Origin of the sequence: Streptomyces sp. NPDC088732 (assembly GCF_044751205.1) — a bacterium.
Classification (GTDB): Bacteria; Actinomycetota; Actinomycetes; order Streptomycetales; family Streptomycetaceae; genus Actinacidiphila.
Genome location: NZ_JBIVLI010000011.1, coordinates 1 through 114472, shown reverse-complemented (window position 1 = coordinate 114472; position 114472 = coordinate 1). Strand labels below are relative to the sequence as shown.

Here is a 114472-nt window from a genome sequence, read left to right as displayed (position 1 = left end):
GGGGCGAACAGGCCGGAGAAGGCCGGCACGAAGTAGGCGCCGCCGTTGTCCTCGACCGACATGGCCAGCGTCTCGATCTCGGCAGCCGTCTTGATCAGGCCCATCTGGTCGCGCATCCACTGCACCAGCGAACCGGTGACGGCGATGGAGCCCTCCAGCGCGTACACCGGCTTCTGGTCGCCGATGCGGTAGCCGACGGTGGTGATCAGGCCGTTGTAGCTGTTGATCGGCTTGTCGCCGGTGTTCATCAGCAGGAAGGTGCCGGTGCCGTAGGTGGACTTGGCCTCGCCCTCGGAGTAGCAGGTCTGGCCGAACAGCGCGGCCTGCTGGTCGCCGAGCGCGGAGGCGACCGGCACGCCCGCCAGGGCGCCGGAGGCGGCCTCGCCGTACACCTCGGCGGAGGAGCGGATCTCCGGGAGCACGGCGGCCGGGATGCCGAGGGAGGACAGGATCTTGTCGTCCCAGTCCAGGGTGTGCAGGTTCATCAGCAGCGTGCGGGAGGCGTTGGTGACGTCGGTGACGTGCCGGCCGCCGTTGACGCCGCCGGTGAGGTTCCAGATCACCCAGCTGTCCATGGTGCCGAAGAGGATCTCGCCGGCCTCGGCGCGCTCCCGCAGGCCCTCGACGTTGTCGAGCAGCCAGCGGATCTTCGGGCCGGAGAAGTACGAGGCCAGGGGCAGGCCGGTCTCGCGGCGGAAGCGGTCCTGGCCGACGTTGCGGCCGAGCTCCTTGCACAGGGCGTCGGTGCGGGTGTCCTGCCAGACCAGGGCGTTGTGCACCGGCTCGCCGGTCGCCTTGTCCCACAGCAGTGTGGTCTCGCGCTGGTTGGTGATGCCGATCGCCTTGACGTCGGCGGCGGTGATGCCCGCCTTGGAGACGGCCTCGGCGACGACCTCCTGGACGTTGGTCCAGATCTCGGCGGCGTTGTGCTCGACCCATCCCGGCTTCGGGAAGATCTGCTCGTGCTCCTTCTGTCCGACCGAGACGATGCGGCCGTCCCTGTCGAAGACGATGCAGCGCGAGGACGTGGTTCCCTGGTCGATCGCGGCGATGAAGGGGCCTTCGGTGTGGGCGTTGGTCACGGTGTGCTCCTCAAGTCCAGTGGGGTCGTCGGCTGCTACTGCTCAGAATGCGATCCGGTGGAGGCCGGCTGCGAGGACCGCGCCCACGATCGGGCCGACAACCGGTATCCAGGCATAGCTCCAGTCTGATCCCCCTTTGTTCGGCAGCGGCAGGAGCGCGTGCACGATGCGCGGACCGAGGTCGCGCGCGGGGTTGATGGCGTAGCCGGTCGGGCCGCCGAGCGAGAGGCCGATGCCGACGACGACCAGGGCGACCATGAGGGTCCCGGTACCGGAGACGGTCAGGCCCTTGGTGAGGCCGAGGGTCAGGATGAACAGCACGAGGACGAAGGTGCCGATGATCTCGGTGGCCAGGTTCTGCGCCACGTTGCGGATCTCGGGGCCGGTGGAGAAGATCCCCAGCACCGGGCCGGGAGCGGCGGCCGGCCGCTTACCGGAGGCGGCGGTTGCGGTGGTCTCGGTGCCCTCGGTGCCCTCGGTGGTGTGGGGGCCTTCGATGGCACCGGTGATCTCGGGGTCGCTCAGGTGGGCCTGGAACTGCCCGGCGTAGGCGGCCCACACGAGGGCGGCGCCGATCATCGCGCCGAGCATCTGGCCGGCCAGGTAGACCGGGACGTTGCTCCAGTCGCCGCTGTCGACGGCGAGGCCGATGGTGACGGCCGGGTTGAGGTGGGCGCCGGAGAGGCTGCCCGAGATGTAGGCACCGGTCAGGACGGCGAAGCCCCAGCCGAAGGTGATGGCGAGCCAGCCGGCGTTGCGCGCCTTGGAACTCTTGAGGGTCACGGCCGCGCAGACGCCGCCGCCGAGAAGGATCAATATGGCGGTACCGATGGTCTCGCCGAGAAAGATGTGCTCACTGGACACGTGCGACTCCTTTGTCCTTCGTCCAGGGGAGAGCGAACCCTTGTCCCGTTCAGGGGTTCGCGAGCCTGTCACCAGGCCCCCCGGCGGTCCCACGGCCAGGTACACCGTACCGACTCCGTCGGCTGCTGTTCGACAATGTCGACCGCCGAACGAGAGTGTTCTCCTGCGTGACCGGATGCGTCAAGAGTTCGACAGGTTGCGGAACGGTCTCCCGGCCGGGCCCGGAACCGGCCGGGCTCAGAACCGGCCGGCGCCCAGGTCGCGGGAGACCGCGCGGGCGCAGTCCCGCACCGCGGCGACCAGGTGGGCCCGGATGTCGCCGTCCTCGCAGACCCGCTCCACCGCGCCGGTGACGGCGACCGCGCCGACCGGCATGCGGTGCCGGTCGTGGATGGGCGCGGCGATCGAGGCCACGCCGTCCCAGGTCTCCTCCAGGTCCGCCGCCCAGCCGCGGGCCCGTGTGAGGTCGAGCACGCCCTCGAACTCCGCCGCCCCGGTGACCGTTCGCGCGGTCAGCGGTTCGCGCGTCATCTCGGTCACCTCGCCGTGCGCGACCGGGTCGTACGCGGAGAGCACCTTGCCCAGCGCACTGCTGTGCAGCGGGTGCATCGCGCCGACCTCCAGCACCTGGCGGCTGTCGTCGGGGCGGAAGACGTGGTGCACGATGAGCACGCCCTGCTGGTGGAGGACGCCCAGATAGACGGCCTCGCCACTGGAGCGGGCCAGGTCGTCGGTCCACACCAGGGCGCGGGCGCGCAGCTCGTGCACGTCCAGGTAGCTGTTGCCCAGCCGGAGCAGCTCCGCCCCCAGCTGGTAGCGGCCGGAGACCGGGTCCTGCTCGACGAAGCCCTCCTGCTGGAGGGTGCGCAGGATGCCGTGTGCCGTTCCCTTGGCCAGGCCCAGCGAGGAGGCTACGTCCGACAGGCCGAGCCTGCGCTCCCCGCCGGCCAGCAGCCGCAGGATCGCAGCCGCACGGCTGAGCGACTGGATGGGACCTGGCATGAACAACCCCTCTGTCAGGAACGATCATGAACGAGTCGACAATGCTGAACACTGTCAGACGATGCCGACCATCATCATCCCAGAGATGAGTGTGGCACCACGGTCCGCCCTTCGGAATGCCGGAGGCGGATTCCGGCGGCCCGGCTACGCTGGCCTGGTGCGTACCAGCGACAGCCGGTGCGCGCCAAGCCGACAGCCGTCGCACTCAGGGAGCACATCCATGGCCCAGCCGTCCTCGTACGCCTCCTCCTCCGAGGGAACCTCCCCCGCACACGCCCGCGCAGCGGCCCTCCGGGAGGCCTTCGCCCAGCGGGTCGTGGTCGCCGACGGGGCCATGGGCACGATGCTCCAGTCGAAGAACCCGACCATGGACGACTTCCAGGGCCACGAGGGCCTGAACGACATCCTGAGCATCTCCCGCCCCGACATCGTCCGCGCCGTGCACGAGGCCTACTTCGACGCCGGCGTGGACTGCGTGGAGACCAACACCTTCAGCGCCAACTACGCCGGCCTCCTGGAGTACGGCATCGAGGAGCGCGTCCACGAGGTCGCCGAGGCCGGCGCCCGGGTCGCCCGCGAGGTCGCCGACCGCTACTCCACCCCCGACCGCCCCCGCTGGGTGCTCGGTTCGATGGGCCCCGGCACCAAGCTCCCCACCCTCGGCCACGTCGCGTACGGCACGCTGCGCGACGCCTACGAGCAGAGCGCCGCGGGCCTGCTGGCCGGCGGCGCCGACGCGGTGATCGTGGAGACCACCCAGGACCTGCTGCAGACCAAGGCCGCCCTCATCGGCGCCCGGCGGGCCCTGGACGCCGCCCACTCCGCGGCGCCGCTCATCTGCTCCGTCACCGTCGAGACCACCGGCACCATGCTGCTGGGCTCCGAGATCGGCGCCGCGCTCACCGCGCTGGAACCGCTCGGCATCGACATGATCGGCCTCAACTGCGCCACCGGCCCCGCCGAGATGAGCGAGCACCTGCGCTATCTCGCCCGGCACGCCGGCATTCAGCTGTCCTGCATGCCCAACGCCGGTCTCCCCGTCCTCGGCAAGGACGGCGCGCACTACCCGCTGAGCCCCGGTGAACTCGCCGACGCGCAGGAGGTCTTCGTCCGCGAGTACGGGCTCTCCCTGGTCGGCGGCTGCTGCGGCACCACCCCCGAGCACCTGCGGCAGGTCGTCGAGCGGGTCCGCGGCCACGAGGTGGCCGCCCGCGAGCCGCGCCCCGAGCCGGGCGCGTCCTCGCTCTACCAGACGGTCCCCTTCCGCCAGGACACCGCGTACCTCGCCATCGGCGAGCGCACCAACGCCAACGGTTCCAAGAAGTTCCGCGAGGCCATGCTGGACGGCCGCTGGGACGACTGCGTGGAGATGGCGCGCGAGCAGATCCGCGAGGGCGCCCACTTCCTGGACCTGTGCGTCGACTACGTCGGCCGCGACGGCGTCGCCGACATGAACGAGATCGCCGGCCGGCTCGCCACCGCCTCCACCCTGCCGATCGTGCTGGACTCCACCGAGCCCGAGGTGCTCCGCGCGGGCCTGGAGAAGCTCGGCGGGCGCGCGGTGATCAACTCGGTCAACTACGAGGACGGCGACGGCCCCGAGTCCCGCTTCGCCCGCACCACGCGGCTCGCCGTGGAGCACGGCGCCGCCCTCATCGCCCTCACCATCGACGAGGAGGGGCAGGCCCGTACGCCCGAGGCCAAGGTCGCGATCGCCGAACGCCTCATCGCCGACCTGACCGGCACCTGGGGCATCGCCGAGAGCGACATCATCGTCGACTGCCTGACGTTCACCATCGCCACCGGCCAGGAGGAGTCCCGCGGGGACGGCATCGCCACCATCGAGGCGATCCGCGAACTCAAGCGCCGCCACCCGGCCGTGCAGACCACGCTCGGTCTGTCCAACATCTCCTTCGGCCTCAACCCGGCCGCGCGCACGGTGCTCAACTCGGTCTTCCTGCACGAGTGCGTGCAGGCCGGCCTGGACTCGGCGATCGTGCACGCGTCCAAGATCGTGCCGATCGCCCGCATCCCGGAGGAGCAGCGCGAGGTCGCCCTCGACCTCGTCCACGACCGCCGCCGCGAGGGCTACGACCCGCTGCAGCGCTTCCTGGAGCTGTTCGAGGGCGTCGACACCAAGTCGGTGAAGGCGGGCCGCGCCGAGGAGCTCGCCGCGCTCCCCCTGGACGAGCGGCTGCAACGGCGCATCATCGACGGCGAGAAGAACGGCCTGGAGGCGGACCTCGACGAGGCGCTGAAGGCGCGTCCGGCCCTCGACATCGTCAACGAGACCCTCTTGGAGGGCATGAAGGTCGTCGGCGAACTCTTCGGCTCCGGCCAGATGCAGCTGCCGTTCGTCCTGCAGTCCGCCGAGGTGATGAAGACCGCCGTCGCCCACCTCGAACCGCACATGGAGAAGTCCGACGCCTCCGGCAAGGGCACCATCGTGCTGGCCACCGTCCGCGGCGACGTGCACGACATCGGCAAGAACCTCGTGGACATCATCCTGTCCAACAACGGCTACAACGTCGTCAACCTGGGCATCAAGCAGCCGGTCTCGGCGATCCTCGACGCCGCCCAGGAGCACGCGGCGGACGTCATCGGCATGTCGGGCCTGCTGGTGAAGTCCACCGTGATCATGAAGGAGAACCTGGAGGAGCTCAACCAGCGCGGTCTGGCCGCCCGGTTCCCGGTCATCCTCGGCGGCGCCGCCCTCACCCGCGCGTACGTCGAGCAGGACCTCCACGAGATCTACGAGGGCGAAGTCCGCTACGCCCGCGACGCGTTCGAGGGCCTGCGGCTGATGGACGCGCTCATCGCGGTCAAGCGCGGCGTGCCCGGCGCCACCCTCCCCGAACTCCGGCAGCGCCGCGTCGCCCGCCGGGACGGGCAGGCGGGCGCGCCGGAGGAGACCGAGGAGAACCGCGGCCAGATCCGCTCGGACGTGGCCACCGACAACCCCGTTCCCACCCCGCCGTTCTGGGGTTCGCGGATCGTCAAGGGCATCCCGCTCAAGGACTACGCGTCCTGGCTCGACGAGGGCGCGCTGTTCAAGGGCCAGTGGGGCCTGAAGCAGTCCAGGACCGGCGGTCCCGGCTACGAGGAACTGGTGGAGACCGAGGGCCGGCCGCGGCTGCGCGGACTGCTGGACCGCATGCAGAGCGAGGGCCTGCTGGAAGCGGCGGTCGTCTACGGCTACTTCCGCTGCGTCTCCAAGGGCGACGACCTGATCATCCTCGGCGAGGACGGCGCGGAGCGGACCCGCTTCACCTTCCCGCGGCAGCGCCGCGGCCGCCGGCTGTGCCTGGCCGACTTCTTCCGCCCGGAGGAGTCCGGCGAGACCGACGTCGTCGGCCTCCAGGTGGTGACGGTCGGCAACGCGGTCTCGGAGGCCGCCAACAAGCTGTTCGCCGCCGACGCCTACCGCGACTACCTGGAGCTGCACGGCCTGTCCGTCCAGCTCGCCGAGGCGCTCGCCGAGTACTGGCACGCCCGGGTCCGCGCGGAGCTGGGCTTCTCCGGGGAGGACCCCGGCGCCATGGAGGACATGTTCGCGCTGAAGTACCGCGGCGCCCGCTTCTCCCTCGGCTACGGGGCCTGCCCCGACCTGGAGGACCGGGCCAAGATCGCGCAGCTGCTGGAGCCCGAGCGGATCGGCGTGCGGCTGTCGGAGGAGTTCCAGCTCCACCCGGAGCAGTCCACCGACGCCATCGTCATCCATCATCCGGAGGCAAAGTACTTCAACGCGCGGTAACGGGTCATACGTCGTACACTGGACGATCCGAACGGCACCTGGCCGGTCCCACGCCCCCATCACCCTGGGGCGCGAGGCGACCGGCCTTTGTGCCCCCTGGACTGTGAAGGATGTGGGGCGCATGACCAGCGGTATTCCCGTCACCGAGACCCGGCCGGCCCGGGACGCAGGCCTGCAGGCCGTCCTCCTGGACATGGACGGCACGCTGGTCGACACCGAAGGCTTCTGGTGGAACGCGGAGGTCGAGGTGTTCGCGCAGCTCGGGCACGTCCTGGACGACACCCACCGCGAGGTGGTCGTCGGCGGCCCGATGGCCCGCAGCCTGGGACACCTGATCTCGGTCACCGGCACCGACGCCACCCTCGCCGAGCTGTCCGCGCTGATCAACCTGCGGTTCGTCGAGCTCATCGGCCGGGGAGTACCGCTCATGCCGGGCGCGCGGCGCCTGCTCACGGAACTGGCCGCGCACGGCGTGCCCGCCGCCCTGGTCTCCGCCTCCCACCGCCGCATCATCGACGCCGTCGTGCTCTCCATCGGCCCCGAGCACTTCGCGTTCTCCGTCGCGGGGGACGAGGTGGTCCAGGGCAAGCCGCACCCCGAGTCCTATCTGCACGCCGCCGCGCGCCTGGGCGCCGACCCCGCGCGCTGCGTGGTCGTCGAGGACACCCCGACCGGTGTCAGCGCCGCGGAGGCGGCCGGGTGCCAGGTGGTGGCGGTGCCCTCGATCGCCCCCATCGAGCCCGCGCCCGGGCGGGCCGTCGTGGCGTCCCTCGAAGCCGTCGACGTGCCTTTTCTGCGCTCTCTGATTACGGCCGTTCACTGAGCGTCGCCATAAATTGAGTGGAAACTCTGGGCGCCCGCCCGCTCATTTTCCGTGACCTTTCGCGGCTGCCGAATTCTTTACCGGCGGTCGTCGGCTGGCGTGATACTTTTCACGTCGACGGGCGTCGACAACACCCTCCGGACGTGCTTCGGCCCGTCAATTGACGGTGCGTGTAGTGCTGTTGTGTCCGTATTGGGGGGCGGCGGGCTGTTCGTTCCGCTGTCCGGATATCGGTGCACCACTCCCTGTTATCCGCCTGTGACGCGGGCTCAACTTCTCCGTGTCAGGGGGCGGTCGGCCGGAATGCCGGGCACCGGCAATTCCGGGTATCGTCGCCCCGCTCAGACTGCGCGGCCGAGGGCCGGAAGAGGGAGAACAACGAGCATGAATCGCAAGCTGCTGGTGCTGCCGGCCGTGATGGGCCTCGCCGCGCCCGTACTCGCCGGATGCGGTGATTCGAACGCCGGAGGCGGCGGCGGCGACACGATCGTCGTGGGTACCACCGACCACATCGCCGTGTCCAAGGAACTGCCCTCTCCCGTGGACCCGGCCACCTCGTACGACGGTGGCACGTACACCTTCTTCAACAACACCTTCCAGATGCTGCTGGGTTACCAGCGCAGCGCGACGACCCCGTCCCCGGACGCGGCCAAGTCCTGCGAGTTCTCCGACACCAAGTCCGAGACCTACCGCTGCACTCTGCGCGACGGCCTGACGTTCTCCAACGGGCACGCGCTGACCTCCGAGGACGTCAAGTTCTCCATCGACCGCGTCATCAAGATCAAGAGCGACTACGGCCCGGTCAGCCTCCTGTCGAACATCGAGACCGTCGAGGCCCCGGACGAGAAGACCGTGGTCTTCCACCTCAAGGCCTCCGACGCCACCTTCCCGTACAAGCTGGCGACCCCCGCCGCGGCCATCGTCGACAGCGAGGTGTACCCCGCGGACAAGGCGCTCGACGGCCTGCAGATGGTCGGCTCGGGCCCCTACAAGCTGGACTCGTGGGAGGGCGACAAGGCCGTCCTCAGCGCCAACCCCAGCTACAAGGGCCTGGTGAGCAAGCTCAACAACAGCAAGATCGAGGTCCGCTTCTTCGAGACCGCGGACGCGATGGAGAAGGCGCTCGCCGACGGCCAGATCGACATGGTGAACCGCACCTTCACCGCCGACCAGATCTACAACATCCAGCAGGGCAAGGTGCCGACCATCAAGCTGACGGAGGCGACCAGCCCCTCCGTCCGCTACATGTTCTTCAACGTCGACGACCCGACGGTGAAGGACAAGGCCGTCCGTGAGGCCATAGCCCACATCGTCGACCGTGACGCGCTCACCCGCGACGTGACCCACCGCACCGCGACGCCGCTCTTCGGCGCCGTGCCCGCAGGCATCGTCGGTCACAGCAACTCGTACTTCAACATGTACGGGCAGCCCAGCCGCGACAAGGCCGCCGCGGCCCTGTCCGCCGCCGGCATCAGCACCCCGGTCAAGCTGACGTTCACCTACACGACGGACCGCCCGGCCACGCCGAACAAGGAAGAGGCGGTGGCCCTGCAGAAGCAGCTCAACGCCAGCGGCCTGTTCGACGTGACGCTCAAGGGCGCCCCGTGGAAGACCTTCCTCCCGGGCGCGGTCAAGGGCCAGTGGGCGGCGTACTCGCTCAGCTGGCTCCCCGACTTCCCCGACGCGGACACCTACATCGCGCCGTTCTTCGCCGAAGGCTTCCTCAACCTGAACTACCCCGGCGGCGACATCAAGAACTCGCTGCTGCCCAGCACCCGCCAGACCGCCGACCGCGGCCAGACGGACAAGGACTTCCTGCAGATGCAGGACATCCTGGCCAAGGACCTGCCGATGATCCCGCTGTACCAGGACAAGCAGTACGTCGCCACCCGCGACAACATCACCGGCGCCGAGTGGCTGCTGAATTCCTCCTCCACCGCCCAGTTCTGGGAGCTCGGGCGCGGCGTGGCAGGATGAGCCGTCGGCTGGTACGGATTCGGGCGTTCCGCGCGGATCCGTACCAGCCGGGCCCATTCGCACCACGAAGTGAGGTACCCCCGTGAGGAACAGAGTCCAGCTACTGGCTCTCCCGCTGTCCGCGACAGCGATATTTGCGGCCGGCTGCGGGAGCGGCTCCGGTGACGGGGGAGGTGAGGGCAAATCCGTCACGATGGGGATCACGGACAAGGTCACGGCCGTCGATCCCGCCTCCGGCTACGACGTGGGTTCCTGGATCGTCTTCAACAACGTCTTCCAGTCCCTGATGAGCTTCCCCCGGGGCGCCACCAAGCCCGAGCCCGAAGCCGCCGAGAACTGCGCGTTCACCGACTCGGCCAGCCGGACCTTCGACTGCACCCTGCGCCCGGGACTGAAGTTCAGCAATGGTGACGACCTCACCTCGCAGGACGTCAAGTACTCCTTCGAGCGCACCATCAAGATCAACGACGCGAACGGTCCCGCGGTCCTCCTGGACTCGATCAAGACGATCGACGCCCCCACCGCCGACCGCGTCGTCTTCCACCTGAAGTACTCCGACGCGACCTTCCCCATGAAGATCGCCTCCGGCGCCGGCTCCATCGTGGACCACCGCGAGTACCCGGCGGACAAGCTCCGCGACGACAACAAGGCGATGGGCAGCGGCCCGTACCGGCTGGACTCGTACACCGCCGGGGACCAGGCCGTCTTCTCGGTCAACGACCGCTACCAGGGCACCGCCGAAGTCCACAACTCCGGCATGACCATGAAGTTCTTCACGGAGGAGAGCGGCCTCGGCAAGGCCCTCGAGGACGGCGACGTCGACCTCGCCTACCGAGGCCTCGCCGCCAAGGACATCGCCGACCTCCAGCAGAAGGCGGCCTCCGGGGACAGCCACATGAAGGTCGTCGAGGGCACCGGCGCCGAGGTCCAGCACCTGGTCTTCAACGTCGACGACCCCGCGGTCTCCGACAAGGCCGTCCGTCGCGCCGTCGCCTACCTGATCGACCGCAAGGCCATCATCCGCGACGTCTACGACCGCACCGCCACCCCGCTGTACTCGATCGTGCCGCAGGGCATCACCGGCCACAACACGGCCTTCTTCGACCGCTACGGCGAGGGCGGCGACACCGCCCGCGCCCAGGCCGCGCTCACCGGGGCGGGCATCACCGAACCGGTCCGCTTCACCCTCTGGGCCACCCCCGTCCGCTACGGCCCCGGCACCGTGGCCGAGCTGAAGGAGATCGCCCAGCAGCTCAACGCCAGCGGCCTGTTCGACGTCGACGTCAAGTCCACCGACGCCGACCAGTACGCCAAGGACATCGCCGCCGGCAAGTACGCCGTCTACGTCCGAGGCTGGGTTCCCGACTACCCGGACCCGGACAACTTCACCGCGCCCTTCTTCGGCGACGGCAACGTGCTGTCCAACCACTACGTGAACCAGCGGCTCAGCGGCGAACTCATCCCGCGCACCGCCGCCGAGGACAACCGCGCCTCCACCACCTCGGACTTCGAGGAACTGCAGGACACGGTCGCCGACGACGTGCCGATCATCCCGCTGTGGCAGGGCAAGCAGTACGTGGCCGCCAAGGACACCGTCAACGGCCTGGAATGGACCCTCGACCAGTCCACCGTCTTCCGCTTCTGGGAGATCCAGAAGGTCGACCAGGCCGGCTGACCAGCGCGACGCCTCCGGCCTCCCCGACGGCCGGACGTCCCCCCGCCCCACCGGGGGACGGCTACTGCGCTCCTGGCCGCACCAGACCGCTCTCGTACGCGTACACCGCCGCCTGCACGCGGTCCCGCAGCGCCAGCTTCGTCAGCACATGTCCCACATGGGTCTTGACCGTCGTCTCGCTCACGAACAGCTCCGCCGCGATCTCGGCGTTCGACAGTCCCCGCGCGACCAGCTTCAGCACCTCGACCTCACGGTCGGTCAGCGTGTGCAGCGCCTGCGGCACCGGCTCCTCGCCCGACGGCAGCCGTCCCGCGTACTTGTCGAGCAGCCGCCGCGTGATGCTCGGCGCGAGCATCGCCTCGCCCGCCGCGACCACCCGGATCGCCTGCACCAGTTCGTGCGCCGGGGCGTCCTTCAGCAGGAAACCGCTGGCACCCGCGCGCAGCGCCTCCACCACGTACTCGTCCAGGTCGAACGTGGTCAGCACCAGCACCTTCGCCGGGCCGTCCCGCCCGGGACCGGTGATCTGCCGGGTGGCCTCCACCCCGTCCATCCGCGGCATGCGGATGTCCATCAGCACGACGTCCGGCTGCAGGGCCCGCACCTGCTCCAGAGCCTGCTGGCCGTCCCCCGCCTCACCGACCACCGCCAGTTCCGGCTCCGCCTCCAGGATCATCCGGAAACCGGTGCGCAGCAGCGGCTGGTCGTCAACCAGCAGAACGCGAATGGCCACGTGATCTCCTCAGCTCAGGAATCCCCATTCTTCCCCACCACCGCCAGCGGATACGGCGGGGGAGTGCCGCCGAACGACGGGCAGACCGCCTGGTGGTCGCACCAGTCGCACAGCCGGCTCGGACGCGGCCGCCAGTCGCCGGACTCGGTCGCCCGCCGGATCGCCTGCCACAGCGCCTCCAGCTTGCGCGCCACCGCCAGCAGGTCCTCCTCCGACGGGTCGTACGTCATCACCTCGCCGCTGCCCAGGTAGACCAGCTGCAGCCGGCGCGGCACCACCCCGCGCAGCCGCCACAGCACCAGCGCGTAGAACTTCATCTGGAACAGCGCCTCGTCCGCGTACTCCGGGCGCGGGGCCTTGCCGGTCTTGTAGTCCACCACGCGCAGATCGCCGGAGGCCGGGGCCACGTCGAGACGGTCGATGTAGCCGCGCAGCGTCAGCCCCGACTCCAGCTCCGTCTCCACGTACAGCTCGCGCTCCGCGGGCTCCAGCCGCGTCGGGTCCTCCAGCGAGAACCACCGCTCCACCAGCCCGGCCGCCCCCTCCAGCCACTCCGCCAGCTCCTGCCCCTCCCCGGCGGGGAACAGCTGCGACAGCTCGGGGCGCTCCTCGAGCAGCCGCCGCCACTGCCCCGGCACCATCGCCCGCGCCCGCTCCGCCGTCCGCTCGCCGGCCGGGTTGTCGAAGAGCCGCTCCAGCACCGCGTGCACCACCGTGCCCCGCGCGGCGGCCGGACTCGGCTTCTCCGGCAGCTTGTCGATCACCCGCAGCCGGTACAGCAGCGGACACCGCATGAAGTCGGCGGCCCGCGACGGCGACAACGACGACGGAGCGGCCGGCGGCCGCGGAGGCGTCGGCGGAACGGGTTCGATGCTGGTGCCCATGGCAGGACCCTATGGGTTCGCACCGACAGCCGGTGTCGGCTCCGGGCAGCCGGGCAATACCATCGACGTCGGACCGACAGCCGAACGAGGGGAACCAGTGAGCGACAGCCAGCAGCCGCGCGAAGGCGGCGGGCGCACCCCCGGAGCCGACGACGGCACCGGAAAACGCCCCGCCGGCCCCGGCGGCGGCATCCTCATGGGCCGCGTCTTCGGCGTGCCCGTGTACGTCGCCCCCAGCTGGTTCCTGGTCGCGGCCCTGATCACCTGGGTCTTCGGCGGTCAACTCGACCGCGTCCTGCCCGAACTCGGAGCCCTGCGCTACCTCGTCTCGCTCTTCTTCGCGGTGGCCTTCTACGCCTCCGTCCTGGTGCACGAACTCGCCCACACGGTCGCCGCGCTCCGCTTCGGCCTCCCGGTGCGCCGCATCCAGCTCCAGTTCTTCGGCGGCGTCTCCGAGATCGAGAAGGAGTCCGACACCCCGGGGCGGGAATTCGTCCTCGCCTTCATCGGCCCGCTGCTCTCGCTCGTCCTGGCCGGGGTGTTCTACCTCGGCATGCAGGGCGTGGACCCCGGCACCGTGCCGGGCGTCCTGCTCGCCGGACTGATGATCAGCAACCTCCTCGTGGCCGCGTTCAACCTGCTGCCCGGGCTCCCGCTGGACGGCGGCCGCATGCTGCGCGCGGTCATCTGGAAGATCACCGGCAAGCCTATGACCGGTACCGTCGCCGCCGCCTGGATCGGGCGCGCCCTCGCCCTCGCCGTCCTGATCGGCCTGCCCCTGCTGTCCTACGCCGGCGGCCTCAGCGACGGCACCGGCGACGCCACCGGCTTCGACTCCCTCACCGACGCCCTGCTCGCCGCCATCCTGGCCGCGATCATCTGGACCGGCGCGGGCAACGCCCTGCGCATGGCCCGGCTCCGCGAACACCTCCCCGAACTCCAGGCCCGCACCCTCACCCGGCGCGCCCTGCCCGTCGCCTCCGACACCCCCCTGTCCGAAGCCCTGCGACGCGCCAACGAGGCGGGCGCCCGCGCCCTCGTCGTCGTCGACGGCCACGGCACCCCCACCGCCGTCGTCCGCGAAGCCGCGATCGTCGGCATCCCCGAGCACCGGCGCCCCTGGGTCGCCGTCTCCGGACTCGCCCAGGACCTCAAGCCCGGCATGAAGGTTTCCGCCGAACTCGCGGGCGAGGACCTCCTCGACACCCTCCGCGCGACACCGGCCACGGAATACCTGGTGGTGGAGAACTCCGGCGAGATCTACGGCGTCCTGTCCACCGCAGACGTCGAAAAAGCCTTCCTCGCCGCCATGGCCCGGCCGTCTGTTTAAAGACTCGTTCGCCTCCGGGGCGCCTTCAGCACCTGTCGACGGTCGATCATGCTCGGCCCCTCGTTCCTCGGGGCCTCCTCGTGTTCTCCCTTTCGACAGGCGCGCGCCCCTTCGGCTCATTCGCCGGGCAGCCATGGTGAATTCGCGGGCCGTCGCTCCCTGGGGCCGTCGCACGAGGTGGGCATACAGGCACTCGCAGGGCCGCAGGCACGCGGCCCCAGAGGGCGAACGCCCCGTGTCGCGCCGGCGCCCCCACAGGACCACCGCCTGGCGAGTGAGCCCAAGGGGCGCGACGGTGCCGAAAGGGAGTGGGGGCACCTCCCAGCGGTATCTTGGGGAGCGCGGAGGGCCCGAGGAACGAGGGACCGAGCACGGTCGATCGTCGGCACCGTCACAGGGCGCCCCGGAGGCGAACGAGCCGTTAAAAAACACCGGTAGGCTGGGGGCATGTCCGAACCGACCGGTGCCGCCCGCCGTCGCGGGCCCTTCAAGGTCGGGGACCAGGTCCAGCTCACCGATCCCAAGGGACGCCACTACACGTTCACGCTCGAGGCCGGGAAGAACTTCCACACCCACAAGGGGTCGTTCCCGCATGACGAGCTGATCGGCGCCCCCGAGGGCAGTGTGGTGCGTACCACGGGAAACGTCGCCTACCTTGCGCTGCGCCCCCTGCTCCCCGACTACGTCCTGTCCATGCCCCGCGGCGCCGCCGTGGTCTACCCCAAGGACGCGGGGCAGATCCTGTCCATGGCCGACATCTTCACCGGCGCGCGCGTCGTGGAGGCCGGCGTGGGATCGGGCTCGCTCAGCATGTTCCTGCTGCGGGCGATCGGTGACGAGGGGATGCTGCACTCGTACGAGCGGCGCGCCGACTTCGCCGAGATCGCGACGCAGAACGTGGAGCGGTACTTCGGCGGTCCGCACCCGGCGTGGCAGCTCACCGTCGGCGATCTGCAGGACAACCTCAGCGATGTCGACGTCGACCGGGTCATCCTGGACATGCTCGCCCCGTGGGAGTGCCTGGAGGCGGTCTCCAAGGCCCTGGTGCCCGGCGGCATCCTGTGCGCCTATGTGGCCACGACCACGCAGCTCGCGCGGACCGTCGAGGCGATCCGCGAGCACGGCACGTTCAACGAGCCGTCGGCGTGGGAGACGATGGTGCGCACCTGGCACGTCGAGGGACTGGCGGTGCGTCCGGACCACCGGATGATCGGGCACACCGGGTTCCTGCTGACCGCGCGCCGGCTGGCGGACGGGGTGGAGCCCCCGCTGCGGCGCAGGCGCCCCGCGCCGGGCGCGTACGGCGAGGACTACACCGGTCCGGGCGCGGGTCGCGCCGCGGGCCGGGCCGCCAAGGGCGGTGAGGCGGCCGAGGCCGTCGAGGAACTCGAGGCCACGGACTGACCGCAGGCCACCGAGAGCGCCGCCACCGGGAGACCGGGGCGGCGCTTTTGTGTCCCCTCCGTGTCTCCAGCCACATACGTCATATGACGTACCGATAAAAGATTTGCGACACACGGGACCCGGTCGTACCGGCGCCCCGCGCGCTGTGGCAGCATGCTGGCCACCCCGCTCGACCAACTCCACAGGAGACAGGCGCGTGCAGCCCACGGCAGGACCGGCCCTCCCGCACACCCGGGCCCGTTCGGTGCACTGGATCACCACGGCCGCGGTGATCGCCGCGGTCATAGGCAGCGCCGCACTGGTGCAGCCCGCCGGCGCCTCCACCGCGAAGCCGCCGGCCGCCGGTGCGAAGGCGGCGGTCCCCGCGGTCCCCGCCGCGGCACCACCGGACCCGAAGGCCGCCCACTACACGATGAACTGCGCGGGCGCGCCGGTGGACGTGGTCGACCAGGCCGCCGGCGACCTGGACGGGGACGGCCGCCCGGAGACGGTCGCGGTCGCGCGCTGCCACTCCGAGACGGGCACCCCGCCCAGCGGTCTCTACGTGGTCTCGGCCGGCACCGCACCGGGCGCCGCGCCGCGGATCACGGAGACGCTGGTCGACCCGAAGGAGCAGCGGTCCCTCAAGGACCTGCGGATCGAGGGGCGAAAGGTTCGCGCCACGGTCCTCGGCTACTCCTCGCAGGACATCCCGCGCTGCTGCCCCGACCAGATGCGGGACTACAGCTGGGAATGGCGGTCGGGCACCTACTACGAGATCCCCGGACCGCTCGCGAACAGCGTGTGACAGATCACTCCGCGCCGGGTCCGTACAGCTCTACACTGTCCGAAACCCGACGTACATGAATACATTCGCCAGGACATTCCCTGGCCGAATCCACCACATCGGTCAGCAACGGCAGGGGCACCGGCACGGAGGCCCCGGGGGCCTCACGCAGCTCGCCGTCGTCACCCTTGACGTACGCGAGCCCGTCGATGTCCAGCTCGAATACCTCGGGTGCGTACTGCACACAGATGCCGTCACCGGTGCACAGGTCCTGATCGATCCAGACCTCAAGCGCCTCGACGACTTCGTCGCTCACGGGTATCTCGCCTGCCGTTCGTCGTTCGGGAAGGGACCGCCCCTGACGGGCGTTGACCGAACCGACGATACAACCGGCCGCTTTCGGATGGTGATGGCTGGGTATCTCCCTGGCACGAGGACGTGCGCAAGGGTGAAGATCGGACACACACCGGACGTCTTTGTGATCTAGGGGTTTCAACCCCTACTGGCCCAGGTAGGGTCTGGAAGCGTCCAGCTCCCCTTGGAGGAGGTGAGGACCGTGGCGGCCCACGACGACGACATCAACCGTGGCGGCCGACCCGCTCGTGGATCGGAAGACCCCATGAGCCAGGTCGCCTTTCTTGAGCAGGAGATCGCCGTCCTGCGACGTAAGCTCGCCGACTCTCCGCGGCACACGAGGATTCTCGAGGAGCGGATCGTCGAGCTGCAGACCAGTCTTGCGGGTGTCTCCGCTCAGAACGAGCGGCTGGCCAACACCCTCCGCGAGGCCCGCGACCAGATCGTGGCCCTCAAGGAAGAGGTGGACCGGCTGGCACAGCCCCCCGCCGGATTCGGCGTGTTCCTGCAGGCGAACGACGACGGGACGGCGGACATCTTCACCGGCGGCCGCAAGCTGCGGGTGAACGTCTCACCGTCGGTCGAGCTGGACGACCTCCGGCGCGGCCAGGAAGTGATGCTCAACGAGGCGCTCAACGTGGTCGAGGCCATGGAGTTCGAGCGCATCGGAGACATCGTCACCCTCAAGGAGATCCTCGAGGACGGCGAGCGGGCCCTGGTCATCGGGCACACCGACGAGGAGCGGGTGGTGCGGCTCGCCGAGCCGCTGCTGGACGGCACCCTCCGCGCCGGCGACGCGCTGCTGCTCGAACCGCGCTCGGGATACGTCTACGAGCGGGTGCCCAAGAGCGAGGTCGAAGAGCTCGTCCTCGAAGAGGTGCCCGACATCGACTACCGCCAGATCGGCGGCCTGCGGAACCAGATCGAGCAGATCCGCGACGCGGTCGAACTGCCCTATCTGCACGCCGAACTGTTCAAGGAGTACGAGCTCCGCCCGCCCAAGGGCGTGCTCCTCTACGGCCCCCCCGGCTGCGGCAAGACCCTGATCGCCAAGGCCGTCGCCAACTCCCTTGCCAAGAAGGTCGCCGAGGTCACCGGGCAGCCCCAGGGCAAGAGCTACTTCCTGAACATCAAGGGTCCCGAGCTGCTGAACAAGTACGTCGGCGAGACCGAGCGGCAGATCCGCCTGGTCTTCCAGCGTGCGAGGGAGAAGGCGAGCGAGGGCACACCCGTCATCGTCTTCTTCGACGAGATGGAGTCGCTGTTCCGGACCCGTGGGTCCGGCGTCAGCTCGGACGTGGAGAACACCATCGTCCCGCAGCTGCTCGCCGAGATCGACGGCGTCGAGGGACTGGAGAACGTCATCGTCATCGGCGCCTCCAACCGCGAGGACATGATCGACCCCGCGATCCTGCGGCCCGGCCGCCTGGACGTGAAGATCAAGATCGAGCGGCCGGACGCCGAGGCGGCCAAGGACATCTTCTCCAAGTACCTCGTCGCGACCCTGCCGCTGCACTCGGAGGACCTGTCCGAGCACGGCGAGTCCGCCGAGGCCACCGTCGACGCCATGATCCAGTCGGTCGTCGAGCGGATGTACTCGGAGTCCGAGGAGAACCGCTTCCTGGAGGTCACCTACGCCAACGGTGACAAGGAGGTCCTGTACTTCAAGGACTTCAACTCCGGCGCCATGATCCAGAACATCGTGGACCGGGCCAAGAAGATGGCGATCAAGGCCTTCCTCGACCACAACCAGCGGGGCCTGCGCGTCTCCCACCTGCTCGCCGCCTGCGTGGACGAGTTCAAGGAGAACGAGGACCTGCCCAACACCACCAACCCGGACGACTGGGCCCGCATCTCCGGAAAGAAGGGCGAGCGGATCGTCTTCATCCGCACGCTCGTCACCGGCAAGCAGGGCACCGACACCGGTCGCTCCATCGACACCGTCGCCAATACGGGCCAGTACCTGTAGCGCGACCACTCTCCGGCTGCGGGTGCCCACGCAGGGGCACCCGCAGCCGGAGTGTTTCACCCCGGCATAACCCAAGAAAGCGCGTAATGATCTCCCCACTGCCGTCATCGCGTTCTAGGCTCATCGGTACCGCCCGAGGGCCACGCGCGGGGCGGTACTTGAGCGACCGGGCCGCCACGGCCCGGAGCCGGGCAAGGAGGGCCGCATGACCGTACGGCGAGTAATGGGCATCGAGACGGAGTACGGGATCTCCGTTCCGGGCCACCCGAACGCCAATGCCATGCTCACCTCGTCCCAGGTCGTCAACGCCTACGCGGCGGCGATGCACCGGGCGCGCCGCGCCCGCTGGGACTTCGAGGAGGAGAACCCACTGCGGGACGCCCGCGGCTTCGACCTCGCCCGCGAGGCCGCGGACTCCAGCCAGCTCACCGACGAGGACATCGGCCTGGCCAATGTGATCCTCACCAACGGTGCCCGGCTCTACGTCGACCACGCCCACCCCGAGTACAGCTCGCCGGAGGTCACCAACCCCCGCGACGCCGTGCTGTGGGACAAGGCCGGCGAGCGCATCATGGCGGAGGCCGCCGAGCGGGCCGCCCAGCTGCCCGGCGCCCAGCCGATCCACCTGTACAAGAACAACACCGACAACAAGGGCGCGTCCTACGGCACGCACGAGAACTACCTGATGAAGCGCGAGACCGCCTTCTCGGACATCGTGCGCCACCTGACGCCCTTCTTCGTCTCCCGCCAGGTCGTCACCGGCGCCGGACGCGTCGGCATCGGCCAGGACGGGCACGACCACGGCTTCCAGATCAGCCAGCGCGCCGACTACTTCGAGGTCGAGGTCGGCCTGGAGACCACCCTCAAGCGGCCGATCATCAACACCCGCGACGAGCCGCACGCCGACGCCGAGAAGTACCGCCGGCTCCACGTGATCATCGGCGACGCCAACCTCGCGGAGCTCTCGACCTACCTCAAGCTCGGCACCACCGCCCTGGTGCTGTCGATGATCGAGGACGGCTTCATCAACGTCGACCTCGCCGTCGACCAGCCGGTCCGCACCCTCCACCAGGTCAGCCACGACCCCACACTGCGCCGGCTGGTCACGCTGCGCAGCGGCCGCACCCTCACCGCCGTGCAGCTCCAGATGGAGTACTGCGAGCTCGCCCGCAAGTACGTCGAGGACCGCTTCGGCACCGACGCCGACGAGCAGACCAAGGACGTCCTCGGACGCTGGGAGGACGTGCTCAACCGGCTCGAGAGCGACCCGATGAGCCTGTCCCGCGAGCTGGACTGGGTCGCCAAGCGGGAGCTGCTGGAGGGCTACCGGCGCCGCGACGGCCTCGAGTGGGACGCGGCGCGCCTGCACCTGGTCGACCTGCAGTACGCGGACGTGCGCCCCGAGAAGGGCCTGTACAACCGCCTGGCCGCCCGCGGGCGCGTCCAGCGGCTGCTGACCGACGAAGAGGTCGACCGGGCCATCGGCAAGCCCCCGGAGGACACCCGGGCGTACTTCCGCGGGCGCTGCCTCGAACAGTACGCGGACGACGTCGCCGCGGCCTCCTGGGACTCGGTGATCTTCGATCTGCCCGGCCGTGACTCCCTGCAGCGGGTGCCCACCCTGGAGCCGCTGCGCGGGACGCGCAACCACGTCAAGGAACTGCTGGACCGCTGCCGCACGGCGGAGGAGCTGGTGCGGATCCTGTCGGGCGGCTGATCAGGGCTGAAATCCTCCCGAACTGGGAATCATGGGGGTGGCCCCCGGACGTTGCGCAATACCGGGGGCCGATGTCAGGCCCTCCTTGTAGGGTCTGATCTTGTAGGACATGGAACCGAGCGGGGTGAGGGACACATGGCTACCAAGGACACCGGCGGTGGGCAGCAGAAGGCCACGCGTTCGACCGAGGAGGTCGAGGAGACCGCGCAGGACGCGCAGGGCACCTCCGACCTCAAGGACCGCCACGAGAAGCTGTCGGACGACGTGGACTCCGTGCTGGACGAGATCGATGACGTCCTCGAGGAGAACGCGGAGGATTTCGTGCGCTCGTTCGTTCAGAAGGGTGGACAGTAGTCCACATCCATGAACGACGGGGGCGTGAAGCAGTGTTCTCGGTGCAAGCAACCGCTGCCGCGTGAGGCGTTCGCCAAGAACAGGGCATCGCGCGACGGTCTCCACGCCTACTGCCGGACGTGCTGGGCCGAATACCACCAGCAGAGGCAGTTGGCGAAGGGCAGGAACGTGCGGCCGCGAGTGCTTGTGCCCGAGGGGCACAAGCACTGCCGTCGTTGCGGGGAGACCAAGCCGCACAGCGAGTGGGACCGCAACAGCAGCGCGTCCGACGGCCTGTCGACCCGGTGCAAGGCGTGCCGGGCGGTGGAGGGCCGGGCCGGCCACCTGAAGCGGAAGTACGGGATGACCGAGGCCGAGCGGGACGCCATGGTCACTGAGCAGTTCGGGATCTGCTGTATTTGTCTGGATGCCCCGGCCGAACATGTGGATCACGACCACAGGACGGGTAGGGTCCGTGGCGTACTGTGCTTCAGCTGCAATGCCGCGCTGGGGCAGTTGAGGGATCGGCCCGACGTCATACGGCGGGCGGCCGCCTACGTGGAAGGAAACGTGTGGAAGCCAACACTCGTAGCACCGGGCGTCTACCGGCTGCCTTCCTGACGCCCGGGTCGTCCTCGTTCGTCGACTTCCTGGGTGCGCACGCGCCGGAGATGCTCCCGGGCAACCGCTCGCTGCCGGCGGTGCACGGCGCCGTCGAGCTGCCGCACGGCACCACGATCGTGGCGGCGACGTTCGCCGGCGGTGTGGTGCTCGCCGGTGACCGGCGGGCCACCATGGGCAACATCATCGCGCAGCGCGACATCGAGAAGGTGTTCCCCACCGACGAGTACTCGGCGGTGGGCATCGCGGGCACGGCGGGTCTGGCCGTGGAGATGGTCAAGCTCTTCCAGCTGGAGCTGGAGCACTACGAGAAGATCGAGGGCGACGTCCTGTCCCTGGAGGGCAAGGCGAACCGCCTGTCGACCATGATCCGGAGCAACCTCGGCATGGCGCTGCAGGGCCTGGCCGTGGTTCCGCTCTTCGCCGGGTACGACACCGTCCGCGAGAAGGGCCGCATCTTCTCGTACGACGTGACGGGCGGCCGTTCCGAGGAGCACGGGTTCGCCGCCACCGGTTCCGGTTCGGTCTTCGCGCGCGGCGCGTTGAAGAAGCTCTACAAGTCCGGCCTCACCGGCGAGCAGGCGACCACGCTGGTCGTCCAGGCGCTGTACGACGCGGCGGACGACGACTCGGCGACCGGTGGTCCCGATCTGGCCCGCCGCATCTACCCGATCGTCACGGTCATCACCGAGGACGGCTTCCGCAGGCTCACAGAGTCCGAGAGCCAGGAGATCGTCCGCGCCATCCATGAGCGGCGGATGGAGCAGCCCGACGGCCCGCGTGCCGAGCTGCTCTGAGCCCGGACGTCCTGCGATGGACCCGCACACGACAGAAAGGGACGGATAGCCGGTGTCGACGCCGTTCTATGTCTCACCCCAGCAGGCCATGGCCGACCGCGCGGAGTTCGCCCGCAAGGGCATCGCGCGCGGGCGCAGCGTCGTCGTTCTGCAGTACACGGACGGCATCGTCTTCATCGCCGAGAACCCGTCCCGCGCGCTGCACAAGGTGAGCGAGATCTACGACCGCATCGCGTTCGCGGCGGTGGGCAAGTACAACGAGTTCGAGAACCTGCGGATCGGCGGGGTGCGCTACGCCGACCTGCGTGGTTACACCTATGACCGTGACGATGTGACGGCCCGCGGTCTGGCGAACGTGTACGCGCAGACCCTGGGCACGATCTTCTCCAGTGTCGGCGAGAAGCCGTACGAGGTGGAGCTGATCGTCGCGGAGGTGGGTTCTGATCCTTCCGAGGACCAGATCTACCGGTTGCCGCACGACGGCTCGATCGTCGACGAGCACGGCGCGGTGGCGGTCGGCGGCAACTCCGACCAGATCGGCAGTTATCTGGACCAGCGCCACCGTGACGGGATGACTCTCGCGGAGGCGCTGAAGCTGGCGGTGGAGTCCCTGAGCCGGGACACCAACGGCAGCGACCGGCAGCTCACGGCGGAGCAGCTGGAGGTGGCGGTGCTGGACCGTACGCGGCCGCAGCAGCGCAAGTTCAAGCGGATCCTCGGCCGGCAGTTGTCGCTGCTGCTGGAGGACGGGGGTGCCGGTGGCTCGGCGGGCAAGGCGGCGCCGGCCACCGCGACCGATGATGACGACGAGCTTCCGGAGCTCGACGAGGACGTGTGAGTCGGCGCGTTCCGCGCTTTCCCGGTGTTCCGTCCGCGCCCCGGCCGCCCCAGTGGTGGCCGGGGCGCGGGCGTGTGTGCCGTCAGGTGTCCCGCGGCGGGGCGGTGGAGCCGCGGACGACGAGGTGGACGGGGAGTTCGGCGCCGGTGGCGGGGCGGTCCGCCAGGGCGTCGAGGAGGGCGGTCATGCCGCCGGCGCCGACGGCCTCGGCGGGCAGGCGGACGGTCGTGAGTTCCGGGTCGATCGCGCTGGCCAGCGCGAAGTCGTCGTAGCCGGTCACCGAGATGTCGTCGGGGACCCGCAGTCCGAGGCGCCGCAGGGCCTTGCAGGCGCCGACGGCGAGGACGTCGTCGTCGCAGACCAGCACGGTGGGGCGGGTGCCGGTGCGGGCGAGGAGGCGTTCGGTGGCGTGGCGGGCGGCTTCGATGCCGAGGGCGGAGTGCTCGGTGGTGGGAGTGGTCCCGAGGACTTCGGCGAGGGCTTGGGCGCGTACCCGGAAGGTCCAGGTGTCGATGTCGGCGGCGAGGTGGGCGACGCGTTCGGGGCGGTGGCCGAGGGCGCGTACGTGGTGGGCGATCTGCCGCATCCCGTCGGCGATGGCGAGGTTGACGGTGGCGGCGGGGCCGGGCGCGTCGGGGTCGGCGTCCAGCATGACCAGCGGCAGTCCGCCCTCGCCGATCGCGGCGAGGGCGTCGGCGGCCATGGAGGAGGCGATGATGCCGTCCAGTGCGGCCCGGGCGGAGCCGAAGGGGTCGCGGGCCGGGCCGACGCCCTCGGGGGAGGGGTAGAGCACGACGCCGAAGCCGTGCTCCTCGGCCACGCGGGCGGCGCCGGTGTAGATCCGGGCGAAGTACTCGTTGGTGATGGAGGGGACGACCAGCAGGGCGGTCCGGGTGCGGCCCAGGCGCAGGTTGCGTGCGGCGATGTTGGGCCGGTAGCCGAGTTCGCGGGCCTGTGCGCGGACGGTGTCGGCGGTGGCCTCGGACACGCGCCCGCGCCATTTGCCGCCGAGCACGAGCGAGACGGTGGCCTGCGAGACCCCCGCGGCCCGTGCGACGTCCCGGGAGGTCGGACGCGCTGTGCCGGTCACCGTCGGGGACCCCTCTCGCCGTGCTCGCCCGGTGCCACGGCTGGACCGGCGGACTGCGGCCATGGTACGTATGACCCGCGACGTTATACGTACAACTTGACCAAGGGGCGGCCATGGCGACGGGCTACGCGGACCTGCTGCGCGCTCCGCACGCGATGCGGCTGCTGGCCGGCACCCTGATCGGCCGCCTGCCCAACGCCACGGCCGCGCTCGGGATCGTGCTGCTCACCCGGGCGCAGGGCGGTGACTTCGCCCTCGCCGGGGCGCTGTCGGCGGTCTACGGCATCGCCAACGCCGTCGGCCAGCCGCTGCTGGGCCGGGCCGTCGACCGGCTGGGGCAGCCCCGGGTGATGCTGCCCGCCGCGCTGGCCTCCGCCGCCGGGATGGCGGTCTTCGCGCTGGCCGGGCTCCGCCCGCTGCCGCTGGCCTATGCGGCGATGCTCGTCGCCGGGTTCTTCACGCCGCCGCTGGAGGGCGGTCTGCGGGCCCTTTGGCCGGGGGTGCTGAGGCGTCCCGAGCGTATCCACGCGGCCTACGCCCTGGACGCCGCCGCGCAGGAGGTCATGTTCGCCGTCGGGCCGCTGCTGGTGACCCTGCTGGTGGCGGGCTTCTCGGAGTCGGCCGCGCTGCTGTGGATCGCGGCCGTCGGCGTGGCGGGGGCGGTCAGCGTGGTGGTCTCGCCGCCGTCGCGGGCGTGGCGCTCGGAGCCGCGGATCCCGGACTGGCTGGGGCCGTTGCGCTCGCGCGGCATCGTCGTCCTGGTCGCCTCCTTCTTCTTCGTCGGCCTGTCGCTGGGCTCGATCGCGGTGGCGGCCGTCGCGTACGCCGACGGCCACGGCGGCGGGATGGTCTCGAGTTACGTGCTGTCCGGTACCGGGTTCGGCGCGCTGATCGGCGGCGTGGTGTACGGCGCGCGGCAGTGGCCGGGGGTGCCCGAGCGCCGGCTGCGGCTGCTGATGGCGGGCCTCGCGGTCTGCTATCTGCCGCTCGTCCTCGTGCCCGGCGTGGCTTTCATGACGGCGCTCGCGGCGCTGTCGGGGCTCTTCCTGGCGCCGTCGCTGGCCTGTGCGTTCGTGGTGGTCGACCGGCATGCCCCGGCGGGCACGGTCACCGAGGCGTTCTCATGGATCGTCACCGGGTTCGGTGTGGGCGCGGCGGTCGGCACCGCCGCCTCCGGGCCGGCCGCCCAGTACGGCGGAGCGGTGGCGGCGTTCACGGTGGCGGGGGCGGGCGGACTGGCCGCGCTGGCGGTGCTGCTGGCCGGCGGCAGCCGCCCGCCGGCCCCGTCAAACCAGGCGAGCGGCACAGAAAAAGATCGAATCGCCACGGCCCAAGACGGTTTGAGGTCCACGCATCAGGCGTAAGGTCTCAGCATGGACCGCCGCATTTTCGGGCTGGAGAACGAGTACGGCGTCACGTGCACGTTCCGGGGACAGCGGCGTCTGTCCCCGGACGAGGTGGCGCGGTACCTCTTCCGCCGTGTCGTGTCATGGGGTCGTAGCAGCAACGTCTTCCTCCGCAACGGCGCCCGCCTCTACCTCGACGTGGGGTCCCACCCGGAGTACGCCACTCCCGAGTGCGACAACGTGACGGAACTCGTCACCCACGACAAGGCCGGTGAGCGCATCCTCGAAGGGCTCCTCGTGGACGCCGAACGGCGCCTGCACGAGGAGGGCATCGCGGGTGATGTCTACCTGTTCAAGAACAACACCGACTCCGCCGGCAACTCCTACGGCTGCCACGAGAACTATCTCGTCGCCCGCCACGGGGAGTTCTCCCGCCTCGCGGACATCCTCATCCCCTTCCTGGTCACCCGGCAGCTGATCTGCGGCGCCGGCAAGGTGCTGCAGACCCCGCGCGGCGCGGTCTTCTGCGTCAGCCAGCGTGCCGAGCACATCTGGGAGGGCGTCAGCTCCGCCACCACGCGCTCCCGGCCCATCATCAACACCCGGGACGAGCCGCACGCCGACGCCGAGCGCTACCGGCGCCTGCACGTCATCGTCGGCGACTCCAACATGTCCGAGACGACCATGCTGCTCAAGGTCGGCGCGACCGACCTGGTGCTGCGCATGATCGAGGCGGGCACCGTCATGCGGGACCTCACGCTGGAGAACCCGATCCGGGCGATCCGCGAGGTCTCCCACGACATAACGGGACAGCGCAAGGTGCGCCTGGCCTCCGGCCGGGAGGCCTCGGCCCTGGAGATCCAGGAGGAGTACTACTCCAAGGCGGTGGACTTCTGCGAGCGCCGCGGCATCCGCAGCGGGGTCATCGAGCAGGTCCTCGAACTGTGGGGCCGGGCGCTGGAGTCCATCGGCAGCGGTGATCTGGACCGGATCGGCACCGAGATCGACTGGGTGATGAAGTACCGGCTGATCGAGCGGTACCGGGCGCGCGACAACATCACCATGTCGCATCCGCGCATCGCGCAGATAGACCTCGCCTACCACGACATCCACCGCCGCCGCGGGCTGTACTACCTGCTGGAGAAGCGCGGTCAGGCCAAGCGGATCTGCAACGACCTCAAGATCTTCGAGGCCAAGTCCGTGCCCCCGCAGACCACGCGGGCGCGGCTGCGCGGCGACTTCATCCGCCGCGCCCAGGAGCAGCGGCGCGACTTCACCGTCGACTGGGTGCACCTGAAGCTCAACGACCAGGCGCAGCGCACGGTGCTGTGCAAGGACCCCTTCCGGTCCGTCGACGACCGGGTGGAGAAGCTGATCGCCGGGATGTAGCACAAGAGCGTGAAGGCAGGCGCGGGGCCCCGTCGGTGTTCGTACGGGGCCCCACGCACGCCGTAGAGTGGCGCGCACGCCAGATAGACAAGATCGACCTGATGGGGATCCCTGTGCGCCGACGTTCTCTCCTCCTCGCCGTGCCGGCCGGCCTGCTCACCCTCGCGGGCTGCGGTGACGACAAGTCCGACAAGGTCAAGCCGGGCACCTCCCCATCGGATGCCGGCTCCGCGCCCGCGGCCACCGTCAACATCGTCAGCGGCCCGCTGCCCGACATCACGGCCGGCACGAAGTTCGGCGAGAAGCCGACCGTCGCCAAGGGGCCGGGCGAGCCGAGCAGCGATCTCGCGGTCAAGACCGTCATCGAGGGCAAGGGCGCCGTGGTCGCCAAGGGCGACTTCCTCCAGGCGAACTATCTCGGCCAGATCTGGAGCACCGCCAAGGTCTTCGACAACTCCTACGACCGCGGCGCGCCGGCCGTCTTCCCGATCGGCGTCGGGCAGGTCATCCCCGGCTGGGACAAGGCCCTGGTGGGCAAGAAGGTCGGCGACCGCGTCGAGCTGGCCATCCCGCCGGCCCTCGGCTACGGCGCGCAGGGCAACGCCCAGGCCGGCATCAAGGGCACCGACACGCTGGTGTTCGTCGTGGACGTGGTGAACACCTTCGGCGCCAAGAGCTCCGCGCAGGGCAAGGCCGTCGCGCAGGGCGACGCCGCGCTTCCCAAGGTGGGCACGAACACCGACGGCCAGGCCCCCTCGATCGACGTTCCCAAGGGCGCCGCGCCGGCCAAGCTGGTCTCCGAGTACGTCATCGAGGGCACCGGCCCCGAGGTCAAGGCCGCCGACAACCTGCTCGTGCAGTACAAGGGCGTCCTGTGGGACGGCGGCAAGGAGTTCGACTCCACGTACTCCCGCGCCCAGCTCGCCAACTTCTCGCTCCAGCAGGTCATCAAGGGCTGGCAGGACGGTCTGGCCGGCAAGAAGGTCGGCAGCCGCGTGCTGCTCGTCGTGCCGCCGGCCCAGGGTTACGGCAACAAGGCGCAGAGCGGTATTCCCGCCAACTCCACGCTGGTCTTCACGGTCGACATCCTCGCCGTGATGTAAGACTGTGCAGGTTGTCCGCCATTTCAAGAGGAGCACGTACGTGAGCATCGACAAGCCCGAGATCGACTTCCCGGGCGGCGAGCCCCCGGCCGACCTGGAGATCAAGGACATCTGGGAGGGCGACGGCGCCGAGGCCAAGGCCGGACAGAACGTCACCGTCCACTACGTGGGCGTCGCCTTCAGCACCGGCGAGGAGTTCGACGCGAGCTGGAACCGCAACTCGCCCTTCACCTTCCCGCTCGGTGGCGGCCGGGTCATCAAGGGCTGGGACCAGGGCGTGCAGGGCATGAAGGTCGGCGGCCGTCGTCAGCTGACGATCCCGGCGCACCTCGCCTACGGCAACCAGAGCCCGACCCCGGCCATCAAGCCGGGCGAGACCCTGATCTTCGTCGTGGACCTGCTCTCGGTCTGACGGACCGTAGGGCGTCCTTCGCCCAGTGGAGCCCCCGCCGTACCGGCACCGCCGGAGCGACGGGGGCTCCGCCGCGTCCGGGCTCCCGCCGGGGACCCCCGGCGAGCAGGTCGCATTCGCTTTTGCCGGGCGGCGCCGTCGCGGTACCGTCTCGATCGAGAGCCGAAGAGGAAGAAGGTTGCGTCGAGTGGCCATTGCCAAGGCCGAGCGGCTGATGAACCTGGCGCTGTGCCTGATGAACACCCGGCGCCCGGTCAGCAAGCGGGAGCTGCGCGCTTCCATCGAGGCCTATCACGAGATCGGTTCCGACGAGGCGTTCAACCGCATGTTCGAGCGGGACAAGGACGACCTGCGTGAACTCGGCATGGTCATCGAGACCGTGGAGAGCATCGACGGCGAGATCGGCTACCTGGCCCGCAGGGACCGCAACCGCCTCCCGGAGATCGCCCTGGACGCCGAGGAGGCCGCCGCGCTGAGCCTGGCCGCCAAGGTGTGGCAGCAGGCCCGGCTCGCGGAGGCCGCCAGCGGCGCCCTGCAGAAGCTGCGTGCCGCGGGCGTGCCGTTCGGCGACGCGAACTCCGAGGACGCGGCAGACGCGGAAGACGGCTCGCGCGATCCCGCCGTCTCCGGGCACAGCGCCCTGGAGCCCCGCATCCCGGCCCCCGAGCCGGCCTTCGAGCCGCTGATGCTCGCCACGCGCGACCGCCGGCCGGTCGTCTTCGACTACCGCAAGGCCAACGCGGTCCGCCCCGAGCCCCGCCAGGTCGAGCCGTGGGCGCTGGAGTGCTGGCGCGGCCACTGGTACCTGGCCGGCTGGGACCGCGACCGCGGTGCCGTCCGGGTGTTCCGGCTCTCCCGGATCACCGGCCGCGTGCGCACCCGCGGCGGTACCTTCACCGCCGATGTGCCCGACCACGTGGACGTGCGGGCCGCCGTCGCCAGCTGGGCCGGCGAGGGCGCCACCGCGACCGCCCGGATCCGGCTGCGCCGCGACTCCGGCTATCCGCTGCGGGCGCGGGCCGTGGAGACACTGCCGGTGGACGCGGACTGGGACGAGCTGGAGATCCCGTACGGGCACGGACTGGACGCCTGGCTGGTGGAGTTCGGCCCGGACGTGGTCGTGCTGGAGCCCGCCGAGCTGCGGGCCGACGTGGTGGACCGGCTGCGCGCCGTCGCCAAGGGCTGAGCGGGGGAGAAGGACGAGATGGCGAACGCGATCGACCAGACGCGACGGATGCTGTCCCTGGTCACGTATCTGCGCGAGCGCCCCGGCGCCCGGGTGACCGATGTGGCCCGCGCGTTCGGGGTCACCGAGGCCGAACTGATCGGCGACCTCAACGTGCTCCCGCTGTGCGGCACCAGCTTCCGCGGCGGCGACCTGCTCGACATCGACACCGATGGCGAGCGCATCTGGTGGCACAACGTGGACGACGTCGCGCAGCCGCTGCGGCTGGCCGCCGACGAGGCCGCCGCGCTGCTGGTGGCCGCCCGCGCCGTCGCCAACCTGCCCGGGCTGCGCGAGAGCGACCGGCAGGCGCTGCTGCGCGCCACCGCCAAGATCGAGGGCGCGGCGGGCGAGGCCGCCGGCGCCTCGGCGCGGCTCTCGGTGACCTTCGAGTCCGAGGGCAGCGTCTTCGCCGACGTCGACCGGGCCATCGCCGAACGCCGCCGGCTGTGGATCCGCTACTACTCGCCGGCCCGGGACGAGCTCACCGAGCGCGAGGTCGACCCGATCCGGCTGTTCGCCGTGGGCCACACCTACTTCGAGGGCTGGTGCCGTCTGTCGGAGGACCGGCGCACTTTCCGCCTCGACCGGGTCGCCGAGATCCGGCTGCTGGACGAGGCGAGCGACCCGCCGCGCATCGAGCCGCGCGACCTGTCCCAGGGGCTGGTGCAGCCGGCCGGCGACGACCCGGAGGTCGTCGCCGAGGTCGGGCCCGGCGGGCGCTGGGTCGCCGAGTACTACCCGCACGACCGCGCCGAGGAACTGCCCGACGGGGGCCTGCGGATCACCCTGCGCACCCCGGACCCGGGCTCGCTGCGCCGGCTGGCGCTGCGGCTCGGCCGCGACGGCCGCATCGTCTCCCCGCCCGACCTGGTCGCCAGCGCCCGGGACGCGGCCGCCCAGGCCCTCGCGGCCTACGGCGAGTGACGGGGGACCGGGCATGACGGACACGGCGGACCGGGCGGACACGCCCGGCACGTCCGGCACGTCCGGCGCGGACGATCCCGCCCCGGGGGACGATCCGGCGCCCGGTGCGGTCTTCCGGGCCTCCTGCACCGAGTGCCGGGCGAGCTTCGAACTCGCCGCGGGCGACCTGCGGCTGGCCATCGGCGGCAGCCACCGGACGACCTTCTACTCCTTCACCTGCCCCGACTGCGGCATCTCCGTCCGCAAGCCCGCCGGGGACCGCATCGTGGAACTGCTCACCGACGGCGGTGTGCGCACGATGCGGCTCCACTTGGGCTGACCCGCTACGCTCGGCTGCCATGTGGTGGCTCTACCTGTACGTCGGCCTCGCGACCGCCGGCATCCTCGTGCTCGGCGTCCTCGGCATCCGCGTGTACGCCGAGGTGCTCGGCCTCGCCCGTCAGGTGGGGCGCAGCGGCGCCGAACTGACGCGCGCCGCGGACGACTTGCAGCGGGCGGCGGCGCCGCTGGCCCGGGAGGCCGGTGAACTCTCCCGGCCGTGACCCCCGGCGGGCCGGCCGGCACCACCGCCGTCCGACGGCCTCTCGTTCTCAGCGGTCCCGGGAGGTACGCTGCACTTCGCGGCCCCGGAAGAGTGCGGCGGGGGCAGCAACTGTACGGATGCCGGGTGATTGCCACACGTTTACTCCCGCACGTTACGATCGCTGGCAGAGTGGTCGGTGGGTGCACAGCGCCCGCAGATCGCAGACAGGTACCCATGCCGCCTCGGTGAGAAGGTAGACGCACATGTTCGGACGGCTCGGCCCCACCGAGATCATTCTCATTCTCGTCGTCATCCTGCTGCTCTTCGGCGCCAAGCGGCTGCCGGACATGGCGCGCGGCCTCGGCAAGTCGATGCGCATCCTCAAGAGCGAGGCCAAGGCGATGAAGAACGACGACGCCGCCCCGGCCGAGCAGCCGGCGGACGCCCCGCAGGCCGCGCCCCGGACGATCCAGGCCGCGCCCGGCGACGTCTCCAGCGCCCGCCCGGTCAACGAGACGCCGCAGCAGCAGACGCAGCACACCCAGAGCTGACCGCACGGCACAGGTACGCGGAAGCCGACCGCGACGGCGGCGACCGCCCGAATTGAGGACGTGGGTTGCTCAAGTCCGCCCGCAAGCAGGAGAGGGACCCCGAGGGGCGCATGCCCCTTGTGGAGCACCTGCGTGAACTGCGCAACAGGCTCTCCAAGGCGCTGCTCGCGATCATCGTCGTCACGGTCGTCGCCGCCTTCTTCTACAACGAGATCATCGAGTTCTTCACCAAGCCGGTGCTGGAGTCGGTGGGCTGCAACAGTTCGTTCACCGAGCTGTCCAAGCAGACGCAGGGCACCTGCGCCCGGATCACCATCAACGGTCTGCTGACGCCGTTCACCCTGGCGCTGAAGGTCTCGCTGATGGCGGGCGTGGTGCTCGCCGCTCCGGTCTGGCTGTACCAGCTCTGGGCGTTCCTCGCGCCGGGCCTGCACCGGCACGAGAAGAAGTACGCGCTCTCCTTCGTCGGCGCGGGCTTCCCGCTGTTCCTCGGCGGCGGCTACTTCGCCTACCGGGTGCTGCCGACCACGGCACAGGTGCTGATCGGGTTCACGCCGGGCAACGTCGAGAACCTGCTCCCGCTGGACGACCTGCTCGACCTCGTCACACGCATGGTCGTCGTCTTCGGCCTCGCCTTCGAGATGCCGCTGCTCCTGGTGCTGCTGAACTTCGGCGGTGTGGTCACGGGGCGGCGGATGCTCAGCTGGTGGCGGGCGATGATCGTCGGCATCACCGTCTTCGCGGCGGTCGCCACCCCCAGCACCGACCCGCTGACGATGATGGCGCTGGCGGGCCCGATCTGGGTGCTGTACTTCCTGGCCGTCGCCGTCTCGCTGCTCAACGACCGGCGCAAGCACCGGGCCAACCCGGACGCCGACCTGGACGACGACGAGGCGTCGGTGCTCGACCTCACCCCCGAGCCCGTCGGGGCCCCGGTGCCCGAGCAGGCGTCGCCCGTCGAGGACGACATCCGGCCGAGCGGACGCGGCTTCGACGACGCCACCTGACACCGGCGGTGACGCGCGGTAGGGTCCGCGCGTGACCAGCGAGATCACCCTCATCGTCAATCCCACCGCGGGCCGCGGCCGGGGCGCGCACGCCGCGTCGCCGGCCGTCCGCGCCTTGCGGAACGCGGGCCACTCCGTCCGCACGGTGACCGGCGCCGACGCCGCGGACGCCTTGCTCAAGGCCCGCAAGGCGGTCGAGGGCGGCACCGGCGCGCTGGTCGCCGCAGGAGGCGACGGCATGGTGTCGCTGGCGCTGCGCGCGGTGGCCGGTACCGGCACCCCCATCGGCGTGGTGCCCGCGGGCACCGGCAACGACTTCGCCCGCGCCGCCGGGCTCCCGCTGGGCGACCCCGCGGCGGCTGGCCGGCTGATCGCCCGGGCGCTGGCGGAAGGGCGGACCCGGGAGATCGACCTCGGACGGGTCGGGGAGCGGTGGTTCGGCACCGTCCTGGCGTCCGGCTTCGACTCCCGCGTCAACGACCGGGGCAACCGCATGCGCTACCCGGCGGGCCGGCTGCGCTACGACGTGGCGATGCTCGCCGAACTGGCGGCACTGCGGCCCTTCCGGTACCGGATCGCCCTCGACGACGGCCCGGAGCGGGAGATCGAGGCGACGCTGATAGCCGTGGGCAACGGGTCCTCGTACGGCGGCGGCATGCGGATCTGCCCGCAGGCCGAGATGGACGACGGGCTGTTCGACATCTGCGTGGTGGGTGCCTGCTCCCGGGCCACGCTGCTGCGCGTCTTCCCGCGGGTCTTCCGCGGCACCCACACCACGCACCCCGTGGTCACCGTGCACCGCGCGGCCAAGGTGTCCCTGGCGGCCGCGGACCTCACGGGCTACGCCGACGGCGAGCGCCTCGGGCCGCTGCCGCTGACCGCGGTCACGGTGCCCCGGGCGGCGCGGCTGCTCACCGGGGCGTGAACCCCTCCTCGGTGTGTGAGCGGGGTCAGAGGTCCAGCACGAGGTCCTCGGGCGGCTGCGCGCAGCAGATGAGGACATCGCCCTCGCCGGGCGGCTCGACCGGGTCGGGCTCGTAGCGGACGCGGCCCGAGAGCAGCGCGGTCTCGCAGGTGTGGCAGACACCGGTGCGGCACGACCAGCGCGTGGGCACGTCGCAGGCCTCGGCGAGTTCCAGCAGCGTGCCGTAGCCGGGGTCCCAGGGCACGTTCAGGCCGCTGCGGGCGAAGGACACCGTGGGGCCGGTGGCCGGGCCGGGCGGGTGCGCGGGCTGGTGCGGGGCCTTCGCCGGGCCCTGGGCGATGCCGGGGGTGATCGCGGACTGCGCCCCGAAGGCCTCCGTGCGGATGCTGCCGGCCGCGAGCCCGCAGGCGCGCAGGGCCTCGGTCATGTCGGCCATGAAGGCGTCGGGGCCGCAGACATAGGCCTCCGCGTCGGCCGGCGGGGCCAGTGCGCGCAGCACGTCCGCCGTCAGCCGGCCCGCCGCGGTGTAGTCGGTCCCGGGGCGGTCCTGCGCGCGCGGTCTGCTGTACGCGACGTACGCACGGCTGCCGGGCAGGCCGGCCAGCAGGTCGCGTGCCTCGGCCGCGAAGGGGTGGTGGCGGCCGTCCCGGGCGCCGTGCACCCACCACACCGGCCGCCGGGTGCCCGCGTCGGCCAGCGCGTGCAGCATCGCCAGCACCGGTGTCGCCCCGACCCCCGCGGACACCAGCAGGACCGGCGCGGTCCCCTCGTCCAGGGTGAAGGCGCCGCGGGGCGCGGCGACTTCGAGCACGTCGTCCACCTTCAGGTGCTCGTGCACATAGGTGCTCGCCGCGCCGTGCGGTTCCTGCTTCACGCTGATCCGGTAGGCCGCCGCGCCCGGCCGGCCCGACAGCGAGTAGCTGCGGATCACCGGCGGCGCGTCCGGGCGGGGCCGCATCCGCACGGTGAGGAACTGCCCGGGCAGCCCCGGCGGTACCGGCCGGCCGTCGGCCGCGGCGAGCGTCACCGAGGAGATGCCCTCGCTCTCCGGGACGATCCCGGCCACCCGCAGCGTCCGGAAGCCCGGCCACGCCGGCGGCGGGCCGACGCTTCCCGCGGTCAGCCCGGCGTTGCTCCTGGCCGTCCCCGCCGGCCTGCCGTCCTCCGCCTCGCCGGCCGCGTCCGCGAGCAGGGCCCGCATCGAGCCCTGCCAGCCGGGGCTGAGCGCCGGGATGCGCAGCGCGCGCTCCACCTGGGACCGCTCGTGGCCCGGCAGGTAGAGCACCGCGTCGATCTCCGCGACGGTCATCGCCTCGGGTCCCGTGGCGAGCTTGACGATCTCGTCGCCCGCCGTCACCTCGCCCTCGGTCAGGACGCGGAAGTAGAAGCCCGGCCGGGCGTGGGCGACCAGCAGCGCCGCCATCCGCGGCTCCTCCATCCGCAGGCCCACCCGGTAGCAGGTCACCCGGGGCTGGGTCACCTCGAACTCCGCGGTGCCGATGCGGTAGCGGTCGCCGATGCACACCTCGTCGTCGGGCAGTCCGTCAACGGTGAAGTTCTCGCCGAACTGGCCGTAGGCGAAGTCGTCCCGCTTCAGCTGCTCCTGCCAGTGGCGGTAGGAGTCGAGCTGGTAGACCAGCACCGCCCGCTGCTCCCCGCCGTGCCCGGCGAGATCGCCCTGGCCGTCGCCGTCCACATTGAGCCGCCGCACGGTGCGCGGGCCCGCGACGGGCCGCTTCCAGACACCGGTGTGCGTGATCCGCCCGCGCCACTCGACGTCCTTGGGCAGTCCGACGTTCACGGAGACCAGGGTGGCCATGAGGTCCCTTCCTCGTCGGCGTCCGGGCCGGGGCGGCGGTCCGTGCCTGCCACGCTAGTGCCGGTCCGGTTCTTCGCAAACCGGACACGGAGCGGCCCGCCGGGGCGGCCGTGGTGCGCGGACGGTAAAAGATCAGTCGGGTGTCAGTGGTGCCGGGTAGTCTCGTTTTCAAGATGAACGACGAGATGTCTCCCGCCGAGCGCTACGCGGCGTCCAAGGCCCGGGCCGCCGAGCAGGCCACCGCACTCGCGGGCTTCCGCGAGCTGTACGACTTCGCCCTGGACCCCTTCCAGATCGACGCCTGCCGGGCGCTGGAGGAGGGCAAGGGCGTGCTGGTGGCCGCGCCCACCGGATCGGGCAAGACCATCGTGGGCGAGTTCGCGGTCCACCTGGCCCTGCGCGAGGGCCGCAAGTGCTTCTACACCACGCCCATCAAGGCCCTGTCGAACCAGAAGTTCACCGACATGGTCAAGCGCTACGGCGCCGAGCGCGTCGGCCTGCTCACCGGCGACAACAGCGTCAACGGTGATGCGCCGATCGTGGTCATGACCACCGAGGTGCTCCGCAACATGCTCTACGCGGGGTCCCAGGCGCTCGACGGCCTCGGCTACGTGGTCATGGACGAGGTGCACTACCTCTCCGACCGCTTCCGCGGCGCGGTGTGGGAGGAGGTCATCATCCACCTCCCGCAGTCCGTGACGCTGATCTCGCTCTCCGCGACCGTCTCCAACGCCGAGGAGTTCGGCGACTGGCTGGACACCGTCCGCGGCGACACCGAGGTCATCGTCTCCGAGCACCGCCCGGTGCCGCTGTGGCAGCACGTCCTGGCCGGCCGCCGGATGTACGACCTCTTCGAGGAACGGCAGGGCGCCTCCGGCCCGGCCCCCCAGCGCTCCGTCAACCCCGACCTGGTGCGCCTGGCCCGCATGGAGAACCAGCGTCCCTTCAACGGCCGCGACCGCCGCGCGGGCAAGATCCGCGAGGCCGACCGCGAGCGGGACCGGCGCCAGCAGCGCCGGATCTGGACGCCCAGCCGGGCCGAGGTCATCGAGCGGCTGGACGCCGAGGGGCTGCTCCCCGCGATCACGTTCATCTTCAGCCGGGCCGGCTGCGAAGCCGCCGTCCAGCAGTGCCTGTACGCCGGGCTGCGGCTCAACAGCGAGGAGAACCGGGCGAAGGTCCGGGCCGTCGTCGAGGAGCGCACGAAGTCCATCCCCGACGAGGACCTGCACGTCCTGGGCTACTTCGAGTGGCTGGAGGGCCTGGAGCGGGGCATCGCCGCGCATCACGCGGGCATGCTGCCGACCTTCAAGGAGGTCGTCGAGGAACTCTTCGTCAAGGGCCTGGTCAAGGCGGTCTTCGCCACCGAGACGCTCGCGCTCGGCATCAACATGCCCGCCCGCTCCGTCGTCCTGGAAAAGCTCGTCAAGTGGAACGGCGAGACCCACGCCGACGTCACCCCCGGCGAGTACACCCAGCTCACCGGGCGCGCCGGGCGGCGCGGCATCGACGTCGAGGGCCACGCCGTGGTGCTGTGGCAGCGCGCCTTCGACCCGGCGCACCTGGCGGGGCTCGCCGGCACCCGCACCTATCCGCTGCGATCGTCGTTCAAGCCCTCGTACAACATGGCCGTCAACCTGGTCGGCCAGTTCGGGCGGCACCGCTCGCGCGAGCTGCTGGAGACCTCCTTCGCGCAGTTCCAGGCGGACCGCTCGGTGGTCGGCATCTCCCGGCAGGTGCAGCGCAACGAGGAGGGACTGGAGGGCTACAAGGCCTCCATGACCTGCCACCTCGGCGACTTCGACGCATACATGTCGCTGCGCAGGCAGTTGAAGGACCGCGAGGCCGAACTGTCCCGCCACGGGGCCAACCAGCGCCGCGCGGCCGCCGTGCAGGCCCTGGAGAAGCTGCGGCCCGGCGACATCATCCACGTCCCGTCCGGCAAGTTCGCGGGCCTCGCCCTGGTGCTGGACCCCGGTGTGCCGGCCGGCCGCAGCCCCGGCCACCACAGCCGGCAGGACCAGTTCCACCAGGACGGGCCGCGCCCGCTGGTGCTGACCGCCGAGCGCCAGGTCAAGCGGCTGGCGCAGATGGACTTCCCGGTGCCCGTCGAACCGCTGGACCGGATGCGCATCCCGAAGTCCTTCAACCCGCGCAGCCCGCAGTCCCGCCGCGACCTCGCCTCCGCCATGCGCTCCAAGGCCGGTACGGCGGGCATCGCCCCGCAGCGGCCGCGCCGCGAGCGCTCCGCCGCCGCGGACGACACCGAGATCGCCCGGCTGCGCACCGCCATCCGCGCGCACCCCTGCCACGGCTGCGACGAGCGCGAGGACCACGCCCGCTGGTCCGAGCGCTACCAGCGGCTCGCCCGCGACACCAAGCAGCTGGAGCGACGCATCGAGGGGCGGACGAACACCATCGCCCGCACCTTCGACCGCATCTGCGCCCTGCTCACCGACCTGGGCTACCTGGAGGGCGACCAGGTCACCCCCGACGGACGCCGGCTCGGCCGGCTCTACGGCGAACTCGACCTGCTCGCCAGCGAATGCCTGCGCGACGGCGTGTGGGAGGGCCTCGACGCGGCCGAACTCGCCGCCTGCGCCTCGGCCCTGGTCTACGAGGCCCGGTCCGCCGACGACGCGCTGCCGCCGCGGCTGCCGTCCGGCAGGGCCAAGGAGGCGCTCGGCGAGATGGTCCGCATCTGGGGCCGGCTGGACGCGCTGGAGGAGGAGCACCGCATCAACCAGGCCGAGGGCGTCGGCCAGCGCGAGCCCGACCTCGGCTTCGCCTGGTCCGCCTACCGCTGGGCCTCCGGCCACGGCCTCGACGCGGTGCTGCGCGACGCGGACATGCCGGCCGGCGACTTCGTGCGGTGGACCAAGCAACTCATCGACGTGCTCGGCCAGATCGCCGGCGCGGCCCCGGAGGGCGGCGAGGTGCGGCGCAACGCCCGCAAGGCGGTCGACGGCCTGCTGCGCGGCGTCGTGGCCTACTCCTCGGTGGGCTGAACCCTTCCGGGTGCCTTCGGGCCAGGGCGGGCCGGCCTTCGCCCAGGCCGTGGGACGGTCGGGCATTCCGCGACGGCCCGACCGCGGCGTCCGCGGCCCGGCCCCGTCGCGGGACCGGGCCGCGCCGGGGAGGCCTGTGCGAGGATCGGGGGATGAGCGGCACGGGACGGCGGGTCGGACGGCCGCGGGCGCAGATGCGGCCGGAGACCGGGCTGTCCACACGCGAGGAGCTGCTGGAGGCCGCGGCGGAGCTGTTCACGACGCGGGGCTACGCCGCCACCACGACGCGTGCCGTCGCGGAGCTGGCCGGCATGCGGCAGGCCTCGATCTACCACTACTTCGCCGGCAAGGAGGACCTCCTGGCCGCGCTGCTGGAGGGCACCGTGCGCCCCTCCCTGGCGCTGGCCGGTGACCTGATCGGCCGGGACGACGTACCCGGCGAGGCCCGGCTGTGGGCACTGTGCCGTGCGGACGTGGCGCTGCTGTGCGGCGGCCCGCACAACCTGGGCGTGCTCTATCTGCTTCCCGAGGTGCGGGCCGAGCGCTTCGCCGGGTTCCGGTCGGTACGGGAGGAGCTGAAGGCCGCCTACGCCGCGCTGCTGGCCGCCACCTCGGCCGGTGCGGAACTGCCGCCCGCGGCGTTCGCCGTCCGTGCCGACCTCGTCTTCGGCCTCATCGAGGGCGTGATCCTGATCCGCCGCGAGGCTCCGATCCCCGATGCCGCGGCGTTCGCCTCGGCCGCCGCGGATGCTGCCCTGCGGGTCGCCGGGTGCCCCGAGGATGTCATGGCGGGCCTGCGCCGTGAGGGCGAGGCGCTGCTGTCCCCGTGAGCCGTGCGGCCAGGATCCGGCCGGGCCGGCCGGGGATCGGCACGTGCAGGGGTTCGGTCCGGCGTGCGGGGACGGCGTTGCTCCCCGTAGGAGCCGGTCGTCCGCACCGCCTTGCGGGTCGCCGGGTGCTTCGGGGACGTCATGGCGCGTCTGCGCCGGGAGGGCGAGGCGCTGCCGGCTCCGTGAGGCGCGCGGCCAGGTCCACGAGGTCCGTCGCACCCAGGATCCGGCCGGGCCGGCCGGGGATCGGCACGTGCAGGGGTTCGGTCCAGCGTGCGGGGACGGCGTCGAGCCCGTGGACCGCGCCGGCCAGGGTGCCCGTGACTGCGGCGACCGTGTCGGTGTCGCCGCCGAGGTCGATCGCGGCGCGCACCGCGTCCTCGTAGGAGCCGGTCGTCCGCACCGCCCAGAGCGCGGAGCCGAGGCAGGGCCAGACGGCGCCGTTGAACTCCGTGGCCAGGTCCGGGTGCCAGTGCGGCGCGAGCACGACGGCCCAGCGGTCCCGGTACGGTTCGGGCACCTGGGCCAGGGCGTCGGCCACGACCTCGGGTGCGACCGGGTCGCCGCCGTCGAGGGCGACGCGTACGAGGTCGTGGAGGATCGCGCTGCCCTCCCAGGCGGCCCGGTCGCCGTGGGTGAGGGCGGCGATCCGGCGGGCGGCGTCGAGCGAGACCGCCCGGCCCTGCCCGGCGAAGTGGACGGCGGCGGGGGCGGCGCGCATCAGGGCACCGTTGCCGGCCGCCCGCTCGTGCGTCTGGTAGTGCAGGGCGGCGGCCAGGTTCCAGGGATCGCCCGAGGTCAGGACGGTCTCGGTCTGGATCCCGATGTCCTTGGGGGCTGCGGCCGACCAGCGCCGGAACCGCGCGAAGATGTCGGGCAGGTCGAGGGTTCCGCGTTCCAGCAGGGAGTCCGCGACGAGCACGGCCATCTGCGTGTCGTCCGTGGCCTCGCCGGGGTCCCAACCCGCGCCCCCGCACATCTTGCCGCCGCCGCCCGCCCGCGGGAAACGCGTGCTGAACGCGCCCTCCGGACCGAACTCGAAGGGCGCGCCCAGCGCGTCGCCGACCGCCGAACCCACCACGGCGCCGGCCGCTCTTTGTGTGCGTTCCGTCACGCCGTCAGCCTATGGGCACTCAGACCGGGGACGGACCGCCGGTGGTCAGCAGTAGCGGCTCCAGCCCGAGCGGTAGCCGTCGCGGTAACCCTGGCGGTAGTCGCGGTCGTTGCGGCGGGGATCGTAGGACTCCCGGTAGTCGCGGCAGCGCGGCCGGGAGTTCCGGGAGTCGTAACGCCCGTCGTCGTAGCCGTCCCTGAAGCCCCGGCGGTAGCGGTCGTTGGACGACTGCGGGGCGACCGTGCCGGAGGACGGGGCCGCGACGGCCGTCGCCGGGCCTGCCGCGGCCGCTTGCGACGCGGCGGCCGGCAGGAACGCCACGGCGCCTGCCGCGGCCGGGGCGACGAGCAGGGCGAGAAACTGCTGTGCGCGCATGATGTCCCCTTCCGGAAGCCGGAACGCGCAGGTGACGCGCCGTCCTGGCCGAGGCGGCCGATGCGGCGGCCGGCCGGGCGGACGCGGTGGAGGAGCCGAGGTGCGCCCTCGTCAGGAGGTGGGCCGGAGCCGTGCTCCGCGTGGCCGGATCACCGTCGGCGCTGTCCGTTCTTCGACCGTAGCGAGACGGGTGTCATGTGTCCACTTGTGGGGCTTTTGCGGTGCAGGAAGGGCGTGTTGACGATGTGACCGCTGCGGCGCGGGGCGCCGGTCCCGGGTGCGGCCGGGGCGTGCCGGGCGGACATGGAAAAGCCCCTGGAGCCGACTCCAGAGGCCTTCTGCCGTGAGCCGCAAGCGTGTTGGCCTGCCCGCCCGGAATCCCGGGCGGTGCGCCCTTGCCACGGTGTTCGGCGGCCCGTTCGCGGGCCCTGTGCATCGGCTTCGGCGTGCGGGCCGCCGAACAAGGGTGGTACGGGGCTCGTCAGCCGAACTCGCCGTCGCGCACGCCGTCCCGGAACGCCGCCCACTCGTCCGCGGTGAACCGCAGTGCCGGCAGGTCGGTGTTGTCCGAGTCGCGGATCGCGACGGCGCCGCCGCCGAGGTCCGCGACCTCGACACAGAGCTCCCGGTAGGGGCTCTTGGTGCTCTTGACCCAACGTGCCTCCGTCAGGTCACGTGCGTACAGGTCGGACTTTCGCGCTTGCATGGGAAACTCCGTTCGATACTCGATCGGATCTTCCCTTCCCACCCTTGCCCCGTCCCCACCGGTCCGCAACCGCGGGAGCTGAAGGGGATTCAGATGGGTCTGACCTCGGTGGTGCGGTGCCGTGCGCGGCCCTGCGGGTCCGCGGCACCGCCGCGGCCCGGCCGTCGAGATTCGCGATGTATCGCGCTTGTCACGTCGTGATACTCGCGATATGTTCGGCTACGGATATACGGAAGCGAGGTGTACGGACATGGCGGCGCGCCGCAAACTCGGCAACCCCCTGGCGCTGGCGGTGATGGCGACGCTCGGCGAGCGGCCCATGCATCCGTACGAGATCGCGCAGGTGCTCCGGCAGCGGGGCAAGGAGCAGAGCATCAAGATCAACTACGGCTCGCTCTACACGGTCGTGCAGAACCTGGAGAAGCACGGATTCGTCGAGGTCACCGGTGTTCAGCGGCAGGGCAACCGCCCCGAGCGCACGCTGTACGGCCTCACCGACGCCGGCCGCGAGGAACTGCACGACTGGCTCTCCGACCTGGTCGCCGTCCCCGTCCGCGAGTACCCGTCCTTCGAGGCCGCCCTCTCGCTGCTGCTCGTGCTCCCCGCCGACGAGGTGGTCGGGCTGCTCACCGAGCGGGTGGCCAAACTGGAGGTCCAGGCAGCCGCGGTGCACGGTGTGCTCGCGCGGCTCCGCCGCGACCTGCCCCGGGTGTTCCTGCTGGAGACCGAGTACCAGGTCCACATGATCGAGGCCGAGGCGGCGTGGATCCGCGCCTTCCTGGACGACCTCGAACGGGGTGCCGTCTCCGGCGCCGCCGAGTGGCGGCAGTGGCAGGCGACCGGCGAGATGCCGGACACCTGGAGCGGGATCGACGACCTCACCCGGGACGGCGCGGCCGCCCGCCACTTCAGGGAGGAACTGGGCAAACTCACACCCCCCTCGTGAAAGAACCCCCGGTGGGCCGCTGCGGGAACAGCGGCCCACCGGAGGTGAATCCCGGACCGGACACCCGCGGGAACGGATGCCAGGCGACCGAGGTGCAGCACACCCAGGGTAGCCCGGCACTCCTCCCGTCGAACGGTCCGCACCGGCACGCCGGTGCCCATCGGCACCGGCACCGACCGACACCGATCGACACGACATGCGGAGGAATCTGTCATGAGCACCCGCGCGCCCGCGATCGTGGCGCACGACCTCGTCAAGACCTATCCCGGGGACGTCCGGGCACTGGACGGCATGGGCATCACCGTGGAGCCCGGCACCGTCTTCGGACTGCTGGGCCCCAACGGCGCCGGCAAGTCCACCACCGTGAAGATCCTGACCACCCTGGCCCGGCCCGACTCGGGGACCGCCGTCGTGGCGGGCCACGACGCGCTGCGCCACCCCGACCGGGTACGGCGCGCCATCGGCGTCGTCGCCCAGAGGTCCGGCGCCGACCCGGTCGCCACGGGCGCGGAGAACCTGCGGCTGCAGGGCCGGCTGTACGGCCTGCGCGGCACGGGCCTCACCGGCCGGGTCGACGAACTCCTCGCCCGGTTCGACCTCGTCGACGCCGCCGGGCGCCAGGTCAGGACGTACTCCGGCGGCATGCAGCGGCGTCTGGATGTCGCGCTCGGCCTGGTCCACCGGCCCGAGGTGCTCTTCCTCGACGAGCCGACCACGGGGCTGGACCCGGAGGCGCGCACCGCGATGTGGGACGAGATCGCCCGGCTCGCCGGCGACGAGGGACTGACCATCCTGCTCACCACGCACTACCTGGAGGAGGCCGACCGGCTCGCCGAGCGTGTCGCGATCGTCGACCGCGGCCGGGTGGTCGCCGAGGGCACACCCGACGGGCTCAAGGGCGAACTGCGCGGCGACGCCGTGCACGTGGAGCTGACCCGGCCGGCCGGCCCGGTCGACGCGCATCTGCTGGAGACCGCGCTCACCGAGTTCGCGGGTGTGCGGGAGGCGGTGCTCGACGGGCGCCGGCTCAGTGCCCGTGCGGACGACGGCGGAGCCGCCGTGCCGCGGGTGCTCGCGGTCCTGGAGCGCGAGGGCGCCGCCGTCGCCTCCGTGACGGTCGCCCGTCCCTCCCTGGACGACGTGTACCTGCGGTACGCCGGACGCCGCTTCGCCGACGCCGATACCGGATCGCCGGCGGCCGCCTCCGACGCCGTCCCCGCGAGCGCCGGAGGTGCGCGATGAGCACGGCGACCGCGCCGGGCAACGCCCTCACGCAGACCTGGTACATGACGCAACGTCAGCTGATGGCGGTGCTGCGGCAGCCCGCCTACCTCCTGATCACCCTGGTGCAGCCGGTGATCTGGCTCTTCCTCTTCGGCGGGCTCTTCCGCCGCGTCGTGGAGCTACCCGGCTTCGGCGGGGGCTCCTACCTGGACTACCTCGTGCCGGGCGTCGTCGTGATGAGCGCGCTGTCCTCCAACATGTGGGCCGGGATGGGCACCTTGGAGGAGATCGAGCGCGGCACCCTCAACCGCTTCCTGACCACCCCGGTCAGCCGGGCGGCCCTGATCAACGGCAACGTGGTCTCGCAGGGGCTGAGCACCGCCCTGCAGTCGGTCGTCATCGTGGCGCTGGGCCGGCTGGGCGGCGCCGACTACCCCGGCGGGGTCGGCGGACTGCTGGTGCTCGTCGCGGCGTCGGTGCTGCTCGGCACCCTGGTGGGCGCGTTCTCCAACGCCATGGGCATGCTGGTCCGGCAGCGGGAGAGCATCATCGGCATCAACACCTTCCTGCTGCTGCCGCTGACGTTCCTGTCGTCCGCCTTCATGGCGCCCGCGCTGATGCCGGCCTGGATGCGGCACGTCGCGGACTTCAACCCGGTGAACTGGGCGCTGGTCGCGGGCCGTTCCGCGATGGCCGACACCCCCGACTGGGGCGGCGTGCTCAGCCGGGGCGGCGCGCTGGTCGCGGTGGCGGTCGCCGCGGTGTGGCTGTCGACCCGCACCTTCCGCTCGTACCAGAAGTCCGTCTGAGTCCGGCCCGGCACAGACAGCGAGGCGTGGCCCCGTCGCGGGGTCACGCCTCGTGCGTCCGCAGGGGACCGCGGTGTCAGGAGGCCAGGGCCCGCGGGGTCTCCTGCTCCTCCTCCACCCGGCGGTTCCAGTCAGCCTTGGAGGCCTGCCATCCGTCCTCGTCGTGCCCGGTGCGCCAGTAGCCGGAGATCGACAGGCGCTCGCGCGGCACCCCGTGCTCGACGCGCAGCAGCCGCCGCAGCTGCTTGACGAAGCCGGCCTCGCCGTGGACGAAGGCCTGGAGGTCCCCGGGCGGGAACTCCAGGGCGAGCACCGCGCGCAGCAGGGCCTCGCCGACGCGGCCGGTGCCGCGGTGCACCCAGGTGATCTCGGCGTCACCGGGCGTGGGGAGCTTCTGCTCCTCCTCCGGCCCGGCGACCTCCACGAAGACATGGGCGCGGGAGCCCTCCGGCAGCCGTTCCAGCGACGCGGCGATGGCCGGCAGCGCGCTCTCGTCGCCCACCAGCAGATGCCAGTCGGCGGCCGGGTCCGGCATGTACGCCCCGCCGGGACCGAGGAAGAGGATCTCCTCGCCGGGCCGGACGCGGGCGGCCCAGGGGCCGGCCAGGCCCTCGTCGCCGTGCAGGACGAAGTCGACGGTCAGCTCGCACGACTCGGCGTCCCAGTGGCGCACCGTGTACGTCCGGGTGCGCGGCCACTGCTCGCGCGGGAACTCCGCGCGGATCGCCTGGATGTCGAAGGGCTCGGGGTAGCGGACGCCCTCGGCGGGGAAGAGCAGCTTGATGTAGTGGTCGCTGCAGTCGCCCACGGGAAAGCCCTGGAGCGACCCGCCGCCGAGCACCACGCGCACCATGTGCGGGGTCAGTCGTTCCACGTGCTGCACCCGCGCGCGGTTGAGCTGCGGCTTCCTGCGCACCGGACGGTCTGCCATGAACACACTCCCTCACGACGGTTAGGCAAGCCTAACCCATTGCTCCCCCGGAAGGCGACGACTCCCGGAACGCGCGCGCTGCCGGGCGGGCCGCGGGAGCCGCGCCGCCTCAGCCGGCCTGCGCCGCCCCGAGCACCGTGAGCAGCCGCTGCAGCGCGCCGCCGAGCCCCCACCGCTCGGCCAGGGCCGACAACTCCTGCGGGTGGCGCGGCTCGCGCGGGAGCCGCGGCTCGAAGACGGGCAGCGGCACGTCGCCGGCGACATGGACGACCTTGGGCGCGACGGCGACATAGTCCGCCGCCTCCTGGAGGCGCTTGCGCTGCGCGGGGGTGATCCTCGACGCGGGGTCGTGGGCGGCCGCCATGATCCCCGCCAGGTCGCCGTACGCGTCCAGCAGCTTGGCCGCGGTCTTCTCGCCGATGCCCGGCACGCCCGGCAGGCCGTCGCTCGGGTCCCCGCGGAGCGTGGCGAGATCGGCGTAACCGGGGCCGTCCACCCCGTACTTGGCGCGCAGCCACGCCTCGTCGACCACGTCGAGCGCGCCCACGCCCTTGACCGGGTAGAGCACGCGCACCCCGCGCGCGTCGTCCACGAGCTGGAACAGGTCGCGGTCGCCGGTGACGATGTCCACCGGACCGGCCGCCCCGCCCGCCAGCGTCCCGATCACGTCGTCGGCCTCGTACCCCGCGACCCCGACCCGGGCGATGCCGAGCGCGTCCAGCACCGCCTCGATCACCGGCACCTGCGGCGACAGCGTGTCCGGCACCTCCTCCACGTCCGAGCCCTCCGGGACCTCCTCGGCCACCCGGTGCGCCTTGTACGAGGGGATCAGATCCACCCGCCACTGCGGACGCCAGTCGGCGTCCATGCACGCCACCAGGTCGCCGGGGGAGTGGTCGGCGACCAGGCGGGCGATGAAGTCCAGCAGTCCGCGCACGGCGTTGACCGGCGTGCCGTCCGGGGCGCGCACCGAGTCGGGCACCCCGAAGTACGCGCGGAAGTAGAGGCTGGCGGTGTCGAGGAGCATCAGGCGTCGAGTCACACGCCGATGATGCCGCAGACCTCGGACACCGCGGACACCGTGACCTCGGTCACGGAACAGTTTGCTCCGCTTGTGTCGGGGCAGCCGCCGGTCCGGAGCGGGCCAGGAACGCTCCACGACCTGGGTGCGGGGGCAGCAGGTCGTCCTCCGTACGACCCCAGAGGTGTATGTGTACCGGTTGCAGGCAGAGCATCTGTACAAAGTGTTCGGCCCCGATCCCGAGGACGGCGTGCGCCGGCTGCGGGACGGCGCCGGACGCGAGGAACTGCGCGCCGGCGGCACGACCGCGGCCGTGATCGACGCGGGCTTCGACGTCCGCGAGGGTGAGATCTTCGTCGTCATGGGACTGTCGGGCTCCGGCAAGTCCACCTTGCTGCGCACCCTCAACGGGCTGCTCCCCCCGACCTCGGGGCGGGTGCTCTTCGACGGCCGCGACCTCACCGCGCTCTCCCCGCGCGAGCTGCGCCGGGTGCGCTCGCACGGCATCAGCATGGTCTTCCAGCACTTCGCGCTCTTCCCGCACCGCACCGTGCTGGAGAACGCCGCGTACGGCCTGGAGGTGCAGGGTGCCGGCCGCAAGGAGCGCGAGGAGCGCGCCGCGCGGGCCCTGGAGCTGACCGGACTGGCCGGCTGGGGAGGCTCCTGGCCCGACGAGCTGTCCGGCGGCATGCAGCAGCGCGTCGGCCTGGCCCGCGCGCTGGCCACGGACGCCGACGTGCTCCTGATGGACGAGTCCTTCAGCGCCCTGGACCCGCTCATCCGCCGCGACATGCAGGACCAGCTGCTGGAACTCCAGCGCGCCCTGAAGAAGACCATCGTCTTCATCACCCACGACCTCAACGAGGCGATGCGCCTCGGGGACCGCGTGGCCGTCATGCGCGACGGCCGCATCGTGCAGACCGGTACACCGGAGGACATCCTGCTGCGCCCCGCCGACGACCACGTCGCCTCCTTCGTGCACGATGTCGACCGCTCCCGGGTGCTGACCGCCGGCACGGTCATGGATCCGCCGTCCCGCCCGGACGCCGGCGACTGCCGCTGCGAGAGCGTCGACCCGCGGACCCCGCTCGCCGACGTCCTGCCCGTCAGCGCCCGTGTGCCGCACCCGGTCGCCGTCCGCGACAGGAACGGCGACGTGACCGGTGTGATCACCCGGGAGCGGCTGCTCGCCCGACTCGGCGCGTACGACGGCCCGCCCGCCCCCTGCACCGACGGGGCGGCGCCCGAAGTGCCGGCGCAGGCCCGGAAGGAGGCGGCGCGTGCCTAGGCTGCCCCTCGGCGACTGGACGGACAGCGCCGTCACCTTCCTGCGCGACCACTTCGGCCCGCTCTTCGACGTCATCAGTGCGATCGTCTCCGGCATGTACGACGGCCTGGACGCCGTGCTCCAGGCCCCGGCGCCGCTGCTGCTCGCCGGGATCCTCGCCGTCCTGGCCCTGTGGCTGCGCGGGGCGACCGCGGGTGTGCTGTCCTTCGCGGGCCTGGCGGTCGTCATCTCCGTCCAGCAGTGGGACGAGGCCATGGACACCCTGTCCCTGGTGCTCGTCGCCACCGTCGTCACGATCGTGCTTGCCGTGCCGCTGAGCATCTGGTCGGCGCGCAACCGCACCGTCTCCGCCGGGCTGCGCCCGGTGCTGGACTTCATGCAGACGATGCCCGCCTTCGTCTACCTGATCCCCGGCATCTTCTTCTTCGGCGTCGGCCAGGTGCCCGGCATCATCGCCACCATCGTCTTCTCCCTGCCGCCGGGCGTGCGGATGACGGAGCTGGGCATCCGCCAGGTCGACGGCGAACTCGTCGAGGCCGCCGAGGCGTTCGGCACCACCGCGCGCAGCACCCTGCTGCGGGTGCAGCTGCCGCTCGCGCTGCCCACGATCATGGCGGGCGTCAACCAGGTGATCATGCTGGCGCTGTCCATGGTCGTCATCTCCGGCATGGTCGGCGGCGGGGGCCTCGGCGCCTCCGTCTTCACCGCCATCAGCCAGGTCGACATCGGCCTCGGCTTCGAGGCGGGCCTGTCGGTGGTCGTCCTGGCGATGTACCTCGACCGCGTGACCGGCGCGCTCGGCAGCCGCGTCTCGCCGCTCGGCCGGCGCGCGCTCGCCGCGGCCGCCGCCCCGCGCCGGTCCCGGCTGTGGACCTACCGTCCGCACACCTCCGTGGCCGTCGTCGGTGTCGTCGTCCTCGCCCTCGTCGCCGGCGGCATGAACGTCCTCGGCGGCGGCGGGGACGACAGGCCCGCGGTCTCCGGGGCGAACAACGTCGGCAAGGGCCGGCAGGTCGACCTCGGCTACATCCCCTGGGACGAGGGCATCGCCTCCACGTTCCTGTGGAAGGAGCTGCTGGAGCGCCGCGGCTACCGGCCGAAGGTCACGCAGTACGACGTCGGCGCGCTCTACACCGGCATGTCCGCCGGGCGGGTCGACGTCGAGACCGACTCCTGGCTGCCCGTCACGCACCGGTCGTACTGGGAGAAGTACCGGGACCACCTGGACGACTACGGCTCCTGGTACGGCCCCACCTCCCTGGAGCTGACCGTCCCCTCCTACGTCAAGGGCGTCGACTCGCTCGCGGACCTCAAGGGCCAGGGCAAGCGGTTCGGCGGCCGGATCATCGGCATCGAGCCCGGCGCGGGCATGATGTCGATGCTCAACGACACGGTGCTGAAGACGTACGGGCTGGAGGGCGAGTACAAGGTCACCACCGGCTCGACCGCGAGCATGCTGGCCCAGCTCGACCGCTCGATCAAGGCCAAGGAGCCCGTCGTGGTGACCCTGTGGTCCCCGCACTGGGCCTACAGCGAGCACTCGCTGAAGAAGCTGAAGGACCCGCTCGGCGCCTGGGGCAAGGGGGACGGCATCCACACCCTCGCCCGCGACGGCTTCGCGGCCGACGAGCCCGCCGTCGCCCGCTGGCTGAAGGACTTCCGGCTCAGCGAGAAGGAGCTCACCGGGCTGGAGGGCGCCGTGCACGGTGCGGGCCAGGGCCACGAGCAGGACGGCGTCCGCGACTGGCTCGCCGCGAACCCGTCCGTCGAGAACCGGCTGGCCCCGGTCGGCTGACGCCGTCCCGCGGCCCCACGCACCCCGGACGGCGCGGTACCCGGATCCCCCTCCCTCAGTTCCGGCGGCCGCGCCGTCCGGCCGTCCTCGCGCGCCGGGGCTCGATACGGTGGGCATATGACCCGTCGCGAGTCCGGCCCGGCACGGCGTGTGGTGTCCCTCGTGCCCTCGCTCACGGAGGCGGTGGCGACCACGGCCCCCGCACTCCTGGTGGGCGCGACCGACTGGTGCAGCCACCCGCCCGACCTGCGGGTCACCCGGGTCCAGGGGACCAAGAACCCCGACATCGAGCAGATCGTCCGGCTGGCCCCGGACCTGGTGATCGCCAACGAGGAGGAGAACCGCGCGCCCGACCTGGGGGCGCTGCGGTCCGCCGGGCTCGACGTGCTGGTCACGGAGGTGCGCAGCCTGCCGCAGGCCTTCGAGGAACTGCACCGCGTGGTGGTCGGCGCCCTGGGCCTGCCCCGTCCCGCGTGGCTGGACGCCGCGGAGAAGGCCTGGGGGACGGTGCGGCCCGTGCCCCGGCCGCGCCGGGCCGTGGTCCCCGTCTGGCGCCGCCCCTGGATGGTGCTCGGCCGGGACACCTTCGCGGGCGACCTGCTGGCCCGGCTCGGCGTCGAGAACGTCTACGGCCACCACCAGGAGCGCTATCCGCGGGTCCCGGTGCGGGAGCTCAACACCGCGGGGGCCGATCTCGTGGTCCTGCCCGACGAGCCGTACCGCTTCACCGCGGACGACGGGCCCGAGGCGTTCCCGGGTCTGCCCTCGGCGCTGGTCAGCGGCCGCCACCTCACCTGGTACGGACCCTCCCTCGCGGAGGCCCCGGCGGTCCTGGCGGCGGCGCTCAACTGACGGCGGAGCCGCGTCACCGCAGCGGGAAGGGCCCCGGCGCACGCGCCGGGGCCCTTCGTGTGCGAGGGGCGTGCCCCTCAGGTCAGCCGCGGCCCACGGACGTGAACGCCGTCCGCCCCGATCCGACGCGGTACACCGCCCGCCCGTCCTGGACGCCCAGGTACGCCGCGCGGCCGCCGGACACGGTGTAGCGGCCGCCGTCCACCACCGGCAGGGCGACCGTCGCCGTGACGTTGACCGGCACCTCGACCGAGGTGTCCACGCCGTGCCGCTTGCGGGTCCAGCTGACCCCCACCGTGCCGCGCTCGGTCCACTGCGTGCCGGAGGCGTGGCTCACCCCCGCGTCCGCCGGGGCGATCCGCACCGACGAGCCGCCGGAACCGGTGACGGTGAGGCCGAGCACGCCCTCGAGCACGCCGACCGCTCCCGCGCCGCCCCAGCCGTGCGACATGCTCTCGCTGTTGCTCTGCGAGACCTGGCTCCCGGTGCAGGAACTCGTGGCGCAGCCCGGCGTCCACTGCTCCCACATGAAGGTGCCGCCCTCGGCGAGGACCTGGGCCGGGCCGTCGGCGGAGGGGTCGGTGAGGATCCGCACCAGCGTGTCCGGCCGGTCGGTGACCCGCAGCGCCTCCAGCAGGGTGCGCAGCGTCATCGGGCCCTGCTGCATCCCCAGCGCGTCCATGCCGTCGCCGAGGGCCGCGTACTCCGACGGCGCGGCCACGCCGTAGGCGACCGGGAAGGACTGCGCGTGCTCGCCCTGGTGGGCGATGCGCGCACCGTCCGCCGTCAGGCCGTCCGACCACAGACCGCTGACGGGGTCCCGCAGCTGCGCGCGCATCGCGGTGGCGACGCTCTCCGCCCGGTCCCCGTACGCGGCACCGGTGGCGTGGTCGCCGAGCTCCGCCGCGGCCTCCGCGACGGAGCGCAGCGCGCCGACGCCGAGCGCGTTGACGACGGTGCGGTCGACGTTGCCGTCGGTGACGTAGCCGTACCGCATGGGCGCCGGCCAGTCGATGATGCCGTGCAGATAGGCGCCGCTGCCGCCGGGCAGGTCGGCGACCAGGCCCCGGTCGTCGACCGCCGACCAGATGTAGTCGGCGATGTTGCGCATCACCGGGAGGGCCTGCGCGAGCAACTGCCGGTCGCCGGTGGTCCGGTAGTAGCGCAGCACCCACTCGGGGAACATCTCGGTGTAGTCGGGGATGTCCCGCTTGGCGTCGCCGTTGGGGTAGACGGCGTTCATGGCGCCGTTCGGCCAGTAGCGTGCCTGCGAGTTCATGAAGGAGACGATGGCCTGGCGGGTCAGGCCGCGCTCCCCGTTCGCGGTCATGGTCGCGAAGGACTCGTCGACGGTGTCGCCGAGGAACTGGCCCTTCTCGCGGGTCGGGGTGTCGAGGAAGACGTTCTGCGCCGACTGGAGCGCCGAACGCTGCATCAGGTCGAAGACCTGGTCCAACGTGTCGTCGCTGCTGCGGAAGGTCGCGTCGTGCGGCGCGTCGGTGTTCTGGACGACGGCGCTGATGTCGTGCGCCGTCAGCTTCTCGCCGGGGTCGCTGATCTGGAGGTAGCGCCAGCCCCAGTAGGTGAAGGGCTGCGCGGTCTGCCGGCCGTCCTTCTCGGTGAAGAAGAAGCGCATGTTGCTGCCCTGGGTGTCCAGACCGGACGTGCCCGCGCGGGAGTTGTCCACCCAGCGGCCCGCGGCGTGGTCCTCGCGCAGCGGGCGGTCCAGGGTGACGGTGGTGCCGTCCACCGCGGTGACGGTACGGGACTCCGGATTCCCGGGGCCGTAACCGTCGGCGGGCCCGTCGACGGTGATCGCGTCGCCGGTGTGGACGTTGGCCGTGCTGGCGAGCGTCACGGCGGTGTCGCCCCTGGCCGCGGCCGCGTTCAGCGTGGAGTTGCTGCGCCGGTAGCTGGTGGTGAACGTCAGCTGCCGGCCCGCGGTGCCGGAGTCGAGCCGGACGGAGGGCACCGCGGCGTACACCTTCCCGAAGTCGGCGAAGACGGTGCCGTCGGGCAGGCGCAGCACCGAGACCGGGTGGACGGTGCTCTGCGACAGGTGGGCCTGGAGCGCCGACAGGTGGGTGAACGCGCACGGCGACGAACCGCCGGAGTATGCGGCGCAGCTGACGGGGTTCGGGCGCGGGTGCGTGCCGACGACGGTGGCGGCGGCCCACGCGCTGTCGTCGTAGCCGGCGGTGTCCCAGCCGGTCGGCTCGGCGGTGGCGTCGTAGTACTCGACGCGGTCGCCGGAGTCGCTGTTGCGGTACGTCAGGGTGTCGACGCGCTGGGGGTCGTAGCGGTGCACCTTCCAGCTGCCGTCGGACACCGCCACGTCACGGCTGCCGTCGGCGTGCTCGACGACCACCTTGACCAGCGTGCCCGAGGGGCCCTCGGGGCCGGCCGGCCCGTTGGCCCGGCCCTGGCACTTGCACGACCAGTAGTGCGTCAGCACGCCGACGGCCAGGTCCCGGCCGGCCTTGACGCCCTGTACGGCGGCGACGTCGTAGAAGCCCTCGCCCGCGTACTCGTAGGAGGAACTGCGCTGCACCTGGGCGCCGTTGACGTCGACCTGCCAGTCCCCGGCGGCCGCGACCCAGATCCGGGTACGGACCACGGGGCTGCCCGCCGAGACCCGCAGCACCTTGCGCGCGGCCGTCCACTCGTTGGCGGCGTCGTTGCCCGTGGCGGGGCGGCGGATCCACTGGGCGCCCGACCAGTCCTGGTCGCCCAGCCCGGCGCCGAAGGAGGCCTCGCGCGAGTAGGGCGAGGCCTCGCCCGCGCGGTCCCAGGTCCTGACCTGCCAGCGGTACGTGGCGCCGGGGGCCGGCGCGGGACCGCCGTAGGGCACCCAGGACTGCTCGGAGCCGGCGACCTTGCCGCTGTCCCAGACCGTGCGCCCGGCGGAGTCGCGGACGAGGATGCGGTAGGCGGTCTGGATCTCGCCGGGGTCCTTGTCCTGCGGCAGCCAGCCGAACTGCGGTGCTCCGTCGACCGCGAGGGGGTCGGTCCGGTCGTCGACCGTCAGGCCGTCCGGCGCCTGCGGGGCATGGTTGCGGGGGGCCCGGTCGGCGAAGGCCTGGGGCGTGCCCGCGAGCACCATGCCGAGGGCGAGCGCGAGCAGCGCGAGCCGGCGTACGAGGGGTGGACGTCGTTTCATGAACACCTCATTGGTATCGCGACGCGTTTTAACGTTTCAATCCATGGGCGCGCAAAAGGGCGGCGCGCCGGGGCGGCCGTGGTCACGGGGTAGGTGGGTGGTGGACGTCAAAGGGGTGATTGATACGTTTCAAACACCCTTGCGGAGCCTAGGGAGCACCGCGGCCCACTGTCAACGGTCGTGCACGCGCCAACCCCGCTTCCCGGCCGGGCCGCCGCCGACCCTAGGGTGAACCGCATGAGTGACCTGCACATGCGCCCCGCCACGCCCGCCGACCTGCCCGAGATCGTCGCGATGTTCGCCGACGACGCGCTCGGCAGCGGCCGCGAGACCCCCGACGACATGGCGCCGTACCTCGCGGCGTTCGAGCGCGTCGCGGCGGACCCGGGGCAGCACGTCGTCGTCGCGGAGCGGGACGGCCGGCTCGTGGGCGTGCTGCAGCTGTCGGTGATCCCCGGGCTCTCACGGCGCGGCGCGACGCGCTCCGTCATCGAGGCGGTGCGCGTGCACCGCTCGGCCCGCGGCGGCGGCCTGGGGACGGCGATGATCGAGTGGGCCGTCGAGGAGTCCCGCCGGCTGGACTGCGCGCTGGTGCAGCTCACCTCCGACGTCTCCCGCACCGACGCGCACCGCTTCTACGAGCGGCTCGGCTTCACCGGCTCCCACGTCGGCTTCAAGCTGCAGCTCTGACCAGCGCCCGCATCACCCGGTCGTCCGTGCCGTCCATCTCCGGGTGCCACTGCACCCCCAGCACGAAGGCCTCCCCGGGCAGCTCGACCGCCTCGGGCGTGCCGTCCTCGGCATGGGCGGCGACCAGCAGGTCCCGGCCGAGGGCGTCGACCGCCTGGTGGTGGTAGGTGGGCACGGAGACGGCCTCCGGGACCGCCGCCGCGTACCGCGTGCCGGGCACCGGCTTGACGACGTGGCCGCCGAAGACCCCGGCGGCCGGTCCGCGGTGGCCGTCCAGGTGCTGCACGAGCGTGCCGCCGAGGGCGACGTTGAGCAGCTGCATGCCGCGGCAGATGCCCAGCAGCGGCACACCGCCCGCCAGAGCGGCCCCGATCAGGGCGAGTTCCCAGGCGTCGCGCTCCCGGGCCGGCGGGTCGGTGCGCGGGTCGCGCTCCGCCCCGTAGGTCCCCGGGTCGACGTCCGGGCCGCCCGCCACGACGAGCCCGTCCAGCCGCGCCACGGTCTGCGCGGCCAGCTCCGGCAGGTCCGGCGGGAGCATCGCGGCGAGCCCGCCCGCGCGCTGCACCAGCAGCGGATACCCGGCCGGCAGCAGGGCCGCGGGCAGCTCCCAGGCACCCCAGCGGGCGGAACCGACCCAGTAGGTGCTGATCCCGATGAGCGGACGGGCCACATGAGCCTCCCGGCGACGCGCGGATTTCTTCCCGCACCGTACCCAACCCGCCCTCCCGGCCCGTACTTTTGGATCACCTGTCGGCCGGTAGAAGAGGTGACCACCCGTGGAGCACCGAACAGCCCCGCTCAGCACCCACGACCTGAGGCGTCTTGTCGACTCCGGCGAGGTCGACACCGTGGTCGTGGCCTTCACCGACATGCAGGGCCGCCTCCAGGGCAAGCGCTGCGCCGCACGCCACTTCCTCGACGACGTCCTGGAGCACGGCACCGAGGGCTGCAACTACCTGCTGGCCGTGGACGCCGACATGAACACCGTCGACGGCTACGCCCTGTCGTCCTGGGAGCGCGGCTACGGCGACTTCGCCCTCCACCCCGACCTCGGCACGCTGCGCCGCACCCCCTGGGACGCGGGAACCGCCCTGGTCATCGCCGACCTGCGGCTGCTGGACCACGACGCGGCACCCGTCGGCCCCTCGCCCCGGCAGATCCTGCGCCGGCAGCTGGAGCGGCTCGCCGGGCGCGGCTGGACCGCGTACACGGGGACCGAGCTGGAGTTCATCGTCTTCAAGGACACCTACGAGCAGGCCTGGAACAGCGGCTACCGCGGCCTGACGCCCGCCAACCAGTACAACGTCGACTACTCGCTGCTGGGCACCGGCCGCATCGAGCCGCTGCTGCGCCGCATCCGCAACGAGATGGGCGCGGCCGGCATGCGCGTGGAGTCCGCCAAGGGGGAGTGCAACCTCGGGCAGCACGAGATCGCCTTCCGCTACGACGAGGCCCTGGTCACCTGCGACCAGCACAGCGTCTACAAGACCGGCGCCAAGTCGATCGCGGCGCAGGAGGGTTACGCGCTGACCTTCATGGCCAAGTACAACGAGCGCGAGGGGAACTCCTGCCACATCCACCTCTCTCTGCGCGACGGCGACGGCAACCCCGTCTTCGCGGGGGAGGAGCCGGGTGGGATGTCGGAGACGATGCGCCACTTCCTCGCCGGGCAGCTCGCCGCGCTGCGCGACTTCGCGCTGCTGTACGCGCCCAACATCAACTCCTACAAGCGCTTCCGGCCCGGTTCCTTCGCCCCGACCGCCGTTGCGTGGGGCCCGGACAACCGCACCTGCGCGCTGCGCGTCGTCGGCCACTCCCCGGCCGCGCTGCGCCTGGAGAACCGTGTGCCGGGCGGCGACGTGAACCCGTACCTGGCCGTGGCCGGCATGGTCGCCGCCGGCCTGTACGGGGTGGAGAACAAGCTCGCCCTCCCCGAGCCCGTGACGGGCAACGCCTACGCGGCGGACGGCGTGGCACACGTCCCCACCACGCTGCGCGAGGCCGCCGCCCTGTGGCAGGACAGCCCGATCGCGCGGGCGGCGTTCGGCGACGAGGTCGTCGAGCACTACGCGAACATGGCCCGCGTCGAGCAGGACGCGTACGACACCGCCGTGACCGACTGGGAGCGCTACCGCTCCTTCGAACGCATGTGAGGCCCGCAGTGCCCGATGTGCTGGACACCCTGGAAGTGCTCAACCCGGCCACCGAGGAGGTGATCGCCACCGTCCCCGCGGCGGGTCCCGCGGACGTGGACGCCGCCGTCGCGCGGGCCGCCCGCGCCCAGACCGCCTGGGCGGCCCTGGCCCCGGCGGACCGGGCCCGGCTGCTGCGCCGCTTCGCGGCGGCGGTCGACGGCCACGTGGAGGAACTGGCCGCCCTGGAGGTGCGGCAGGCCGGTCACACGATCGGCAACGCGCGCTGGGAGGCCGGCAACGTCCGCGACCTGCTGGAGTACGCGGCCGGCGGGGTGGAGCGCCTGATGGGACGTCAGATCCCGGTGCCCGGCGGCATCGACGTCACCTTCCTGGAACCGCTGGGCGTCGTCGGCGTCATCGCGCCCTGGAACTTCCCCATGCCCATCGCCGCCTGGGGCACCGCCCCCGCGCTCGCGGCGGGCAACGCGGTGATCCTCAAGCCCGCGGAGACCACCCCGCTGACCGCGCTGCGGCTCGCGGAGCTCGCGCTTCAGGCCGGGCTGCCCGAGCACCTCTTCCAGGTGCTGCCGGGCCGGGGGCCCGTCGCGGGCAACGCCCTGGTGGAGCACCCGGGCGTGGCGAAGATCGTCTTCACCGGCTCGACCCGGGTCGGCAAGCAGATCATGGCCAAGGGCGCGGACACCCTCAAGCGGGTCACCCTCGAACTCGGCGGCAAGTCGCCCAACATCGTCTTCGCCGACGCGGACCTGGAGAAGGCGGCGGCGACCGCCCCCCTGTCCTTCCTCGACAACGCCGGACAGGACTGCTGCGCCCGCACCCGCATCCTCGTGCAGCGCACCGCGTACGACCGGTTCATGGCCCTGCTGGAGCCCGCCGTCCTGGCCGTCGGCGTCGGCGACCCGGCCGACCCCGCGACCGCGATGGGACCGCTGATCTCCGCCGTGCAGCGCGACCGGGTGCGGGAGTACGTGGCCACCGCGGCGCCCGCGGCGATCCGCGGCACCGCGCCGGAGGGCAAGGGCTTCTGGTACCCGCCGACCGTGCTCGCGCCCGCCGACCCGGGGGAGCGCGTCGCGGTGGAGGAGGTCTTCGGGCCGGTCGCCGTCGTCCTGCCCTTCGAGGACGAGGCCGACGCGCTGCGGCTGGCCAACGCCACCCCGTACGGCCTGTCGGGCTCGATCTGGACCCGTGACGTCGGCCGCGCCCTGCGGCTCGCCCGGGGCACCGCGGCCGGCAACCTGTCGGTCAACTCCCACAGCTCGGTGCGCTACTGGACACCGTTCGGCGGCTTCAAGCAGTCGGGGCTCGGGCGCGAGCTCGGCCCCGACGCGCTGGCCGCCTTCACCGAGACCAAGAACGTCTTCATCAGCACGGAGGAGTGATCCCGGCAATGACGCAAGCAGAGACAGCGGTGTGCCGCCGCCTGGTGGGCCGGACGGCGGTGGTCACCGGCGCCGGCAGCGGCATCGGGCTCGCCTCGGCGCGCCGGCTGGCCTCCGAGGGCGCCCACGTCGTGTGCGCCGACATCGACGAGAGCGCGGGCAAGGCGGCGGCCGAGGAGGTCGGCGGGCTGTTCGTGAGGACGGACGTCACCGACGCCGAGCAGGTCGAGGCCCTGTTCCGGACCGCGTACGACACCTACGGCTCGGTCGACGTCGCCTTCAACAACGCCGGCATCTCGCCCCCCGACGACGACTCGATCCTCACCACCGGCATCGACGCCTGGCGCCGGGTGCAGGAGGTCAACCTCACGTCGGTCTACCTGTGCTGCAAGGCGGCGCTGCCCTACATGCAGCGGCAGGGCAAGGGCTCGATCATCAACACCGCGAGCTTTGTGGCGGTCATGGGCGCGGCGACCTCCCAGATCTCGTACACCGCCTCCAAGGGCGGCGTGCTGGCGATGTCGCGCGAACTGGGCGTGCAGTTCGCCCGCGAGGGCATCCGGGTCAACGCGCTGTGCCCGGGACCGGTCAACACCCCGCTGCTACGGGAACTGTTCGCCAAGGACCCCGAGCGCGCCGCCCGCCGGCTGGTGCACATCCCCGTCGGGCGCTTCGCGGAGGCGGAGGAGATCGCGGCCGCCGTGGCCTTCCTCGCCAGTGACGACGCGTCCTTCATCACCGGTGCGGAGTTCCTGGTCGACGGCGGGATCGCGGGGGCGTACGTGACCCCTCTGTGACCGGTGGTCTGACGGGAATCTTAGGGCCCTGGCCTTAGGGTGACGCCCGTGACCATGACGACCCCGCCCGGCTGGTACCCAGAACCCGGGCAGACAGGAAACGGCCCGGCACTCGAGCGCTGGTGGGACGGGTCCGCGTGGACCGAGTACACCCGCGGCACCCAGGTCCCCGCCCCGGTGTTCGACGCCGGGGCGCCGGGCTGGCCGGCGTACCCCGCCGCCTTCCCCGCCGCGCCGCGCAAGCGGCGCGGCGGCCTGATCGCGATCGCCGTCGTCGCCGCGGTCGTGGTGGCCGGCGCGGTCGTCGGCGGCGTCGTCGCCCTCGGCAGGGGCAGCGACTCCGGCGCGGACTCCGCCCGGCCCGCCCCCTCGGTCACGGCCCCCGGCCCCGGCCGGGAGGGCGGGAACGGCCCCGACGGCAACGGCCCGGGCGGCGGCCCCGGCGGCGGCCAGGACAACCTGCCCAAGGCCGACCCCGGCTTCGCCGTCGACCTGGTGGACGGCATCAGCCTCCCCGTCCCCGACAGCTGGACGGGCGGCACGAGCCGCGACGGGCTCGCCCAGCTCACCGTGGGCGAGTACGCCTGCCCCGGCGACACCGCGAACACCTGCGTGCGCGGCGGCGTCTTCTCCATGCCCGCCGCGGCGGTGAAGCTGAAGTCCACCACCGCCGAGGCCGCGGCCAAGGAGGACATCGCGGGCAATGCCGAGGAGTCCTACGGCGGCAAGATCTACGGCGGTCTCACCTCGCACACGCAACTGCTGTCGCAGAAGACCACGGTCGCCGGCCAGCAGGGCTGGCTGGTGCGCTGGAAGGTCGTCACGAAGAAGGGCGACGACGGCTACGTCCAGTCGCTGGTGTTCCCCTCGCCGCAGGACCCCGCCAGGCTCGTGCTGGTCCGCTCCGGCTTCGACATCAACGACAAGGCGCCGGAACTCTCGGTGATGGACGACATCGTCAAGGGCATCAAGGCCGTCGGCTCCGGGGGCGGCACGGGCATCTGACCCGCCCGCCGCACGCCTCCGTTCCCGCCGGTGCCCCGGCGCGCACGGAGGCGTGCGCGCGACCTCTAGAGGAACGTCTTGCCCTCGCCCCGGTACGTCGGGACCGTCGCCACGACCCGGTCGCCCTCCACGAGCCGCAGCGTGTCGAACCGCTCGCACAGCTCGCCCGCCTTCGCGTGCCGGAACCACACCTTGTCGCCGATCAGCAGATCGTCCGCGGCGGACCCGATCAGCGGGGTCTGCACCTCGCCCGGACCCTCCTGCGGGTCGTAGCGCAGCCCCTCCGGCAGGTACGGCACCGGCAGCCGGTCCGCGCCCGCCGCTCCCGAGGCCGGGTAGCCGCCGCCGAGCACGGTCACCACGCCGACCCCCGGGCGCCGGACCACCGGCTGGGCGAAGAGCGCCGCAGGGCGGCCCCGGAACGAGGTGTAGTTGTCGAACAGCCGCGGCACGTACAGCCCGGACCCGGCCGCGATCTCCGTCACCGCGTCCTCGGCGGCCGTGCTCTGCACACTGCCCGTGCCGCCGCCGTTGACGAACTCGAGCCCCGGCGCGACCTCCCGCACCGCCCGCACGACCGCGGCCCGTCGCGCCGCCAGTTCCCTGCGCGCCCGCGCCTGCATCAGCCGGATCGCCCGCGAGCGCACCGGACGTCCCGCGATCGCGTCGCCGACCCCGGCCACATGCCCCTCGTACGCCATGATCCCGACCAGGCGGAAGCCGGGCCGCCGGGCCACCTCGCCCGCCAGCGCGGCCAGTTGGGCGGGCTGGTGCAGCGGGGAGCGCAGCGCGCCGACGCGGACGCGGCCGCCCAGCATCCGCAGCGAGGTGTCCATCTCCAGGCAGACCCGCACGATCTCCGAACCGCCCGCGCGGGAGGAGTCGATCAGGTCGAGCTGGGCCACGTCGTCGACCATGACCGTGACCGCCGCCGCCAGCTTCGGGTCCGAGGCCACTTCCGCGTAGCCGGCACGGTCCGCCGAGGGGTAGGCGAGCAGCACGTCGTCGAAGCCCGAGCGGGCCAGCCACACCGACTCCGCCAGCGTGTACGACATGATCCCGGCGAAGCCCTCGCGGCCGAGCACCCGCTCCAGCAGCGCCCGGCAGCGCACGGACTTCGAGGCCACCCGTATCGGTTTGCCGCCGGCACGTCGTACCAGGTCGGCGGCGTTGGCGTCGAACGCCTCCAGGTCCACGACCGCCAAGGGCGCGTCGAGGTCGGCGGTGGCCCGGTCGTAGCGGGCCCGGTCTGCTGCGCGATCAGACATGCGCGCAGCTTGCCAGAATGCCCCTACCGAGCGGTAGGGGCAAGTGATCCGTACTCGCACCGCGCGGGGCGCCCACGACCAGTAGAGTGACGCCGCAGGTCCAATGCGCGAACAGGCCGTGTCCGAACCGGCCGTGAGGGGGCACCGGGTGAGCACCGGTTTCGACAGCGGGGGCACCACCCCCCGGCCGAGCTGGTCACCGCGCCCCATACCCCCCACCTCCGCCGCCTGGCCCCCGCCCGCCGCGGCCGGCCCCGCGGGCGCCGGCTGGCCCGGGATCGCCGGCCTGCCGCCGCAGCCGGGCCACCCGCCCGCGATCGCGTGGTCCTCGCCCGTCCCGCAGCCCGCCCCGCCGCCGCGTCCGCCGGGCGTCGCCGCCCACGCCGCGCAGGCCCGGCCGCGCGCGGCCGCGGCCGCGCTCTGCCTGGTGCTCGGCCTCGGACTGCTCGGCGGAGCGGCGGCCGGACTGTGGATCAACCACGAGCCCGCCACCCCGGCCCCCACCGCGGCGCAGATCAGCGCACGGCAGTTCGCGCAGGCCCGCGCCCTGTGGCACAGCACGCCGGTCGACACGCTCTTCCCGCCCGTACTGGACGGCCGCGGCGCGGGCCCCGGCGGCGCCGACCGCACCTGGACGCGGATCGGCGTGGCCCCGCCGAGCGGCTGTGCCGAGGCCTTCGACCCGCTGCTGGCCCAGGTGCTGCGGCCGGCCGGCTGCGTGAAGCTGCTCCGTGCCACGTACACCGACGCCTCGGCCGGGGCGGTGACGACCGTCGGACTCCTCGTCACCTCGGCCGGCGCCCCGGTCATGCGCGGGCTCCACGACCGGTGGACCACCCAGCGGCTCGGCTCCCGCGCCGACCTGATGCCCCGTCCGGTCGCCTTCCCCGGAACGGTGTCGGCGGGCTTCGGCGACAAGCAGCGCGCCACCTGGACCGTGGACATCGCCGCCGACCTGCCCGTGGTCGTGTACGCGGTCAGCGGCTTCGCCGACGGCCGCGAGACCGCCGTCCCCCAGCCCGTCGCCTCCGCGGTCGCCGACGGCGCCACCGCGGCCCCCGCCCAGGCCGGCCTCGGCCACGACGCCAAGGCCCTCGCCGACACCGTCGGCAGCCGGGTCCGGCAGGCCGCGCGGTCGCTGACGGCGTCCCCCTCGGGAGGCGCGCGATGAGGGCCGGCACGATGCGGCGCGTCGCCGCGGCAGTGGTCGCGGCCGCCGGACTCGCCCTGGTCCCGGTCGTCCCGGCGCACGCCGACGCGGTACGGGACGCGGACTGGGCGCTGGACGCCCTGCACGCACAGGACGCGTGGCGGACGACGAAGGGCCGCGGCGTCACCGTCGCCGTCCTGGACACCGGCGTGGACGACACCCACCCCGACCTGACCGGGCAGGTGCTCCAGGGCAAGGACCTGATCGGCTTCGGCGACGGCCGCGGGGACGACGCGTGGGCCCGGCACGGCACCGGCATGGCGGGCATCATCGCGGGCCACGGCCACGGTCCCGGCGGCGAGGACGGCGTGATGGGCATCGCGCCCGAGGCCAAGATCCTCCCGGTGCGCGTGATACTGGAGGACAAGGACCCGCAGCGCAAGAAGGCCCGCACCACCCGCGGCGGCGCGCTGTCCGAGGGCATCCGGTGGGCCGCCGACCACGGCGCGGACGTCATCAACCTCTCCCTCGGCGACGACAGCCGCACCGCCCACCCCGAGGCGCAGGAGGACGACGCCATCCAGTACGCCCTGAGCAAGGGCGTGGTCGTGGTGGCCTCCGCGGGCAACGGCGGCGAGCAGGGCAATCGGGCCTCGTACCCGGCCGCGTACCCGGGCGTCATCGCCGTCGCGGCCGTCGACCGCTACGGCACCCGCGCCGCCTTCTCCACCCGGCGCTGGTACGCGGCCGTCTCCGCGCCCGGCGTCGACGTGGTCATCGCCGACCCCAACCGCCGCTACTACGAGGGGTGGGGCACCAGTACGGCCTCGGCCTACGTCTCCGGCACCGTCGCGCTCATCCGCTCCGCGCATCCGAAGCTGAGCCCGGCCCAGGTCAAGCGGCTGCTGGAGGACACCGCGCGGGACGCCCCGCCCGGCGGGCGCAGCGACTCCGTCGGCTACGGACTGGTGGACCCGGCAGCGGCCCTCGCGGCGGCGGACCACCTGCGGCCGCAGAGCCCGGCCCCGAGCCCCGCCCGCTACCCGCGCAGGTACTTCGGCCCCGGTCCCGGCGCCGCGCGCGCGGCGGCCGCCGTGCACGGGGACACCTTCGGCGACGGGATCGCCGCCGCGTTCGCCGCCGCCGGCGCCGTCCTGGTCGGTGTCGCGGCCGCACTGTGGCTGCGGCCCCGGTTCACGACGCGGCGGAACCGCCCGCAGCCCTGGTGAACGCCGCCACCGCCGCCTCGGCCGCGTCCTCGACCAGCGCGATGCCTTCGGCCTGTGTCGCGCTGCCGCGCGAGACGACGGCGACCAGGTAGGTGTGACCGCCCGAGGTGATCCGGCCGATGCTGTTGATGTCCCACAGCGAGGTCGTACTCCGTTGCAGCCAGCCGTTCTTGACCTCGAAGTCGCCGTCGGCCGCGCTCGTCACCCCCCAGTTCTGGCCCGCGTCGACCCGGCCCATCAACTGGCGTATGTAGGTGCGCGAGGCCGTGTCCAGCACTCCGTGTGATCCGAACACCCCCCGCAGCAGTGTCAGTTGGTCCGCCGCGGTGGTCTGCGTCAGCCCCCACAGCAGTCCGCCGCCGCCGGTCGTCCCCGTCAGGCCCAGGCGCTTGTTCGCCGCGTCGAGACCGGCGGCGCGCCCTATGCGCTGCCACAGTTCCAGGGCCGCCGCGTTGTCGCTGTCCTCGATCATGACCTCGGCCCGGGCCCGCTCGTGCGCGGTCAGGGCCCGCCCGGCGTCCTGCGCCTGGAGCAGCAGCGCGGCGAGGATGTCCACCTTGACGATGCTCGCGGTGTCGTACGCCCCCTGTCCGTACACCGCGCTGTCCCCCGACGCGGTGTCCGTGATCGCGACCGAGTACTCCGCGCGGCCGCCGCCGGTCACGCCCGCGAGCGCCGTGCCGACGACGTCGTCGAAGTCCACCTCCACGTGTCGTTCGGCCTCGCCCGAGACCACGTCCGCCGGCACCTCCGGCGTCGTCGTCCCGGGCACCGCCGGGACCGGCGCGGCCGGCACATGCCGGTGGGTCGCGGACACGGACAGCACGGCGGTCAGCGCCGCGGTCGTCACGACCGCGACGGCCGCCACGTCGCGCACCGCCCCGTGCGGGCGCGCGCCCTCCGGGCCGGAGCGTTCACGGGAGCGGTCACGACGGCGGCCGGCGAACCGGCGTCGCCACGGGGCGGACGAGTCGGGTGCCATGTCCGTGAAGCTAGGGACCGAACCTGCGGGTCCCATGAGAGAGGCATTAAGGACCGGTAACAATCGCCCCGAGTCCTGCGGCTACCCTCGGGGGGTGCCTCCCAAGAACATCCCGGACTCCGGGTTCCCCGACGACGACGGCTCCGCCGACCCCCGGCTGGCGGCGGCACTCACCGCCTTCGGCGCCGACCCGTCGGCGGAGGACGAGGTGCTGGCCGCGCTCCCGGGCGCGCGCCTGCTGGTGCCGGTCGTCGCGCTGCTGGGCGAGACCGAGGAGGGGCCCGGGGGGCTGCGCCGGGAGAAGACCAGCGACATGGCCGTGCCCACCATCGAGGCCGACGGCCGCCGCGCCCTGCCCGCGTTCACCTCGACCGCGTCGCTGGCCCGCTGGCGCGCGGACGCCCGTCCCGTGGCCGTGCCCCTGGGCCAGGCCCTGCAGGCGCTGGTCCACGAGAAGGCCGACACGCTGCTGGTCGACATCGCCGGCCCGGTTCCCTACGCCCTGACCGGGGCCGCGCTGCGGGCCGTCGCCGCCGGCCGCGGCAGCGGCGACCCGCTGGCCGACCCTGCCGTCCGCGCGGCCCTGCGCACGGCCGTCGCCGGAGAGCCGGACGTACTGCGCGCCCACCTGGTGCCCTCCGCCGGCTCGGACGGCACCCTGGGCATCGTGCTGGGGCCCGCCGCGGACGTACGTGCCGTCGCGCAGCGCGTCTCCGCCGCGCTGGCGGGCGACGAGGTGCTGCGGGGCGCCCTCGTGCGCGGTATCGAACTGGCCCTGCTGCCCGACGGCGCGACGCTGCCGGGCGAGCCCCTCTTCACGCGCTGACGGCGCTGCCCCGGCTCTACCCGTGGACGGGACCGGTGAACTTCTCGCCGGGGCCCTCGCCCGGGGCGTCCGGGACGGTGGACGCCTCGCGGAACGCGAGCTGCAGCGACTTCAGGCCGTCCCGCAGCGGGGCGGCGTGGTAGGAGCCGATCTCGGGCGCGCCCGCGGTGATCAGCCCGGCCAGCGCCGTGATCAGCTTGCGCGCCTCGTCGAGGTCCTTGTGCTGGTCGCCCTCCTCCGCGAGGCCGAGGTTCACCGCCGCCGCGCTCATCAGGTGCACCGCGACCGTCGTGATCACCTCGACCGCGGGAACGTCCGCGATGTCGCGGGTCATCGTGTCGAAGTCGGGGCGGTCCGCGGAGGGGGACTCGTGCTGGGAGGTGGCGTCGCTCATGCCTCACACGATAGGCCCACGCCGTCCGATTACGGTCTGCGGTCGATGGCTGGTATGCTTGACGATCGACCGGCTGGACAACTCTCCGCGGACGCGCGGCACACCGAAGCAGTATCCGGTGGAGCCCATGGACGCGGTGGGGACCAGCCCACAAGTGGAGCTCCGATCTCCCACCTTGCCGGCCCCGGAGGCCGACGGGTCACCGGTCAGGCGACGTGTCCTCGACGAGGGCGCGGTGCCCGACGCGCCCCGCGGGGAATACCGCGGCGGTGCTCCCGGTTGTGAGGAGCCCGCCTGTGACCCGCTAGGGGCGTTTTTTGCGTCTTCTCGCGGGCGGCAACCAACGACACAGATGTTACGCGGCTGTCGGCCAGTCAGCCGCGTGGTGCTACCGAGGAGGCCCCATCAGCGCCGAGCCCCGCATCAACGACCGGATTCGCGTCCCCGAGGTGCGACTCGTCGGTCCCAGTGGCGAGCAGGTCGGCATCGTGCCGCTTGCCAAGGCACTGGAGCTTGCGCAGGAGTACGACCTCGACCTCGTCGAGGTGGCGGCGAACGCACGCCCGCCGGTCTGCAAGCTCATGGACTACGGCAAGTTCAAATACGAGTCGGCCATGAAGGCCCGTGAGGCGCGCAAGAACCAGGCGCACACGGTCATCAAGGAGATGAAGCTCCGGCCGAAGATCGATCCGCACGACTACGACACCAAAAAGGGTCACGTCGTCCGGTTCCTCAAGCAGGGCGACAAGGTCAAGATCACGATCATGTTCCGCGGTCGTGAGCAGTCGCGCCCGGAACTGGGCTTCCGGCTGCTGCAGCGGCTCGCGGACGACGTCCAGGACCTGGGCTTCGTGGAGTCCTCGCCGAAGCAGGACGGCCGCAACATGATCATGGTCCTCGGTCCGCACAAGAAGAAGACCGAGGCGATGGCCGAGGCCCGCGAGGCGCAGGCCGCCCGCAAGGCCGGTCGCCTGCCGGGCAGCCCGGACGACGAGTTCGACCCCGCCGACGAGCACGGTGAGGAGCAGGAGCAGCAGCAGGACGCTCCCGCCGACGCCGGCTGACGCCACCGGACCGGTGTCCGGCGGCTACGCCAGGGCCCGGAGCACCGCTCCGAGCCAGGAAACGAAGGACTGACGCTCTCCGTCCGCCCCCGGGCGGACGGGAGGGCCAGCGACGAGGAGACTACGGCGCATGCCGAAGAACAAGACCCACAGCGGTGCGAGCAAGCGATTCAAGATCACCGGCTCCGGCAAGGTGATCCGCGAGCGCGCCGGCAAGCGCCACCTGCTTGAGCACAAGCCGTCATCGAAGACCCGCGCCCTGACCGGCACGGTTGTCCTGGCCAAGCCCGACGCCAAGAAGATCAAGAAGCTTCTCGGCAAGTGACGGCACGCCCCCTTCGACCAGGGGGCGCGCCGCTGGACCGGGACCCATTCGCTTTCGGACCGTGTGACGACTTCCGCGGTCCCTCAAAAGGAGTTATCAAGTGGCACGCGTCAAGCGGGCAGTCAACGCCCAGAAGAAGCGCCGGGCGATCCTCGAGCAGGCCAGCGGTTACCGCGGTCAGCGTTCCCGCCTGTACCGCAAGGCGAAGGAGCAGGTCACCCACTCCCTCGTCTACAACTACAACGACCGCAAGAAGCGCAAGGGCGACTTCCGTCAGCTGTGGATCCAGCGCATCAACGCCGCTGCCCGCGCCAACGGCATCACCTACAACCGCTTCATCCAGGGTCTGAAGGCCGCCAACGTCGAGGTGGACCGCAAGATCCTCGCGGAGCTGGCCGTGAACGACGCCAACGCGTTCGCCGCGCTGGTCGAGGTGGCCCAGAAGGCCCTTCCGAGCGACGTCAACGCCCCGAAGGCGGCCTGACCCACGCTCCTTCCGGACCCGCAGGCCGCGTGCCTGCGGGTCCGAGGTATGTCCGGGGCGCCGTCGCCGTGCGCCCCCGCAAGCCCGCCAGACCCGACCGAATCGAGTGCACCCCCATGGCCGGCCCCGAGCTGACATCCCTGCGGTCCCCGCGCGTCGTCGCGGCACGCCGCCTCGCCAAGCGCAGCTTCCGCGGCAAGGAGCGCCGCTTCCTGGCCGAGGGGCCGCAGGCCGTGCGCGAGGCGATGGCCCATCTCGTCGAGGTCTACGTCACCCCCGAGGCCGCGGAGCGCCACGCCGGGATCGTCGCCGCCGCCAGGGCCGCCGGCGTGCCGGTGCTCACCGCGACCGACGAGGTCGTCGCCGAGATGTCGGACACCGTCACCCCCCAGGGTGTCGTCGGCCTCTGCCGCTTCCTGGACACCCCGTTCGAGGAGATCCTCCGGGCCCGGCCGCGGCTGGTCGCCGTCCTCGCCCATGTGCGCGACCCCGGCAACGCGGGCACGGTGCTGCGCTGCGCCGACGCGGCCGGCGCCGACGCGGTCGTGCTGACCGACGCCTCGGTGGACCTGTACAACCCCAAGGCCGTGCGCGCCTCCGTCGGTAGCCTGTTCCATCTGCCCGTGGCGGTCGGCGTCCCCATGGAGACCGTGGTCGAAGGCCTGCGCGGGGCCGGCGTGCGGCTGCTGGCCGCCGACGGCGCGGGGGAGCGCGACCTCGACGCCGAGCTGGACGAGGGCACGATGGGCGGCCCGACGGCCTGGATCTTCGGCAACGAGGCCTGGGGCCTGCCGGAGGAGACCCGCGCACTGGCGGACGAGGTGGTGCGCGTCCCCATCCACGGTCGCGCCGAGAGCCTCAACCTCGCCACGGCCGCCGCCGTGTGCCTCTACGCCTCCGCCCGGGCGCAGCGTGCTCCCGGAGGGTGCCGCACGGTAACCCTGAGCTAGTAGGGTGGCGCCCCGGGGACCGCCCTGGAGAGGGGGTTGCGCCAATGGACGTCAGGACGACCGACGGTACGGCGCCACGCGAGCTGCCGGCCTGGACCGCCGTCCTGACCGAGTTCGGCATCACGACCGACGAACTGCCCGACGGCCTCGTCGTCGCCGACGAGCGGGGACTGGTCGTCTGCTTCAACGCCGCCGCCGCCCGCATCACCGCGCTCGAACCCGCCCGGGTCATCGGCCTGCCCATCGACCGGGCACTGCCGCTGGAGGACCTGGACGGCCGCCGCTGGTGGCAGCTCACCCAGCCGTACGAGGGGCTGTCCACCCGCACCGGGCAGCCCGAGCGCAACCTGCTGCTGCCCGGCGGACGCGAGGTGCTGGTCTCCGCCCGCTACGTCCGCGACCACCCCACCGGCCCGGTGCGCCGGCTGGTCGTCGCGCTGCGCGGCACCGAGGCCCGGCGGCGCACCGAGCGCAGCCACGCCGAGCTGATCGCCACCGTCGCGCACGAACTGCGCTCGCCGCTCACCTCGGTCAAAGGGTTCACCGCCACCCTGCTGGCGAAGTGGGAACGCTTCACCGAGGACCAGAAGAAGCTCATGCTGGAGACCGTCGACGCCGACGCCAACCGCGTCACGCGGCTGATCGCCGAACTGCTCGACATCTCCCGGATCGACTCCGGCCGGCTGGAGGTGCGGCGCCAGCGGGTCGACATGGTCGCCGCGATCCGGCGCCACGTGGGCGCGCTCGTCGCCGCGGGGGACTCGCCGGACCGCTTCCTCGTCCGGGTGGCGGAACCGCTCCCGGAACTGTGGGCCGACCCCGACAAGGTCGACCAGATCCTCGGGAACCTGCTGGAAAACGCCGTGCGCCACGGCGAGGGAACTGTCACCATTGACGTATCCGCGGCACCCCGCCCGGCCGACACCCCGCGCGAGCGGGACCAGGCCGGCACGGCGGTGACCGTCAGCGACGAGGGACCAGGCATCCCGGAGGAGTCCATGAACCGCGTCTTCACCCGCTTCTGGCGGGGCAGCAAGCGCGGCGGAACGGGCCTGGGGCTGTACATCGTCAAGGGCATCGTCGAGGCCCACGGCGGCACCATCATCGTGGGCCGCGCGCCCGGCAAGGGCGCCCAGTTCCGATTTATCCTGCCCGTCGGGGCGCCGGCCTTCCTGGCCTGAGCGCGCGTGGTCCTCCACCGGCCCCGACGGGCGTGACCAGCCTTTCCCCGTGGCCCCGATAGACTCGACCCTTGGCATTCAGCGGTCGGGCAGGCAGGTCGGCCACGCCATCACCCACATCGGAACGGGAAGAAATGTCGGCACCGAACAAGTCGTACGACCCTGTCGAGGTCGAGGCACTGAAACCGGAACAGATCGAGCGCCGGCGCGACGAGGCGCTCGCCGCGATCGCCGAAGCCGCCGACCTCGACGCGCTGCGCGAGGCCAAGGTGGCCCACACCGGGGACCGCTCGCCGCTCGCCCTGGCCAACCGTGAGATCGGCGCGCTGCCGCCGCACGCCAAGGCGGAGGCCGGCAAGCGCGTCGGCCAGGCCCGCGGCGCGGTCAACCAGGCGCTCAAGGCCCGCCAGGAGGTGCTGGAGAACGAGCGCGACGAACGCGTGCTGGTCGAGGAGGCAGTGGACGTCACGCTGCCCTACGACCGCACCCCGCGCGGCGCCCGGCACCCGCTGACCACGCTGTCCGAGCGGATCGAGGACATCTTCGTGGCCATGGGCTACGAGGTGGCCGAGGGCCCCGAGGTCGAGACCGAGTGGTTCAACTTCGACGCCCTCAACATCTGGGCGGACCACCCGGCCCGGACCATGCAGGACACCTTCTTCGTCGAGGGCGACAAGCCCGCCGGGTCCGACCCGCAGGAGAGCGGTGTCGTGCTGCGCACGCACACCTCCCCGGTGCAGATCCGCTCGCTGCTCGGCCGCGACGCCCCGGTCTACGTGATCTGCCCCGGCCGGGTGTACCGCTCCGACGAGCTCGATGCGACGCACACCCCGGTCTTCAACCAGGTCGAGCTGCTCGCCGTCGACGAGGGCCTGACCATGGCCGACCTCAAGGGCACCCTCGACCACATGGTCCAGTCGCTGTTCGGCGCGGACATCACGACCCGGCTCCGCCCGAACTACTTCCCGTTCACCGAACCGTCCGCCGAGATGGACATGGTCTGCTACGTCTGCCGCGGCGAGTCCGTCGGCAACCCGGACCGGCCCTGCCGCACCTGCGGCAGCGAGGGCTGGATCGAGCTCGGCGGCTGCGGCATGGTCAACCCGCGGGTGCTCACCGCCTGCGGCGTCGACCCGCAGAAGTACAGCGGCTTCGCCTTCGGCTTCGGCATCGAGCGCATGCTGATGTTCCGTCACAACGTCGAGGACATGCGAGACATCGTCGAGGGTGACGTGCGCTTCACCCTTCCGTTCGGGATGGAGATCTGATGCGGGTCCCGCTTTCTTGGCTGCGGGAGTACGTCGACCTGCCCGCCGGCGAGTCCGGCCGCGACGTCCAGGCCAAGCTCATTTCCGCCGGCCTCGAGGTCGAGACCGTCGAGCAGCTCGGCGCCGGCCTCAAGGGCCCGCTGGTGGTCGGCAAGGTGCTCACCATCGAGGAGCTGACGGGCTTCAAGAAGCCGATCCGCTTCTGCACCGTCGACGTCGGCATCGCCAACGGCACCGGCGAGCCCCAGGAGATCGTCTGCGGCGCGAACAACTTCGCCGTCGGCGACAAGGTCGTGGTCGTCCTCCCCGGCGGTGTGCTGCCCGGGAACTTCGAGATCGCCGCGCGCAAGACCTACGGCCGCACCTCGCACGGCATGATCTGCTCGGGCGCCGAGCTGGGTATGGGGGACGACGGGTCGCACGGCATCATCGTCCTGCCGCCGGAGCACGAGGCGGGTACCGACGCCATCGAGCTGCTGGAGCTCGTCGACGAGGTGCTGGACATCGCGGTCACCCCCGACCGCGGCTACTGCCTGTCGATGCGCGGCGTCGCCCGCGAGGCGGCGATCGCCTACGGCCTGCCGCTGCGCGACCCGGCGCTGCTCGACGTGCCCGGCCCGAACTCCTACGGCTACGAGGTCAAGGTCTCCGACCCGGTCGGCTGCGACCGCTTCACCGCACGGACCGTCACCGGGCTGGACCCGGAGGCGGGTTCGCCGGTGTGGCTGCAGCGCCGCCTGCAGAAGGCCGGCATGCGGCCGATCTCGCTCGCGGTCGACGTCACCAACTACGTGATGCTGGAGCTCGGCCAGCCGCTGCACGCGTACGACCGGCAGCGCGTCGAGGGCGCGATCGGCGTGCGCCGCGCGCAGCCCGGCGAGAAGCTGACGACGCTCGACGGACAGGTCCGGGTCCTGGACCCCGAGGACCTGGTCATCACCGACAACCGCGGGCCGATCGGCCTGGCGGGCGTCATGGGCGGGGCCAACACCGAGATCGACGAGACGGGCGCCACCACGACCGACGTCGTCATCGAGGCCGCGCACTTCGACCCGGTCGCCATCGCCCGCACCGCGCGCCGCCACAAGCTGTCCTCCGAGGCGTCCAAGCGCTTCGAGCGCGGCGTGGACCCGCTGGCCGCGTCCGCCGCCGCGCAGCGCACCGTGGACCTGCTGGTGCTGCTCGCGGGCGGTACCGCCGAGGCCGGCGTCACCGAGATCACCGCGCCCTCCGCGCCGCACACCCTCACGATCCCCGCCGACCACCCGGACAAGGTGGCGGGCCGGGAGTACGGCCGCGAGACCGTCGTGCGCCGGCTCCAGCAGGTCGGCTGCGACGTGTACGGGGCCGACGAGCTGATCGTCACCGTGCCGTCCTGGCGCCCCGACCTGCGCGACCCCAACGACCTCGCCGAGGAGGTCATCCGGCTGGAGGGCTACGAGAACCTGCCCTCCACGCTGCCGAACCTGCCCTCCGGCCGCGGGCTGACCGAGTCGCAGAAGCTGCGCCGCCGGGTCGGCCGGGCGCTCGCCGGGGCGGGCTACGTCGAGGTGCAGAACTACCCATTCCTGGGTGAGGGCGTCTTCGACCAGCTCGGCCTGGACGCGGACGACCCCCGCCGCATCACCGTCCGGCTCGCCAACCCGCTGTCGGACGAGGAGCCCGCGCTCCGCACCACCATGCTCCCCGGCCTGCTCGGCGCCCTGCGCCGCAACGTGGGACGCGGCGCGCACGACCTCGCGCTCTTCGAGACCGGCCTGGTCTTCCGCCCCAGCGGCGAGGAGCCCGCGCCGCCGCGGCTGCCGGTCGACCGGCGTCCCACCGACGCCGAGATCGCCGCGCTCGACGCCGCCCTCCCGCGGCAGCCCCGCCGGGTCGCCGTGGTCCTGTCGGGCGCACGCGAGCAGGCCGGCTGGTGGGGCGAGGGCCGCGCCGCGGCCTGGGCCGACGCCGTCGAGGCCGGACGGATCGTCGCCCGCGAGGCGGGGGTCGAGCTGATCGTCCGCCAGGACCGGCACGCCCCGTTCCACCCGGGCCGCTGCGCGGCGCTGCTGGCCGTCGCGGACGGCGAGGAGGTCCTCGTCGGCAACGCGGGCGAGCTGCACCCGCGGGTCATCAAGGCGATGCACCTGCCCGAGGGCACCGCCGCCATGGAACTGGACCTGGACCGCCTGGAGCGCGCCTCGGCCGGCGTGGTGGCGGCCCCCACGGTGTCCGCCTTCCCGGTCGCCACCCAGGACGTCGCGCTCGTCGTGGACGCCTCCGTCCCGGCCGCCGACGTCGAGTCGGCCCTGCGGTCCGGGGCCGGCGGGCTGCTGGAGGCGCTGCGCCTGTTCGACGTCTTCACCGGCGACCAGATCGGTGCCGGGAAGAAGTCACTGGCGTACTCGCTGCGGTTCCGTGCCGCCGACCGCACGCTGACCGCGGAGGAGGCCTCCGCGGCCCGTGACGCCGCGGTCGCCGTCGCGGCCGAGCGCACCGGCGCCTCCCTGCGCGGCGCGTAGGACGGCAAGGGTGCCGGGGAACCGGCGCCGGCTCGGCGCGGGGCGCACTCGGATCACCGGGTGCGCCCCGCGCGCGTGTCCGGGCGATGCGGTGCACGGGGGGCACGAGGGGCGGGGACGATCACCCCAATACCCCCGGCCGGGCCACATAAGGGTCACGTCGCACGATCGGGTGAACCGGCAGGGGAGAGGCCGGTTCCCGGCCGGTCGGTCGACAGAATCGGGGGCGAACCAGCCCCGCTCGACGCGGGAGCGACGGCTGCGAGGGGGAGCCCGGCGGCATGATCGGACCCAGGGTGGCCATGGCGGTGACGGGCCGGGTGCGGGGGTGGCTGCTCCTCATGTGGCCGGGTGCGTGGGTGGCCGCCGTACTGGGGCTGGCCTGCGGGGTGCCCGGCGGGGAGGAGTGGCTGCCCGGTGTCGCGGCGGCGCCCGCGCTCGCCTGCGCGGGCACCGGACGGCGGCGCTGCGTCGCGCTGAGCGGCGGGCTGGCGGTGGCCGCGCTCTTCGTACCGGGGCCGGGCAGACCGCGGGCCGGTGCCGCGGTGGCGGTCGTCGCGGTGCTGGCGGCCTGCTTCTGGCTGGCCGACCGCAGGAGACGGCTCGCCGCCGAACTGACCCGCACCCGGGAGGTCGCGCTCGCCGCCCAGCGGGTGCTGCTGCGCCCGCTCCCGCAGCGGGTGAACGATCTGACGGTCGCCGCCGACCATGTGTCCGCCAGCCGGGGCGCGCATGTCGGCGGCGATCTGTACGAGGTCTTGGCCACGCCGCACGGCGTGCGCGCCGTCATCGGCGACGTGCGCGGCCACGGACTGGAGGCCATCGGCACCGTCGCGGCGCTGCTCGGCACCTTCCGGGAGGCCGCGTACGACGAGCCGGAACTCGGCGGGCTGCTGGCGCGGCTGGACCGGGCGCTCGCCCGGCACATCCAGGAACGCCCTTTCGCCGCCGAGGAGTTCGTCACCCTGATGCTGCTCCAGCTCGACGAGGACGGCCAGGTCGACGTCCTCAACTGCGGTCATCCCGGCCCCTACCGGCTGTCCGCGGACCGGCCCGGCAGCGTCCTGGCGCTGCCACTGGACGCGGGGGAACCTCTTCCGCCCCTGGGGCTGGTGGACGCGGCCGCCGGGGCGAAGGCGGTGCGCTGCGGGCGGCTGCTGCCCGGGCAGGCGCTGTTCCTGCACACCGACGGCGTGGCGGACGCCCGGGACGCGGACGGCACGTTCTTCCCGCTGGCGGCGGCCCTGGAAGGCGCCGCGCGTGCCGCGGGCGGCCACACGCTGTGCGCCCGGGCCCTGGTGGACGCCGTGCGCGCCGCCTACATGCGGCACACCCGCGGCCGTCTCACCGACGACATGGCGCTGCTCGTGCTGCACCGGGACGCCCCGCGCGTGCCCGAACAGGCGTCCGTCCCCCGGACCGTGACCCGGCATCCCGGAGTGCCGCGCGTCTGATCGTGCTCATCCTTGGTACACCTTGGTCGATCCGTGAGCAAAACGCTCATTGTCTGCCTTGTGCGCGCGCCGCACGAGGGGTGTCACCGGAGGAGAACCGAGCAGAGGGGCAGACATGGCACCACCGACCGCCACCGACATCGCGCTGTCCGCGCCCGCGGGCGAACTCATCGCCGTCGTCGGCCCGCCCGGCCCGCAGCGCTCAGCGCTCCAGCACGCGCTCAACGACGCGCCCTGGCACCGGGGTCCGGCCGTGACGACCACCGTCATCAGCGACGGCGCGTGGCACGAACTGCGCCGGGTCGCCGCCGCGGGCATCACCGTGGTCGCCGCGTGCGACGCCACCGTCGCCGCCGAGGCCCATGCCCACCGGGTCGTGCTGCTCCCCGATCCCGACGGGGTGGCGTGACCGATCCCTCCGCCCCGGGCGGACTCCCGCCATTGACAAGGTAGTTGCACAAACGTTGTCATGTGCATATGCCGTCCCTGATCGGGCGTCGGGAGATCCTCGACCATGCCCGGACACAGCTGAGCGCCGGTCCGGGCGTCCTGTTCCACGGGTCCGCGGGCATCGGCAAGTCCGCGCTGCTCACCGCGTTGAGCGCGCCGACCGGGCAGGCCGGGCAGGCCGCCGCCGACGGCTTCGTCCTGCGCTGCGCCCCCGTCGAGGAGGACGCCAAGCTCCCCTTCGTGGCGCTGATGGACCTCTTCGCCCGCGTCCCGGACTCCTATGTGGACGGGCTGGCCGAAGGCCCCCGCGCCGCGCTGCGCGCCGCCCTGCTGCGCGGCCGTGAGCCGGTCTCCCCGCAGAGCCGGCTGGCCGTGCGCGACGCGGCCGTCGACCTCCTGCGGGCGCTGTCCGCCGCCGGCCCGGTCCTCGTCGTGGTCGACGACCTCCAGTGGGTCGACATGCCCAGCGCCGAGGTGCTCTCGGTCGCCCTGCGGCGCCTGTACGACAACGCCCCCGTGCGCTTCCTGGCCGCCGAGCGCGTCATGGACGGCGAGGAGCCGCTCGGCCTGCGCTGCTGCCCGCCGGGCACCGCCACCGTGCCCGTGCCCCCGCTCGCCGACGGCGAAGTGGCCGACCTGCTGCGGGAACGCACCGGCCGGCAGCTCCCCGAGCACGCGCTGCGCGCGATCCAGGAGACCGCCGCGGGCAATCCGCTCTACGCGATCGAACTCGGCGTCGCGGCGCTGCGCGACGGCATGCCCGCCGAGGCCGGCGACACCCTGTCCGTGCCGCCGCGGCTGCGCGACCTGCTGCTGGACCGGGTACGGCTGCTGCCCGCCTCCGCCCGGCAGACGCTGCTGGTCGCCTCCGCCGCCGCCCGCCCCACGCTGCCGCTGCTGACCGCCGCCGGCATCCCGGACCCGGCGGCCGACCTGGCCACCGCCGAAGCGCTCGGGGTCGCCGTCGCCGACGCCGAGGAGACGATCCGCTTCCACCATCCGCTGATCCGCGCGGCGGTCTACGCCGACGCCCCCGAACACGGCCGCCGCGCCGTCCACAAGCTGCTCGCCCGCGCCGTGCCCGAGCCCGTCGAGCACGCCCGCCACCTGGCCCTGGCCCATCCGCACGCCGACGAGACCACCGCGGCCACCCTCACCTCCGCCGCCGGGTCCGCACGCCGCCGCGGAGCCCCCGCCACCGCCGCCGAACTGGCCGCGCTGGCCGCCCGCCGCACCCCCGCCGACCGCCCCGCCGAGCGCGCCGAACGGCTGCTGGCGGCCGCCGAGTACGCCAGCGACGCGGGCCTGCGCGCCGACGCCGACCGCTTCGCGGAGACCGTCCTGGCCGAGGCGGCCTCCGCCCCGCAGCGCGTCCGGGCCCGGCTGATCATGCTCGGCAACGCCGGACAGGCCCTCGGCGGCACCGGCCGGCTCATCACGGACGGCCTGGTCGAGGCCGAGGGGCACCCGGAACTGGAGGCCCGCCTGCACCACTGGGCCGCGGTGCGGCACCTCATCGGCGGCCGTCCCGCCCAGGCCGCCGCGCACGCGCGGCGCGCCGCCCACCCGGCGCTCGGGACCGGGCCCTCCGCGGGCGCGGACGCCGTCACCGCCGACACCCGGGTGGCCGCCCTGGCCCTGCTCGCCCGGCTGCACGCGCTGCACGGCGAGGCCGACGCCGCCGAGTCCGCGCTCGACGAGGCGACGGCCCTGCTGGGCCCCGCCGACGAGCCGGGCGCCCGGGAACTCGTACGGACCCGGGCGCTGCTGGCCGCCGACGCCGACCGCATCGACGAGGCGGAAGCCGCGATGGCCGGGCTCCTCGGCCGGACCGGCGAGTACGCCTCCGTGGAGGAGACCGCCGCCACCCTCGTCGCCCTGGTCCGCATCCAGGTCAGGTCCGGCCGCTGCCGCGAGGCCATGGACAACGTCGCCCGCTGCGGCGTCCTCCCGGTCCGCGCAGGCAGCGACTCCCCGCCGGTGCTCTACGCCGCCACGCTCGCGGAGACCGCGGGCGGCCGGCTGGAGCGCGCCCTGGAACTCGCCGACCGCACCGTGCGCGCCTGCACGACCGACGGCGACCAGCTGTTCCTGCTGCGGGCCCTGGGCGTGCGCGGCCGGGCCCAACTGCTCGCCGGGGGGCGGGAGAACACCGCGGCGGCCGTCGACACCCTGCGGCAGGTACGGCGGCTCGGGGAGACCATGGGCCTCGGCGACCCGGTGCTGCTGCGCTGGTACGGGGACCTCGCCGAGGCGAGCGCCATCCTCGGCGACACCGACGCCGCCGCCGAGGTGCTGCGCGCCGCCCGCCGCCGCGCCGGGCCCCGCCCGCCCGTGAGCGTGGCCGCCGCCCTGGAACGGGCCGAAGGGCTGCGGGAGACGGCGCTGGGCCACCACAAGCGCGGCATCGCCCGTATCCAGTCCGCCGTCACCCGGCTGCGCGGGCGGTCACTGCCGCTCGACCTCGCCCGCTCCCTGATCGTGCTGGGCGCCGCCGACCGCCGCCCGCGACGGGCCGCCGCCGCGCGCGCGGCGCTGACGGAGGCCCTGGAGATCAGCACGGCCGTGGGCGCCGCCCCGATGGCGGCCAGGGCCCGCGCGGAGCTGGCCCGGACCGGCGGAGGCCGTCAGGCCGCGACGCGAGCCCCCGACTACGCGTAGTCGTAGAAGCCGTGGCCGCTCTTGCGGCCCAGCCGGCCCGCGTCGACCATGCGCTGGAGCAGCGGGGGAGCGGCGTACAGCGGCTCCTTGAACTCGTGGTACATCGAGTCGGCGACCGAGGCCACGGTGTCCAGGCCGATCAGGTCGGAGAGCTTGAGCGGGCCCATCGGGTGGGCGCAGCCCATCTCCATGCCGTTGTCGATGTCCTCACGGCTGGCGATACCGGACTCGAACATCCGGATCGACGACAGCAGGTACGGGATGAGCAGGGCGTTCACCACGAAGCCCGCGCGGTCCTGAGCGCGGATCGGGTGCTTGCCCAGCACGTCGGTGACCAGCTTCTCCGCGCGCACCAGCGTCTGGCCGTCGGTGGTCAGCGCCGGGATCAGCTCGACGAGCGCCTGCACCGGGGCGGGGTTGAAGAAGTGGATGCCGAGCACCTGCTCGGGGCGCGAGGTGGCGACGGCGAGCTTCACCAGCGGGATGGAGGAGGTGTTCGAGGCCAAGATGGCGTCCCGGCGGGTCACCACCTGGTCGAGGACCTGGAAGATCTCGGTCTTGACCTGCTCGTTCTCCACGACGGCCTCGATGACGAGGTCGCGGTCCGCGAAGTCCCCGAGGTCGGTGGTGAAGCTGAGGCGCTCCAGCGCCGCGTCGCGCTCCTCCTCGGTGATCTTGCCGCGCTCGGCGGCCTTGGCGAGCGACGTCGTCAGGCGTGTGCGGCCCAGTTCCAGGGCCTCGCCGGTGGTCTCCGCGACCCGGACGTACAGCCCGGCCCGGGCGCACACCTCGGCGATGCCCGCACCCATCTGGCCACAGCCCACCACACCGACAAAACGGATGTCGTCGTTCAACGCCCAGCCTCTCCCTGATCGCGAGACGGAGACCCGGACCGTTGTACGGGCCGGACCAGCCCGATCGACATTACACCCGGGTGGACCACCGCAGGCCGCCGGTGCGACGCGCCCGCGGGGCCGCACCCCGGGCCGTACTTGCGGTGTGCACAGGGCCGCCAGGGGACACGCCGGGGCCCGGCACGGGTTGCCCGGGACCGCCGGTTCGCCGCATGATCGGCCAGAAGTGACGGATCATCAGGGGGAATCGATGGCTCACCTCTCACGCAGGGCCTTCGCCGCCGGTGCGGCCGGGGCCGTCTCCGCCGCGCTGACGACGGCGGACGCGTCCGGTGCGGCGGCCCCGGCGGGCGGCGGCACCGCGCTGCCGCAGTTCCGGGGCATGTGGCTCGCCACGGTCGGGGGCCGCGACTGGCCGTCGGCCCGCGGCGGCACGCCCCGCGAGCAGCGCCGCGAACTGCTCGACTACCTCGACACGGCCGTGGACCGCCGGCTGAACGCCGTGGTCATGCAGGTCCGCCCCACGGCCGACGCGTTCTGGCCGTCCCCGTACGAACCCTGGTCGGAGTACCTGACCGGCGTTCAGGGCGGCGACCCCGGATGGGACCCGCTGGGCACCGCCGTGGAGGAGGCGCACGCACGCGGGCTGGAACTGCACGCCTGGTTCAACCCCTACCGGGTCGCCAACCACGCCGACCCGAAGCGGCTGTCGCGCGACCACCCCGCCGTGCGCAACCCCGGCTGGGCGGTCCCGTACGCAGGGAAGCTGTACTACAACCCCGGTCTGCCCGAGGTCCGCGACTTCGTCCAGGACGCGATGCTGGACGCGGTGCGCCGCTACCCCGTCGACGGCGTCCACTGGGACGACTACTTCTACCCGTACCCCGTGGCGGGCAAGGCGTTCGCCGACGACGACGCCTTCGAGCGGTACGGCGGCGGCTTCGCCGACAGGGCCGCCTGGCGGCGGCACAACACCGACCTCCTGGTGAGCGGGACCGCCGCGCGCATCAAACGCCTGCGGCCCTCGGCCCGCTTCGGCATCAGCCCCTTCGCGGTCTGGCGCAACGCCGCCACCGACCCGCGCGGCTCGGACACCCGAGGCGGCGTGCAGACCTACGACGACCTGTACGCCGACACCCGGGGCTGGGTGCGCAAGGGCTGGATCGACTACATCGCCCCCCAGGTGTACTGGAACATCGGCTTCGAGATCGCCGACTACGCGACCCTGGTGTCCTGGTGGTCCGATGTCGTCGCCGGCACCGGCACGCAGCTCTACATCGGCGAGGCCCTGTACCGGGCCGGCGGCGCCGGCGAGGCCAAGGCCTGGCAGGACCCGGCGGAGCTGTCGCGGCATCTCACCCTGGACGCCCGCCACCCCGAGGTACGCGGCAACATCTTCTTCTCCGGCAAGGAGGTCGTCGCCGACCCCATCGGCGCGATGAGCCGCGTCGTCCGCGACCACTACCCGACCCGGGCCCCGGCCCGCTGAGGTACGGCTCCGCCCGGCAGCCGGCCCACGGCCGGGGTGCCTCCACGCCGGGTCGGGGAGACCCGCTCATGGCCGCGCGACAGGGCGGTGCGCAGCGGGGGGCGGGGGCCGTCGGCCGTGCCGACGCCGCGCCGCGGGACCCGGTCGCCGGGCACCCGGCGCGGTTGTCGAAGCACACCCCAGGACCTGCGGCCGCGATGCGCCCCCACCCGCGGATCCCCCAGCCGCGCGGGAAGTTCCCCCGGCGACGCACCGAACCTGCGGGCACCCGCGCGGTGGCCGGGAGAAGCGTGGGTCCGGCCAGGGCTCTGCGGGGTGTGCGGCAGACGGCCAGGCCCAGGGCGGTGGCGCCGGTCAGCACGGCCGGCGACGAGCGCAGGGCGAGCAGCGCGGTGCTGTTCCGCACGTCCGTGGCGATCTCGTCCTGGAGCCCGCTCAGCCGTTCCGGGTGGCGGACCGTCGCGGGTGTCGACGTCCACCACCAGCCCCGCCGGCCGGGGCACTCCCCGTCGGCCTCGGCATCGCGGGGGGAGACCGGGACGGCGGCGCGCAGGCCCAGCCCGCCGTCCTCGCCCACCTATGCGAAGCAGCACTGGCTACCGCGGCCGCCGGCGGGCGGCCGCGGTACCGGGCGCGGGAGGTCGGATTCGGGCGGCGGAGCGCAGCGCTACGGCTGGGGGGTGCGGGTCACGCCGTGTTCGTGCTCCACCGTCGAGTCCGGTCCGGGCGACAGGATGCACTCGTGCCCGTCCTCGTACCGCACCCGGTACGGCGGCTCCCCGCTCTTGCCCATGACCTCGACGATCTCGGCCACCTTGTCGTGCTGGCCGACGACGCGGCCGTGCTGCCTGACGTGGTCACCCTTGTTCGCGTGCATCGGTCGACCTCCTGGGAACTCGGCGGTCCACGGCTTGGCCTCTCCAGTCTAGGGTCGGCGGCCGGGTCCGCACCCGCTGCGCGCGGGGTGCCCCGGACGCCTCAGAAGGGGTAGCGGGCCTGCTGGGTGGCGACGGTCAGCCAGCGGGTCTGGGAGAACGCCTCGATGCCCCAGCGTCCGCCGAACCGGCCGTGGCCGCTGGCCTGGACGCCGCCGAAGGGCGCCTGCGGCTCGTCGGCGACCGTCTGGTCGTTGACGTGCACGATGCCCGTGCGCAGGCGGCGGGCGACGGCCAGGCCGTGGGTGGCGTTCTCGGTGATGATGCCCGCGGTCAGCCCGTGCTCGGTGTCGTTCGCCAGGGCCACGGCGGTGTCGTCGTCCGGGAAGGAGGCGATGGTGACGAGCGGCCCGAAGGCCTCGGCGTGGTAGAGCTCCGCCTCCTTGGGGACGCCGGAGAGCACCGTCGCGGGGTGGAGCGCGCCGTCCGGCTCGCCGCCGCCGGTGAGCAGCGTGGCGCCCTTGCCGACGGCGTCCGCGACCAGGGCGGCCACCCGCCGCGCCGAGGCCTCGCTGACCAGCGGGCCGACGACGGTGTGCGGGTGGGTGGGGTCGCCCGCGGGCAGCGAGGCGACCTTCGCGGTGAACTTGGCCGTGAACTCCTCGACGAGGCTGTCGTGGACCAGCAGGCGGTCGGCGGACATGCAGATCTGCCCGGCGTTCAGGAAGACCCCGAAGACGGCGGCGTCGACGGCGTGGTCCACGTCCGCGTCCTCCAGGACGACCACGGAGTTCTTGCCGCCGAGCTCCAGGAGCACGGGCTTGAGGTGGCGGGCGGCGAGGGTGCCGACGATCCGGCCGACCTCGGTGGAGCCGGTGAAGTTGACGGCGCGGACCCGCGGGTCGGCGACGAGGGCCTCGGCGACTCCGGCCGCGTCCTCGCGGGCGTTGGTGACGACGTTGAGCACCCCGTCGGGCAGTCCCGCCTCGCGCAGCAGGTCCGCGACGAACAGCCCGCAGGCCACGGGCGCGTCCTCGCTGGGCTTGACGACGACGGTGTTGCCCGCCGCGAGGGGTGCCGCGACCGCGCGCACACCGAGGATGAGCGGCGCGTTCCAGGGCGCGAAGGCGGCGACGACGCCGAGCGGCTCGCGCACCGCCAGGCCGAGCACGCCCTCTTCTTGCGCGCTGAGCACCTCGCCGCGCGGGGCGGTGGTCGCGGCGGCGGCCTCGCGCAGGATCCCGGCGGCGAGTCCCACGTTGAAGTACGCCCAGGGGCGGGTCGCGCCCGCCTCGTGGGCCATGATCTCGGCGGCCTGCTCGGCGCGGCCGTCCAGCAGGTCGGCGGCGGTGAGGAAGATCCTGCGCCGCTCCACGGGGCTCAGTGCCGCCCATTCGGGGAACGCGCCGTGCGCCGCGTCCACCGCCCGCCGGATGTCCTCGGGGCCCCCGGCCGCGACGGTCGCCCAGACCTCGCCGGTGTACGGGTTGATGTCCTCGGCCGTACGTCCGGAGGCGGCCGGGACGTCCTTGCCGCCGATCAGCAGTTCGCGGGTGATGGTCATGGCAGCCCCTTGTCCGCGGCGAACTGCGTTGTTCGCCCAGTGAACCATCGTTCATTGAACTTTTGGCCACCGAGTTTCCGGCGCGGCAAGCGGTCTGTCAATGGACCGGGACGCGGTCACCGCGCGGGGGCCGCCCCTCATCATCACGTCGCGTTTCCATGGAGGTCGGGTCGATGCCGCCTGTCCGCAGCGGACTCCCGGCACGGTGCGCGGAACGGGCGGCATGCCCGGCGGGATCGCAGGGGGCTTTGCATAAAAGTTCCGGCGGCCGTATAGTCATGCCATCGATGAGGAGGGTCCATGGTGTACCGGGCAGCGGTGGCGGGTGCGAGCGGCTACGCGGGCGGGGAGATCCTGCGCCTGCTACTCAACCACCCCGAGATCGAGATCGGCACGCTCACCGCGAACTCCAGCGCAGGGCAGCGCCTCGGCGGCCTGCAGCCGCACCTGCTGCCGCTCGCGGACCGCGTCCTGGAGCCCACCGCGCCCGAGGCGCTCGCCGGGCACGACGTGGTCTTCCTCGCCCTGCCGCACGGCCAGTCGGCCGCCGTCGCGGAGCGGCTCGGCGACACCGCGCTGATCGTGGACTGCGGCGCCGACTTCCGGCTCGCCGACCCCGCCGACTGGGAGCGCTTCTACGGCACCCCGCACGCCGGGACCTGGCCGTACGGCCTGCCCGAGCTGCCCGGCGCGCGCACCGCCCTCTCCGGGACCCGCCGCATCGCGGTGCCCGGCTGCTACCCGACCGCCGTCTCCCTCGCGCTCTTCCCGGCGTACGCGGCCGGCCTGGCCGAGCCGGAGGCCGTGGTCGTCGCCGCCTCCGGCACCTCGGGCGCGGGCAAGGCGGCCAAGCCGCACCTGCTCGGCAGCGAGGTCATGGGCAGCATGACCCCGTACGGCGTCGGCGGCGGCCACCGGCACACCCCGGAGATCGTGCAGAACCTGACCGCGGCCGCCGGTGAGCGCGTCTCCGTCTCCTTCACCCCGACCCTCGCGCCCATGCCGCGCGGCATCCTCGCCACGTGCACGGCCGCGGCCCGGCCCGGGGTCACCGCCTCCGCCGTGCGCGCCGCGTACGAGAAGGCGTTCGCGGACGAGCCCTTCGTGCACCTGCTGCCCGAGGGCCAGTGGCCCGCCACCGCGTCGGTCTTCGGCTCCAACGCCGCGCTGCTGCAGGTCGCCCTCGACGAGGCGGCCGGCCGGATCATCGCGATCAGCGCCATCGACAACCTCACCAAGGGCACCGCGGGCGGCGCCGTGCAGAGCATGAACATCGCCCTCGGCCTGCCCGAGGGGACGGGCCTGAGCACCGCCGGAGTCGCCCCGTGACCCCGACGACGCTCAGTCCCGCCACCCGCGCGCGCCGCGCCGTCGCCGTGCTGCTGACCCGGGCCGCGCCCTGCGGCGCGGGTCCCGGCGCCGGCCCGGCCCGCCCGGCCGCCGAGCCGCACGAAGCCACCATCACGAAGTCCGCCCCCACCGGGTGGGCCACCGCGGAAGCGAAGAAGGAGACCACAGCGTGAGCGTCACGGCAGCGCAGGGATTCACGGCGGCGGGCATCGCCGCCGGGATAAAGGAGAACGGCAACCCGGACCTGGCCCTGGTGGTCAACCGCGGTCCGCGCCTCGCCGCGGCCGGCGTCTTCACCTCCAACCGCGTCAAGGCCGCCCCCGTCCTGTGGTCCGAGCAGGTCCTGCGCGGCGGCCAGGTCTCCGCCGTCGTCCTCAACTCCGGTGGCGCCAACGCCTGCACGGGCCCGCTGGGCTTCCAGGACACCCACGCCACCGCCGAACGCGCCGCGGCCGCCCTCGGCCACAGCGCGGGCGAGGTCGCGGTCTGCTCCACGGGGCTCATCGGTGTGCGGCTGCCCATGGACCGGCTGCTGCCGGGCGTGGACGAGGCCGCCGCGGCCCTGTCCCCGCACGGCGGCGAGAAGGCCGCCATCGCCATCAAGACCACCGACACCGTCCACAAGACCGCCGTCCACGACGGCGACGGCTGGAGCGTCGGCGGCATGGCGAAGGGCGCGGGCATGCTCGCCCCCGGCCTCGCCACCATGCTCGTCGTGATCACCACCGACGCCGACCTGGACTCCGCCACGCTGGACAAGGCACTGCGCGCCGCCACCCGCACCACCTTCGACCGCGCCGACTCCGACGGCTGCATGTCCACCAACGACACCGTGCTGCTGCTGGCCTCCGGCGCCTCGGGCGTCGTCCCCGGGTACGAGGACTTCGCCACCGGCGTCGAGCGGGTCTGCGCCGACCTCGCCCGCCAGCTCATCCGCGACGCCGAGGGCGCCTCCAAGGACATCAGGATCGACGTCGTGAACGCCGCGACCGAGGACGACGCGGTGGAGGTGGGCCGTTCCATCGCCCGCAACAACCTCCTCAAGTGCGCCATCCACGGCGAGGACCCCAACTGGGGCCGGGTGCTCTCGGCGATCGGGACGACCTCCGCCGCCTTCGAGCCCGACCGCCTGAACGTGGCCATCAACGGGGTCTGGGTCTGCAAGGCCGGCTCCGTCGGCGAGGACCGCGACCTGGTCGACATGCGCTACCGCGAGGTGCAGATCACGGCGGACCTCGCCGCGGGCGACCAGACCGCGACGATCTGGACCAACGACCTCACCGCCGAGTACGTCCACGAGAACAGCGCCTACAGCTCATGAGCGCCCGCAAGCACACCGCCCTGCCCAAGGCGCAGATCCTCGTCGAGGCACTGCCCTGGCTGACCCGGCACCACGGCAGGACGGTCGTCGTCAAGTTCGGCGGAAACGCCATGGTCGACGAGGAGCTGAAGGCCGCGTTCGCGCAGGACGTCGTCTTCCTGCGGCACGCCGGGCTCAAGCCCGTGGTCGTGCACGGCGGCGGCCCGCAGATCAGCGCGCAGCTCGACAAGCAGGGCCTGGTCAGCGAGTTCAAGGCGGGGCTGCGGGTCACCACACCCGAGGCCATGGACGTCGTGCGCATGGTGCTGGCGGGGCAGGTGCAGCGCGAGCTGGTCAACCTCCTCAACCAGCACGGCCCCCTCGCGGTCGGCATGACCGGCGAGGACGCGCACACCATCAGCGCCACCCGGCACCGTCCGGTCGTCGACGGCGAGGCCGTCGACATCGGGCGGGTCGGCCAGATCACCGCGATCGACACCGGCGCCATCGAGGCCCTGCTCGACGACGGCCGCATCCCGGTCGTCTCCTCCATCGCCCGCAGCGCCGACTCCGGCGACGGGGCCGGGGTCTACAACGTCAACGCCGACACCGCCGCCGCGGCCCTCGCGGCCGCGCTCGGCGCGGAGACCCTGATGGTCCTCACCGACGTCGAGGGGCTGTACGAGGACTGGCCGAACAGCGACGAGGTCATCAGCCGGCTCACCGCGAGCGAGCTGGAGAAGCTGCTGCCCGAGCTGTCCAGCGGCATGGTCCCCAAGATGGAGGGCTGCCTGCACGCCGTACGCAACGGCGTGAACACCGCCCGGGTCATCGACGGGCGCGTCCAGCACTCGATCCTGCTGGAGATCTTCACCGACGAGGGCATCGGCACCATGGTGGTGCCCGACGCCGCGCACCGCACTGCCAACGGAACTGTGAACCAAGGGGGACGGGCATGACCGGGACCGGAGACGCGAGCAAGCAGGGCAACCAGGGCAACGCTGCGCTCACCGAGCGCTGGCAGGGCTCCCTGATGGACAACTACGGCACACCGCGGCTGCCGCTGGTCCGCGGCGAGGGCGCCACCTTCTGGGACGCCGACGGCAACACGTACCTGGACTTCCTCGGCGGCATCGCCGTCAACGCGCTCGGCACCGCGCACCCCGCCGTCGTGCGCGCCGTGTCCGAGCAGATCGCCACCCTCGGCCACGTCTCGAACTTCTTCGTCGCCGAACCCACCGTCGCCCTCGCCGAGCGGCTGCTGCAGCTGTCCGGCCGGCCCGGGCGGGTGCTGTTCTGCAACTCCGGCACCGAGGCCGTCGAGGCCGCCTTCAAGATCGGCCGGATGACGGGCCGTACGCACATGGTGGCGACCGAGGGCGGCTTCCACGGGCGCACCATGGGCGCCCTCGCGCTCACCGGGCAGCCCAAGAAGCAGGAGGCGTTCCACCCGCTGCCGGGCGACGTCACGCACGTGCCGTTCGGGGACACCGAGGCGCTGCGCGCCGCCGTCACGCAGGACACCGCGCTGGTGGTGCTGGAGCCGATCCAGGGCGAGAACGGCGTCGTCGTGCCCCCGGCCGGCTACCTTGCCGCCGCCCGCGAGATCACCCGCGCCGCCGGGGCCCTGCTCGTCCTGGACGAGGTGCAGACCGGTATCGGCCGCACCGGCCACTGGTTCGAGCACCAGGCGCAGGGCGTCGAGCCCGATGTCGTCACCCTCGCCAAGGGACTCGGCGGCGGGCTGCCCATCGGCGCGGTCCTCGCCTTCGGGCCCGCCGCGGACCTGCTGACGCCCGGTCAGCACGGCACCACCTTCGGCGGCAACCCGGTGGCCTGCGCCGCCGCACTGGCCGTCCTCGACACCATCGCCGCGGACGGCATCCTGGAGAACACCAAGCGGCAGGGCGAGAAGCTGCGGCAGGGGATCGAGGCGCTGGGGCACCCGCTGGTCGCTCAGGTGCGCGGTGCGGGCCTGCTGCTGGGTATCGTGCTCACCGAGCCGCTCGCCGCCCAGGTGCAGAAGGCGGCTCAGGACGCCGGACTCCTGGTGAACGCCGCCGTACCCGACACGGTGCGGCTCGCCCCGCCGCTCATCCTCGGTGACGCGGAGGTGGCGGCCTTCCTCCGGGCGCTGCCGGGGGTCCTGGACGCCGTCCAGGCCCAACACGAGGGAACGCGAGCCGGAGAATGACACGACGATGAGCGAGGCGCAGCAGCAGGCCGGCGCAGCCGCGGCCGTACCGCAGACCCGGATGGCACGCCACCGGCGGATCGTGGACATCCTCAACCGGCAGCCGGTGCGGTCGCAGAGCCAGCTCGCCAAGCTGCTCGCCGACGACGGGCTGACCGTCACCCAGGCGACGCTCTCCCGGGACCTCGACGAGCTCGGCGCCGTCAAGATCCGCACCAACAACGGCGAGTTGATCTACGCGGTGCCGAGCGAGGGCGGTTTCCGCACGCCGCAGGCCCCGCTGGGAGAGTCGGTGAAGGAGGAGCGCATGCGCCGCCTCGCGGGCGAACTGCTCATCTCCGCCGAGGCCTCGGCCAATCTCGTCGTCGTGCGCACGCCCCCGGGCGCGGCGCAGTTCTTCGCCTCGGCGATCGACCAGGCCGAGGTGTGGGACATCCTCGGCACCATCGCGGGCGACGACACCGTGATGCTGATCAGCCGCGACCCGTCCGGCGGGCAGGCGGTCGCCGACCACCTGCTCCGCCTGGCCGGGGGCGGCGCCGAGCGCTGAGCCCGGAGCCCCTCCGGGTGCGGCAGCTGGCGGTGTGTCAGACGACGGGGCTGTTGATGCCGGTCCCCGTCACGTAGCCGGCGCGGTCCGACAGCAGGAATGAACTCCGCGGCGCGTCCTACGCGGCCGAGGGGGATGCCCGACTCGCGGCCCATCGTTGCGTAGAGCTCCGCCGCGGTGATGCCGCGCTCGGCGGCCTGGCGGTCGCCGACCACCTGCTCCGCCTGGCCGGGGGCGGCGCCGAGCGCTGAGCCCGGCGCCGCACGACAGCCTGTCGACGAGTCAGACGACCGGGCTGAGGCCGCCGTCGAGGTTGATGCCGGTCCCCGTCACATAGCCGGCGCGGTCCGACAGCAGGAATGCCACCAGATCCGCGAACTCCGCGGCGCGCCCCACGCGGCCGAGCGGGATGCCCGACTCGCGGCCCATCGTGGCGTAGAGCTCCTCCACGGTGATGCCGCGCTCGGCGGCCTGGCGGTCCCACTGCCCGCTCTCGACGAGGCCGACGAGCACGGCGTTGACGCGGATGTTGTCGGGGCCGAGCTCCTTCGACAGCGCCTTGGTGAGCGCCAGGCCCGCGGCCCGGGACACCGAGGTGGGAGTGCTGCCCGCGCCCGGTGCCTTGGCCGAGACGGCCAGGGTGTTGACCACGCTGCCGCCGCCCGCGGCGCGCAGGTGCGGCAGCGCCAGCCGGGTCAGCCGGACCGCGGCGTGCAGCTTGAGGTCCAGGTCCTCCTCCCACACCGAGTCGTCCTGGCGCTCGAAGAATCCCGCCGCGCTGCGGCCGGCGTTGTTGACGACGGCGTCGATGCGCCCCCAGCGGCCGTCCGCGGCGGAGACGAAGCGCTCCAGGTCCTCCGCGCGGGTCACGTCGGCGGGCACGCCGAGGACGTCCGCCCCGGCGGCGCCCAGGTCCTTGACCAGGTGCTCGATGCGCTCGGCGTCGCGGCCGCACAGCGCCACCCTGGCGCCCTCGGCGGCCAGCCGCCGGACGAGGGCCGCGCCGAGTCCGTCGGACCCTCCGGTGACCAGCACGACCCTGTCGCTCAGATGCAGATCCATGGACGCATTCTTGCCACCGGGAACCGCTGATCGTCAAGCGCTCAACTGCGCGGTGAGACCGCCGAATCCCCGGGTCTGCCAGGTGGTGCCGTCGGTCTCCACGGCGAACGCCTCCGTGTCGGGGAGCTCTTCCAGCCACTCGCGCGCGGCCGGGCCCATGGCGTAGCCGGCGGTGGCCAGCACGTCCGCCTCGGTGAGCCCGCGGCGGACCACGGTGAGCGAGGCGAGCCCGTCCGCGGGCGGCTCGCCGGTGCGCGGGTCGAGGATGTGGCAGCCGCGTTCCGCGGGACCGGAGGTGGCCACGGCGAGTTCGCCGTCCGCGCTCTCCACGACGGTCGCGAGGCCGCCCGGCCGCAGCGGGTCCGCGATGCCGACCCGCCACGGGCCGCCGGTGAGCTGCACGTCCCCGCCGCCGTTGACGCACACCGACTCCGCGCCGGCGGCGGCGACGGCGCGCGCGGCGCGTTCCACCGCCCAGCCCTTCACCAGGCCGGTGGGGTCCGGCGCGGCGTCCGGCCCGGCGTAGCGGAGCGTGAACCAGCCGCCGGTGGTGCGTTCGGCCTCCGCGCACCGCCGCAGCACCTCGCGCACCTCGGGGGAGCAGTCCTCGGGGCCGAGTTCGCCGCGGCCGAGCCGGCTGATCTCGCTGTCGGGGCGGTAGGTGGAGAACAGTGCGTCGGCCTCGTGGAGCCCGGCGACCGCGGCCCCCAGGGCCGCCCGCACCCGCGGGTCACGGGCACCGCGGACGTCGAAGGAGAACACTGTCCCCATGCAGTGTTCGACGTGGCGCAGTCGAGGAGGGTTGTCGGACACGGTCAGACACCGGCCTTGTCCAGCGCACTCTGCAGGGACTGCTGGTAGCCCTGGCTGGTGAAGGAGGCGCCGGAGACGGTGTCGATGGCGGCGCTCTGCGCGGTGACGGCCGCCTGGTTGAGCCGCGGGATCGCGGAGGCGGTCAGCTGCTCGCTCATCGGGGTGCCGCTCGGGGCCTGCACCGCGCTCGCGGCGGTGATCCGCCCGCCCGCCACGGTGATGCTGACCTGCACCGGCCCGTAGCTGGTCTGCGCCACGTCCCCGGTGACGGTCCGCGCGGCGGGCGCGGCGGGCCGCGCGGGCGCCGCGGACCTGTCCGGCGACCGGCCCGCCGGCGCGGACGGCACCGGCACCGACGGGTCGCCGCCGGCCGCCGAGGGCTCCGCCGACACCGGCGGCTGCTGCTGCGGCGGCCGGGCCCCCGCCTGGGCGGCGAAGGGCGCGGTCGTCGGCTTCAGTGCCAGCAGCAGCACAATGGCGGAGACGGTCGTGGCACCGGTCAGGACGATCCGGCGCAGCGGATGCTTCTTCTTCACGGGCACCTCACAGCTTGAAGGACTCGTGGTGGATGCGGCGTTCGGGCACCCCGGCCTCCCGCAGCGCCGCATAGGACTCCTCGGCGAGCCCCGGCGGCCCGCACAGGAAGACGTCGTGCTCCTCGATGTCGGGCAGCATCCGGCGCAGCGCCTCCGCGGTGATCTCCGGGCGGGCCCCGCCGGGGCCGTTGACCGCGTAGACCAGACGGGCGCCGCGATCGGCGGCGATCTCCTGCAACTCGGCCCACAGCGCCAGGTCCTGCTTCCTGCGCGCGCGGTAGAGCAGCGTGAGGTCGCCGGGCGCGGCCGGCAGCGTCTCGAACAGCGCCCGCAGCGGGGTGATGCCCGCGCCGCCCGCCAGCAGCAGCACCTTGCCGCCGCGGCGCCGCGAGGCCGTCATCGCGCCGTACGGCCCCTCCGCCCACACACGGGTGCCGGGCCGCAGCCCGGCCAGTGCCGAGCTGTGCCCGCCGGCCGCCTTGACGGTGATGCGCAGCAGGTCGGGCCGGGGCGGCGCGGACAGCGAGTACGGGTTGGAGCTCCACCGCAGCCCCTCGGCGAGGAACCGCCAGCGGAAGAACTGGCCGGGCTCCGCCCCCAGCCGGTGCAGCCGCCGCCCCTTGATCAGCACCGACACCACGCCTGGCGCCTCCTCCACGGTCTCCTCGACCCGCATGCGGTGCTTGAGGTTGAGCCGTACGGGCACCAGCACCCGGTACCACAGCACCAGGGCGGTGACGGTGCCGTAGAGGGCGTACCAGACGGCGCGGGCCGTCGCGTCGCCCGCGAACTCCGCGCCGGTGGCGAGCTGGTGCCAGAACGTCAGGTAGACGGCGGCATAGGTGAGCAGATGGATGTAGTACCAGGTCTCGTAGCGCATCCTGCGCCGCAGGGCACCGGCCGAGACGAAGCCGATGACCAGGAGCAGCACGGTCCCGGCGGTCGCCTTGACCATCTCGGGGTAGTCCAGGACCACGCTCGCCGTCTGCCGGGTGATCGGCTGCCCGGACTGCGCGGAGTAGCCCCACAGGATGAGCACGACGTGCGCCACGACCAGGGAGATCGCGTAGCGTCCGGTCATCGCGTGCCAGCGGGCGACCCGGTCGGAGCCGACCCGCCGTTCCAGGGCCGGGACCCGGGCCATCTGCAGGACGACCAGGGAGATCGCGTAGCCGCCGAGCAGGCCGGTGATCCGGCCGGCCGCGATCAGCCGGTCCGCCGCCACCGGCCGGACGTAGGGGGTGTTGCCCCACCACAGCCAGACGACCCCGGCAGCGCCCGCCCAGGCCAGCAGGAGCAGGGGGACCGCGGGGGAGCGGCGGGGACGGATCCGGCGCATGGCCTGCCGTCTGCCCGCCCTGCTGTTGTGGATCATCGTGCTCGTGGCCGCCATGCGAGGGCATACGGGCGGCAGTTCGACGTGACTCAATGCGGGGCTTCGGCTGACGGTCGGGGGAGGCGTGTGCTAAGCGCGGGCCTGCGTGGTCGGGTGCGGGTTCGTGGGTGGTTGCTCGCGCGGTTCCCCGCGCCCCTTCGGGCGCGATCCCGGGCCGCGGTTCCCGGGACCCGCGGCCACGGGCGGCCCTGCGTGGACCTGCGTGGTCGGTTGCGGGTTCGTGGGCGGTTGCCCGCGCGGTTCCCCGCGCCCCTTCGGGGCGCTGACCTGCGGTGATGCGGGTGATTGACGAAACATACGAGAGAGTGCATACTTATACCCATCAGCGTATGCATCATCACGCCCCGCCATACGCTCTCGACCTCGCGCACCAAAGGAGAGACCCGTGACCGAGCGCGTCGTACTCGCCTACTCGGGCGGACTGGACACCTCCGTCGCCATCGGCTGGATCGCCGAGGAGACCGGCGCCGAGGTCATCGCCGTGGCCGTGGACGTCGGCCAGGGCGGCGAGGACCTGGACGTGATCCGCAAGCGGGCCCTGGCCTGCGGCGCGGTCGAGGCCGAGGTCGCCGACGCCAAGGACGAGTTCGCCGACGAGTACTGCCTCCCGGCGATCAAGGCCAACGCCCTCTACATGGACCGCTACCCGCTGGTCTCCGCCCTCTCGCGGCCCACCATCGTCAAGCACCTGGTGGCCGCCGCGAAGAAGCACGGCGCCTCCGTCGTCGCCCACGGCTGCACCGGCAAGGGCAACGACCAGGTCCGCTTCGAGGCCGGCATCTCCTCCCTCGCGCCCGACCTCACGTGCATCGCGCCGGTCCGCGACTACGCGATGACCCGCGACAAGGCCATCGCCTTCTGCGAGGAGAAGAACCTCCCGATCGCCACCACCAAGAAGTCCCCGTACTCGATCGACCAGAACGTCTTCGGGCGCGCCGTCGAGACCGGCTTCCTGGAGGACATCTGGAACGCCCCGATCGAGGACGTCTACGAGTACACCCAGAACCCGGCCACGCCCCGCGAGGCCGACGAGCTGGTCATCACCTTCAAGCAGGGCGTCCCGGTCGCGATCGACGGCAAGCCCGTCACCGTCCTGCAGGCGATCCAGCAGCTCAACGAGCGCGCGGGCGCCCAGGGCATCGGCCGGATCGACATGGTCGAGGACCGGCTGGTCGGCATCAAGTCCCGCGAGGTGTACGAGGCGCCGGGCGCGATCGCACTGATCACCGCCCACCAGGAGCTGGAGAACGTCACCGTCGAGCGCGAACTCGCCCGCTACAAGCGGCAGGTCGAGCAGCGCTGGGGCGAGCTGGTCTACGACGGCCTGTGGTTCTCCCCGCTCAAGCGGGCGCTGGACGGCTTCATCGAGGAGGCCAACCAGCACGTCTCCGGTGACATCCGGATGACCCTGCACGGCGGCCGCGCCGTCGTCACCGGCCGCAAGTCCGCCGAGTCGCTGTACGACTTCAACCTGGCGACGTACGACACCGGCGACACGTTCGACCAGTCCCTCTCCAAGGGCTTCATCGAGATCTTCGGCATGTCGTCGAAGATCGCCGCCAAGCGCGACCTGGCGTAGTCAGTAGCCTCGGTACAGCAGCCCGCCTCCCCGCCCGTTCCACGGCGGGGAGGCGGCCGCACATCGCACCACCGACGGAAGCGAGCGAAGAGTTGAGCAGCAACACCGGTGACGTCCGGCTCTGGGGCGGCCGTTTCGCCGACGGCCCGGCGGAGGCGCTGGCCAAGTTGTCGGCGTCCGTGCACTTCGACTGGCGGCTCGCGCCGTACGACATCGCGGGCTCCCGCGCCCACGCCCGCGTGCTCACCGCGGCGGGCCTGCTGACCGGGGACGAGCTGACGCGCATGCTGGCCGGCCTCGACCAGCTGGAGGCCGATGTCGCCGACGGCAGCTTCACCGGCACCATCGCCGACGAGGACGTCCACACCGCCCTGGAACGCGGCCTGCTGGAGCGGCTCGGCCCCGACCTCGGCGGCAAGCTGCGCGCCGGCCGGTCCCGCAACGACCAGGTCGCCACGCTCTTCCGGATGTACCTGCGCGACCACGCCCGTGTGATCGGCGGCCTGGTCGCCGAGCTCCAGCACGCCCTGGTCGCGCTCGCCGAGGCGCACATCGACGTCGCCATGCCGGGCCGCACGCACCTCCAGCACGCGCAGCCGGTGCTCTTCGCCCACCACGTCCTCGCCCACGTCCAGGCGCTGTCCCGGGACGCCGAGCGGCTGCGGCAGTGGGACGAGCGGACGGCCGTCTCTCCGTACGGCTCCGGCGCGCTGGCCGGGTCCTCGCTCGGCCTGGACCCGGAGGCCGTCGCGCGGGACCTCGGGTTCGAGCACGGCTCGGCGGCCAACTCCATCGACGGCACCGCCTCGCGGGACTTCGTCGCCGAGTTCGCCTTCATCACGGCGATGATCGGCGTCGACCTGTCGCGGATCGCCGAGGAGGTCATCATCTGGAACACGAAGGAGTTCTCCTTCGTCACCCTCCACGACGCCTTCTCGACCGGCTCGTCGATCATGCCGCAGAAGAAGAACCCCGACATCGCCGAGCTGGCGCGCGGCAAGTCCGGCCGCCTCATCGGGAACCTGACCGGCCTGCTGGCCACGCTCAAGGCGCTCCCGCTCGCGTACAACCGCGACCTCCAGGAGGACAAGGAGCCGGTCTTCGACTCCTGCGACACCCTCGAGGTCCTGCTCCCGGCGTTCACCGGGATGATGGCCACCCTCACCGTCAACCGCAAGCGCATGGAGGAGCTGGCCCCGGCGGGCTTCTCGCTCGCCACCGACATCGCGGAGTGGCTGGTCAAGCAGGGCGTCCCGTTCCGGGTGGCGCATGAGATCGCCGGTGAGTGCGTCAAGGTCTGCGAGGCCGAGGGCATCGAGCTGGACCAGCTGACCGACGAGCAGTTCGCCAAGATCTCCCCCCACCTCACCCCCGAGGTGCGGACGGTGCTCGACGTGCCCGGCGCGCTGGCCGCCAGGAACGGCCGGGGCGGCACGGCGCCCTCCGCGGTCGTCGTCCAGCTCGCCGAGATCAAGCGGGACCTGGCCGTGCAGCTGGCCTGGGCGCAGGCCAAGAGCTGACCACGCTCCTCTTTCCCGATGCGGCCCGGCCGGAGCTGATACTCCGGCCGGGCTTCATCGGACTCTTGAATGAGACGTTCGTGTCTCATTTCGGCTACCCTTGTCTCATGAGCTTCCAGCGTGAGCAGGTCCTGCGCGACACGGCCGAGCTGCTCTCGCGCCGCGCCACCGCCTCCATGGACGAGATCGCCAAGGCGGCGGGCATCAGCCGGGCCACCCTGCACCGGCACTTCCCCGGCCGGGACGCGCTCGTACGCGCCCTCGGCACGCTCGGCATCGAGCAGACCGAGGAGTGCCTGGACGCTGCCCGCATCGAGGAGGGCGACCCCGTCGAGGCCGTCCGCCGGCTCATCACCGAGGCCATGCCCGTCTCCGGCTTCCTCGCCTTCCTCTACGGCGAGAACCAGCTCTACGACCTCGACGAGATCAACGACGGCTGGGCCCGCATCGACGGCCGCGTCGCCGCGCTCTTCCGCCGCGGCCAGGAGACCGGCGCCTTCCGCTACGACCTGACCCCCGCCTGGCTCGTCGAGGCGCTGTACGCGCTCATCGCCGCCTCCGCCTGGTCCGTCCTGGACGGCCGCATGGCCCGGCGCGACTCCGCCCGCATGGTCACCGACCTGCTGCTGGGGGGCATGCTGCGCGTGCCCGGCACGGAGGAGGGCCGCCGGACAGGGAGCGCGTCATGACCACCACCGCCCCCGCCGGCACCCTCCGCCGGGACGACCGCGGCCACCCCGGCCGCTGGCTCGCGCTCGGCGTGCTCACCCTCGCCCTGCTGCTCGTCGCCGTCGACGCCACCGTCCTGGGCCTCGCCATCCCCTTCCTCACCGAGGACCTGCGGCCCACCTCCACCCAGCTGCTGTGGATCGGCGACAGCTACTCCTTCGTCATCGCCGGCCTGCTGGTCTCGATGGGCAGCCTCGGCGACCGCGTCGGCCGCAAGCGGCTGCTACTCACCGGCACCGCCGCCTTCGGCGCGCTGTCGGTCCTCGCCGCGTACGCCACCACGCCCGGGACGCTCATCACCGCCCGCGCGCTCATGGGCGTCGCCGGCGCCACCCTCATGCCGTCCACCCTGGCCCTGATCCGCACCCTCTTCCCCGACGCGCGCGAACGCAGCTTCGCCATCGGCGTCTGGGGTGCGGTCTCGACCGCCGGTGCGGCGCTCGGGCCGGTCGTCGGCGGTGTCCTGCTGGAGCACTTCTGGTGGGGCTCGGTGTTCCTCATCAACCTGCCGGTGATGGCCGTCCTGCTGGTCGTCGGCGCGCGTCTGCTGCCCGAGTCCCGCGATCCGGGCCGCGGACCGTGGGACCCGGCGAGCGTGCTCCTGTCGCTGCTCGGCATGTTCGGGGTCGTGTACGCCGTCAAGCAGCTCGCCGTCCACGGGCCGGGACCGACTGCCCTCGGGGCCGGACTGCTCGGCGCGGCGGGCCTCCACGGCTTCGTACGCCGCCAACTCGCCCTGCCCGTACCACTGCTGGACATGCGGCTGTTCCGGCACCGCGGCTTCTCCGGGGCGGTGCTGGCCGACCTGCTCACCGTGCTCGGGCTCGCCGGGATCGTCTTCTTCCTCTCCCAGTTCCTCCAGGAGGTCCAGGGCCGCTCCCCGCTCCAGGCGGGCCTGTTCGAGCTGCCCGCCACGCTGGGTGCCGCGGGCACCGGCCTCGTCGCGGGGGCCGTCGCCCGGCGCTGGTCGGTGCGGGCCGCCGTCACCGGCGGCCTGGGCGCCACCGGGCTCGCCCTGGTCGCCCTGCTGGCCCTGCGGCCCGGCTCGGGCTTCCTCTACCTCGGCGGCGTCCTGCTCGTCACCGGGGCCGGGGCGGGACTCTCGTACACCGTGACCGCCGACGTCATCCTCTCCAGCGTCCCGCCGGCGCAGGCCGGTGCGGCCTCCGGCGTCTCGGAGACGGCCTACGAACTCGGTGCGGCCCTCGGCATCGCCCTGCTCGGCTCGATCGTCACCGGCATCTCCGGCGGCCCGGCCTCGGCGGCGCCCGCCGCGTTCACCGACGGCCTGCGGACGGCATCCGCCGTGGGCGGCGGCGTCCTGCTGGTCGCGGCGGCGGCCGCCTGGGGGTTGCTGCGGGGGCAGCGGCTCGCGGGAGCGGTGCGCCGCTGAGCCGCGCGTGGCATTCGGGTGGGTTCGGTGTGTTCGCCCGTGCGGGTGGGGGGTGCTGCGCGTGGCTGAGTCGCCCGTGCGGTTCGGGTGGGTTCGGTGTGTTTGCCTGTGCGGGTGCGTCGGGGTTGGTCGCGCAGTTCCCCGCGCCCCTTGAGGGGGGTGGTGCGTGCGGGTTCTCGCGTCCCTACGGGGCGTTACGCCGCGGTCGCGTGGTCGGCGGCCTTGGCCGCCTTGGCCTTGGTGGCGTAGACGTCGACGTACTCCTGGCCGCCGAGCCGCATGACGTGGCTCATCACCTCGTCGGTGACGGCGCGCAGCACGTAGCGGTCGCGGTCCATGCCCTCGTAGCGGGAGAACTCCAGGGCCTTGCCGAAGCGGACCGTGAAGCGGTGCACGCGGGGCATGCCGGCGCCGCCGGGCTGGATGCGGTCGGTGCCGACCATGGCGAACGGGACAACGGGGGCCCCGGTCATCAGGGCCAGCCGGGACACGCCGGTGCGGCCGCGGTAGAGGCGGCCGTCGGGGGAGCGGGTGCCCTCCGGGTAGATGCCGAAGACCTTGCCCTCGGTGAGGATGCGATGCCCGGTCATCAGGGCGGCGACACCGCCGTGGCCTCCGTCGCGGTCGACCGGGATCATGCCCACGGAGGTGAAGAAGGCCGCCATGAGGCGGCCCTTGAGGCCGGGGGTGGTGACGTATTCGTCCTTGCCGATGAAGAAGACCTGCCGCTTGACGACCAGGGACAGGAACATCGAGTCGATGAAGGTGACGTGGTTGCCGGCGAGGATGACCGGGCCCTCACCCGGGATGTGCTCCATGCCCTCGACCCTCGGGCGGAACAGTACACGCATCAGTACTCCGAGCAGCGCCTTGAGGATGATGCGGAACAACGGGTCCTCCGGTCGTGGTCGGCAGAGGTCCGGCGGGACTCTGCGCAGGGTCTCGCTCACCAGTGTGCGCCTCCCCCGTCGAGGACGATACTTCCGCGGCGCCACGACACGCACACCGGGTTCACACGACTGGCACGCATTGTTGATCCGCGTTACCGCCGTGTTCCGACGGTGGCCGCCCGGCTGAAACGGCCGGCCGCCTACGATGCGCGCGTCGCTTGACAGGGTCCGGACAGATGTTCGGCCGATTCGAGGGAGCGCACATGACGCACGAGCAGCAGGGCCAGGACCAGGGCCGGGGTCCCGGCCGCCGGGCACTGATCGGAGCGGCGGCCGCGTTCGGGGCCGGCGCCTCCGTCCTCGGCACGGCGGGGGGCGCGGCGGCGAACGGGCGCGAGTCCTCGCACGGTTCGTCGCACGACTCCGCGCACGGACCGGTGAGAGCCCTTCCCGTGCCGACCGTCGTCGGTCACCGCGGCGCCAGCGGCTACCGCCCCGAGCACACCTTCGGCTCGTACCAGCTCGCGCTGGACCTCGGCGCCGACGTGATCGAGCAGGACCTCGTCCCCACCAAGGACGGCCACCTGGTCTGCCGTCACGAGCCGGAGATCGGCGGCACCACCGACGTCGCCAAGCACCCGGAGTTCGCCTCCCGCAGGACCACCAAGACCATCGACGGCGTCGCCACCACCGGCTGGTTCACCGAGGACTTCACCCTCGCCGAGCTGAAGACGCTGCGCGCCGTCGAGCGGCTGCCCGCACAGCGGCAGCACAACACCCTCTACGACGGCCACTGGGAGATCCCCACCTTCGAAGAGGTGCTGCGCTGGGCCGACGACCAGGGCCGCAAGCGCGACAAGGCGGTGTGGCTGCACGTCGAGACCAAGCACCCCACCTACTTCCGCGGCATCGGCCTCGGCCTGGAGGAGCGGGTGGCCAAGCTGCTCCGCCGCTACGGCCGCGACCAGCGCAACTCCCCGCTGTTCCTGCAGTCCTTCGAGCCCACCAGCCTCCAGCGGCTCGGCGCGCTCGGCCTGCGCAACCCCAAGGTCTTCCTGCTGGACGCCGCCACCACCCGCCCCTACGACCTCGTGGCGGCGGGCGACCCGCGTACCGTCGCCGACCTGGTCACCCCGGCCGGCCTCAAGTGGATCGCCGGCTTCGCGCAGGGCATCGGCCCCACCGTCAACCTGATCATCCCGCGTGACGCGGCCGGCAACCTCGGCACGCCGACCACGCTGGTGCGCGACGCCCACAAGGCCGGGCTGATCCTGCACCCCTACACGATGCGCAACGAGAACGCCTTCCTGCCGGCCGCCTACCGCGTCGGCACCGACCCGAACGCCTACGGCGACGCCTTCGGCGCCTTCCAGCTCTACTTCGAGCAGGGCATCGACGGCATCTTCTCCGACAACTGCGACACCGCGCTGCTCGCCCGCGCGGCCTTCGTCAACAAGGCGTGACGCCACTGCCGCGCACGGGTGGTTCCCCCGCCAGGGGGCAACCGCCCGGCGCGGCACGGGTGTCCCGCGGGGCATGAGCGCATCCGCACGCCACGACGAACTGACCCGCATCCGGCCACTGCTCGCCGCCGAGGCGGCGGCGGAGTCCGTACCCGGCGCCGTCGAGGCCGCCGACCTCGAACAGTCCGTGTGGCTGCGGCTGCTGGAGCTGCCGGAACCGCCCGACGACCCCGCGGGGTGGCTGCGCCGTGCGGTGCGCGCCGAGGCGCGGCTCGCCGGGCGGCACGCCCGCCACGAGACCCCGCTGGCTCCCGCCGCACTGGGCGGGCACGCGGCCGCGCAGGCGCCCACCGCGGAACAGCAGGTGCTCGCCGCCGAGCGGCGCCGCGCCCTGCTGGCCGCCGCGGGCCGGCTGCCGGGGCGCTGCCCTGAGCTGGTATCGGCCCTGATCTCCCGTTCCGACCTCACTTACCGGGAAATCTCCCGGGAGTTGGGAATCTCACAGGGCAGTCTGGGCCCGCTGCGTTCCCGCTGCCTGAGTTGTCTGCGTACGATCCTCGCAACCGGGGTTGCATCTCCCGTACGACGGGGTAATGCACCGTAAACAGTCGGCGACAGGGCGCTTGTGCGCGGCCGCGCCGTGTTCCGGTACCAGTCAGGGCAACGTCCTGGGCGCCCCCTCACCCCTCAGGCGCCCGGGCGACTCGAAGGGGAGGCCAGCGCACATGGGCATGAGCGTGACCATCTCTACCGCGATGGGCGACGACGCCGAGAAGATCCTCAAACTGCAATACCTGTGCTACCAGAGCGAGGCGGAGCTTTACGGCGACTACGGCATCGAACCGTTGACGCAGACCCTCGACGCGCTGCGCGAGGAGCTCACGCAGGGCACGGTCCTGGTGGCCAGGCTCGGCGAGGAGGTGGTCGGCTCGGTCCGCGGCGCGGTCGACGACGACGGCACCGCCCGCATCGCCAAACTGATCGTCCACCCCCGCATGCAGCGGCACGGCCTCGGCGGCCGGCTGCTGCGGGCCATCGAGGAACGGCTGGCGGCCGACCTCCAGGCCAAGCGCTACCGCCTCTTCACGGGCCACCGCAGCGAGTTCAACCTGCGGCTGTACCGCAAGCTCGGCTACGCGCAGGTGGGTTCGGCCGAGCCGGTCAGCGGCCGGCTGAGCCTGGTGCACATGGAGAAGCCGGCGGCGCAGTCCTACGCCGCCAGCGCCTGAGCGCGGATCAGGACGTCCGCTGTGGCTGCGCCGCCCGGCGCAGCCACAGCAGTCCGCTGACGGGGATGACCAGGGGCAGGAACAGGTAGCCCATGCCGTAGTCCGACCACACCGTCTGGTCGGGGAAGGCCGAGGAGTCCACCAGCGTCAGCGTGCCCACGGTCAGTACGCCGATCAGCTCCAGCGTGCAGCTGACCAGCGCCACCTTCCGGGCGCTCTCGCCGCCCCGCCACAGCGCCACCGTGATCACCGCGTACACGATTCCGGCGAGCAGCGACAGCAGGTACGCCAGCGGCGCCTCGTCGAACTGCAGGGCGATCTGCACGATCGCGCGGGACAGCGCGGCGACGGTGAAGACCCCGTACAGCGAGAGCAGCAGCCGTCCCGGGCCGCGGCCGATCCCCTTGTCCGGCGCGGTCTGCCCGGTGGTCCTGCCGGCGGTCTCAGGCACTGACGCCTCCCCAGATGTCGTACAGCCGTACTTCCAGCACGGCCAGGATGACCCCGCCCGCGGCCACGATCGCCGAGCCCCAGCGGGTGCGCTCGGTCAGCGACATGAAGCCCGCGGCCGGGACCGTGCAGGCCGCGCCGAGCAGGTACGCGACGAAGATCGTCGTCCCGTCGACCGGCTTGTCGCCCGCGCCGAGCCTGACCACGCCGATCACCAGCTGGGCCAGCGCCAGCACGGCCACCACGGCCATGCCGATGAAGTGCCAGTCCTTGGTCGGCTGGTCCCGGAAGGCAGCGAAACCGCACCAGGCGGCCAGCAGCAGCGCCGTGGCGGAGACCACGATCGTGAGGACGTCGAGCATGGCGTGACTCTATTACGGGCGGGAATCGCCGGATCCCACACCCCGGCCTGTCCGCATCGCGGACGCCGGGACCGGATATTGGTACGCCGCCGGGGTGTCTGCTTTACTGGTGCCCATGACCACGACGAACCGCCGCTGCCGCGCGACCGAGGCGATGACGCCCGGTGTTCGTCGTATGTGTCGAATGTGTGCACGCTGAGGGCCCACGCCATCTGAGTCTCGCGCCCCGAAGTGAGACCCGCCCCTCCTGCCACGGATCGCGCACACCACCCCCCATGCACATGGACACGGACACGGAACCGCAGCGCGCCCTCTGCCGCTGCCGGCTGACGCACGACCCCCAGCCGCCCGGCACCCGCTGCTGACTCCTCCCACCCCCTTCCGGGGCGCAGCCATGCCTGCCGACCGTGCATTCACCCCCCTGTGCGGCTTTTGTCTGCCGCGCACTCGACAGTGACGGAAATCCCAGTGATCACCACAACGGGCCTGACCAAGGTCTACCGTTCCCACGGCCGGGACACGGTGGCCCTCGACGGCGTCGACCTGCATGTCCGCGAAGGCGAGGTGTACGGCGTCGTCGGCCGCAGCGGCGCAGGCAAGAGCACCCTCATCCGCTGCGTCAACCTGCTGGAGCGGCCGACCTCGGGCACCGTCGAGGTCGCCGGGCAGGACCTGACCGCGCTCGCCGGCCGCTCGCCGCGCGCCGGTTCGGCCCTGCGCGCCGCCCGCGGCCGGATCGGCATGGTCTTCCAGCACTTCAACCTGCTGTCCTCGCGCACCGTCCAGGACAACGTCGAACTCCCGCTGGAGATCCTCGGCGTCTCCGGCCGGCAGCGCACGGCCAAGGCCCGCGAACTGCTCGACCTCGTGGGCCTCGCCGACAAGGCGCGCGCCTACCCCGCCCAGCTCTCCGGGGGCCAGAAGCAGCGGGTCGGCATCGCCCGGGCCCTGGCCGGCGACCCGAAGGTGCTGCTCTCCGACGAGGCCACCTCCGCCCTCGACCCCGAGACCACCCGCTCGATCCTCCAGCTCCTGCGCGACCTCAACCGGCAACTCGGCCTCACCGTGCTGCTGATCACGCACGAGATGGAGGTCGTCAAGGCGGTCTGCGACTCCGCCGCACTGATGAAGGGAGGCCGGATCGTGGAATCCGGCAGGGTCACCGACCTGCTCGCCACCCCCGGCTCCGAACTCGCCCACGAGCTCTTCCCGGTCGGCGGCGAGCCGTCCGGCGAGGACCGCACCGTCGTCGACCTCACCTTCCACGGGGAGGCCGCGACCGAACCGGTCATCTCGCAGCTCTCGCGCACCTACAACATCGACATCTCCGTGCTCGGCGCCGCGCTCGAGACCATCGCGGGACGCCAGGTCGGCCGCATGCGGATCGAACTGCCCGGCGCCTTCGAGGACAACGTGGTGCCCATCGGCTTCCTGCGCGAGAAGGGCCTCCAGGTCGACATCGCGCCGGCCGCCGGCGCGGAGCGGGCCGAGCGGATCGAGGGGGCCGCGAAGTGACCTGGTCCGAGATGCAGCCGCTGCTGTCCCAGGCCTGCGGGGAGACGCTGGTCATGGTCGGCTGGTCCACGCTGATATCCGTCGCGGGCGGCCTGCCGATCGGCGTGCTGCTCGTCCTCACCGGCCGCGGCGGACTGCTCGCCAACGGCGTGTTCTCCAAGGCGCTGGGCGCCGTGGTCAACGTGATCCGGTCGCTGCCCTTCGTGATCCTCATGATCTACCTGATGCCGTTCACCAAGTCCCTGGTCGGCACCACGATCGGTCCGCAGGCGATGATCGTCCCGCTGTCGATCGGCGCGATCCCGTTCTTCGCCCGGCTGGTGGAGATCGCCGTCCGCGAAGTGGACTCCGGTTTCGTCGAGGCCGTGCAGTCCATGGGCGGCAGCACCTGGACCGTCGTGCGCAAGGCCCTGCTGCCGGAGTCGCTGCCCGCGTTGATCTCCGCCGCCACCACGACCGTCATCGCCCTGATCGGCTACTCGGCCATGGCCGGGCTCATCGGCGGCGGCGGCCTCGGCGACCTCGCCGTCCGCTACGGGTACCAGCGCTTCGAGACCGGGCTGATGAACGTGACGCTGGCCGTCCTCATCGTGATCGTCACCGCGGTCCAGTTCCTCGGCGACCTCACCGCCCGCGGCGTCTCGCGCCGCGGCCGGGCCTCCGTCGCCCCGCGGCTGCGCCTGCTGCGTCCGGCCGCCGCCACCGAGACCTCCTGACACCCGCACCACCCACCGTTCAGAAAGGCACTTTTCGTGCGTACCCCTGTCAAGACCACCACCGCCGTCCTGGCCGCCACCGGCCTCGCCCTCGTCCTGGCCGCCTGCGGCTCGGACTCCGGCTCCACCAAGGACAGCGCGAGCGACCCGCTCGTCGTCGCCGCGAGCCCCGTCCCGCACGCGGAGATCCTGGACTTCGTGAAGAAGAACCTGGCCGCCAAGGCCGGACTCAAGCTGGAGGTCAAGGAGTTCAGCGACTACGTGACGCCGAACACCGCGACCGAGGACGGCGACGTCGACGCCAACTACTTCCAGAACCAGCCCTACCTGGACGACTTCAACAAGAAGAAGGGCACCCACATCGTGCCCGTCGTCACCGTCCACCTGGAGCCGCTGGGGCTGTACTCCAGCAAGCTGAAGTCCGCCGACGCGCTCAGGAGCGGCGCGACGATAGCCCTGGCCAACGACGCGGTGAACGAGGCCCGGGGGCTGAAACTGCTCGCCGCCAACGGCCTGATCACCCTCAGGGACGGCGTCGGCAACGAGGCCACCCCCGCCGACGTCACCGGCAATCCGAAGAACCTGAAGTTCAAGGAGCTGGAGGCGGCCCAGCTGCCCCGTTCCCTGGACGACGTCGACGCCGCCGTCATCAACGGCAACTACGCCATCGCCGCGGGACTCAAGCCCGCCCAGGACGCCCTGGTCCTGGAGTCCGCGACGAACAACCCCTACGGCAACTTCCTCGCTGTCAAGGAGGGCAACGAGAAGGACCCGCGTGTGCTCAAGCTCAAGAAGCTGCTCACCTCGCCCGAGGTGAAGAAGTTCATCGAGGACACCTACGCCGGCTCCGTCATCCCCTCCTTCTGACGCTCCCGTGGGGGCGGTGCGCGGTCACTGCGTGCCGTCCCCGCCGTGGACCCCCGCCCAGTCCAGGCGCAGCTGCTCGGTCCGCGGCAGCCGGGACACGATCAGGTCGTACGAGTCCTCGATCATCTCCCGCACCAGGCGGTCGGTGAGCGAACCGTCCAGGGTGACCGTGTTCCAGTGCCGCTTGTTCAGATGCCAACCGGGGGCGATCGCCGCGTGCTCCGCCCGCAACCGGACGGCCAGTTCGGGATCGCACTTCAGGCTGACCTGGAGCGGCTCACCGGCCAGCGCGCTGATCGCGAAGATCTTCCCGCCCACCTTGAAGACCGTCACCTCCGCGTTGCGCGGGAACGGGTTCTCCTCGCTGACCCCATTGAAGCCGAGGCAGAAGTCCCTGAGCCGGTCCGTGTCCATCCGCCCATTCAACCGGGCGGCACCGACAGTGCGGGCCGCGCCGCCTCAGTGCCGGCGCACCCAGTAGACGTCCGTGGTGTACGGCATCTCGATGGCGCCCCTGCCGCGCGTCGCGTCGTGCCCGGCGAGCACCGCCTCGACCTCCGCGCGCACGCGCTCCTGCTCCGCGGGGTCCATCACCGCGATGTGGCTGGAGGAGGTCATGCGCTCCACCACGTCCGACACCGTCGTCGAGTACGGGTTCGGCCAGTGCCGCTCGTACACCTGCGACCAGCCCTCCCGGTCGCCGAAGGCCTTGCGCCAGCCGCCGTCCAGCGGGCTCGGCAGGTCGCGCGGCGCGAGCCGGAAGACGATGTCCTGGTAGTCCCGCACCCACGGCACGGAGGTGTCGTAGGTGTTCCACACCAGCGCCAGCCAGCCGCCCGGCCGCAGCAGCCGCTCCACCTCGGCCAGCGCCTCGTCCTCCTGGAACCAGTGCCACGACTGCGCCGCCACCACCACGTCGGCGGACCCGCCGGGCAGCCCGGTCGCCTCCGCGGTGCCGGCCGTCACCCGCACCTTCGGCAGCCGCAGCTCCGCAAGCCGCTCCCGCATCTCCGCCACCGGCTCCACCGCGACCACCTCGGCCCCGGTCAGCGCCAGCAGCCGGGTGAACTTGCCGGTGCCGGCGCCGAGGTCGACCACGGTGCGCCCGGCCTCAAGGGCCAGCACGTCCGCCAACTCGGCCAGGGCAGCCATGGGGTACGAGGGCCGCGACCGCTCGTAGACACCCGCCGCCCGCTGATATCCGACTCCTGCTGCGTGGTGCACCGTCACGCGGGCAGACGCTAGCAGGACCGTATGACAGCAGGAGGAGCGGACCTGCGGAAAAGCCGGAGAACAGCACGCCAACTGCGCTCGTCGCGGGGGTGGTTGCCCGTACCCTTGACCGACGGCCGCACGGCCCCCGCGGCGACCCGGTCCTGCGGGTGACCCGTTGGATGCTGCATGCTGTGCACTTCACACATGTCCTTGCTACGGAGCGTCGAATGACCAGCTTTCCGGAGATCTCCATCAATACGGAGCGGCTGGTGCTGCGCCCCTACGAGGAGGCGGACATCCCCGCGCACACGGAGATGATGAACGACGAGTCCGTGGTGGCCTGGACCTCCGTGCCGCATCCCTACAGCGAGGCCGACTCCCGCACCTTCCTCACCGAGACCGCGCCCGCCGAGCGGGCCTCCGGGCGGGGCGTCGTCCTCGCCGTGACGGAGTTCCTCACCCAGCGGCTGGTCGGCACCGTCCACCTGCAGCGCGCCGACTGGCGCATCCGCAGCGCCGAGGCGGGCTACGTCATCGCGCCCTGGGCCCGCGGCGAGGGCTACGCCGCCGAGGCCGTGCTCGCGGCCGCCCAGTGGCTCTTCGACGACCAGAAGTTCGAGCGGCTGGAACTGCGCACCGCCGCCGACAACGCCGCCTCCCAGCAGGTCGCCCAGCGGATCGGCTGCGTCAGCGAGGGAGTGCTGCGCAACGCGGGCCTGGTGCGGGCCCGGCCCGACGGGGACAGCGACGGCCACTGGGAGCAGGTCCGCACCGACCTGATCGTCTGGAGCCTGCTCCCCGAGGACCTCGACGGCCTCACCGGACGCGCCTCCGACGGCTCGGACTACGCGGCCTACGCCGACTGGCAGTGAGCACCCCGTAGCCCAAGATCCTGGGCGGGGTACTGTGCACACCCCGGGGAAGACATGTCCCGGGGAACCACACCGCGACGCGCCCAGAAGGCAGGACGACGATGGCCGACCGTGTCACCGTGATCGGGTGGGACGGCTCACCACCCGGCGAGGCCGCGCGTTCCGCGCTGGCGGCGGCGACCCTGGTGGCCGGAACACGGCACCACCTGGCACTGCCCTTCGTGCCGGAGGAGGCCGAGCGGATCGTCCTCGGCAGCATCGACCTCGCCGCCCGCCGCATCGCCCGGCACCGCGGCACCGCGGTCGTCCTGGCCGACGGCGACCCCGGGTTCTTCGGCGTCGTACGGGCCCTGCGCGCCCCCGACCACGGCCTGGAGGTCGAGGTCGTCCCCGGCGTGACCTCGGTGGCCCAGGCCTTCGCGCGGGCCGGCATGCCCTGGGACGACGCCCGCGTCGTCGTCGCGCACACGCGCACCCTGCGCCGCGCCGTCAACGTCTGCCGGGCCCACCCCAAGGTCGCGGTGCTGACCGCACCCGGCGCCGGGCCGGCCGAACTCGCCCTGCTGCTCGGCGACGAGCAGCGCACGTTCGTGATCTGCGAGGCGCTCGGCACCGAGCAGGAGCAGGTCACCGTCCTCACCTCCGACAAGGTCCCCGACCACACCTGGCGCGACCCCAACGTTGTTCTGGTCGTCGGTGCCGCGCCCAGCGCGCCGCCGGCCGCCTCCGGGCAGGCGGGCTGGCTCGCCGGGGGCGACCCCGCCCCCGCGGACCGGGTGCGCGGCTGGGCCCTTCCCACCGAGCGGTACGCGCCCGTGGACGGGCCCGCGCAGCTGCGCGCCCTGCAACTGGCCCGGCTCGGACCGCGTACCGGCGATCTGCTCTGGGACATCGGGGCCGGCGGCGGGGCCGTCGCCGTGGAGGCCGCGCGCTTCGGCGCGGCCGTCATCGCGGTCGAGCGGGACGCGGCGGCCTGCGACCGTGTCGAGGCCACCGCACGGGACTTCGGGGTGCAGGTGCGCGTCGTGCACGGCGAGGCGCCGGAGGTTCTCGAGGACCTTCCGGAACCGGACATCGTGCGCATAGGCGGTGGCGGCGCGGAGGTCGTCGAGGCGTGCGCCGCACGCCGCCCGGAACGGATCGCCGCGAGTGCCGCGAACCGGGACGAGGCGGAAGCCGTCAGAAGCGCCCTCGAAGACGGCGGATACGCCGTGGAATGCGCGTTGTTGCAGGCTGTGGAGCTGGACTCGGACTGGTCGGAGCGGGAGCGCACGGTGGTGTTCGCGCTCCTCGGGCACCGCAGGTGAGGCGATGCGTTGGCCCGTATTGCGACCGGTTTGAGGTGAACCCCCCTGAGCACGCGCGGGCACACGCACGGTAGGCTTGCGGACCGCTGTGCCGTCGTCGTGCGTTGACGTCGACTGAGGGCTGATCAGTATCGATCAGTATCGGTCACTCCCCGCCGACGTGCCGCTTGCAGCCCACGCTCGTTCTTGCTGTGGGCAGTGTGTGCGGCGCAGCGTTGGAAGGAGCGAACCGATGGGCGAGGGGCACGCATGACTGACACCGGCCAGGTCCCGGGTGAGGGACTGCCGGAGAACGCAGGCGGAGAAGCGGTTCTGCAGCCGCACGCCGACCTTCCCGGCAGTGGTGCTCAGCAGCCGGTCGTCCCCACCTGGGAGACCGACCCGCTGAACGCACCGGTCCCGCCCGCCGCATACGCCTACCTCGACCAGCCGGTCGGCCCCGCGGTCGCCGACGAGGACGAGGAGATGCTGCTGATGCCCGGACTGCAGGGGTCGTGGGCCGACCCGCAGCCGGTGCCGCCGCAGCCCGCCGCACCCGCCGCCGTTCCGGTGGCCCCGGTCGCGCCGGCACCCATGGCCGCGCCCGTGGGCGAACCCGCCCCGGTGGCGCCCGCGATGGCGCACGAGACGCACGTCCAGGTGCACGAGCAGCTGACCGGCGCCCTCGCCGCCCCGGTCGCCCCGCCCGGCGGCCCGCACGAGCACGACGCCCACGAGAGCGGCGGCCGTGACTCGGGCTCCCTCGACTACTCAGCCGTGCGCGCCTCGGCGACGCCGCCCGCCGGCGTCCCGGTGCCGGGTGCCGCGGTGGACGGGCAGCCGCAGGCCGCTCCCGCGGAACCGCTCGTCCCGGCCCCCGCGCCCGCGCCCGCCCTCGAGACCCTGACGCCGGAGCCGATGGTGACCGACGCGGCCGTGGCGGCCGCACCGCAGGCGTTCCAGGAGCAGGTCCCGGCCACGCCGGCGCCCGTCCGGCGGCCGCTGCACATGGGCCCGCCCATCCCCGACCCGTCCAACGGCGGCGGTGTCGTACGGTCCCTGGCCGACCGCGGCCCGGCGACGTCCGTCCCGCAGTCCGTGTCGCAGTCCGTGCCGGTCACGCCGCCGCCCGTGGCGGCCGTGCCGCCCGTTCCGTCGACGTCGTCGATTCCGTCCGTTCCGTCCGTTCCGTCCATGTCGACGGTGCCGACCGAGCCGTCCGTGCCGACCGAGCCGTCCGTGCCATCCGTGCCGGAGACGCCTGCCGCGGCGACCCCCATCGTGCCGGTGCCGCCGTCCGTCGAGACGCCGCTGCGCCACGCCGGGCCGCCGACGACCGGTCCGGAGTACCTGGACATCCCGCGCGACGAGCCGTCCGCCGCGGGCGCCGCCTGGGCGGCGCCGGAGCAGGAGCCCGAGGTCGCCGCCGAGCCCGAGCCCGAGCCTGTGCCCGAGCTCGCCGAGCTGCCGATCGCACCGCAGGCGGAGGAGGTTGCGGCCCCCGCTCCCGAGCCGGAGCCGGTGCCCGAGCCGGTGGCGGAGGCGCTGCCCGAGCCCGCCGTGGCGGAGGCCGAGCCGCTGCCGCTGGACTCCCCGGACGAGCCGCTGCCGTTCGGGATGGAGCCGGAGCCCGAGCCCGTGGCCCGGGAGGCCGTCGTCCCCGAGATCGCTGCCCCGGAGATCGCTGCCCCGGAGGTCGTTGTTCCGGAATTTGTCGAGGTCGCCGAGGTCGTCGAGCCCGTCGCGGTTTCCGAGGACGCCGGGGCCTCCGTTCCCGAGGCGGCGGAGTCTGCCGGGCCCGACGTGGAGACCGTCGAGGGCGAGGACGTCCCGGAGCTGCTGCTCCCCGCCGCCGAGGGCTACGAACCCGCCGTGCGGGACGCCGTGCACCGCGTCATCCGCGAACGCCGCGACATCCGCAACGGCTTCCGGAACGACCCCATCCCGCACGAGGTGCTGATCCGCGTCCTGGAGGCGGCCCACACCGCGCCCAGCGTCGGCCACTCCCAGCCCTGGGACTTCGTCGTCATCCGCTCCGCCGAGACCCGGCAGCGCATGCACGAACTCGCCATGCAGCAGCGCGACGCGTTCGCCAAGTCCCTTCCCAAGGGGCGGGCCAAGCAGTTCCGCGAGCTGAAGATCGAGGCGATCCTCGACACCCCGGTCAACATCGTCGTGACCGCCGACCCCACCCGCGGCGGCCGCCACACGCTGGGCCGCTACACCCAGCCGCAGATGGCGCCCTACTCGTCGGCACTGGCGGTGGAGAACCTCTGGCTCGCCGCCCGCGCCGAAGGCCTCGGCGTCGGCTGGGTCAGCTTCTTCGACGAGCGCGAGATGGTCCGCGAACTCGGCCTCCCCGAGCACCTGGAGGTCGTCGCCTACCTGTGCGTCGGCTACGTCGACGAGTTCCCCGAGGACCCGGAACTCGTGCAGTCCGGCTGGTCCAAGCGGCGCCCGCTGGCCTGGGTCGTCCACGAGGAGGAGTACGGCAACCGCGCCCTGCCCGGCGAGGAGCCGCACGACCTCCTGGAGGAGACGCTGCGCGGCATCCGCCCGCTCGACGCCAAGGCGCTCGGCGAGGCGTGGGAGCGGCAGAAGCGGATGACCAAGCCGGCCGGCGCGCTCGGCATGCTGGAGATCATCTCCGCGCAGCTCAGCGGCCTGTCCCGGCAGTGCCCCCCGCCGATCCCCGAGCCCGCCGCCGTCGCCATCTTCGCCGGCGACCACGGCGTGCACGCCCAGGGCGTCACCGCGTGGCCGCAGGAGGTCACCGGCCAGATGGTCGCCAACTTCCTGGGCGGCGGAGCCGTGTGCAACGCCTTCGCCAACCAGGTGGGCGCCGAGGTCTGCGTCGTGGACGTCGGCGTCGCCTCCGAACTCCCCAGCACGCCCGGTCTGCTGCCGCGCAAGGTGCGCCCCGGCACCGGTGACTTCACCGCCGGCCCCGCGATGTCCCGCGAGGAGGTCCTGCGGGCCATCGAGGTCGGCATCGAGACCGCGCGCGATCTTGTCGCCGCGGGCAACAAGGCGCTGCTGACCGGCGAGATGGGCGTCGCCAACACCACCGTCTCCGCGGCCCTGATCTCCGTCTACACCGGGGTCGACCCGGCGGAGGTCACCGGGCGCGGCACGGGCATCAACGACGAGATGCACGCGCGCAAGGTCGATGTCGTACGGCGGGCGCTGGAGCTCCACCGGCCCGATCCGTCCGACCCGATCGAGGTCCTGGCGGCCATCGGCGGCCTCGAACACGCGGCCATGGTCGGCCTGTTGCTCGGCGCGGCGTCCCTGCGGACCCCGGTCATCCTGGACGGCGTCAGCGCCGGCGCGGCTGCCCTGGTCGCCCGCGCGATCGCGCCCGAGGTCCTCGCGGCCTGCATCGCGGGGCACCGCAGCGCGGAACCCGGTCACCGCGCGGCCCTCACGAAGCTGGGGCTGCGGCCGCTGGTCGACCTCGACCTGCGGCTGGGGGAGGGGACGGGGGCGTTGCTGGCGCTGCCGCTGGTGCAGAGTGCTGCGCGGGCGATGCATGAGGTGGCGACGTTCGACTCCGCGGGGGTGACGGAAAAGGGCTGACGCCCTTCCCCGTGGGGTTCCCCGCCCTCCCGCCCGTGTGCCCGGCAAGGTCTGGGCGCCCCGACGCAAGTGGTTGGGGGGCCGGGTTCGGGGCCTCCGGGGCTGCCATTCCGGACAGCACATTTAGGTGCCTCAGGTACCCGGACTGCGTACTCCGGGTTGTGCACCCAAATATGCTCCAGTGTCCAGAACGCCACCCTCCCCCAGCTACCGCTGGGAGGTGCCCCCACCTCCCCCGCCCCCTCCGTGAGCTCTCGCGCCTGATCCCCGGTGGGTGGTCTGTAGCGGCACCGTGCTCGGGCACCCGTTGGCGCAGCGCTGTCCACGTGCGCAGCCGTCACCGCCTACAGCACCCCCACCGGCCGTCAGTCGCCGCAGCCGACCCGGGAGGGGGTGCGCCGGGGTCCGCCCGCAGGGGACGAGCGGAGACCGCGGCTCCGATACGTAGGGCCAAACCGCGAGCCCCGAGGACGGACTCCGGAGCGGCGCCGACCCCACACCAAGCAGAGCGCGGGGCCCGCACTTACCGTGCCGGGCACTCGGGCGGGAGGGCGGGGGAAAAACCCAGGGCCCAAGCACACCGTAGGGTTGACGCGGGAAACCGCCCCGCACGCCGACGACGAGGAGCCGCACCACCATGACAGCCGAGCGCAGCGACGCCGTGCCCGCATATCCCGTCGGACTGCGGCTGGCGGGTCGGCGCGTGGTCGTGCTGGGCGGCGGCCAGGTCGCCCAGCGCCGGCTGCCGACGCTGGTGGCCGCGGGGGCGGACGTGGTGCTGGTCTCGCCGTCGGCGACGCCGTCCGTGGACGCGATGGCCGCCGCCGGCGAACTGCGCTGGGAGCGGCGCCGCTACCGTCCCGGGGACCTGGCGGACGCGTGGTACGCGCTGATCGCGACGGACGACGCGGAGGCGAACGAGGCGGCGTCCGCGGAGGCGGAGGAGCGCCGCGTGTGGTGTGTGCGCAGTGACGACGCCGACGCGGCGACCGCGTGGACGCCGGCGACGGGGCGGACGGACGGCGTGACCGTCGCCGTGCTGACCGGGCGTGATCCGCGGCGTTCCGCGGCGGTGCGGGACGCGATCGTGGAGGGGCTGCGGAACGGCTCGCTGGCCGCGCCCCAGCGTCGGGGCCGGATCCCGGGGGTGGCGCTGGTGGGCGGTGGGCCGGGGGACCCGGACCTGATCACGGTGCGCGGCCGCCGGCTGCTCGCGGAGGCTGACGTGGTGATCGCGGACCGTCTGGGACCGCGCGATCTGCTGGACGAACTGCCGCCGCACGTCGAGGTGATCGACGCCGCGAAGATCCCGTACGGCCGCGCGATGGCGCAGGAGGCGATCAATGCCGCGCTGATCGAGCACGCGAAGGCGGGCAAGGCCGTTGTGCGGCTCAAGGGCGGCGACCCGTTCGTGTTCGGCCGGGGTATGGAGGAGGCGCAGGCGCTGGCGGAGGCCGGGATTCCGTGCACGGTGGTGCCGGGCATCTCGAGTTCGATCAGTGTGCCGGCCGCCGCGGGCATCCCGGTGACGCACCGGGGCGTGGCGCACGAGTTCACCGTGGTGAGCGGCCATGTGGCTCCGGAGGACCCCCGTTCCCTGGTGGACTGGGAGGCGCTGGCCCGGTTGCGCGGCACGTTGGTGCTGTTGATGGGGGTCGAGCGGATCGCCGCGATCGCGGACGCGCTCGTGGCGCACGGCCGGGGCGCCGACACGCCTGTCGCGGTCGTCCAGGAGGGCACGACGGCGTCTCAGCGGCGCGTGGACGCGACGCTCGCGACGGTGGGGCGGAAGGTGGCCGAGGAGGGCGTGCGGCCGCCCGCGGTGATCGTGATCGGCGACGTCGTGGCCGTGGGCGCGGTGGCCTCCCGTGGCTGAGCTGGTCACCGTCGACGATCCCGAGGACCCGCGGCTGCACGACTACACCTCGCTGACCGACGTCGAGCTGCGCCGCCGCCGCGAGCCCGCGGAGGGCCTGTTCATCGCGGAGGGCGAGAAGGTCATCCGCCGTGCCTGGCAGGCCGGTTACGGCATGCGCTCGATGATGCTCTCCGCCAAGTGGGTCGACGTCATGCGGGACGTCATCGACGCGGCTCCGGCGCCGGTGTACGTGGTGGACCCCGCCGTCGCCGAGCGGGTGACCGGTTACCACGTGCACCGCGGTGCCCTCGCGTCGATGCGGCGCAAGGAACTGCCGGAGCCCCGGGAGCTGCTGGCCGGGGACCGTCCGGGCCCCCGCCGTGTCGCGGTCTTCGAGGACATCGTCGACCACGCCAACATGGGCGCGGCCTTCCGCAACGCCGCCGCCCTCGGCGTGGACGCGGTGCTGCTCACCCCGCGCTGCGCCGACCCCCTCTACCGGCGGGCGGTGAAGGTGTCGATGGCGGCCGTGCTCGCCGTTCCGTACGCCAGGTTCGCTGCGTGGCCGGACGACGCGGGTCTGCTCCGCGAGCAGGGTTTCGTGCTCGCGGCCCTGAGCCTGTCGGACCGTTCCATCACGCTCGACGAGCTCGCGGGCCGCCGGCACGAGCGGCTGGCGCTGATGCTGGGCACGGAGGGCGAGGGGCTGTCGGACGGGGCGCTGCGCGCCGCGGACGCGCATGTGCGCATCCCGATGGAGGCCGGCGTGGACTCACTCAACGTGGCCGCGGCCTCGGCTGTGGCCTTCTACGCCACACGGCCGGGGACCTAGTTGATTTAAGTCTCAACTACCAGTGTAACGTCTTCTGAGGCCCCGGGAGGACCGGGAATCGTTCGCTCGCCCCCGCGGTTGATGCGAGCGCAGAAAGAAGATGATCACAGTGAACGAAGCAGAACCGTTGCGGCGCCTGACCGACGCGGGCGTCTCGATCTGGCTGGACGACCTCTCGCGCGGCCGGCTCACCTCGGGCGGTCTCGCCCGACTCGTCGCCTCCGGGCGGGCGGTGGGCGTCACCACCAACCCCTCCATCTTCCAGGCCGCCATCGGCTCGGGAGCGGACTACCGCGAGCAGCTCGCCGACCTGGCCGTGCGCGGGGTCACCCGCGACGAGGCCGTCCGCATGATGACCGCCGCCGATGTCCGGGACGCCGCCGATGTGCTGCGCCCGGTGTACGACGCGACGGGCGGCCAGGACGGCCGGGTGTCGATCGAGGTCGACCCGCGGCTGGCCCACAACACGGCGGCGACCATCGCCGAGGCCGAGCAGCTGGCCTGGCTGGTGGACCGCCCGAACACCCTGATCAAGATCCCGGCGACCAAGGCGGGCCTGCCGGCCATCGCCGAGGTGATCGGCAAGGGCATCAGCGTCAACGTCACGCTGATCTT

At 72.7% G+C, this 114472-nt stretch carries 103 protein-coding genes (1 of these 103 cut by a window edge); 73 read left to right on the top strand and 30 right to left on the bottom strand.

Features of this window, described 5'->3' with window-relative positions; all coding sequences use genetic code 11:
- The 3 genes from glpK to ACIP9H_RS19950 all read right to left on the bottom strand — a co-directional run.
- Positions 1–1082: the 5' portion of a glycerol kinase GlpK gene (gene glpK, locus ACIP9H_RS19960; RefSeq protein WP_401589116.1), read on the bottom strand. Its footprint begins 445 nt before the window's first position; the window shows 1082 of its 1527 coding nt (coding positions 1–1082); its start codon is at positions 1080–1082; its stop codon lies beyond the left edge, outside the window.
- Positions 1083–1124: 42 nt separating this feature from the next.
- The gene (locus ACIP9H_RS19955; protein ID WP_401589114.1) at positions 1125–1946 is read right to left on the bottom strand and encodes an MIP/aquaporin family protein; all 822 of its coding nucleotides are present in this window, start codon (positions 1944–1946) and stop codon (positions 1125–1127) included.
- 237 nt (positions 1947–2183) lie between these two features.
- Entirely contained in the window at positions 2184–2948 is a 765-nt protein-coding gene (locus ACIP9H_RS19950) for an IclR family transcriptional regulator (RefSeq protein WP_401589111.1), read from the bottom strand.
- A 220-nt stretch (positions 2949–3168) separates the two neighbouring features.
- On the opposite strand from ACIP9H_RS19950, the gene metH reads away from it, so the two are divergent.
- The 4 genes from metH (at position 3169) to ACIP9H_RS19930 (ending at position 11177) form a co-directional block, all read left to right on the top strand.
- The gene (metH, locus tag ACIP9H_RS19945; RefSeq protein ID WP_401589109.1) at positions 3169–6702 is read left to right on the top strand and encodes a methionine synthase; all 3534 of its coding nucleotides are present in this window, start codon (positions 3169–3171) and stop codon (positions 6700–6702) included.
- Positions 6703–6823: 121 nt separating this feature from the next.
- Entirely contained in the window at positions 6824–7525 is a 702-nt protein-coding gene (locus ACIP9H_RS19940) for an HAD family hydrolase (RefSeq protein WP_401959958.1), read from the top strand.
- Positions 7526–7909: 384 nt separating this feature from the next.
- Complete coding sequence (locus ACIP9H_RS19935; RefSeq protein WP_401589104.1) at positions 7910–9502, top strand: ABC transporter substrate-binding protein; 1593 nt, start codon at positions 7910–7912, stop codon at positions 9500–9502.
- An 82-nt stretch (positions 9503–9584) separates the two neighbouring features.
- Entirely contained in the window at positions 9585–11177 is a 1593-nt protein-coding gene (locus tag ACIP9H_RS19930) for an ABC transporter substrate-binding protein (RefSeq protein ID WP_401959956.1), read from the top strand.
- A gap of 61 nt (positions 11178–11238) precedes the next feature.
- On the opposite strand, the gene ACIP9H_RS19925 is transcribed toward ACIP9H_RS19930, so the two are convergent.
- Positions 11239–11910: a response regulator transcription factor gene (locus tag ACIP9H_RS19925; protein WP_319661988.1), complete on the bottom strand. Its 672-nt coding sequence runs from the start codon at positions 11908–11910 to the stop codon at positions 11239–11241.
- 14 nt (positions 11911–11924) lie between these two features.
- Positions 11925–12794: a RecB family exonuclease gene (locus tag ACIP9H_RS19920; protein ID WP_401589099.1), complete on the bottom strand. Its 870-nt coding sequence runs from the start codon at positions 12792–12794 to the stop codon at positions 11925–11927.
- Between the two features lie 97 nt (positions 12795–12891).
- Between ACIP9H_RS19920 and ACIP9H_RS19915 the strand changes: the two genes are divergently transcribed.
- The 3 genes from ACIP9H_RS19915 to ACIP9H_RS19905 all read left to right on the top strand — a co-directional run bounded on the left by ACIP9H_RS19915 (position 12892) and on the right by ACIP9H_RS19905 (position 16315).
- A complete protein-coding gene (locus tag ACIP9H_RS19915; RefSeq protein ID WP_401959953.1) occupies positions 12892–14124 on the top strand; it encodes a site-2 protease family protein in 1233 nt (410 codons plus the stop codon).
- Positions 14125–14571: 447 nt separating this feature from the next.
- Positions 14572–15528, top strand: coding sequence for a tRNA (adenine-N1)-methyltransferase (locus tag ACIP9H_RS19910; protein WP_401589095.1), 957 nt, complete (start codon positions 14572–14574; stop codon positions 15526–15528).
- 196 nt (positions 15529–15724) lie between these two features.
- A complete protein-coding gene (locus ACIP9H_RS19905; protein ID WP_401589093.1) occupies positions 15725–16315 on the top strand; it encodes a hypothetical protein in 591 nt (196 codons plus the stop codon).
- Between the two features lie 4 nt (positions 16316–16319).
- Here the strand turns inward: ACIP9H_RS19905 and ACIP9H_RS19900 are convergent, their stop codons facing one another.
- Positions 16320–16616, bottom strand: a complete 297-nt coding sequence (locus tag ACIP9H_RS19900) for a ferredoxin (protein ID WP_401589482.1) — start codon at positions 16614–16616, stop codon at positions 16320–16322.
- Between the two features lie 234 nt (positions 16617–16850).
- Here ACIP9H_RS19900 and arc point away from each other — a divergent pair, with 234 nt between their 5' ends.
- From arc to prcA, 6 genes are all read left to right on the top strand, one after another.
- Positions 16851–18617 (top strand): proteasome ATPase, encoded by a 1767-nt coding sequence (arc, locus tag ACIP9H_RS19895; RefSeq protein ID WP_401589091.1) that lies wholly within the window; start codon positions 16851–16853, stop codon positions 18615–18617.
- A 205-nt stretch (positions 18618–18822) separates the two neighbouring features.
- A complete protein-coding gene (gene dop / locus ACIP9H_RS19890; protein ID WP_401589089.1) occupies positions 18823–20334 on the top strand; it encodes a depupylase/deamidase Dop in 1512 nt (503 codons plus the stop codon).
- 135 nt (positions 20335–20469) lie between these two features.
- Positions 20470–20688, top strand: a complete 219-nt coding sequence (locus ACIP9H_RS19885; protein WP_384280417.1) for a ubiquitin-like protein Pup — start codon at positions 20470–20472, stop codon at positions 20686–20688.
- Between the two features lie 9 nt (positions 20689–20697).
- Complete coding sequence (locus tag ACIP9H_RS19880; protein WP_401959950.1) at positions 20698–21288, top strand: endonuclease VII domain-containing protein; 591 nt, start codon at positions 20698–20700, stop codon at positions 21286–21288.
- Positions 21240–22085: a proteasome subunit beta gene (gene prcB, locus ACIP9H_RS19875; protein WP_401589083.1), complete on the top strand. Its 846-nt coding sequence runs from the start codon at positions 21240–21242 to the stop codon at positions 22083–22085. The genes ACIP9H_RS19880 and prcB overlap by 49 nt, the downstream gene beginning before the upstream one ends.
- 52 nt (positions 22086–22137) lie before the next feature.
- A complete protein-coding gene (prcA, locus tag ACIP9H_RS19870) occupies positions 22138–22923 on the top strand; it encodes a proteasome subunit alpha (protein ID WP_401589080.1) in 786 nt (261 codons plus the stop codon).
- Between the two features lie 82 nt (positions 22924–23005).
- On the opposite strand, the gene ACIP9H_RS19865 is transcribed toward prcA, so the two are convergent.
- Positions 23006–24076, bottom strand: a complete 1071-nt coding sequence (locus ACIP9H_RS19865) for a LacI family DNA-binding transcriptional regulator (RefSeq protein WP_401959947.1) — start codon at positions 24074–24076, stop codon at positions 23006–23008.
- Between the two features lie 50 nt (positions 24077–24126).
- Between ACIP9H_RS19865 and ACIP9H_RS19860 the strand changes: the two genes are divergently transcribed.
- The 11 genes from ACIP9H_RS19860 to ACIP9H_RS19810 all read left to right on the top strand — a co-directional run bounded on the left by ACIP9H_RS19860 (position 24127) and on the right by ACIP9H_RS19810 (position 33421).
- Positions 24127–25377 (top strand): MFS transporter, encoded by a 1251-nt coding sequence (locus ACIP9H_RS19860; RefSeq protein WP_401959946.1) that lies wholly within the window; start codon positions 24127–24129, stop codon positions 25375–25377.
- 9 nt (positions 25378–25386) lie between these two features.
- Positions 25387–26748: a Pup--protein ligase gene (pafA, locus tag ACIP9H_RS19855; protein ID WP_319662002.1), complete on the top strand. Its 1362-nt coding sequence runs from the start codon at positions 25387–25389 to the stop codon at positions 26746–26748.
- Between the two features lie 113 nt (positions 26749–26861).
- Positions 26862–27851 (top strand): FKBP-type peptidyl-prolyl cis-trans isomerase, encoded by a 990-nt coding sequence (locus ACIP9H_RS19850; RefSeq protein WP_401589072.1) that lies wholly within the window; start codon positions 26862–26864, stop codon positions 27849–27851.
- A 40-nt stretch (positions 27852–27891) separates the two neighbouring features.
- On the top strand, positions 27892–28263 hold the full coding sequence (locus ACIP9H_RS19845) for an FKBP-type peptidyl-prolyl cis-trans isomerase (RefSeq protein WP_360906338.1): 372 nt from the start codon (positions 27892–27894) through the stop codon (positions 28261–28263).
- A gap of 187 nt (positions 28264–28450) precedes the next feature.
- Positions 28451–29449, top strand: a complete 999-nt coding sequence (locus ACIP9H_RS19840; RefSeq protein WP_401959945.1) for a helix-turn-helix transcriptional regulator — start codon at positions 28451–28453, stop codon at positions 29447–29449.
- Positions 29450–29467: 18 nt separating this feature from the next.
- The gene (locus ACIP9H_RS19835; protein WP_401589067.1) at positions 29468–30415 is read left to right on the top strand and encodes a helix-turn-helix transcriptional regulator; all 948 of its coding nucleotides are present in this window, start codon (positions 29468–29470) and stop codon (positions 30413–30415) included.
- Positions 30416–30428: 13 nt separating this feature from the next.
- Entirely contained in the window at positions 30429–30734 is a 306-nt protein-coding gene (locus ACIP9H_RS19830; RefSeq protein ID WP_401589065.1) for a hypothetical protein, read from the top strand.
- 19 nt (positions 30735–30753) lie between these two features.
- A complete protein-coding gene (locus ACIP9H_RS19825; RefSeq protein WP_401589062.1) occupies positions 30754–30957 on the top strand; it encodes a hypothetical protein in 204 nt (67 codons plus the stop codon).
- Between the two features lie 244 nt (positions 30958–31201).
- Positions 31202–31489, top strand: coding sequence for a Sec-independent protein translocase subunit TatA (tatA, locus tag ACIP9H_RS19820; protein ID WP_384280399.1), 288 nt, complete (start codon positions 31202–31204; stop codon positions 31487–31489).
- 65 nt (positions 31490–31554) lie between these two features.
- Positions 31555–32496, top strand: a complete 942-nt coding sequence (gene tatC, locus ACIP9H_RS19815) for a twin-arginine translocase subunit TatC (RefSeq protein ID WP_401589059.1) — start codon at positions 31555–31557, stop codon at positions 32494–32496.
- 31 nt (positions 32497–32527) lie between these two features.
- On the top strand, positions 32528–33421 hold the full coding sequence (locus ACIP9H_RS19810; protein WP_401589057.1) for a diacylglycerol kinase: 894 nt from the start codon (positions 32528–32530) through the stop codon (positions 33419–33421).
- 25 nt (positions 33422–33446) lie between these two features.
- On the opposite strand, the gene ACIP9H_RS19805 is transcribed toward ACIP9H_RS19810, so the two are convergent.
- Positions 33447–35240, bottom strand: a complete 1794-nt coding sequence (locus tag ACIP9H_RS19805; protein WP_401959942.1) for an MOSC domain-containing protein — start codon at positions 35238–35240, stop codon at positions 33447–33449.
- 173 nt (positions 35241–35413) lie between these two features.
- Between ACIP9H_RS19805 and ACIP9H_RS19800 the strand changes: the two genes are divergently transcribed.
- Together ACIP9H_RS19800 and ACIP9H_RS19795 are read left to right on the top strand one after the other, a co-directional pair.
- Positions 35414–38248: a DEAD/DEAH box helicase gene (locus ACIP9H_RS19800; RefSeq protein WP_401589052.1), complete on the top strand. Its 2835-nt coding sequence runs from the start codon at positions 35414–35416 to the stop codon at positions 38246–38248.
- Positions 38249–38400: 152 nt separating this feature from the next.
- Positions 38401–39078 carry a TetR/AcrR family transcriptional regulator gene (locus tag ACIP9H_RS19795; protein ID WP_401959940.1) on the top strand — a complete coding sequence of 226 codons (678 nt, stop codon included), beginning with the start codon at positions 38401–38403 and terminating at the stop codon, positions 39076–39078.
- A gap of 139 nt (positions 39079–39217) precedes the next feature.
- Here the strand turns inward: ACIP9H_RS19795 and ACIP9H_RS19790 are convergent, their stop codons facing one another.
- The 3 genes from ACIP9H_RS19790 to ACIP9H_RS19780 form a co-directional block, all read right to left on the bottom strand.
- Entirely contained in the window at positions 39218–40192 is a 975-nt protein-coding gene (locus ACIP9H_RS19790; RefSeq protein ID WP_401959939.1) for an ADP-ribosylglycohydrolase family protein, read from the bottom strand.
- Between the two features lie 45 nt (positions 40193–40237).
- Complete coding sequence (locus tag ACIP9H_RS19785) at positions 40238–40567, bottom strand: hypothetical protein (protein WP_401589044.1); 330 nt, start codon at positions 40565–40567, stop codon at positions 40238–40240.
- 481 nt (positions 40568–41048) lie between these two features.
- Positions 41049–41273 carry a DUF397 domain-containing protein gene (locus ACIP9H_RS19780; protein WP_401589042.1) on the bottom strand — a complete coding sequence of 75 codons (225 nt, stop codon included), beginning with the start codon at positions 41271–41273 and terminating at the stop codon, positions 41049–41051.
- Between the two features lie 250 nt (positions 41274–41523).
- Between ACIP9H_RS19780 and ACIP9H_RS19775 the strand changes: the two genes are divergently transcribed.
- From ACIP9H_RS19775 to ACIP9H_RS19765, 3 genes are all read left to right on the top strand, one after another.
- Entirely contained in the window at positions 41524–42219 is a 696-nt protein-coding gene (locus ACIP9H_RS19775) for a PadR family transcriptional regulator (RefSeq protein WP_401959936.1), read from the top strand.
- Between the two features lie 213 nt (positions 42220–42432).
- Positions 42433–43461 carry an ATP-binding cassette domain-containing protein gene (locus tag ACIP9H_RS19770; RefSeq protein WP_401589037.1) on the top strand — a complete coding sequence of 343 codons (1029 nt, stop codon included), beginning with the start codon at positions 42433–42435 and terminating at the stop codon, positions 43459–43461.
- Positions 43458–44252, top strand: a complete 795-nt coding sequence (locus ACIP9H_RS19765; RefSeq protein ID WP_401589034.1) for an ABC transporter permease — start codon at positions 43458–43460, stop codon at positions 44250–44252. The genes ACIP9H_RS19770 and ACIP9H_RS19765 overlap by 4 nt, the downstream gene beginning before the upstream one ends.
- A 76-nt stretch (positions 44253–44328) precedes the next feature.
- On the opposite strand, the gene ACIP9H_RS19760 is transcribed toward ACIP9H_RS19765, so the two are convergent.
- Together ACIP9H_RS19760 and ACIP9H_RS19755 are read right to left on the bottom strand one after the other, a co-directional pair.
- Positions 44329–45183, bottom strand: coding sequence for a siderophore-interacting protein (locus tag ACIP9H_RS19760; RefSeq protein ID WP_401959934.1), 855 nt, complete (start codon positions 45181–45183; stop codon positions 44329–44331).
- Positions 45184–45292: 109 nt separating this feature from the next.
- Positions 45293–46210, bottom strand: a complete 918-nt coding sequence (locus tag ACIP9H_RS19755; protein ID WP_401960105.1) for a 5'-3' exonuclease H3TH domain-containing protein — start codon at positions 46208–46210, stop codon at positions 45293–45295.
- 184 nt (positions 46211–46394) lie between these two features.
- Between ACIP9H_RS19755 and ACIP9H_RS19750 the strand changes: the two genes are divergently transcribed.
- The 3 genes from ACIP9H_RS19750 to ACIP9H_RS19740 all read left to right on the top strand — a co-directional run bounded on the left by ACIP9H_RS19750 (position 46395) and on the right by ACIP9H_RS19740 (position 50139).
- On the top strand, positions 46395–47492 hold the full coding sequence (locus tag ACIP9H_RS19750; RefSeq protein WP_401960102.1) for a glycine betaine/L-proline ABC transporter ATP-binding protein: 1098 nt from the start codon (positions 46395–46397) through the stop codon (positions 47490–47492).
- Positions 47485–49287, top strand: coding sequence for an ABC transporter permease/substrate binding protein (locus tag ACIP9H_RS19745; RefSeq protein ID WP_401959932.1), 1803 nt, complete (start codon positions 47485–47487; stop codon positions 49285–49287). Before ACIP9H_RS19750 ends, ACIP9H_RS19745 begins: the two co-directional genes overlap by 8 nt.
- 117 nt (positions 49288–49404) lie before the next feature.
- Positions 49405–50139 (top strand): helical backbone metal receptor, encoded by a 735-nt coding sequence (locus ACIP9H_RS19740; RefSeq protein ID WP_401589027.1) that lies wholly within the window; start codon positions 49405–49407, stop codon positions 50137–50139.
- Positions 50140–50221: 82 nt separating this feature from the next.
- Here ACIP9H_RS19740 and ACIP9H_RS19735 read toward each other — a convergent pair whose 3' ends face one another.
- Positions 50222–53299, bottom strand: a complete 3078-nt coding sequence (locus tag ACIP9H_RS19735) for an alpha-L-rhamnosidase N-terminal domain-containing protein (protein WP_401959930.1) — start codon at positions 53297–53299, stop codon at positions 50222–50224.
- A 237-nt stretch (positions 53300–53536) separates the two neighbouring features.
- Here ACIP9H_RS19735 and ACIP9H_RS19730 point away from each other — a divergent pair, with 237 nt between their 5' ends.
- Positions 53537–53989 carry a GNAT family N-acetyltransferase gene (locus tag ACIP9H_RS19730; RefSeq protein ID WP_401589022.1) on the top strand — a complete coding sequence of 151 codons (453 nt, stop codon included), beginning with the start codon at positions 53537–53539 and terminating at the stop codon, positions 53987–53989.
- On the opposite strand, the gene ACIP9H_RS19725 is transcribed toward ACIP9H_RS19730, so the two are convergent.
- Positions 53973–54659, bottom strand: a complete 687-nt coding sequence (locus tag ACIP9H_RS19725; protein WP_401589019.1) for a gamma-glutamyl-gamma-aminobutyrate hydrolase family protein — start codon at positions 54657–54659, stop codon at positions 53973–53975. The genes ACIP9H_RS19730 and ACIP9H_RS19725 overlap by 17 nt on opposite strands.
- 106 nt (positions 54660–54765) lie before the next feature.
- Here ACIP9H_RS19725 and ACIP9H_RS19720 point away from each other — a divergent pair, with 106 nt between their 5' ends.
- The 4 genes from ACIP9H_RS19720 to ACIP9H_RS19705 are packed head-to-tail and all read left to right on the top strand — an operon-like array spanning position 54766 to position 59329.
- Positions 54766–56142: a glutamine synthetase family protein gene (locus tag ACIP9H_RS19720; protein ID WP_401589016.1), complete on the top strand. Its 1377-nt coding sequence runs from the start codon at positions 54766–54768 to the stop codon at positions 56140–56142.
- A gap of 17 nt (positions 56143–56159) precedes the next feature.
- Positions 56160–57527, top strand: a complete 1368-nt coding sequence (locus ACIP9H_RS19715) for an aldehyde dehydrogenase family protein (RefSeq protein ID WP_401589478.1) — start codon at positions 56160–56162, stop codon at positions 57525–57527.
- Between the two features lie 8 nt (positions 57528–57535).
- Complete coding sequence (locus ACIP9H_RS19710) at positions 57536–58324, top strand: 3-oxoacyl-ACP reductase (protein ID WP_401959928.1); 789 nt, start codon at positions 57536–57538, stop codon at positions 58322–58324.
- Between the two features lie 54 nt (positions 58325–58378).
- Positions 58379–59329 carry a DUF2510 domain-containing protein gene (locus ACIP9H_RS19705; protein ID WP_401589475.1) on the top strand — a complete coding sequence of 317 codons (951 nt, stop codon included), beginning with the start codon at positions 58379–58381 and terminating at the stop codon, positions 59327–59329.
- 65 nt (positions 59330–59394) lie between these two features.
- Here the strand turns inward: ACIP9H_RS19705 and ACIP9H_RS19700 are convergent, their stop codons facing one another.
- Complete coding sequence (locus tag ACIP9H_RS19700; protein WP_401589010.1) at positions 59395–60597, bottom strand: amino acid deaminase/aldolase; 1203 nt, start codon at positions 60595–60597, stop codon at positions 59395–59397.
- Positions 60598–60745: 148 nt separating this feature from the next.
- Here ACIP9H_RS19700 and ACIP9H_RS19695 point away from each other — a divergent pair, with 148 nt between their 5' ends.
- Together ACIP9H_RS19695 and mycP are read left to right on the top strand one after the other, a co-directional pair.
- The gene (locus ACIP9H_RS19695) at positions 60746–61768 is read left to right on the top strand and encodes a hypothetical protein (RefSeq protein WP_401589007.1); all 1023 of its coding nucleotides are present in this window, start codon (positions 60746–60748) and stop codon (positions 61766–61768) included.
- A complete protein-coding gene (mycP, locus tag ACIP9H_RS19690; RefSeq protein WP_401589004.1) occupies positions 61765–62976 on the top strand; it encodes a type VII secretion-associated serine protease mycosin in 1212 nt (403 codons plus the stop codon). The genes ACIP9H_RS19695 and mycP overlap by 4 nt, the downstream gene beginning before the upstream one ends.
- Here mycP and ACIP9H_RS19685 read toward each other — a convergent pair.
- Positions 62942–63958: a serine hydrolase gene (locus ACIP9H_RS19685; RefSeq protein ID WP_401589001.1), complete on the bottom strand. Its 1017-nt coding sequence runs from the start codon at positions 63956–63958 to the stop codon at positions 62942–62944. The genes mycP and ACIP9H_RS19685 overlap by 35 nt on opposite strands.
- Before the next feature lie 94 nt (positions 63959–64052).
- Here ACIP9H_RS19685 and ACIP9H_RS19680 point away from each other — a divergent pair, with 94 nt between their 5' ends.
- Positions 64053–64784, top strand: a complete 732-nt coding sequence (locus tag ACIP9H_RS19680; protein ID WP_401588998.1) for an SseB family protein — start codon at positions 64053–64055, stop codon at positions 64782–64784.
- A gap of 16 nt (positions 64785–64800) precedes the next feature.
- On the opposite strand, the gene ACIP9H_RS19675 is transcribed toward ACIP9H_RS19680, so the two are convergent.
- On the bottom strand, positions 64801–65178 hold the full coding sequence (locus tag ACIP9H_RS19675) for a DUF1844 domain-containing protein (protein ID WP_319662037.1): 378 nt from the start codon (positions 65176–65178) through the stop codon (positions 64801–64803).
- 404 nt (positions 65179–65582) lie between these two features.
- On the opposite strand from ACIP9H_RS19675, the gene infC reads away from it, so the two are divergent.
- From infC to ACIP9H_RS19625, 10 genes are all read left to right on the top strand, one after another.
- The gene (gene infC / locus ACIP9H_RS19670; protein ID WP_360906508.1) at positions 65583–66242 is read left to right on the top strand and encodes a translation initiation factor IF-3; all 660 of its coding nucleotides are present in this window, start codon (positions 65583–65585) and stop codon (positions 66240–66242) included.
- 130 nt (positions 66243–66372) lie between these two features.
- The gene (rpmI, locus tag ACIP9H_RS19665) at positions 66373–66567 is read left to right on the top strand and encodes a 50S ribosomal protein L35 (protein ID WP_319662038.1); all 195 of its coding nucleotides are present in this window, start codon (positions 66373–66375) and stop codon (positions 66565–66567) included.
- A 100-nt stretch (positions 66568–66667) separates the two neighbouring features.
- Positions 66668–67051: a 50S ribosomal protein L20 gene (rplT, locus tag ACIP9H_RS19660; protein ID WP_018564305.1), complete on the top strand. Its 384-nt coding sequence runs from the start codon at positions 66668–66670 to the stop codon at positions 67049–67051.
- 116 nt (positions 67052–67167) lie between these two features.
- Positions 67168–68001 (top strand): TrmH family RNA methyltransferase, encoded by an 834-nt coding sequence (locus ACIP9H_RS19655; RefSeq protein WP_401959926.1) that lies wholly within the window; start codon positions 67168–67170, stop codon positions 67999–68001.
- Between the two features lie 44 nt (positions 68002–68045).
- The gene (locus ACIP9H_RS19650) at positions 68046–69182 is read left to right on the top strand and encodes an ATP-binding protein (RefSeq protein ID WP_401588991.1); all 1137 of its coding nucleotides are present in this window, start codon (positions 68046–68048) and stop codon (positions 69180–69182) included.
- A 134-nt stretch (positions 69183–69316) separates the two neighbouring features.
- Entirely contained in the window at positions 69317–70450 is a 1134-nt protein-coding gene (gene pheS, locus ACIP9H_RS19645) for a phenylalanine--tRNA ligase subunit alpha (protein WP_401588988.1), read from the top strand.
- Positions 70450–72954 (top strand): phenylalanine--tRNA ligase subunit beta, encoded by a 2505-nt coding sequence (gene pheT, locus ACIP9H_RS19640; RefSeq protein WP_401588985.1) that lies wholly within the window; start codon positions 70450–70452, stop codon positions 72952–72954. The genes pheS and pheT overlap by 1 nt, the downstream gene beginning before the upstream one ends.
- A gap of 281 nt (positions 72955–73235) precedes the next feature.
- Complete coding sequence (locus tag ACIP9H_RS19635; RefSeq protein WP_401588982.1) at positions 73236–74408, top strand: PP2C family protein-serine/threonine phosphatase; 1173 nt, start codon at positions 73236–73238, stop codon at positions 74406–74408.
- 115 nt (positions 74409–74523) lie between these two features.
- Positions 74524–74817, top strand: a complete 294-nt coding sequence (locus ACIP9H_RS19630) for a hypothetical protein (protein ID WP_401588979.1) — start codon at positions 74524–74526, stop codon at positions 74815–74817.
- Between the two features lie 68 nt (positions 74818–74885).
- On the top strand, positions 74886–77519 hold the full coding sequence (locus tag ACIP9H_RS19625; RefSeq protein ID WP_401959923.1) for an AAA family ATPase: 2634 nt from the start codon (positions 74886–74888) through the stop codon (positions 77517–77519).
- Here ACIP9H_RS19625 and ACIP9H_RS19620 read toward each other — a convergent pair.
- A complete protein-coding gene (locus tag ACIP9H_RS19620; protein ID WP_401588973.1) occupies positions 77510–78373 on the bottom strand; it encodes a 3-hydroxybutyryl-CoA dehydrogenase in 864 nt (287 codons plus the stop codon). The two genes, ACIP9H_RS19625 and ACIP9H_RS19620, sit on opposite strands and share 10 nt — an antisense overlap.
- A 250-nt stretch (positions 78374–78623) precedes the next feature.
- On the opposite strand from ACIP9H_RS19620, the gene ACIP9H_RS19615 reads away from it, so the two are divergent.
- On the top strand, positions 78624–79862 hold the full coding sequence (locus ACIP9H_RS19615; protein ID WP_401959921.1) for a glycoside hydrolase family 10 protein: 1239 nt from the start codon (positions 78624–78626) through the stop codon (positions 79860–79862).
- 667 nt (positions 79863–80529) lie between these two features.
- On the opposite strand, the gene ACIP9H_RS19610 is transcribed toward ACIP9H_RS19615, so the two are convergent.
- Positions 80530–80739 carry a DUF1918 domain-containing protein gene (locus tag ACIP9H_RS19610; RefSeq protein ID WP_401588968.1) on the bottom strand — a complete coding sequence of 70 codons (210 nt, stop codon included), beginning with the start codon at positions 80737–80739 and terminating at the stop codon, positions 80530–80532.
- Between the two features lie 101 nt (positions 80740–80840).
- On the bottom strand, positions 80841–82301 hold the full coding sequence (locus tag ACIP9H_RS19605; RefSeq protein WP_401588965.1) for an aldehyde dehydrogenase family protein: 1461 nt from the start codon (positions 82299–82301) through the stop codon (positions 80841–80843).
- Between the two features lie 300 nt (positions 82302–82601).
- Between ACIP9H_RS19605 and argC the strand changes: the two genes are divergently transcribed.
- Genes argC through ACIP9H_RS19575 form a run of 6 tightly spaced genes read left to right on the top strand, consistent with a single transcriptional unit; the run spans position 82602 to position 87695 of the window.
- Positions 82602–83630, top strand: a complete 1029-nt coding sequence (gene argC, locus ACIP9H_RS19600) for an N-acetyl-gamma-glutamyl-phosphate reductase (RefSeq protein WP_401588963.1) — start codon at positions 82602–82604, stop codon at positions 83628–83630.
- Complete coding sequence (locus ACIP9H_RS19595; RefSeq protein WP_401588960.1) at positions 83627–83824, top strand: hypothetical protein; 198 nt, start codon at positions 83627–83629, stop codon at positions 83822–83824. The genes argC and ACIP9H_RS19595 overlap by 4 nt, the downstream gene beginning before the upstream one ends.
- Positions 83821–84972 (top strand): bifunctional glutamate N-acetyltransferase/amino-acid acetyltransferase ArgJ, encoded by a 1152-nt coding sequence (gene argJ, locus ACIP9H_RS19590; protein ID WP_401959919.1) that lies wholly within the window; start codon positions 83821–83823, stop codon positions 84970–84972. The genes ACIP9H_RS19595 and argJ overlap by 4 nt, the downstream gene beginning before the upstream one ends.
- Entirely contained in the window at positions 84969–85910 is a 942-nt protein-coding gene (gene argB, locus ACIP9H_RS19585; protein ID WP_401959917.1) for an acetylglutamate kinase, read from the top strand. Before argJ ends, argB begins: the two co-directional genes overlap by 4 nt.
- Positions 85907–87145 (top strand): acetylornithine transaminase, encoded by a 1239-nt coding sequence (locus tag ACIP9H_RS19580; RefSeq protein ID WP_401588951.1) that lies wholly within the window; start codon positions 85907–85909, stop codon positions 87143–87145. Before argB ends, ACIP9H_RS19580 begins: the two co-directional genes overlap by 4 nt.
- 7 nt (positions 87146–87152) lie before the next feature.
- Entirely contained in the window at positions 87153–87695 is a 543-nt protein-coding gene (locus ACIP9H_RS19575; protein ID WP_401588948.1) for an arginine repressor, read from the top strand.
- Between the two features lie 282 nt (positions 87696–87977).
- Here the strand turns inward: ACIP9H_RS19575 and ACIP9H_RS19570 are convergent, their stop codons facing one another.
- The 4 genes from ACIP9H_RS19570 to ACIP9H_RS19555 are packed head-to-tail and all read right to left on the bottom strand — an operon-like array spanning position 87978 to position 91499.
- Positions 87978–88757 carry an SDR family oxidoreductase gene (locus ACIP9H_RS19570; protein WP_401588946.1) on the bottom strand — a complete coding sequence of 260 codons (780 nt, stop codon included), beginning with the start codon at positions 88755–88757 and terminating at the stop codon, positions 87978–87980.
- Positions 88758–88790: 33 nt separating this feature from the next.
- Positions 88791–89528: an FAD:protein FMN transferase gene (locus tag ACIP9H_RS19565; RefSeq protein WP_401588944.1), complete on the bottom strand. Its 738-nt coding sequence runs from the start codon at positions 89526–89528 to the stop codon at positions 88791–88793.
- 44 nt (positions 89529–89572) lie between these two features.
- Positions 89573–90106, bottom strand: a complete 534-nt coding sequence (locus ACIP9H_RS19560) for an FMN-binding protein (RefSeq protein ID WP_401588941.1) — start codon at positions 90104–90106, stop codon at positions 89573–89575.
- 7 nt (positions 90107–90113) lie between these two features.
- Complete coding sequence (locus ACIP9H_RS19555; protein ID WP_401959914.1) at positions 90114–91499, bottom strand: ferric reductase-like transmembrane domain-containing protein; 1386 nt, start codon at positions 91497–91499, stop codon at positions 90114–90116.
- 388 nt (positions 91500–91887) lie between these two features.
- Here ACIP9H_RS19555 and ACIP9H_RS19550 point away from each other — a divergent pair, with 388 nt between their 5' ends.
- From ACIP9H_RS19550 to ACIP9H_RS19535, 4 genes are all read left to right on the top strand, one after another.
- Entirely contained in the window at positions 91888–93081 is a 1194-nt protein-coding gene (locus tag ACIP9H_RS19550) for an argininosuccinate synthase (RefSeq protein ID WP_401588936.1), read from the top strand.
- 92 nt (positions 93082–93173) lie between these two features.
- Positions 93174–94601: an argininosuccinate lyase gene (gene argH, locus ACIP9H_RS19545; protein ID WP_401588934.1), complete on the top strand. Its 1428-nt coding sequence runs from the start codon at positions 93174–93176 to the stop codon at positions 94599–94601.
- A gap of 107 nt (positions 94602–94708) precedes the next feature.
- Positions 94709–95290, top strand: coding sequence for a TetR/AcrR family transcriptional regulator (locus ACIP9H_RS19540; RefSeq protein WP_401588931.1), 582 nt, complete (start codon positions 94709–94711; stop codon positions 95288–95290).
- Positions 95287–96723 (top strand): MFS transporter, encoded by a 1437-nt coding sequence (locus ACIP9H_RS19535; protein ID WP_401588928.1) that lies wholly within the window; start codon positions 95287–95289, stop codon positions 96721–96723. Before ACIP9H_RS19540 ends, ACIP9H_RS19535 begins: the two co-directional genes overlap by 4 nt.
- Positions 96724–96917: 194 nt before the next feature.
- Here the strand turns inward: ACIP9H_RS19535 and ACIP9H_RS19530 are convergent, their stop codons facing one another.
- Positions 96918–97613 carry a lysophospholipid acyltransferase family protein gene (locus ACIP9H_RS19530; RefSeq protein WP_401589472.1) on the bottom strand — a complete coding sequence of 232 codons (696 nt, stop codon included), beginning with the start codon at positions 97611–97613 and terminating at the stop codon, positions 96918–96920.
- 263 nt (positions 97614–97876) lie between these two features.
- On the opposite strand from ACIP9H_RS19530, the gene ACIP9H_RS19525 reads away from it, so the two are divergent.
- The 3 genes from ACIP9H_RS19525 (at position 97877) to ACIP9H_RS19515 (ending at position 100305) form a co-directional block, all read left to right on the top strand.
- On the top strand, positions 97877–99076 hold the full coding sequence (locus ACIP9H_RS19525) for a glycerophosphodiester phosphodiesterase (RefSeq protein WP_401588925.1): 1200 nt from the start codon (positions 97877–97879) through the stop codon (positions 99074–99076).
- Positions 99077–99149: 73 nt separating this feature from the next.
- The gene (locus tag ACIP9H_RS19520; protein ID WP_401588922.1) at positions 99150–99680 is read left to right on the top strand and encodes a sigma-70 family RNA polymerase sigma factor; all 531 of its coding nucleotides are present in this window, start codon (positions 99150–99152) and stop codon (positions 99678–99680) included.
- 121 nt (positions 99681–99801) lie between these two features.
- Complete coding sequence (locus ACIP9H_RS19515) at positions 99802–100305, top strand: GNAT family N-acetyltransferase (protein WP_360906447.1); 504 nt, start codon at positions 99802–99804, stop codon at positions 100303–100305.
- Between the two features lie 7 nt (positions 100306–100312).
- Here the strand turns inward: ACIP9H_RS19515 and ACIP9H_RS19510 are convergent, their stop codons facing one another.
- Positions 100313–100756, bottom strand: coding sequence for a hypothetical protein (locus tag ACIP9H_RS19510; protein ID WP_401588919.1), 444 nt, complete (start codon positions 100754–100756; stop codon positions 100313–100315).
- Positions 100749–101117: a hypothetical protein gene (locus ACIP9H_RS19505; protein ID WP_401588916.1), complete on the bottom strand. Its 369-nt coding sequence runs from the start codon at positions 101115–101117 to the stop codon at positions 100749–100751. The genes ACIP9H_RS19510 and ACIP9H_RS19505 overlap by 8 nt, the downstream gene beginning before the upstream one ends.
- A gap of 468 nt (positions 101118–101585) precedes the next feature.
- Between ACIP9H_RS19505 and ACIP9H_RS19500 the strand changes: the two genes are divergently transcribed.
- Genes ACIP9H_RS19500 through ACIP9H_RS19490 form a run of 3 tightly spaced genes read left to right on the top strand, consistent with a single transcriptional unit; the run spans position 101586 to position 104215 of the window.
- Entirely contained in the window at positions 101586–102632 is a 1047-nt protein-coding gene (locus tag ACIP9H_RS19500) for a methionine ABC transporter ATP-binding protein (protein ID WP_401588913.1), read from the top strand.
- On the top strand, positions 102629–103348 hold the full coding sequence (locus ACIP9H_RS19495; protein WP_401588910.1) for a methionine ABC transporter permease: 720 nt from the start codon (positions 102629–102631) through the stop codon (positions 103346–103348). The genes ACIP9H_RS19500 and ACIP9H_RS19495 overlap by 4 nt, the downstream gene beginning before the upstream one ends.
- Before the next feature lie 36 nt (positions 103349–103384).
- Positions 103385–104215 (top strand): MetQ/NlpA family ABC transporter substrate-binding protein, encoded by an 831-nt coding sequence (locus ACIP9H_RS19490; RefSeq protein WP_401588907.1) that lies wholly within the window; start codon positions 103385–103387, stop codon positions 104213–104215.
- A 24-nt stretch (positions 104216–104239) separates the two neighbouring features.
- On the opposite strand, the gene ACIP9H_RS19485 is transcribed toward ACIP9H_RS19490, so the two are convergent.
- Together ACIP9H_RS19485 and ACIP9H_RS19480 are read right to left on the bottom strand one after the other, a co-directional pair.
- Positions 104240–104629: an MmcQ/YjbR family DNA-binding protein gene (locus ACIP9H_RS19485; RefSeq protein ID WP_401588904.1), complete on the bottom strand. Its 390-nt coding sequence runs from the start codon at positions 104627–104629 to the stop codon at positions 104240–104242.
- Between the two features lie 45 nt (positions 104630–104674).
- Positions 104675–105445: a class I SAM-dependent methyltransferase gene (locus ACIP9H_RS19480; RefSeq protein ID WP_360906461.1), complete on the bottom strand. Its 771-nt coding sequence runs from the start codon at positions 105443–105445 to the stop codon at positions 104675–104677.
- A 212-nt stretch (positions 105446–105657) separates the two neighbouring features.
- On the opposite strand from ACIP9H_RS19480, the gene ACIP9H_RS19475 reads away from it, so the two are divergent.
- The 6 genes from ACIP9H_RS19475 to ACIP9H_RS19450 form a co-directional block, all read left to right on the top strand.
- Entirely contained in the window at positions 105658–106302 is a 645-nt protein-coding gene (locus ACIP9H_RS19475; RefSeq protein ID WP_401588901.1) for a GNAT family N-acetyltransferase, read from the top strand.
- A gap of 101 nt (positions 106303–106403) precedes the next feature.
- A complete protein-coding gene (gene cbiE, locus ACIP9H_RS19470; RefSeq protein WP_401588899.1) occupies positions 106404–107609 on the top strand; it encodes a precorrin-6y C5,15-methyltransferase (decarboxylating) subunit CbiE in 1206 nt (401 codons plus the stop codon).
- Between the two features lie 249 nt (positions 107610–107858).
- Positions 107859–111167 (top strand): nicotinate-nucleotide--dimethylbenzimidazole phosphoribosyltransferase, encoded by a 3309-nt coding sequence (gene cobT, locus ACIP9H_RS19465; protein ID WP_401959909.1) that lies wholly within the window; start codon positions 107859–107861, stop codon positions 111165–111167.
- A gap of 637 nt (positions 111168–111804) precedes the next feature.
- Complete coding sequence (gene cobA / locus ACIP9H_RS19460) at positions 111805–113043, top strand: uroporphyrinogen-III C-methyltransferase (RefSeq protein ID WP_401959908.1); 1239 nt, start codon at positions 111805–111807, stop codon at positions 113041–113043.
- Positions 113036–113857, top strand: a complete 822-nt coding sequence (locus tag ACIP9H_RS19455; protein WP_401588891.1) for a TrmH family RNA methyltransferase — start codon at positions 113036–113038, stop codon at positions 113855–113857. Before cobA ends, ACIP9H_RS19455 begins: the two co-directional genes overlap by 8 nt.
- Before the next feature lie 100 nt (positions 113858–113957).
- The coding region (locus ACIP9H_RS19450; protein WP_401959907.1) for a transaldolase family protein at positions 113958–114472 on the top strand (515 nt) is incomplete at its 3' end.

Coding starts and splice junctions, on each gene's coding strand:
- ACIP9H_RS19950 (WP_401589111.1), bottom strand. CDS start 2,948: ATGCCAGGTCCCATCCAGTCGCTCAGCCGTGCGGCTGCGATCCTGCGG.
- metH (WP_401589109.1), top strand. CDS start 3,169: ATGGCCCAGCCGTCCTCGTACGCCTCCTCCTCCGAGGGAACCTCCCCC.
- ACIP9H_RS19940 (WP_401959958.1), top strand. CDS start 6,824: ATGACCAGCGGTATTCCCGTCACCGAGACCCGGCCGGCCCGGGACGCA.
- ACIP9H_RS19935 (WP_401589104.1), top strand. CDS start 7,910: ATGAATCGCAAGCTGCTGGTGCTGCCGGCCGTGATGGGCCTCGCCGCG.
- ACIP9H_RS19920 (WP_401589099.1), bottom strand. CDS start 12,794: ATGGGCACCAGCATCGAACCCGTTCCGCCGACGCCTCCGCGGCCGCCG.
- ACIP9H_RS19910 (WP_401589095.1), top strand. CDS start 14,572: ATGTCCGAACCGACCGGTGCCGCCCGCCGTCGCGGGCCCTTCAAGGTC.
- dop (WP_401589089.1), top strand. CDS start 18,823: ATGACCGTACGGCGAGTAATGGGCATCGAGACGGAGTACGGGATCTCC.
- ACIP9H_RS19885 (WP_384280417.1), top strand. CDS start 20,470: ATGGCTACCAAGGACACCGGCGGTGGGCAGCAGAAGGCCACGCGTTCG.
- ACIP9H_RS19880 (WP_401959950.1), top strand. CDS start 20,698: ATGAACGACGGGGGCGTGAAGCAGTGTTCTCGGTGCAAGCAACCGCTG.
- ACIP9H_RS19865 (WP_401959947.1), bottom strand. CDS start 24,076: ATGGCCGCAGTCCGCCGGTCCAGCCGTGGCACCGGGCGAGCACGGCGA.
- ACIP9H_RS19860 (WP_401959946.1), top strand. CDS start 24,127: ATGGCGACGGGCTACGCGGACCTGCTGCGCGCTCCGCACGCGATGCGG.
- pafA (WP_319662002.1), top strand. CDS start 25,387: ATGGACCGCCGCATTTTCGGGCTGGAGAACGAGTACGGCGTCACGTGC.
- ACIP9H_RS19835 (WP_401589067.1), top strand. CDS start 29,468: ATGGCGAACGCGATCGACCAGACGCGACGGATGCTGTCCCTGGTCACG.
- ACIP9H_RS19830 (WP_401589065.1), top strand. CDS start 30,429: ATGACGGACACGGCGGACCGGGCGGACACGCCCGGCACGTCCGGCACG.
- ACIP9H_RS19825 (WP_401589062.1), top strand. CDS start 30,754: ATGTGGTGGCTCTACCTGTACGTCGGCCTCGCGACCGCCGGCATCCTC.
- tatA (WP_384280399.1), top strand. CDS start 31,202: ATGTTCGGACGGCTCGGCCCCACCGAGATCATTCTCATTCTCGTCGTC.
- ACIP9H_RS19805 (WP_401959942.1), bottom strand. CDS start 35,240: ATGGCCACCCTGGTCTCCGTGAACGTCGGACTGCCCAAGGACGTCGAG.
- ACIP9H_RS19800 (WP_401589052.1), top strand. CDS start 35,414: ATGAACGACGAGATGTCTCCCGCCGAGCGCTACGCGGCGTCCAAGGCC.
- ACIP9H_RS19795 (WP_401959940.1), top strand. CDS start 38,401: ATGAGCGGCACGGGACGGCGGGTCGGACGGCCGCGGGCGCAGATGCGG.
- ACIP9H_RS19785 (WP_401589044.1), bottom strand. CDS start 40,567: ATGCGCGCACAGCAGTTTCTCGCCCTGCTCGTCGCCCCGGCCGCGGCA.
- ACIP9H_RS19780 (WP_401589042.1), bottom strand. CDS start 41,273: ATGCAAGCGCGAAAGTCCGACCTGTACGCACGTGACCTGACGGAGGCA.
- ACIP9H_RS19775 (WP_401959936.1), top strand. CDS start 41,524: ATGGCGGCGCGCCGCAAACTCGGCAACCCCCTGGCGCTGGCGGTGATG.
- ACIP9H_RS19770 (WP_401589037.1), top strand. CDS start 42,433: ATGAGCACCCGCGCGCCCGCGATCGTGGCGCACGACCTCGTCAAGACC.
- ACIP9H_RS19765 (WP_401589034.1), top strand. CDS start 43,458: ATGAGCACGGCGACCGCGCCGGGCAACGCCCTCACGCAGACCTGGTAC.
- ACIP9H_RS19760 (WP_401959934.1), bottom strand. CDS start 45,183: ATGGCAGACCGTCCGGTGCGCAGGAAGCCGCAGCTCAACCGCGCGCGG.
- ACIP9H_RS19755 (WP_401960105.1), bottom strand. CDS start 46,210: ATGCTCCTCGACACCGCCAGCCTCTACTTCCGCGCGTACTTCGGGGTG.
- ACIP9H_RS19740 (WP_401589027.1), top strand. CDS start 49,405: ATGACCCGTCGCGAGTCCGGCCCGGCACGGCGTGTGGTGTCCCTCGTG.
- ACIP9H_RS19735 (WP_401959930.1), bottom strand. CDS start 53,299: ATGAAACGACGTCCACCCCTCGTACGCCGGCTCGCGCTGCTCGCGCTC.
- ACIP9H_RS19730 (WP_401589022.1), top strand. CDS start 53,537: ATGAGTGACCTGCACATGCGCCCCGCCACGCCCGCCGACCTGCCCGAG.
- ACIP9H_RS19710 (WP_401959928.1), top strand. CDS start 57,536: ATGACGCAAGCAGAGACAGCGGTGTGCCGCCGCCTGGTGGGCCGGACG.
- ACIP9H_RS19705 (WP_401589475.1), top strand. CDS start 58,379: ATGACGACCCCGCCCGGCTGGTACCCAGAACCCGGGCAGACAGGAAAC.
- ACIP9H_RS19700 (WP_401589010.1), bottom strand. CDS start 60,597: ATGTCTGATCGCGCAGCAGACCGGGCCCGCTACGACCGGGCCACCGCC.
- mycP (WP_401589004.1), top strand. CDS start 61,765: ATGAGGGCCGGCACGATGCGGCGCGTCGCCGCGGCAGTGGTCGCGGCC.
- ACIP9H_RS19685 (WP_401589001.1), bottom strand. CDS start 63,958: ATGGCACCCGACTCGTCCGCCCCGTGGCGACGCCGGTTCGCCGGCCGC.
- ACIP9H_RS19675 (WP_319662037.1), bottom strand. CDS start 65,178: ATGAGCGACGCCACCTCCCAGCACGAGTCCCCCTCCGCGGACCGCCCC.
- rpmI (WP_319662038.1), top strand. CDS start 66,373: ATGCCGAAGAACAAGACCCACAGCGGTGCGAGCAAGCGATTCAAGATC.
- ACIP9H_RS19655 (WP_401959926.1), top strand. CDS start 67,168: ATGGCCGGCCCCGAGCTGACATCCCTGCGGTCCCCGCGCGTCGTCGCG.
- ACIP9H_RS19650 (WP_401588991.1), top strand. CDS start 68,046: ATGGACGTCAGGACGACCGACGGTACGGCGCCACGCGAGCTGCCGGCC.
- pheS (WP_401588988.1), top strand. CDS start 69,317: ATGTCGGCACCGAACAAGTCGTACGACCCTGTCGAGGTCGAGGCACTG.
- pheT (WP_401588985.1), top strand. CDS start 70,450: ATGCGGGTCCCGCTTTCTTGGCTGCGGGAGTACGTCGACCTGCCCGCC.
- ACIP9H_RS19635 (WP_401588982.1), top strand. CDS start 73,236: ATGATCGGACCCAGGGTGGCCATGGCGGTGACGGGCCGGGTGCGGGGG.
- ACIP9H_RS19630 (WP_401588979.1), top strand. CDS start 74,524: ATGGCACCACCGACCGCCACCGACATCGCGCTGTCCGCGCCCGCGGGC.
- ACIP9H_RS19625 (WP_401959923.1), top strand. CDS start 74,886: ATGCCGTCCCTGATCGGGCGTCGGGAGATCCTCGACCATGCCCGGACA.
- ACIP9H_RS19615 (WP_401959921.1), top strand. CDS start 78,624: ATGGCTCACCTCTCACGCAGGGCCTTCGCCGCCGGTGCGGCCGGGGCC.
- ACIP9H_RS19610 (WP_401588968.1), bottom strand. CDS start 80,739: ATGCACGCGAACAAGGGTGACCACGTCAGGCAGCACGGCCGCGTCGTC.
- ACIP9H_RS19605 (WP_401588965.1), bottom strand. CDS start 82,301: ATGACCATCACCCGCGAACTGCTGATCGGCGGCAAGGACGTCCCGGCC.
- argC (WP_401588963.1), top strand. CDS start 82,602: ATGGTGTACCGGGCAGCGGTGGCGGGTGCGAGCGGCTACGCGGGCGGG.
- argB (WP_401959917.1), top strand. CDS start 84,969: ATGAGCGCCCGCAAGCACACCGCCCTGCCCAAGGCGCAGATCCTCGTC.
- ACIP9H_RS19580 (WP_401588951.1), top strand. CDS start 85,907: ATGACCGGGACCGGAGACGCGAGCAAGCAGGGCAACCAGGGCAACGCT.
- ACIP9H_RS19575 (WP_401588948.1), top strand. CDS start 87,153: ATGAGCGAGGCGCAGCAGCAGGCCGGCGCAGCCGCGGCCGTACCGCAG.
- ACIP9H_RS19570 (WP_401588946.1), bottom strand. CDS start 88,757: ATGGATCTGCATCTGAGCGACAGGGTCGTGCTGGTCACCGGAGGGTCC.
- ACIP9H_RS19565 (WP_401588944.1), bottom strand. CDS start 89,528: ATGGGGACAGTGTTCTCCTTCGACGTCCGCGGTGCCCGTGACCCGCGG.
- ACIP9H_RS19555 (WP_401959914.1), bottom strand. CDS start 91,499: ATGGCGGCCACGAGCACGATGATCCACAACAGCAGGGCGGGCAGACGG.
- ACIP9H_RS19540 (WP_401588931.1), top strand. CDS start 94,709: ATGAGCTTCCAGCGTGAGCAGGTCCTGCGCGACACGGCCGAGCTGCTC.
- ACIP9H_RS19535 (WP_401588928.1), top strand. CDS start 95,287: ATGACCACCACCGCCCCCGCCGGCACCCTCCGCCGGGACGACCGCGGC.
- ACIP9H_RS19525 (WP_401588925.1), top strand. CDS start 97,877: ATGACGCACGAGCAGCAGGGCCAGGACCAGGGCCGGGGTCCCGGCCGC.
- ACIP9H_RS19520 (WP_401588922.1), top strand. CDS start 99,150: ATGAGCGCATCCGCACGCCACGACGAACTGACCCGCATCCGGCCACTG.
- ACIP9H_RS19515 (WP_360906447.1), top strand. CDS start 99,802: ATGGGCATGAGCGTGACCATCTCTACCGCGATGGGCGACGACGCCGAG.
- ACIP9H_RS19505 (WP_401588916.1), bottom strand. CDS start 101,117: ATGCTCGACGTCCTCACGATCGTGGTCTCCGCCACGGCGCTGCTGCTG.
- ACIP9H_RS19485 (WP_401588904.1), bottom strand. CDS start 104,629: ATGGACACGGACCGGCTCAGGGACTTCTGCCTCGGCTTCAATGGGGTC.
- ACIP9H_RS19475 (WP_401588901.1), top strand. CDS start 105,658: ATGACCAGCTTTCCGGAGATCTCCATCAATACGGAGCGGCTGGTGCTG.
- cbiE (WP_401588899.1), top strand. CDS start 106,404: ATGGCCGACCGTGTCACCGTGATCGGGTGGGACGGCTCACCACCCGGC.
- cobT (WP_401959909.1), top strand. CDS start 107,859: ATGACTGACACCGGCCAGGTCCCGGGTGAGGGACTGCCGGAGAACGCA.
- cobA (WP_401959908.1), top strand. CDS start 111,805: ATGACAGCCGAGCGCAGCGACGCCGTGCCCGCATATCCCGTCGGACTG.